At 41.3% G+C, this 115,343-nt stretch carries 106 protein-coding genes and 1 pseudogene (1 of these 107 running past the window's edge); 58 read left to right on the top strand and 49 right to left on the bottom strand.

Going from position 1 to position 115,343, the window contains the following annotated elements:
- The first annotated feature begins 166 nt into the window (after positions 1-166).
- Positions 167-1,402, top strand: coding sequence for an ORC1-type DNA replication protein (locus tag MMAH_RS00005; RefSeq protein WP_013036482.1), 1,236 nt, complete (start codon positions 167-169; stop codon positions 1,400-1,402).
- Between the two features lie 54 nt (positions 1,403-1,456).
- Here the strand turns inward: MMAH_RS00005 and MMAH_RS00010 are convergent, their stop codons facing one another.
- Entirely contained in the window at positions 1,457-2,011 is a 555-nt protein-coding gene (locus MMAH_RS00010) for a signal peptidase I (RefSeq protein ID WP_013036483.1), read from the bottom strand.
- Between the two features lie 139 nt (positions 2,012-2,150).
- Here MMAH_RS00010 and MMAH_RS00015 point away from each other — a divergent pair, with 139 nt between their 5' ends.
- The 5 genes from MMAH_RS00015 to MMAH_RS00035 all read left to right on the top strand — a co-directional run bounded on the left by MMAH_RS00015 (position 2,151) and on the right by MMAH_RS00035 (position 7,925).
- On the top strand, positions 2,151-3,611 hold the full coding sequence (locus MMAH_RS00015; RefSeq protein ID WP_013036484.1) for a DNA-directed DNA polymerase II small subunit: 1,461 nt from the start codon (positions 2,151-2,153) through the stop codon (positions 3,609-3,611).
- A 39-nt stretch (positions 3,612-3,650) separates the two neighbouring features.
- Entirely contained in the window at positions 3,651-4,583 is a 933-nt protein-coding gene (gene twy1 / locus MMAH_RS00020; protein WP_013036485.1) for a 4-demethylwyosine synthase TYW1, read from the top strand.
- Between the two features lie 106 nt (positions 4,584-4,689).
- Entirely contained in the window at positions 4,690-5,937 is a 1,248-nt protein-coding gene (gene prf1 / locus MMAH_RS00025) for a peptide chain release factor aRF-1 (protein WP_013036486.1), read from the top strand.
- A gap of 9 nt (positions 5,938-5,946) precedes the next feature.
- Positions 5,947-7,650, top strand: coding sequence for an arginine--tRNA ligase (argS, locus tag MMAH_RS00030; RefSeq protein WP_013036487.1), 1,704 nt, complete (start codon positions 5,947-5,949; stop codon positions 7,648-7,650).
- Positions 7,651-7,655: 5 nt separating this feature from the next.
- The gene (locus tag MMAH_RS00035) at positions 7,656-7,925 is read left to right on the top strand and encodes a DUF1294 domain-containing protein (protein WP_013036488.1); all 270 of its coding nucleotides are present in this window, start codon (positions 7,656-7,658) and stop codon (positions 7,923-7,925) included.
- A 3-nt stretch (positions 7,926-7,928) separates the two neighbouring features.
- Here MMAH_RS00035 and mtaA read toward each other — a convergent pair whose 3' ends face one another.
- Complete coding sequence (gene mtaA, locus MMAH_RS00040) at positions 7,929-8,957, bottom strand: methylcobamide:CoM methyltransferase MtaA (protein ID WP_013036489.1); 1,029 nt, start codon at positions 8,955-8,957, stop codon at positions 7,929-7,931.
- A gap of 68 nt (positions 8,958-9,025) precedes the next feature.
- On the opposite strand from mtaA, the gene MMAH_RS00045 reads away from it, so the two are divergent.
- Complete coding sequence (locus MMAH_RS00045) at positions 9,026-10,048, top strand: methionine synthase (protein ID WP_013036490.1); 1,023 nt, start codon at positions 9,026-9,028, stop codon at positions 10,046-10,048.
- Here MMAH_RS00045 and MMAH_RS00050 read toward each other — a convergent pair.
- On the bottom strand, positions 10,038-11,039 hold the full coding sequence (locus tag MMAH_RS00050; protein WP_013036491.1) for a stage II sporulation protein M: 1,002 nt from the start codon (positions 11,037-11,039) through the stop codon (positions 10,038-10,040). The two genes, MMAH_RS00045 and MMAH_RS00050, sit on opposite strands and share 11 nt — an antisense overlap.
- Before the next feature lie 135 nt (positions 11,040-11,174).
- Between MMAH_RS00050 and MMAH_RS00055 the strand changes: the two genes are divergently transcribed.
- A complete protein-coding gene (locus tag MMAH_RS00055; protein ID WP_013036492.1) occupies positions 11,175-11,912 on the top strand; it encodes an RAD55 family ATPase in 738 nt (245 codons plus the stop codon).
- Here MMAH_RS00055 and MMAH_RS00060 read toward each other — a convergent pair whose 3' ends face one another.
- The 11 genes from MMAH_RS00060 to MMAH_RS00110 form a co-directional block, all read right to left on the bottom strand.
- Complete coding sequence (locus MMAH_RS00060) at positions 11,913-12,953, bottom strand: EF-Tu/IF-2/RF-3 family GTPase (RefSeq protein ID WP_013036493.1); 1,041 nt, start codon at positions 12,951-12,953, stop codon at positions 11,913-11,915.
- A gap of 47 nt (positions 12,954-13,000) precedes the next feature.
- Complete coding sequence (locus MMAH_RS00065) at positions 13,001-14,167, bottom strand: RNA ligase (RefSeq protein ID WP_013036494.1); 1,167 nt, start codon at positions 14,165-14,167, stop codon at positions 13,001-13,003.
- A gap of 9 nt (positions 14,168-14,176) precedes the next feature.
- Positions 14,177-14,953: a CBS domain-containing protein gene (locus tag MMAH_RS00070; protein WP_013036495.1), complete on the bottom strand. Its 777-nt coding sequence runs from the start codon at positions 14,951-14,953 to the stop codon at positions 14,177-14,179.
- 28 nt (positions 14,954-14,981) lie between these two features.
- Positions 14,982-15,821, bottom strand: a complete 840-nt coding sequence (locus MMAH_RS00075; protein WP_013036496.1) for a CBS domain-containing protein — start codon at positions 15,819-15,821, stop codon at positions 14,982-14,984.
- A gap of 23 nt (positions 15,822-15,844) precedes the next feature.
- Positions 15,845-16,813: a CBS domain-containing protein gene (locus MMAH_RS00080; protein WP_013036497.1), complete on the bottom strand. Its 969-nt coding sequence runs from the start codon at positions 16,811-16,813 to the stop codon at positions 15,845-15,847.
- Positions 16,814-16,901: 88 nt separating this feature from the next.
- Positions 16,902-17,654 (bottom strand): CBS domain-containing protein, encoded by a 753-nt coding sequence (locus MMAH_RS00085; RefSeq protein ID WP_013036498.1) that lies wholly within the window; start codon positions 17,652-17,654, stop codon positions 16,902-16,904.
- 60 nt (positions 17,655-17,714) lie between these two features.
- Entirely contained in the window at positions 17,715-18,317 is a 603-nt protein-coding gene (locus tag MMAH_RS00090) for a CBS domain-containing protein (RefSeq protein WP_013036499.1), read from the bottom strand.
- A 169-nt stretch (positions 18,318-18,486) separates the two neighbouring features.
- Positions 18,487-19,899 (bottom strand): sensor histidine kinase, encoded by a 1,413-nt coding sequence (locus MMAH_RS00095; RefSeq protein WP_013036500.1) that lies wholly within the window; start codon positions 19,897-19,899, stop codon positions 18,487-18,489.
- Positions 19,900-19,908: 9 nt separating this feature from the next.
- A complete protein-coding gene (locus MMAH_RS00100; RefSeq protein WP_013036501.1) occupies positions 19,909-20,949 on the bottom strand; it encodes a uroporphyrinogen decarboxylase family protein in 1,041 nt (346 codons plus the stop codon).
- A complete protein-coding gene (locus MMAH_RS00105; protein ID WP_013036502.1) occupies positions 20,946-21,593 on the bottom strand; it encodes a cobalamin B12-binding domain-containing protein in 648 nt (215 codons plus the stop codon). Before MMAH_RS00105 ends, MMAH_RS00100 begins: the two co-directional genes overlap by 4 nt.
- Positions 21,594-21,729: 136 nt before the next feature.
- Positions 21,730-22,854: an OB-fold nucleic acid binding domain-containing protein gene (locus MMAH_RS00110; protein ID WP_013036503.1), complete on the bottom strand. Its 1,125-nt coding sequence runs from the start codon at positions 22,852-22,854 to the stop codon at positions 21,730-21,732.
- 128 nt (positions 22,855-22,982) lie between these two features.
- Here MMAH_RS00110 and MMAH_RS00115 point away from each other — a divergent pair, with 128 nt between their 5' ends.
- The 3 genes from MMAH_RS00115 to MMAH_RS00125 all read left to right on the top strand — a co-directional run bounded on the left by MMAH_RS00115 (position 22,983) and on the right by MMAH_RS00125 (position 26,024).
- Positions 22,983-23,606, top strand: coding sequence for an RNA 2'-phosphotransferase (locus tag MMAH_RS00115; protein WP_013036504.1), 624 nt, complete (start codon positions 22,983-22,985; stop codon positions 23,604-23,606).
- Positions 23,607-24,182: 576 nt separating this feature from the next.
- Complete coding sequence (gene dnaG, locus MMAH_RS00120; RefSeq protein WP_013036505.1) at positions 24,183-25,502, top strand: DNA primase DnaG; 1,320 nt, start codon at positions 24,183-24,185, stop codon at positions 25,500-25,502.
- A 57-nt stretch (positions 25,503-25,559) separates the two neighbouring features.
- A complete protein-coding gene (locus MMAH_RS00125; RefSeq protein ID WP_013036506.1) occupies positions 25,560-26,024 on the top strand; it encodes a hypothetical protein in 465 nt (154 codons plus the stop codon).
- A 310-nt stretch (positions 26,025-26,334) separates the two neighbouring features.
- On the opposite strand, the gene MMAH_RS00130 is transcribed toward MMAH_RS00125, so the two are convergent.
- Complete coding sequence (locus tag MMAH_RS00130) at positions 26,335-27,402, bottom strand: formate--phosphoribosylaminoimidazolecarboxamide ligase (RefSeq protein ID WP_013036507.1); 1,068 nt, start codon at positions 27,400-27,402, stop codon at positions 26,335-26,337.
- Between the two features lie 118 nt (positions 27,403-27,520).
- Here MMAH_RS00130 and MMAH_RS10250 point away from each other — a divergent pair, with 118 nt between their 5' ends.
- The 3 genes from MMAH_RS10250 to MMAH_RS10195 are packed head-to-tail and all read left to right on the top strand — an operon-like array spanning position 27,521 to position 29,612.
- Entirely contained in the window at positions 27,521-28,213 is a 693-nt protein-coding gene (locus MMAH_RS10250; RefSeq protein WP_013036508.1) for an ArsR/SmtB family transcription factor, read from the top strand.
- Positions 28,214-28,233: 20 nt separating this feature from the next.
- Positions 28,234-29,055: a tRNA pseudouridine(38-40) synthase TruA gene (truA, locus tag MMAH_RS00140; RefSeq protein ID WP_013036509.1), complete on the top strand. Its 822-nt coding sequence runs from the start codon at positions 28,234-28,236 to the stop codon at positions 29,053-29,055.
- Positions 29,052-29,612: a M48 family metallopeptidase gene (locus MMAH_RS10195; RefSeq protein ID WP_083774813.1), complete on the top strand. Its 561-nt coding sequence runs from the start codon at positions 29,052-29,054 to the stop codon at positions 29,610-29,612. Before truA ends, MMAH_RS10195 begins: the two co-directional genes overlap by 4 nt.
- Here the strand turns inward: MMAH_RS10195 and MMAH_RS00150 are convergent.
- Both MMAH_RS00150 and MMAH_RS00155 read right to left on the bottom strand, forming a co-directional pair.
- Positions 29,606-30,643: a TRM11 family SAM-dependent methyltransferase gene (locus MMAH_RS00150; RefSeq protein ID WP_013036511.1), complete on the bottom strand. Its 1,038-nt coding sequence runs from the start codon at positions 30,641-30,643 to the stop codon at positions 29,606-29,608. The two genes, MMAH_RS10195 and MMAH_RS00150, sit on opposite strands and share 7 nt — an antisense overlap.
- A 1-nt stretch (position 30,644) precedes the next feature.
- Positions 30,645-30,932 (bottom strand): YunC family protein, encoded by a 288-nt coding sequence (locus MMAH_RS00155; RefSeq protein WP_013036512.1) that lies wholly within the window; start codon positions 30,930-30,932, stop codon positions 30,645-30,647.
- Between the two features lie 345 nt (positions 30,933-31,277).
- Here MMAH_RS00155 and MMAH_RS00160 point away from each other — a divergent pair, with 345 nt between their 5' ends.
- Positions 31,278-32,801 (top strand): prenyltransferase/squalene oxidase repeat-containing protein, encoded by a 1,524-nt coding sequence (locus tag MMAH_RS00160; RefSeq protein ID WP_172632556.1) that lies wholly within the window; start codon positions 31,278-31,280, stop codon positions 32,799-32,801.
- Between the two features lie 52 nt (positions 32,802-32,853).
- Here MMAH_RS00160 and MMAH_RS00165 read toward each other — a convergent pair whose 3' ends face one another.
- From MMAH_RS00165 to MMAH_RS00175, 3 genes are read right to left on the bottom strand one after another with little or no spacing between them, the layout of a single operon-like run.
- The gene (locus tag MMAH_RS00165; RefSeq protein WP_013036514.1) at positions 32,854-33,465 is read right to left on the bottom strand and encodes a hypothetical protein; all 612 of its coding nucleotides are present in this window, start codon (positions 33,463-33,465) and stop codon (positions 32,854-32,856) included.
- Between the two features lie 10 nt (positions 33,466-33,475).
- Complete coding sequence (map, locus tag MMAH_RS00170; protein WP_013036515.1) at positions 33,476-34,366, bottom strand: type II methionyl aminopeptidase; 891 nt, start codon at positions 34,364-34,366, stop codon at positions 33,476-33,478.
- Between the two features lie 33 nt (positions 34,367-34,399).
- Complete coding sequence (locus MMAH_RS00175) at positions 34,400-35,572, bottom strand: M24 family metallopeptidase (RefSeq protein ID WP_013036516.1); 1,173 nt, start codon at positions 35,570-35,572, stop codon at positions 34,400-34,402.
- A 173-nt stretch (positions 35,573-35,745) separates the two neighbouring features.
- Here MMAH_RS00175 and MMAH_RS00180 point away from each other — a divergent pair, with 173 nt between their 5' ends.
- Entirely contained in the window at positions 35,746-41,247 is a 5,502-nt protein-coding gene (locus tag MMAH_RS00180) for a NosD domain-containing protein (protein ID WP_013036517.1), read from the top strand.
- Between the two features lie 433 nt (positions 41,248-41,680).
- Here the strand turns inward: MMAH_RS00180 and MMAH_RS10395 are convergent, their stop codons facing one another.
- Both MMAH_RS10395 and MMAH_RS00185 read right to left on the bottom strand, forming a co-directional pair.
- Positions 41,681-41,824 (bottom strand): hypothetical protein, encoded by a 144-nt coding sequence (locus MMAH_RS10395; protein WP_013036518.1) that lies wholly within the window; start codon positions 41,822-41,824, stop codon positions 41,681-41,683.
- Positions 41,825-42,075: 251 nt separating this feature from the next.
- Positions 42,076-42,387, bottom strand: a complete 312-nt coding sequence (locus MMAH_RS00185; protein ID WP_013036519.1) for a hypothetical protein — start codon at positions 42,385-42,387, stop codon at positions 42,076-42,078.
- A 128-nt stretch (positions 42,388-42,515) separates the two neighbouring features.
- Here MMAH_RS00185 and MMAH_RS00190 point away from each other — a divergent pair, with 128 nt between their 5' ends.
- Positions 42,516-43,451, top strand: a complete 936-nt coding sequence (locus MMAH_RS00190) for a CAP domain-containing protein (RefSeq protein ID WP_013036520.1) — start codon at positions 42,516-42,518, stop codon at positions 43,449-43,451.
- Between the two features lie 149 nt (positions 43,452-43,600).
- Here MMAH_RS00190 and MMAH_RS00195 read toward each other — a convergent pair whose 3' ends face one another.
- Together MMAH_RS00195 and MMAH_RS00200 are read right to left on the bottom strand one after the other, a co-directional pair.
- Positions 43,601-44,392, bottom strand: a complete 792-nt coding sequence (locus MMAH_RS00195) for a hypothetical protein (protein ID WP_013036521.1) — start codon at positions 44,390-44,392, stop codon at positions 43,601-43,603.
- A complete protein-coding gene (locus tag MMAH_RS00200; protein WP_013036522.1) occupies positions 44,373-45,653 on the bottom strand; it encodes a TIGR04279 domain-containing protein in 1,281 nt (426 codons plus the stop codon). The genes MMAH_RS00195 and MMAH_RS00200 overlap by 20 nt, the downstream gene beginning before the upstream one ends.
- Before the next feature lie 511 nt (positions 45,654-46,164).
- Here MMAH_RS00200 and MMAH_RS00205 point away from each other — a divergent pair.
- The 13 genes from MMAH_RS00205 to glmU (MMAH_RS00265) all read left to right on the top strand — a co-directional run bounded on the left by MMAH_RS00205 (position 46,165) and on the right by glmU (MMAH_RS00265) (position 61,932).
- Positions 46,165-47,712, top strand: coding sequence for an ABC transporter substrate-binding protein (locus tag MMAH_RS00205; protein WP_245526230.1), 1,548 nt, complete (start codon positions 46,165-46,167; stop codon positions 47,710-47,712).
- A 10-nt stretch (positions 47,713-47,722) separates the two neighbouring features.
- The gene (locus MMAH_RS00210; protein WP_013036524.1) at positions 47,723-48,499 is read left to right on the top strand and encodes a class I SAM-dependent methyltransferase; all 777 of its coding nucleotides are present in this window, start codon (positions 47,723-47,725) and stop codon (positions 48,497-48,499) included.
- A gap of 2 nt (positions 48,500-48,501) precedes the next feature.
- Positions 48,502-49,452 (top strand): nickel ABC transporter permease, encoded by a 951-nt coding sequence (gene nikB, locus MMAH_RS00215; RefSeq protein ID WP_013036525.1) that lies wholly within the window; start codon positions 48,502-48,504, stop codon positions 49,450-49,452.
- Positions 49,433-50,266, top strand: coding sequence for an ABC transporter permease (locus MMAH_RS00220; protein WP_013036526.1), 834 nt, complete (start codon positions 49,433-49,435; stop codon positions 50,264-50,266). The genes nikB and MMAH_RS00220 overlap by 20 nt, the downstream gene beginning before the upstream one ends.
- Positions 50,267-51,187, top strand: coding sequence for an ABC transporter ATP-binding protein (locus MMAH_RS00225; protein ID WP_013036527.1), 921 nt, complete (start codon positions 50,267-50,269; stop codon positions 51,185-51,187).
- A complete protein-coding gene (locus tag MMAH_RS00230; protein WP_013036528.1) occupies positions 51,180-51,971 on the top strand; it encodes an ABC transporter ATP-binding protein in 792 nt (263 codons plus the stop codon). Before MMAH_RS00225 ends, MMAH_RS00230 begins: the two co-directional genes overlap by 8 nt.
- Positions 51,972-52,011: 40 nt before the next feature.
- Complete coding sequence (locus tag MMAH_RS00235) at positions 52,012-52,704, top strand: epoxyqueuosine reductase (protein ID WP_013036529.1); 693 nt, start codon at positions 52,012-52,014, stop codon at positions 52,702-52,704.
- A gap of 290 nt (positions 52,705-52,994) precedes the next feature.
- A complete protein-coding gene (locus MMAH_RS00240; RefSeq protein ID WP_013036530.1) occupies positions 52,995-54,719 on the top strand; it encodes an SdrD B-like domain-containing protein in 1,725 nt (574 codons plus the stop codon).
- Positions 54,720-54,875: 156 nt separating this feature from the next.
- Positions 54,876-56,186, top strand: a complete 1,311-nt coding sequence (locus MMAH_RS00245) for an NCS2 family permease (RefSeq protein ID WP_013036531.1) — start codon at positions 54,876-54,878, stop codon at positions 56,184-56,186.
- A 199-nt stretch (positions 56,187-56,385) separates the two neighbouring features.
- Positions 56,386-57,606 carry a bifunctional sugar-1-phosphate nucleotidylyltransferase/acetyltransferase gene (glmU, locus tag MMAH_RS00250; protein ID WP_013036532.1) on the top strand — a complete coding sequence of 407 codons (1,221 nt, stop codon included), beginning with the start codon at positions 56,386-56,388 and terminating at the stop codon, positions 57,604-57,606.
- 9 nt (positions 57,607-57,615) lie between these two features.
- Positions 57,616-59,436: a glutamine--fructose-6-phosphate transaminase (isomerizing) gene (glmS, locus tag MMAH_RS00255; RefSeq protein ID WP_013036533.1), complete on the top strand. Its 1,821-nt coding sequence runs from the start codon at positions 57,616-57,618 to the stop codon at positions 59,434-59,436.
- 13 nt (positions 59,437-59,449) lie between these two features.
- A complete protein-coding gene (gene glmM / locus MMAH_RS00260) occupies positions 59,450-60,745 on the top strand; it encodes a phosphoglucosamine mutase (protein WP_013036534.1) in 1,296 nt (431 codons plus the stop codon).
- On the top strand, positions 60,742-61,932 hold the full coding sequence (glmU, locus tag MMAH_RS00265) for a bifunctional sugar-1-phosphate nucleotidylyltransferase/acetyltransferase (protein ID WP_013036535.1): 1,191 nt from the start codon (positions 60,742-60,744) through the stop codon (positions 61,930-61,932). The genes glmM and glmU (MMAH_RS00265) overlap by 4 nt, the downstream gene beginning before the upstream one ends.
- A 270-nt stretch (positions 61,933-62,202) precedes the next feature.
- On the opposite strand, the gene MMAH_RS00270 is transcribed toward glmU (MMAH_RS00265), so the two are convergent.
- Positions 62,203-63,648: a TrkH family potassium uptake protein gene (locus tag MMAH_RS00270; RefSeq protein WP_013036536.1), complete on the bottom strand. Its 1,446-nt coding sequence runs from the start codon at positions 63,646-63,648 to the stop codon at positions 62,203-62,205.
- Between the two features lie 167 nt (positions 63,649-63,815).
- On the opposite strand from MMAH_RS00270, the gene MMAH_RS00275 reads away from it, so the two are divergent.
- Together MMAH_RS00275 and MMAH_RS00280 are read left to right on the top strand one after the other, a co-directional pair.
- Positions 63,816-64,058 carry a DUF433 domain-containing protein gene (locus MMAH_RS00275; protein WP_013036537.1) on the top strand — a complete coding sequence of 81 codons (243 nt, stop codon included), beginning with the start codon at positions 63,816-63,818 and terminating at the stop codon, positions 64,056-64,058.
- Positions 64,055-64,381, top strand: coding sequence for a DUF5615 family PIN-like protein (locus tag MMAH_RS00280; protein WP_048902040.1), 327 nt, complete (start codon positions 64,055-64,057; stop codon positions 64,379-64,381). The genes MMAH_RS00275 and MMAH_RS00280 overlap by 4 nt, the downstream gene beginning before the upstream one ends.
- Positions 64,382-64,487: 106 nt before the next feature.
- On the opposite strand, the gene MMAH_RS00285 is transcribed toward MMAH_RS00280, so the two are convergent.
- The 5 genes from MMAH_RS00285 to MMAH_RS10545 form a co-directional block, all read right to left on the bottom strand.
- A complete protein-coding gene (locus MMAH_RS00285; protein WP_157198658.1) occupies positions 64,488-65,120 on the bottom strand; it encodes a LysE family translocator in 633 nt (210 codons plus the stop codon).
- A gap of 46 nt (positions 65,121-65,166) precedes the next feature.
- Positions 65,167-65,307, bottom strand: coding sequence for a hypothetical protein (locus MMAH_RS10400; RefSeq protein ID WP_157198659.1), 141 nt, complete (start codon positions 65,305-65,307; stop codon positions 65,167-65,169).
- 6 nt (positions 65,308-65,313) lie between these two features.
- A complete protein-coding gene (locus tag MMAH_RS00290; RefSeq protein ID WP_048902041.1) occupies positions 65,314-65,676 on the bottom strand; it encodes a hypothetical protein in 363 nt (120 codons plus the stop codon).
- Between the two features lie 412 nt (positions 65,677-66,088).
- Positions 66,089-66,376: a hypothetical protein gene (locus MMAH_RS00295; RefSeq protein WP_013036541.1), complete on the bottom strand. Its 288-nt coding sequence runs from the start codon at positions 66,374-66,376 to the stop codon at positions 66,089-66,091.
- Complete coding sequence (locus tag MMAH_RS10545; RefSeq protein ID WP_013036542.1) at positions 66,376-66,531, bottom strand: hypothetical protein; 156 nt, start codon at positions 66,529-66,531, stop codon at positions 66,376-66,378. Before MMAH_RS10545 ends, MMAH_RS00295 begins: the two co-directional genes overlap by 1 nt.
- A gap of 326 nt (positions 66,532-66,857) precedes the next feature.
- On the opposite strand from MMAH_RS10545, the gene tnpB reads away from it, so the two are divergent.
- The 4 genes from tnpB to rbr all read left to right on the top strand — a co-directional run bounded on the left by tnpB (position 66,858) and on the right by rbr (position 70,338).
- On the top strand, positions 66,858-67,970 hold the full coding sequence (gene tnpB, locus MMAH_RS00300) for an IS200/IS605 family element RNA-guided endonuclease TnpB (protein ID WP_048902208.1): 1,113 nt from the start codon (positions 66,858-66,860) through the stop codon (positions 67,968-67,970).
- A 168-nt stretch (positions 67,971-68,138) separates the two neighbouring features.
- Complete coding sequence (locus MMAH_RS00305; RefSeq protein WP_013036544.1) at positions 68,139-69,143, top strand: hypothetical protein; 1,005 nt, start codon at positions 68,139-68,141, stop codon at positions 69,141-69,143.
- Between the two features lie 135 nt (positions 69,144-69,278).
- Positions 69,279-69,461: an NDP-glucose dehydratase epimerase gene (locus tag MMAH_RS00310; RefSeq protein WP_013036545.1), complete on the top strand. Its 183-nt coding sequence runs from the start codon at positions 69,279-69,281 to the stop codon at positions 69,459-69,461.
- Between the two features lie 292 nt (positions 69,462-69,753).
- Positions 69,754-70,338, top strand: a complete 585-nt coding sequence (gene rbr, locus MMAH_RS00315; protein ID WP_013036546.1) for a rubrerythrin — start codon at positions 69,754-69,756, stop codon at positions 70,336-70,338.
- A 157-nt stretch (positions 70,339-70,495) separates the two neighbouring features.
- On the opposite strand, the gene MMAH_RS00320 is transcribed toward rbr, so the two are convergent.
- Entirely contained in the window at positions 70,496-71,242 is a 747-nt protein-coding gene (locus MMAH_RS00320) for an SIMPL domain-containing protein (protein WP_013036547.1), read from the bottom strand.
- Positions 71,243-71,885: 643 nt separating this feature from the next.
- Here MMAH_RS00320 and MMAH_RS00325 point away from each other — a divergent pair.
- Complete coding sequence (locus tag MMAH_RS00325) at positions 71,886-72,827, top strand: hypothetical protein (RefSeq protein ID WP_245526231.1); 942 nt, start codon at positions 71,886-71,888, stop codon at positions 72,825-72,827.
- Positions 72,828-72,911: 84 nt separating this feature from the next.
- On the opposite strand, the gene MMAH_RS10550 is transcribed toward MMAH_RS00325, so the two are convergent.
- The 4 genes from MMAH_RS10550 to MMAH_RS00345 form a co-directional block, all read right to left on the bottom strand.
- A complete protein-coding gene (locus MMAH_RS10550; RefSeq protein WP_048902042.1) occupies positions 72,912-73,184 on the bottom strand; it encodes a hypothetical protein in 273 nt (90 codons plus the stop codon).
- 289 nt (positions 73,185-73,473) lie between these two features.
- Complete coding sequence (locus tag MMAH_RS00335) at positions 73,474-73,827, bottom strand: DUF4870 domain-containing protein (protein ID WP_013036549.1); 354 nt, start codon at positions 73,825-73,827, stop codon at positions 73,474-73,476.
- Between the two features lies 1 nt (position 73,828).
- A complete protein-coding gene (locus MMAH_RS00340) occupies positions 73,829-74,617 on the bottom strand; it encodes a hypothetical protein (RefSeq protein ID WP_013036550.1) in 789 nt (262 codons plus the stop codon).
- 380 nt (positions 74,618-74,997) lie between these two features.
- Positions 74,998-75,186, bottom strand: coding sequence for a YgiT-type zinc finger protein (locus MMAH_RS00345; protein ID WP_013036551.1), 189 nt, complete (start codon positions 75,184-75,186; stop codon positions 74,998-75,000).
- A gap of 120 nt (positions 75,187-75,306) precedes the next feature.
- On the opposite strand from MMAH_RS00345, the gene MMAH_RS00350 reads away from it, so the two are divergent.
- Positions 75,307-75,522, top strand: a complete 216-nt coding sequence (locus MMAH_RS00350; protein ID WP_048902043.1) for a hypothetical protein — start codon at positions 75,307-75,309, stop codon at positions 75,520-75,522.
- Positions 75,523-75,624: 102 nt separating this feature from the next.
- Here the strand turns inward: MMAH_RS00350 and MMAH_RS00355 are convergent, their stop codons facing one another.
- On the bottom strand, positions 75,625-76,140 hold the full coding sequence (locus MMAH_RS00355) for a metal-dependent hydrolase (protein ID WP_013036552.1): 516 nt from the start codon (positions 76,138-76,140) through the stop codon (positions 75,625-75,627).
- 545 nt (positions 76,141-76,685) lie between these two features.
- On the opposite strand from MMAH_RS00355, the gene MMAH_RS00360 reads away from it, so the two are divergent.
- Positions 76,686-79,355 carry a lectin like domain-containing protein gene (locus tag MMAH_RS00360; RefSeq protein WP_048902045.1) on the top strand — a complete coding sequence of 890 codons (2,670 nt, stop codon included), beginning with the start codon at positions 76,686-76,688 and terminating at the stop codon, positions 79,353-79,355.
- A 124-nt stretch (positions 79,356-79,479) separates the two neighbouring features.
- On the opposite strand, the gene MMAH_RS00365 is transcribed toward MMAH_RS00360, so the two are convergent.
- Entirely contained in the window at positions 79,480-79,764 is a 285-nt protein-coding gene (locus MMAH_RS00365; RefSeq protein ID WP_013036554.1) for a type II toxin-antitoxin system RelE family toxin, read from the bottom strand.
- 12 nt (positions 79,765-79,776) lie between these two features.
- On the bottom strand, positions 79,777-79,980 hold the full coding sequence (locus MMAH_RS00370) for a DUF7557 family protein (protein WP_013036555.1): 204 nt from the start codon (positions 79,978-79,980) through the stop codon (positions 79,777-79,779).
- 318 nt (positions 79,981-80,298) lie between these two features.
- On the opposite strand from MMAH_RS00370, the gene MMAH_RS00375 reads away from it, so the two are divergent.
- Together MMAH_RS00375 and MMAH_RS00380 are read left to right on the top strand one after the other, a co-directional pair.
- On the top strand, positions 80,299-80,529 hold the full coding sequence (locus tag MMAH_RS00375; protein WP_013036556.1) for a hypothetical protein: 231 nt from the start codon (positions 80,299-80,301) through the stop codon (positions 80,527-80,529).
- Entirely contained in the window at positions 80,526-80,798 is a 273-nt protein-coding gene (locus tag MMAH_RS00380) for a type II toxin-antitoxin system RelE family toxin (RefSeq protein ID WP_013036557.1), read from the top strand. The genes MMAH_RS00375 and MMAH_RS00380 overlap by 4 nt, the downstream gene beginning before the upstream one ends.
- Before the next feature lie 168 nt (positions 80,799-80,966).
- Here MMAH_RS00380 and MMAH_RS00385 read toward each other — a convergent pair whose 3' ends face one another.
- Positions 80,967-84,569, bottom strand: a complete 3,603-nt coding sequence (locus MMAH_RS00385; protein ID WP_013036558.1) for a lectin like domain-containing protein — start codon at positions 84,567-84,569, stop codon at positions 80,967-80,969.
- A 232-nt stretch (positions 84,570-84,801) separates the two neighbouring features.
- Between MMAH_RS00385 and MMAH_RS00395 the strand changes: the two genes are divergently transcribed.
- From MMAH_RS00395 to MMAH_RS00420, 6 genes are all read left to right on the top strand, one after another.
- On the top strand, positions 84,802-85,749 hold the full coding sequence (locus MMAH_RS00395; protein WP_013036559.1) for an NAD-dependent epimerase/dehydratase family protein: 948 nt from the start codon (positions 84,802-84,804) through the stop codon (positions 85,747-85,749).
- Positions 85,750-85,877: 128 nt separating this feature from the next.
- On the top strand, positions 85,878-87,248 hold the full coding sequence (locus MMAH_RS00400; RefSeq protein WP_048902209.1) for a mannose-1-phosphate guanylyltransferase/mannose-6-phosphate isomerase: 1,371 nt from the start codon (positions 85,878-85,880) through the stop codon (positions 87,246-87,248).
- Between the two features lie 59 nt (positions 87,249-87,307).
- Positions 87,308-88,345, top strand: a complete 1,038-nt coding sequence (gene gmd / locus MMAH_RS00405; RefSeq protein WP_013036561.1) for a GDP-mannose 4,6-dehydratase — start codon at positions 87,308-87,310, stop codon at positions 88,343-88,345.
- A gap of 75 nt (positions 88,346-88,420) precedes the next feature.
- The gene (locus tag MMAH_RS00410) at positions 88,421-89,740 is read left to right on the top strand and encodes a flippase (RefSeq protein ID WP_013036562.1); all 1,320 of its coding nucleotides are present in this window, start codon (positions 88,421-88,423) and stop codon (positions 89,738-89,740) included.
- Positions 89,724-90,464 carry an FkbM family methyltransferase gene (locus tag MMAH_RS00415; protein WP_013036563.1) on the top strand — a complete coding sequence of 247 codons (741 nt, stop codon included), beginning with the start codon at positions 89,724-89,726 and terminating at the stop codon, positions 90,462-90,464. Before MMAH_RS00410 ends, MMAH_RS00415 begins: the two co-directional genes overlap by 17 nt.
- Positions 90,465-90,983: 519 nt before the next feature.
- Positions 90,984-91,775, top strand: coding sequence for a sulfotransferase domain-containing protein (locus MMAH_RS00420; RefSeq protein WP_013036564.1), 792 nt, complete (start codon positions 90,984-90,986; stop codon positions 91,773-91,775).
- Here the strand turns inward: MMAH_RS00420 and MMAH_RS00425 are convergent, their stop codons facing one another.
- Both MMAH_RS00425 and MMAH_RS00430 read right to left on the bottom strand, forming a co-directional pair.
- Positions 91,776-92,351 (bottom strand): FkbM family methyltransferase, encoded by a 576-nt coding sequence (locus tag MMAH_RS00425; RefSeq protein WP_013036565.1) that lies wholly within the window; start codon positions 92,349-92,351, stop codon positions 91,776-91,778.
- A gap of 122 nt (positions 92,352-92,473) precedes the next feature.
- The gene (locus MMAH_RS00430; protein ID WP_013036566.1) at positions 92,474-93,403 is read right to left on the bottom strand and encodes a glycosyltransferase; all 930 of its coding nucleotides are present in this window, start codon (positions 93,401-93,403) and stop codon (positions 92,474-92,476) included.
- A 125-nt stretch (positions 93,404-93,528) separates the two neighbouring features.
- Between MMAH_RS00430 and MMAH_RS00435 the strand changes: the two genes are divergently transcribed.
- The 3 genes from MMAH_RS00435 to MMAH_RS00445 are packed head-to-tail and all read left to right on the top strand — an operon-like array spanning position 93,529 to position 96,542.
- Complete coding sequence (locus tag MMAH_RS00435) at positions 93,529-94,752, top strand: glycosyltransferase family 4 protein (protein WP_013036567.1); 1,224 nt, start codon at positions 93,529-93,531, stop codon at positions 94,750-94,752.
- Between the two features lie 19 nt (positions 94,753-94,771).
- A complete protein-coding gene (gene fcl, locus MMAH_RS00440; RefSeq protein WP_013036568.1) occupies positions 94,772-95,704 on the top strand; it encodes a GDP-L-fucose synthase in 933 nt (310 codons plus the stop codon).
- A gap of 10 nt (positions 95,705-95,714) precedes the next feature.
- Positions 95,715-96,542 (top strand): glycosyltransferase family 2 protein, encoded by an 828-nt coding sequence (locus tag MMAH_RS00445; protein ID WP_013036569.1) that lies wholly within the window; start codon positions 95,715-95,717, stop codon positions 96,540-96,542.
- Between the two features lie 29 nt (positions 96,543-96,571).
- Here the strand turns inward: MMAH_RS00445 and MMAH_RS00450 are convergent, their stop codons facing one another.
- Entirely contained in the window at positions 96,572-97,750 is a 1,179-nt protein-coding gene (locus MMAH_RS00450) for a glycosyltransferase family 4 protein (RefSeq protein WP_394295767.1), read from the bottom strand.
- Between the two features lie 236 nt (positions 97,751-97,986).
- Here MMAH_RS00450 and MMAH_RS00455 point away from each other — a divergent pair, with 236 nt between their 5' ends.
- The gene (locus tag MMAH_RS00455) at positions 97,987-98,421 is read left to right on the top strand and encodes a transposase (protein ID WP_013036571.1); all 435 of its coding nucleotides are present in this window, start codon (positions 97,987-97,989) and stop codon (positions 98,419-98,421) included.
- Between the two features lie 19 nt (positions 98,422-98,440).
- Here the strand turns inward: MMAH_RS00455 and MMAH_RS00460 are convergent, their stop codons facing one another.
- The 4 genes from MMAH_RS00460 to MMAH_RS00475 are packed head-to-tail and all read right to left on the bottom strand — an operon-like array spanning position 98,441 to position 103,275.
- Complete coding sequence (locus MMAH_RS00460) at positions 98,441-99,220, bottom strand: glycosyltransferase family 2 protein (protein ID WP_013036572.1); 780 nt, start codon at positions 99,218-99,220, stop codon at positions 98,441-98,443.
- 37 nt (positions 99,221-99,257) lie between these two features.
- Positions 99,258-101,264: a glycosyltransferase family 39 protein gene (locus tag MMAH_RS00465; protein WP_048902050.1), complete on the bottom strand. Its 2,007-nt coding sequence runs from the start codon at positions 101,262-101,264 to the stop codon at positions 99,258-99,260.
- Between the two features lie 33 nt (positions 101,265-101,297).
- Entirely contained in the window at positions 101,298-102,332 is a 1,035-nt protein-coding gene (locus MMAH_RS00470) for a DUF354 domain-containing protein (protein ID WP_013036574.1), read from the bottom strand.
- A 4-nt stretch (positions 102,333-102,336) separates the two neighbouring features.
- Positions 102,337-103,275 (bottom strand): glycosyltransferase family 2 protein, encoded by a 939-nt coding sequence (locus tag MMAH_RS00475; RefSeq protein WP_013036575.1) that lies wholly within the window; start codon positions 103,273-103,275, stop codon positions 102,337-102,339.
- Between the two features lie 722 nt (positions 103,276-103,997).
- Between MMAH_RS00475 and MMAH_RS00480 the strand changes: the two genes are divergently transcribed.
- On the top strand, positions 103,998-104,261 hold the full coding sequence (locus tag MMAH_RS00480; protein ID WP_048902051.1) for an AbrB/MazE/SpoVT family DNA-binding domain-containing protein: 264 nt from the start codon (positions 103,998-104,000) through the stop codon (positions 104,259-104,261).
- Positions 104,262-104,264: 3 nt separating this feature from the next.
- Positions 104,265-104,588 (top strand): type II toxin-antitoxin system PemK/MazF family toxin, encoded by a 324-nt coding sequence (locus MMAH_RS00485; RefSeq protein WP_013036577.1) that lies wholly within the window; start codon positions 104,265-104,267, stop codon positions 104,586-104,588.
- A 26-nt stretch (positions 104,589-104,614) separates the two neighbouring features.
- On the opposite strand, the gene MMAH_RS10720 is transcribed toward MMAH_RS00485, so the two are convergent.
- Complete coding sequence (locus MMAH_RS10720) at positions 104,615-104,740, bottom strand: hypothetical protein (RefSeq protein ID WP_281033892.1); 126 nt, start codon at positions 104,738-104,740, stop codon at positions 104,615-104,617.
- 94 nt (positions 104,741-104,834) lie between these two features.
- Between MMAH_RS10720 and MMAH_RS10630 the strand changes: the two are divergent.
- The 5 genes and pseudogenes from MMAH_RS10630 to MMAH_RS00505 form a co-directional block, all read left to right on the top strand.
- Positions 104,835-105,002: pseudogene (locus tag MMAH_RS10630) on the top strand (MarR family transcriptional regulator); the annotation flags it as partial.
- A gap of 33 nt (positions 105,003-105,035) precedes the next feature.
- Complete coding sequence (locus MMAH_RS00490; protein ID WP_245526282.1) at positions 105,036-105,752, top strand: helix-turn-helix domain-containing protein; 717 nt, start codon at positions 105,036-105,038, stop codon at positions 105,750-105,752.
- Positions 105,753-105,766: 14 nt separating this feature from the next.
- Positions 105,767-106,606, top strand: a complete 840-nt coding sequence (locus MMAH_RS00495; protein WP_013036579.1) for a DUF6036 family nucleotidyltransferase — start codon at positions 105,767-105,769, stop codon at positions 106,604-106,606.
- Positions 106,607-106,788: 182 nt separating this feature from the next.
- Positions 106,789-107,808 (top strand): hypothetical protein, encoded by a 1,020-nt coding sequence (locus MMAH_RS00500; RefSeq protein ID WP_013036580.1) that lies wholly within the window; start codon positions 106,789-106,791, stop codon positions 107,806-107,808.
- Positions 107,795-108,541 (top strand): nucleotidyl transferase AbiEii/AbiGii toxin family protein, encoded by a 747-nt coding sequence (locus MMAH_RS00505; protein WP_013036581.1) that lies wholly within the window; start codon positions 107,795-107,797, stop codon positions 108,539-108,541. Before MMAH_RS00500 ends, MMAH_RS00505 begins: the two co-directional genes overlap by 14 nt.
- Before the next feature lie 105 nt (positions 108,542-108,646).
- Here the strand turns inward: MMAH_RS00505 and MMAH_RS00510 are convergent, their stop codons facing one another.
- Positions 108,647-109,591, bottom strand: coding sequence for a hypothetical protein (locus tag MMAH_RS00510; RefSeq protein WP_013036583.1), 945 nt, complete (start codon positions 109,589-109,591; stop codon positions 108,647-108,649).
- A gap of 3 nt (positions 109,592-109,594) precedes the next feature.
- A protein-coding gene (locus MMAH_RS00515) for a transglutaminase-like domain-containing protein (protein ID WP_013036584.1) crosses the window boundary here: on the bottom strand, positions 109,595-115,343 show its 3' portion. The gene runs 5,033 nt beyond the window's last position; the window shows 5,749 of its 10,782 coding nt (coding positions 5,034-10,782); its start codon lies off the right edge, out of view — the gene reads right to left on this strand; the stop codon is at positions 109,595-109,597.

A 115,343-nucleotide genomic window follows, 5' to 3' on the forward strand; every position in this document is an offset into this window, starting at 1 on the left:
ATAACTGTTAAGAATAGATACCTATATTTCCATTAGAGTACTAATAGAGGAAAATTACGTCCTTTTGCATATATCAAATATTGCTAAGAGGAGGTACCCGCTTTGGTTTCAATCTACTAAAAAACGATTAGACGGTATTTATATATTACAAATAGAAGGTGTTTGGATGGATAATAGTTCACTTGATGGGTTATTTGAAGAGTTATTGGAGACAGAATCCCTTTTTAAGAATAAGGAAGTGTTGAGACCTGCGTATACACCGGAAAATCTTCCTCACCGAAGTGATCAGATAAATAATATTGCTACGGTACTGGTATCAGCTTTGAGGGGTCATACACCTTCTAATGTTCTCATTTATGGAAAAACAGGTACAGGTAAAACTGCAGTTGCCAGATATGTGGGTATTGAACTTGAAAGGAAAAGTGATCATCTCAATGTACAATGTAATGTCCTTTACATAAACTGTGAAGTAATAGATACACAGTACAGGTTACTGGCCAATCTTGCAAAACAGTTCGGTGAAGATGTTCCTATGACAGGGTGGCCTACAGATCAGGTTTTTTTCCGATTTAAAGAGGCAGTGGATTCCAGGAAACAGGTTATTATTATAATTCTTGATGAAATTGATAAACTGATTAAGAAAGGGGATGATGTCCTCTACAATCTTTCCCGGATGAATACGGATCTTCAAAATGCCCGTGTAAGCATGATAGGTATTTCCAATGACCTGAAGTTCACTGAATTTCTGGATCCACGTGTGAAAAGTTCTCTGGGTGAGGAGGAAATTATCTTTCCACCCTATGATGCCGAACAGATAAGCGATATTCTCAGGCAGCGTGCGGCTATTGCCTATAAGGAAAACAGCATGGATGATATGGTAATTCCTCTATGTTCTGCTTTTGCGGCACAGGAACACGGCGATGCACGGCGTGCTCTTGATCTGATGAGGGTTGCCGGGGAAATAGCCGAACGGGAAAAGAAGAATATTATCGAGGAAGAACACGTCAGGCAGGCCCAGGAAAAAATCGAAGTGGATCGTATAGTGGAGGTTATCCGTACTCTTCCTACCCAGTCCAAGCTCGCTCTCTATAGTGTAATGCTGCTACGTAATAATGGCCACCGTAATGTGACAACGGGTGAAGTGTATAACGTTTATAGGCAGTTATGCCGCAATGTTGATACCGATATCCTGACCCAGAGAAGGGTAACCGATCTCATATCAGAACTTGATATGCTGGGTATCCTCAATGCTATAGTTGTGAGTAAGGGTAGGTATGGGCGTACCAAGGAAATAGTCCTGAGTGTACCTGTTGAAAGCACCAAGAAAGTATTGCTTGAGGATTATCGTCTCAATATGCTGGCTGATTTCAAACCGGTACTAACAGCCCAGATGCATCTTTAAGGCGGAATTATTAAATTGAGCAGGTTAAACCTGTCCTTCTTTTTTAGAGATATATCAGGACAACAGTAATCGTATATGTCCAATATAAGGAACCTTATAACGGGCAACACCGATGATCCATTCTTCTTTTACAGGAGCAAGATAACTGATCTGGCCCTGCTGGTCATAGTAGCTATTTGTTTTCTTATTGTCCCCTTTGGTTATGTAACCTTCATGCGGAGCATCAGGTCCCCCTTCCCACATTTGTTCGCCTTCTTCAACAAAATACATGGCCCTGTGGATTACCGGGGTCACTCCTTTCTGCCCGTAGGGTCGGTATAAGATAACATCTCCCTTTTTTTCAAATGAGATATAGTCTTCAGGTGCATCCCGAAGTGTTTCTATCCGTGTCCTGTCAAGATCTTCGATAAAGATTATGTCTCCCCTGTACATATGGGGTTCCATACTTCCCGACTCCACCGCAACCATTGGGGTCCACATTCCAAAGAATAGCTGGGACAGGATGCCAATAACTGCAAGAATAGCCAGTACTGATAAAGCGTCACGTGCGATTCCCACCCAAAAATTATCGCTATTCTTAAAAGTATGAATTATTTCCCCTATTTCCATGAATATTTCTCCGAATTGGCAAACCAAATTTGTCTGTATCGAGTTTAAACTTATTGGTTTATTTGATAAAATAATGTTTACCAAAGTATTGTTATACAGGTAAATTCTTGTAACTACATTACCAATATAGAGGTCTGTAATGCAAGAAATGTCTTTTCTTTCTGATTTGCTTGAAGCAGGCTACCAGGTGAGTCCTCAGGCAGCCGAGCTTATAACTTCTCACAACAATCCCCGGGCCCTTATCAATCACATACTGGGAAGTGTGGATGATTCGGTATTCGTGATAGACGTTGATGATATTGATTTTACGGGATTTGAAGAAGTAAAGGATGTAGAGGTTCCATGCAAACAGGAACCTGTTGCAAATACAACTTCTGCAAATCCCATCTCCGTGCTTTGCGATATAACAGATTGTTCCACCTGTGTCGGGGAATATATGGAATTTGTACAGTATTTCCGCAACCGTTACAGTCGGCTGAGTGAGATGATCAGGGGCAGGGTCAATGCCAGACCCATGGAAAGCCTGAAAGGAAACAGACGTGTACCCGGGGATGAGATTTCCATAATCGGTATGGTATCAGAGATTAAAAATACGTCCAATGGTCATCGTCTGGTGCGTTTTGAAGACCCTACGGGTTCTTTCCAGGTACTTTTCAGTATGAATGATAAGGATATCTATGAACAATCGAACAAGCTTGTCCTTGATGATGTGGTAGGGGTCAGTGGTAATCTCACCAATGACGGCAAACTCCTGATAGCCAAAAAACTTGTATTTCCAGACCTGCCAAATATGGGTTTATCCAAAAACGGTAGTCAGGGCAAGGCTCTTTTCATTTCAGATGTGCATATAGGAAGTAATACCTTCCTGCAAGGTCAATGGGACGATTTCATGACCTTTGTCAAGAGGGAATCTGACAATCCCGAGCTTAACAAACTAGCACAGCAATTACGCTATATTGTGGTTGCCGGTGATATTGTAGATGGGGTAGGTATTTATCCAGGACAGGAAGAGGAGCTTACCATACCGGATATTTATGACCAGTATGAGGAAGTTGCCCACTATTTCAACCAGATACCTTCTGATATCACAGTAGTTATTGGTCCTGGCAACCACGATGCTGTACGCCAGGCCGAACCCCAGCCCACATTCCCGGAACGTATCAGGAAAATGTTTGATCCCAGGATAAAATTCGTGGGCAATCCTGCTCTTGTGGATCTGGATGGTGTGCTTGTGTTGATGTACCACGGCCGCTCTATAGATGATTTTGTGTCAAGCATACAGGGAATCTCCTACAGTGAACCTGAAAAAGCAATGCTGGAAATGGTAAAGCGTCGCCATCTCTCCCCGACCTACGGCAGCAGGGTTTCTATAGCTCCGGAGAAGACTGACCATTTTGTGATCGATCATATACCCGATATACTGCATTGTGGCCATGTCCATACTGTAGGGGTGAAGCAGTACAGGGGTACACTGCTTATCAATTCAGGAACCTGGCAGGACCAGACCGAATTCCAGAAACGGGTAAATGTGGTACCTGAACCAGCTAGGGTCCCGGTGGTTGATCTTGCCACCTTTCAGCCGACCATGCTGCAGTTTTGAACGTGTATTTTATATAATGCCAGTCAAGAGTTAGTCCGGATGGCTTCAGATTTATTACCTGATATTGGTACATTAATTAAAAAGCAGGGATACAGGCTTGCAGGATCTCATTCAGCTGTCAAAACATGTCTGTGGATGAGACGGGCTGTGCGTGAGGAAGGAGAATGTTATAAAGCCCGTTTTTATGGGATTTCATCCCACAGATGCCTGCAGATGACCCCAACACTGTGCTGTAACCAGCGTTGCCTGCACTGCTGGAGGCCGGTTGAGCTTGATGTTCCAACCCCTCAGAAATGGGATTCTCCAGTGGAAATAATGGGGTCTTCAATAGAATGTCAACGCAACCTGATTTCCGGGTTTGGAGGTTCGGCCTCAAGAGAATTGTGGCAACAGGCCAATGAGCCTGCACATGTGGCTATCTCTTTATCCGGTGAACCTACCCTTTATCCTTATCTGGATGAACTGATAGAAGAATTCCGAAGCAGAGGAGTAAGTACTTTTGTGGTAACCAACGGTACTGTCCCTGAAACGATTAAACGCATAAAACCTTCCCAGCTCTACATGAGCCTGGATGCTCCTGAAAGGCAGACCTATATGGAAGTTTGTTCCCCAAAGGATCCCTGTTTATGGGATAACATAAATGAATCCCTCAGTATCCTTAAAAATAAAGAATGCAGGACTGCTATCCGTATTACTCTAATCAAGGGTGTGAATATGTTTGATGTGAAAGGTTATGCGGATCTTATCAGAAAGGCACAGCCTGATATTATTGAAGTCAAAGCCTATATGCACCTGGGTTTTTCCAGGAACCGGCTTGAAAGGGATGCCATGCCAGGGCACGAAGAAGTCCTTGATTTTGCAAATCAGCTTGGCTGTGAATTGGGTTATGAAGTTGGCGACCAGGTTGAAATAAGTCGCGTTGTCATGCTTTTTCGTGATGGAAAATTTGTCGCTTCTAAACTCCCCGTTTGACGCACTGTCATAACTTATATTTATAATAATGGCTTATATTGTAAGCCTAGAGCATAGCGAATATCCCGACATTTTGATTAATTTTTGATTATGGAGTATCCTTACAATGGCCGAACAATCTGCTCATGAAAAATATGAATTCAAGAAAAAACTTGAATCCCTCCGAAACAAAAAGGGAAGGGGTACTGAACTCATATCCCTTTACATACCACCTGACAAACAGCTGTCCGATGTGACCTCACAGCTTAAGACTGAACACAGTCAGGCTTCCAACATTAAATCCAAGGTCACAAGGACCAATGTGCAGTCTGCAATAGATTCCCTGCTTTCCCGTCTTAAATATCTTAAGATCCCGGAAAACGGTATCGTTTATTTTACCGGAGCTGTGGATATAGGTGCGGACAAAACGAATATGGAAACCACAACCATAATTCCCCCCCAGCCGCTCACGATTTATAAGTATCACTGTGACTCTGCCTTTTTCCTCGAACCGCTGGAAGGGATGCTCAAGGATGCCAAGACCTACGGTTTGCTTGTGCTTGACAGAAGGGAAGCTACAATTGGTTTACTTACAGGCAAACATATAGAACCCTATCGTAACCTTACCTCAACAGTTCCCGGTAAACAGAGGAAAGGTGGTCAGAGTGCTCAGCGTTTCCAGCAGCTTAGGCTTATAGCGATACACGATTTCTACAAACGTATAGGAGATGCGGCCAGTGAAATTTTCCTGACGGTTGACATGAAGGATTTTGAGGGAATATTGCTGGGTGGCCCTTCCCCGACCAAGGAAGAATTCCAATCAGGAGAATTCCTGCATCATGAGCTGCAAAGGAAAATACTGGGACTCTTTGATGTGGCCTACACCGATGAATCAGGATTGCAGGAACTTGTCAATGCTGCAAGTGAGCGTCTGCAGGACCTGGACCTGATGGTTGAAAAGAATCTTATGCAAAAGTTTTTCAAGGAACTGGTATCTGATTCCGGAAAGGCTGCCTATGGTGAGGAAGTTGTGCGTCAGAACCTGATGATAGGGGCCGTGGAGATACTGCTGATATCCGAGGACTTAAGGTCTGAAAGAATAAAGGTCAGGTGTACCGACGGGGATTATGAAGACAACATAACCCGGGAAAATCAACCGGATCAGAAAAGTGTAGATGACTTTGGTAACTGCCCTAAATGTGGGTCTCCCCTGGAAGTTGTCGAAAGGGTAGATATCGTGGATGAACTCTCGGATCTGAGTGACCAGATGGGAAGTGAGGTGGCTTTCATATCAACTGATTTTGAGGAAGGTGGCCAGCTTCTCAATGCTTTTGGCGGCATTGTTGCTATTTTGCGGTATAATACAGGTATGTAAGGTGATCATTTGTATCTTGAATTTGTTAACCAGGTAGTATCGGTACTGGAAAATGCCGTACAAAGAGCGGGATTTGAACCAGTGGAGATAGCCCCCGAACCTTCCCAACACGCAGACCTCTCTACAAGGGTCGCTTTCAAGCTGGCCGCAGTTGCCAGGAAAAGTCCGGTGGAAGTAGCAAACCAGATCGTGGAAAATATCCAGCTTCGGGAAAACTGTCTGATCGAAAGTATCGGGACTACCGGGCCCTACATCAATATCAAGGCCAACAGGACCTATATTGACCGTACCTTTGAGACTGTCAGGAGCAAAAAGGAAGATTTTGGCGGAAATTTTTATTCAGGAAAAATATTGCTGGAACACACTTCGGCCAATCCCAATGGTCCCCTACATGTGGGTCACATACGCAATTCCATAATAGGAGACACCCTGACCAGGATTCTGAGAAAAGCCGGATACGATGTGGATGCCCAGTATTACGTGAATGATATGGGCAGACAGATTGCCATAGTTTCCTGGGCCCTGGAACATTTCGAAATGGACCCTGATCTCAAATCGGATCATGCTATTGCCAATGTATATATCAAGGCCAATGCCCGGCTTGAAGAGGACTCCCAGAAGGTTGAATACATCGATAATTTGATGCAGCGGGTGGAATCCGGGGATGAGGAGGTCATAAAACGCTTTGATGATGCCGTGGACCTTGCTGTAAAAGGAATTCGCAGTACCTTACTTCGTATGAATGTCCATCATGATTCTTTTGTTAATGAATCAGGTTTTGTCCGTTCGGGAGCTGTGTCGGATATCGTGGATAAAATCCGAAAAACCGGCCGTGTCGATGTGGATGATGGAGCTCTTGTGGTGGATCTTTCCGATTATGGATTTGAAAAGACCCTGGTTGTGCAACGCAGGGATGGTACTTCCCTTTATACTACAAGGGATCTTGCCTATCATGAATGGAAAACCATGCAGGCAGATCGGATTATTGATATTCTGGGAGCGGATCACAAATTGATCTCCGGCCAGCTCAAAGCCACTCTCAACGCTGTGGGCTTAAAGGAGCCTGAAATTGTAATCTTTGAATTTGTATCCCTGCCCGAGGGTTCCATGAGTACCCGAAGAGGTCAGTTCATAACCGCTGATGAATTGCTGGACAAGGTTCAAGCAAGAGCCTTTGAGGAAGTTGAAAAACGCCGCCCTGAAATGTCACCTGAATTTATGGAAAAAGTGGCCGGTATGGTCGGTATCGGTGCTGTAAGGTATGATATAATCAAGGTTTCTCCGGAAAAATCCACGGTCTTTGACTGGAAAGCAGCCCTTGATTTTGAAAAACAGGGTGGGCCCTTTATACAGTATTCTCATGCCAGGGCAAGCAGTATTCTCAAAAAGGCTGGTGAGGAAGGAATATGGGATCCTGCATCAAAACCCAATCCTTCAGTACTGACCGATGAATCCGAGATTACCCTGATAAAACAAATTGCTCTGTTTGATAAGGTATTGAAACAGGCTGCAGACGATCTCAAACCTCACATAATCGCTATCTATGGGAGGGAATTGGCGGACGCCTTCAACCAGTTCTACAGGTTCTCCCCGGTGCTGGGTGCCGAAACTGAAGAACTCAGGAATGCCAGATTGGGTCTTGTGGACTGTGCCCGGATAGTGCTGGCCAATGTGCTGGAGACCTTGGGTATGGGTGCTCCAGAATCAATGTGAAACCCATGTTTTCCCTCGAACAACTGGTACTGGCCTATATCGGTCTTGCCAGTCTTTTTTCTTTTGTTATAATGGGGATTGATAAGAAAAAAGCTGTAAAGGGAGCCTACCGCATATCAGAGAAATTCCTTTTCATCTGCGCTTTTGCAGGTGGCAGCGTGGGTATCCTGGCAGGTATGTACATCTTCAGGCATAAGATTCGCCGCTGGAAGTTCAAGCTGGGTATTCCTTTGATTCTTGTTCTTGAAATGTATCTGTATGTGAAATTTATTTGATATTCAAGACCATTCTGCAAACTCATTCAGATATTTATCCCTTGCCTGTTCCATCGCCCTGATGTTCACAACCGGGGTCTCAGGTGCAAGACCACTTCCGGGAGCCAGTATATCAACTCCCTCCTCCAGGCATTTGAAAGCTTCCTCCTCAACCTCTTCTGGTGTGCTGTAAAGCAGGGTATTTGTCGTTGATATGTTCCCTATAAGAATGGTTCTTGAGCCGATCTGGGATTTTGCTTCAGCTACACTGACACTTTCCTCAATACTGATTCCCTCAAAACCACAGTTTGCCAGTGAGGATAGGATGGATGTCGTATTACCACACATATGCATAACAACCGGTCCTTCAATGGAATGGGTAAGATGCTGGTATGATGGTTTGATAAGGGTCTCGAATAACAGACAATCCAGCGTTTCCGGTCCGGCAACCGTATCATCCAGGCAGATTACATCGGCACCGGCTTCAAAAAGTAATTTTGCATACCCTTCACAGATGCAGGTTGCTTCCCTGATATACATCTTGAAGGTTTCAGGCTTGAAAAGGGCCCATTTCAGGTAATCCTGTGCCCCTATAAGATGGTAGACCAGTGTAGCCGGTCCTTCCATTCCTGCAATCAGCGGTACATCCGGTGCAAAGTTTCTCAACCTGCGTGTGGTCTCCAGTACCACCGGTACCCTTGCCCTGTCATAAACGTCTGCAGGAATATCGGGGTTTTCCACTTTTTCGGCAAAGGGATGGGATATCACTTCGGGTGGTCTGTTTATGGTTCCCAGGTCAATTTCACATCCGGCCGCTTCGGCAAGGACTGTCAGGCAAAAGGGGTAGCTTATTGCTTCAAGTCCCCCGACAGTATGTGCTGCCAGCGAGAGTTCTGCCATCTGAAATGCGCTGGAATGTGCCTGTGGCCAGAACGCCCCGGTAGTTTCCATCAGACCGTTTGTGGCTGTCTGGGTTACCGATAGTACAGGTATTAGCCCCTCCTCTTTTCCGGCTAGAACATTGAGTAAGTTTTCTCTGAGTCCAGATTGCATTTTTCTTCCCATTCTCCTATATTGAATATTGCGCAATTGTTATTAATGAAGCTTGCTCATTGGAAGGCATGACAGAACTGATTTTCGATGATATCGGCAGTTTCCCTCTTCAGGGAGGAATAAGTGCAGAGTGGTTAAGAGAAGCAATACCCGCACACGAACCTGCGGCTTTTGATGTCATCAGATCCACATTCCGGCAAAAACTGGATGCCGGTGTGGACGTTGCAACCTATCCTCAGTTTCAGGATATGAATAAGCAATTCCTTTCAATTCTCAATGATCCTGAATGCATAGAGGGTCCCTTTGACGTAAAGACAAGTTGTGCGAAGATTGTTGAACTTGAAGCAATCGAAAAAGCTGCAGAAGAGTATCAAACGGAAACCGGTATAAAACCCAATGTCCGTGTTTGTGTGACAGGGCCACTTGAATTATATTTGCAGGAATTCGGTGGAACTTCCTATGATGATATACTGGAACTTTTTGGACAAAGCATTGACAAATTTGTGACCAATGCAATCGATAACGCCTCCAATTTCAATGTGCATACCGTATCCATTGATGAGCCCAGTATTGGTATCAACCCTCAGGTTATGTTTGATGATGATGAAATTATAAATGCACTGGAAAAAGCCTCTGCAACCGCTTCCCGCAAGGGAGTAGACGTAGAGATCCATCTGCACTCCCCGCTGTACTACGAACTCCCCTGTCGTACATCAGGTATCAATGTAATTGGTGTGGAATCAGCAGCCAACCCCACCTATCTGGAACTTATTGATAAAAATGTGCTCGAGGAAACGGATTCTTTCCTCAGGGCCGGTGTGGCACGAACTGATATTTTCAATCTTGTAGCCATTCTCAATGAAAAATATTCAACCAATGCCTGGCAGAAGCCTGAAATGCTTCAGGAACTGGTAACTGATATGGAAACTCCCTCTACCATACTCAAGCGTCTGGAACATGCTTATGGAATATTCGGGGACCGGGTCAAATATGTCGGGCCTGATTGTGGTCTGGGTTCCTGGCCGACCCCGGAAATAGCTTCCACCCTGCTTGGTAATGTAGCAGAGGCTCTTGATACTTTCAGGAATTGAGTAATGAGGATACAAAAGGTTCCACTATTGAAAGGGCCCATGTAATTATGCTGGGTGTAATCTCCGTCTCTATGAAAGCGGTTATCAGCAGCAATAGTACAAAGAATAAGTAAATCTTCCAGAATAAGGGAGAAAACAGGATTGTACCTGTATTCCTTTCTTCTGTTGCTATATCGGCCTGCAGGTCTGCTATATTATCGGAGACGAAAAGATTTTTGTCCCTTACAAGCCGGCAGTTGGAGTCTGCAATTGCATACCCTATAGAAGTACTTAAAAGGATTACTGGAATTTCGATTATCCCATGGGGTAGGATTGCGGATATGAAAAAAGTAATATTATAGATAATTCCACCCACAATTCCATTGATTCCGGCCAGATGGTAACCCGTAAAAGCCCCGTTGAATAAGTGGAAAGCAAAAAGCATTCCCAGAATGGCCCCGTTGGCTGCTGCTACGAGCAGGGGAACTGAAAATGGGACTATTGCGGTAAGTAGCTGGAAATGATACCTGCTGTAGCCTGTATAGTTCCATACTAAATTTTCTGCTTTTTGGGTATTAATGGACTTGAATCCAAAAAAACGCTCAGCAGGCCACTCAAGTACCCTGTAGATCGGATAGAGTGCTTTTTCCATTGCAATGGAGATTTTTGCATAATTGTGATGATGCCTGCGGGATGTGATATCCTTCAACAGGAAGCGGTTGAAATAGACAAAAAGCGCAGTACCTGCCGAAGCGGTAAGGGCAGCCAGGCTGTTAAAAAGGAAGATGGACCAGGCAATTCCCACATATCCTGCACCCCGCTGGACTTTTGAAGTTGCGGCAGAGGTGGTCCTCTCAATAGTCTCATTTATAATTACAGGTTCTGCCAGGGCCGTCATGATTGCATAAGTTGCCAGTGCCAGTAAGGCTGTCAATGTGGCTGAATAGGTAAATATTTTCAGACACCACAGAAAAGCAGACCATTTTATCAGGAAATTTGGTTTGGATGACATGTTCCGACCATTTTGGACGATGTTAACTATAACTTTAATATACCTATGAAGTATAATATTAATTTAGGTTAATATAACATAATGTGTGCATTGAAGACCTAGAAGCTTTATTGCATATATTATTTGAGGGTAGTGATGAAGGCAGAGACTGGAATTGAAGGACTTGATGAACTGATAGGAGGAGGTTTGCCACAGGGGCGGGTCTATCTATTGAATGGCTCCCCGGGAAGTGGTAAAACTACCTTTGGTATGCAGTACCTGATACATGGGGTGTCTTTCGGGGATGCTGGTCTCTATGTCACATTGATGCAGAATTCCGAACATATTATAGCCGACATTTCTACTTACTCCCTCAACCTGTCGGCCCTGATGAAAATGAAAAAAATATTCTTTGCAGATCTGGGTCCGGAGATGGAATATGGGTACATGGATGAATTAAAGGAAGTCATAAATCCAGAATCCAACATGAATCCCTATCCTGTGGAAGGAGAACCTCCCTCTGCTTCAACTGTTTTCAAGGAAATAGCTGCGCATGTAGCGGTCAATGATATCAAAAGGGTTGTAGTGGATCCTCTCTCATCCATACGTTTTTCCAACCAGGACAAATGTCTGGAAAAAATGGAAATGGCACGGTTTTTACGCAATCTACAGGCACTGGGTTGCACAACTCTTCTTATAGATGATCAACCCATTCCTGTAAGTGTATCTTCCGAGCATTTCGCTGCCGATGGTGTGATATTGTTCCATAACCCGGCTTCAGATGATGAAGATCGCTCTCTCCAGATCATAAAAATGAGAGGTGTGCCTCATCCCGTATCCAGACAGGCTTTCCGGTTTGGGGAAAAAGGCATTGAAGTACTCGGCAGAAGATAATTACTCTTTAACAAAGCCGTAACCTGTAAACCGCTGTTTTGCATCCAGGTTCGTGATTATGAACCTGTCCTGCTGCCTGTAGGCTATTTCGTGGGAGCCATTCAAATGAAGTGTGCATTGCTGACTGGCATTTACCTGCTCGGCTTCCTTTCCATCAATCTCGATCTTCTCAATACGCATGGGCGATGACTGCAGGCCTGTGAAGATATGAGGTACATCGGATAGCTTGAGAGGAGAAGCAAAGGAGGAAAGGGTACATTCCAGTACTAGGGATTCAGCAACCTCTTCCTTTTCAGAAATAATGAAACCCCTTTCAATATCCTTTGACTGGACACCCTTAAGGGCAAGGCCGACCCTGGCACCCGCAGGAGCACTTTTTACATCTTCGTCATGCATCTGGATAGACCTTACTTCCAGGGGTTTGTCTGCAGGATAGGCTGTCAGTTTTTCTTTTGCATTCACCGTACCCTGTTTCACAATTCCCAGTACCACACAGCCAATTCCCGTGACATTGAAGGATTGGTCAACGATTATGCGAACGGGTTTATCGTTGAGTTCTTCATATTCAGAATTGACCTGCTCGTCAAGTTCAAAGATCTTTTCCTTGATCTCATCCAGCCCTTCGAAGGACTCGGTGGACAGGTTTACAAATTCCCAGTTTGCCAGGGTAGTCGGGGACAGGATTTTCTGTAAGTTTTTCTGCAGCTCTTCCTGGGCGTAAGGGTATGAGGTATCAGCTTTGGTGAGCACCACAATCCCGTGTTTGTACTGCATCAGGTCCAGGGCCATGATACATTCCCCGGCAAAGGCATCAGGGCCTTCCGGTGGAATGCAGAGCAGGGCTATGTCGGAAAGTTGCAGGGCAGTGACAAGGGGTTTGACGGATTTGGGGTAACCGTTGGCATCGATTGTTGTCATCACCACATCGTTCTTGGCATAATCATACATGGTGATATCTGCAGCTGTGCTTTTTTTACCCAGTTTTGCTGCCAGGGAAGTCCTGCCGCTTCCCTCACTTCCGATAATTGCTATTTTAGTCATTGTTACACCTATGCACTAACAGGTGTTTGGTGCATAAATGTGTTACTTCACCACAGGTTGCCTTCCCACATTGATTCGGTCTTGTCGGTGGTACTCTGGTTGAGTTTTTGTAGGTTTACCATAAGTTCTCCTCCTGAATATCCAACCCGGTCAAAAATAGCATCTATGCCAAGTCGTCGGAAATATTCCTCAAATTCCTGCAGGGTTTGTGGATTCTGGAAACGCAATGTAACCTCATCATAGAGTTTTTCACCGTTGCCAACCCTTCGAACAGAATCGGCCATAGGAGAGAGGATGCTTTTGCCAAGCCTTAAGCACCGTTTCTCCATTGTGTCTTCATCCTCATCCCATTCCACGGTCTGGAAACCTTCCCTGACTACCCTGGAATACAGATAATCCCGCCCCACTTCATTATAGAACTTGAAAGCATGTTCAAGGTCGGCGCAATTACTCTCTGAACATGTATATTTGATAGGTGACAGATCCATATCCAAATCCTTGATGACCACCCCTTCATGTCCCATATCCCCCAGTTTTTTTATGATGGACATGATCTTTTCAGCAGCCTCTTTCCTTGCAAACTCTCCCAGGAAAGGAACCTGCTTAAAACCAAAGGATGCGGCCAGTTTTCTTCTTTGTATGACCGGCAGGGGCTGTCCAGTCTTTTTGTGGCGTATATCGAAGACGAAAAAATCCAGTGTCTGTGTATCGTAGACCTTTTTGGAGACATAAGGATTCTCGGGGCCTGCCATTTCCCCGTGCACTACAAGATCAGGATATTGTCTGAAAAAGGAGGGGTCTAAAAGATAATTGACTTTTTCTGTGGAATAGGGACAGACATGCCCACTGCGTGTAAAAGCGATAAGTTTCCCTGCGTTTTCAATTACACGGACATTATAGCCGTTCATCTTTTCTTCGACTATGAGTTTATCAATTTCTGAAAAATGGTTATTTATGGAAGGCTCAAGCAGCATTGCGCGCTGTATTTTCGGGAAACCCAGGATTAAATCCAGTTCTCCATCGCGTTTTTGCAGGAGGACACTTCCTCTTTCTATACCCGAGACGGAGGTTTCAAACCTGAACAAATTCTTGTACTTTCCCCAGTTTCTTGACAGGAGTCTTTTTTCAAGTAGTCTTTCCAGTCTGGAGACTGACAGCCCTAAAAAGCGGGCTGTCTTTTCCATATCAAGTTCTGGTTTCTCCGAACCTTTCATTCTTTGCCTTCATTTTGCCAGGGTATCAACAAGGGTGCGCCGGGTGATAAAGCCTGTGAACTCCTCCTCCAGGTTGAGTACCGGTACTCCGCCTATATTGTTCTCGAGCATCATATCAACCACCTCGGCAACAGGTGTGTTGGTGTAGGCGGTCTTGGTACCCATTTTCATTATATCCTCTACAATCAGGTTCTTGATCCTGGCATCCTGCTGGTTTCCGGATACAAGTTCACGGAAGGCTTTCATCGCTTTGGCAATGTCCTGTTCGGTAATTATGCCCTGCAGTTCACCGCTATCCATTACAGGGAACCTTCCCATATTGTTCTCGAGTATTATATGCCTTACATGGCTGACCCTGTCGGCTGGATTGACGACTACCGGGTCCTTTATCATCATTTCACCGGCAAAACCATCAAAATAGAGGTTTTGAAGGATTTCCTGGGGAGTAACCCAGCCCATTATATCCTCGTTATCGGTGACTATCAGAACCCCGCCTTTCTTTTTCATCAGGGTAATGGCATCATCAATATCGGTGTCTGGCAGAATTTTCACGAAATTATCCGATACAGCAGTGGCCACATGAAGGGAAGAGGCAGGTTTGGCCCCCTTCTTGCGGGTTCCCAGTTCTTTGGTAAGATTCCTCATTGTCAGGACACCTACAAGCTGACCACTGTGAGTAACCAGCAGCCTTCTTGTATCGTTCTTTTCCATTATGTCCAGTGCATGAGAAATAGTGTCTGCTTTATCTACGCTTATTGGTTGTATCATTATGTCCTTTACCTGCATAATAAACATCTCCTGGGAATTTACCTGCTCAAGCAGCCCTTATTATATCGATTCTGCTCAAGATTCCTACTATCTTTCCTTCCTTTTCGACAGGAAGGCCTGTACGATTGTTTTCTACCATTACTTTGGCCGCATCTGAGAGGTTATCTTCGATATTTACAACCCCGTCAAGTTCGACCATTATATCCTCTGCTACCAGAGGTACGTCTTTTACATACCTGTATGTTTTTTCGCCTCCCTGGGTGGGTTTACGTGCCATTTTAATATTCTTTGACTGCATTTTACCTTCATTGTCCTCCATGGCACTGAGAGCAATATCCCGCGTAGAGATCATACCGACTGTGTCCCCCATATCGTTAATCACTATTACTTTGCTGACCCTGTGCTTTTCCATTTCATCGATTACATGGTTGATTGTATGATGGCGGTGCACCTCCACAGCGTCATCGGTAAGCACTTCGGAAATTTTAGTTGTTAGGGCTCTATCCGCTACATAACGGACTATATCCCCGATTGTTACGATTCCCTGAAGCTTGTTCTTGAACACCGGCAGGTTGTTGATCTGATTTTCCAGCATCAGGTTAATGGCCTGGGATACGGATGCATCGGGATAAATAGTGATAATCGGTTCTGCGGTCATCACCATTTTTGCCGGGATCTTATCGATGGGGCGCCGCCTCCACATTGGTTCTGCCTGTGCAAGGCGGCTGCTAATATCACTTTTTGTGACAATTCCCTTTATTTCGTCCTCTTCAACAACTATCAAAGTACTGATCTTGTGACGAAACATCAGCTTCCTTGCGTGTGATACAGGTTCCTCTGTTCCAATCACATAGACCGGAGCACTCATTATATCCGATACATTCATTTTCCTATCCTCCGTAAGAAATTTTATTGTTTGTCTGCCAGTGCAAGCAGGATATCCCTTTCTGTCAGGATTCCCTCCAGATTACCATCTTTTATTATAGGAAGACATCCTATGCTTTTTTCAAGCATAATTTCTGCTGCTTCCCCGAGATCAGCATCCGGTATTGTCCAAATAAGATCATTATGCAAGAGAGAGCTAATCGGGCTGTCGAAAGCCTCATGGACGTTACCCGTGGTGAGTTTTTCAAAAGCTTCCCCGGTTCCCAGATAACTGAGAATGTCGGAAGATGTAACAACTCCCACAAGTATATTATCCCTGACAATAGGAACTCTTTTGAACTTATTCTCAATCATTGTCCTGGCAACATCCCAGATTGAAGTTGCTGCATCCGCAGTTTTGACATTTCTGGTCTGCCATTTTTCGACCTTTTTCCCGGTCAGTACTCCTCTTATAAAGGTAAGGAAATCCCTTTCTGTGCAGATTGCTTCCAGATGACCATCATTGTCCACTACAGGGATGCAGCCGATCTGTTTGTCTATCATCAACTCGAAGGCCTTTTCAATATGTGCATCGTTGCGCAGACTGTGGACTTCATGTTCCATTATGTAGCGCACCTGTGCATTTATAGCTGAAAGCAGGTTACCTTTGAATTTTTTCTCCACGAAAAGGCTTCTTTCTCCTCCACCCAGTAGGTCCATTATATCCACTGAAGTGATTATACCTTCAAGTTTTGATGTCCCTGCATTGACAATAGGCATATGCTTGAAATGCATCTTGCTCATTTTTTTAATGACATCTATTATGGGAGTAGTGGGGTTTGCGGAAATAACATCTTTTGTTGCAACAGCCATCATACTTCCCTCATGTTCGGCTATACGAGCCTTGAAATTAACATTTCCCCTGTCCATTATACTCTCCATGCTGTAGGCCTTTGGATCCTTGCTGATATCTGTCCCTCCTGGGTTACCGGTATTTTTTTGTCTGGAACTCATTTTATCCTCTTTTTGAGTACGTGTTTTATCCTTTGAATTCACCTATACCACCCGGTATAATGTGTTGTATCATCACTACAAAGCCTACTTATTCGGTATAGGCCCTGAGCAGGTCACTTCTGTCCACAATGCCTACGGGTTTGTCTTCCACATCCACTGTTAATCTGCCGACATCATAATGCAGGACCTTTTCGGTACATTCTTTCACGGATGTATCCTGTTTGATGCTGTAGGCAGGGGTTGACATTACTTTCTCAACTGGCTGGTTGTGAGTGCTGCCGTCTTTTTCCCTTACACCGATACGTGCAAACCCTGATTTTATCAGGTCTCTCCTGGTAATCATGCCCATCAGTTTACCTTTCTTTGAGACCACCGGCAGGCCTGTATAATCATTTTCAAGCATGGCAGACCAGATTTCCCCGATGTTATCTGTTGGTTTGCATGTGGTGGGCGGAGAGGTCATGATCTCCCTGACAGGTTTTGATAAATCCCTATTCACCATTTTGCCAAGAAGATCGGTATTGCTTACAATTCCTACCAGGTTTTGTTCAATGGAACTTTTAACTACAGGACATCTTTCAAGTTTTGCTTCCAGTAGCAAGGAAGCGGCCTTGTAAATATCAGTCTCGGGTGTTATCTGTGGGACCGAGTTTACAAAACCGGCAACAGTGACATTTGATTTTGTGGATGCCACTTTCAAAATATCCTTATCAGTGATCATTCCCGAAACCTTCCCATTGTCGTTCACAACAGGAATTCCCCTTAGAAAATGATCTCTCATCAACTGGCGAGCATGGGTCACAGTGTCACTTTCGTGCAGATACACTGCGTCCCCTGACATAGTTTCATTTATCTGCGTGCAAAAATCCCCCTTTATTTGCGGCGTTGGTTTGATGGTTTTTTAGTCGTAGTATCCTTCTTCTTCCCTGCAGTCTTCACAGAGAGCCAGCCCGTTTACGCTTGTGAGTTCATCCACATACGAACCACAACGCTGGCAGATTCCTCTTTCCAGATAGCTCTCTTCAGGAATCCCTGTTTCCCGGTTCATTTCAATGAGGTTCTCTAAAATAGTGTTAAGACCCGGAGAAATTGTAAGGATGTCCCTATCTGTAATAATACCAACAATATCTTCCCCCTTATTGACTGCAAGTCTACGTATATTCGACTTTACCATCAGCCTGGATGCTTCTATAACGTTAGTAGAAGCCTCTACCATTATAATAGGAGATGACATGGTCTCTGTTGCCGGGACAGAGCTGGGTGTTAGGTCCTGCTTTACCACCTTGCCGACAATATCACGCTCTGTGATTATGCCAATGGGTTTACTTTCCCTGCTTATTATGACGCTGCCGGTGCCTTTTGCCATCATTTCCCTGGCAACCTCAAAAACGTTGCAGGTAGCATCTAAGCTCACAACATTGCGGGACATAAGGTCCCCAACGGGTATTTGACTCTCGATTCCCCCATAAGATGAGTCTTCGCTGTTATGCTCCTGCACGACCATTGGATCACACTCCTATATAGAATATTTCTGTTTATGCCTTATATAGATGTTCATTTTGCATTCGAAAGAAATTCATCTGGAATATGTTGGAGTGTTAAATATGAAAATAAATATGCATGAAGGAGAATGTTGCCAAATATTATTTATAGGCCTTTGATGCAGGCAAAAATCACTTTGTAGAGGGTATATCGAGGACGAATTTTGCTCCATGTGGTGTATTGTCCTTTACTTCAATTTGGCCTCCATATCTTTCTATAACCTTTTTTGAGATATACAGACCCAATCCAGAATTGCTATCTCCGCCTTCGGTAAATCCTTCCTTGAAGATTTTTGGCTTTATTTCATCGGGGATCCCTGTGCCGTTATCCACTATAGAAATGTGACAATACTTGCCGGAAGGTTCCATTTTAATCCTCATTTTATTGGCTTTACCATGAGCAATTGCATTTTTTATTATATTTTCAAAAACAGAGGATAATGCATTATCCGCCAGAACCTTGCATTGGCCCTCAATGGAAATATCCATTTCAATATCTGTACCTGCAGTTTTTTCTATAATTTCCTTCACTTCATAACAGTCAAGGTCTTTTCCGGTACCGATGAGGTTTTCAAGCCCTTTCATATCATTGATTTTTTGAAAACTGCGGTCAACAGCTTTTTTGGAGATTTGGATATATTTTGGATTGGGCCTGGTTTCATTCATCTCCAGGGACATTTTTATGGCACCCAGATTATTAGCCAGGTCATGCCGCAAAATCTTGTTAATTACTTTCAGCATATCGTTTGCATCGGCAAGTAAATTATGTGACTTTTCCAGTTCATTCTGCTTGGAAATATTCTCCAGTACCACTGTAAGTACGCTGCGAATGCTCAAAGTTAAATTCAAGAATTCATGTAAACGACTCTGATAGGCTATATTTTCCAGAACAAATATCCCTTCATCCCCGTCCTGTAAAGTTAACCTGAAACAGAAACTCTTTTCCGAAGGGGCTATTTTGTAATATTTATTGCTCTTAAGAAAAGCTACAATATCCTTTTTCTGGAAATCAGTAAGATGTATGCCACTTTGTGCCTTTGTGTTATGTGCCTCAAAATAACACAGGTTTTCGGGCAGGCACATCATTGCAAAGAATTCTTTTGTATGATTTATAATGTCCTCCTTGCGATCATATGAGGAGAGAGTATAAATTGAATCCATTGCTATCAAGTAAGAGGACATTTGCTCGTTGAGCTTGCGAATTTCTGCTTCCCTTTGCTCAAGTAGTAATTCCATAAGCTTTGCATTAAGGATATACGGACAAGCGTATTTTTCGGTGTCCCGACATTCTTCAGCCTTTATGCGATATATTTCATTATCACATGTGTTCAGCACCTGAGGTAAAGATCCTTCATTGGCAGATGTGATTATATACAGAGTACCATGGCTTTCTAGCACCTCTTGCTGTGATTCAGGGTCCCGATTTTCAAAATCCTGTATATTGAGTATGGATGCGTCCTTTAATCTCTCTTTATTGGAAGTGAGTCCTGTACCATGGTAATAGAGGTCATTTGAAAGCAATATTATAGGGGGTTTAGATTCCATAATGATCTGTTATTTTTGCAAGGGGTAATTACCATATTTTTTCACAGCGTTTGCTATGTTTAGCAGGGTCTCATGAGAGACATCCCATACCATTTCCCCATGATTGTCCGAAAGAATATATCCGCCTCCAGGTCCTGCTTTTTCGATGGCTTGCCTTACTTTATTTTCTGCCTGTCCTGCTGTCCAGTGCCTCATTTCAATAGCATTGAGATTGCCCAGCAGAGATATTTTTCCCCTGCACCTGTCCTTTAGCTCAGTCAGGTCCTCCATGGCACTTACTCCCAGAGCAGCAGCCCCTGTATCCTGAAGGTCTTCAATGATTGGTATACTGCGTCCGGAAGCCAGATGTGTGGCCACGGCACCATTGATATCGCCGATTGTATCTTTTGCAACCTTATATCCTGTCTCGAGGAACGTTTCCCTGGGCACTATGGTAGGGGATGATACCGGGTCAAAATAACAAATTGCCGTAGCACCGGCTTCAAGCTGTGAGTTGGCCCATTCTGTACAGAATTGTTTGTTCAAATCCATTAATGTCCAGAACTTTTTCCTGTCCTCGTACATCAGGTCAAAATACCTGTCAAATCCCATTTGCATGACAGGTAACGAAAACGGGGACATCACAACTGCGATAATGGGGATCTCTTCACCCTTTTGACTGTAGAGAATATTGATGGCCTTACGTACCTCATCAAATCCCTTGTGTCCCATTACATCCGGCACTTCCAGCTCATCGATTTGTTCGAATGATTCGATTATGGGTTTGCCTGCATTGGGTGGACCATCATCATAGAATACGGTTGAACCACCCCAGGCCTGGGTTTCCAGGGATGCATAAAAGAAAGGATAGAAGCAGTCATGGCCGTATGTTTCCTGCATTTTAAGTTGTGCCTGGGCAACGTTTTCTCCATTTGAAAAATATTCCTTTGGATGCATATTCAATAACTGTGCACCATGGCCCGTTAGCAGAAGGAAATAAGGAACCCTGTCAGGTTCTTCGTGACCTAGAGTTGTAAGTACACGTTCCATAGGTGTCATTGCGTCTTTCATTTGTGTACCTCCTCTTTATATTGGTCAATCAATTTGTATACATCAGAGGAAGTCCTTGCCATGTAATCCGCCCCGACTTCCCTGTACAACATATCATCAAACAAAAAAGGAGCACCTCCGGCAATTACCTTCGTTTTCAACCCCTTTTTATCCATATGTTTTTTTAATTCCCTGATCTTCAGAGCAATGTTAAGCATCAGGGTTGATGTGAGGAGCAGATCGATACCATCCTCATTGAGTTTCTCAACGAGCTGATCGAGATTCATGCTATCGTATTCTTTAATTGAATGTCCTGTTGTTCGCAGCATTGAAGTAACAACCTTTTTACCCAGCATGTGATAATCGCCAAGTGTAGTTATGGCTATTTTGGGATAAGCAATTCTTTCAGGACTTTCAGCAGGCAGAATTTCGTCCATAAGTTGTTCTGCAATCTTGCCTGCCATATAATTCTGGGAAAGGGCAATTTCCCCTGTATCCCAGGCGGTTCCGATTCTTGTAAGGGCAGGAGACACAATTTCATCGATTACCTGAAAAGTATTATTTTCTGACAGGGCATCTTCAAGTATTTGTTCAGCATGCACGCGATCAAATTCAAGCAATGCATTTTCAAAATCAAGAGCTTTATTTTTGTTCAAACGATCCATTATAACTGCCCTGATATATTATAAGTGGTATTTTATAATGAATGTATTAATATCTGTCGTATAACAATCTACAGGAGTAAAGTAAAAAAGGCCACGGTCTTAAACCGTGAAAAATTGGAAGACAAAATTCACTTTTTCAGTCAACTACCACTTTACTTCGTCCTCCTGCGTTGAGCTCCACTTCTTCATTGAAACCGGATTTAGCAAAAGCGTCGATGATCTTGATCGGGGTATCGATATCTACTTTGTCGACAAGTTCGGCCTTTTCATCCCAGAGCGCAATCCTGATCCTGCCCGTTTCATCGGAGACATATATATTGGAAACCTTGCCTTCACTTCCATTGCTGCGGGTAAATTCCTTGAGGTCTCCCATACCGGATACTGCTCCTTTGATAGAGTAAGGCTGGCCCGGGATTATGTCGGCAATCGGGGTATAATCTTCTTCAAATTCCACTTCCCTGTCGGTTTTGCGCAGACTGCTGTGGTTGCCCACCTGTATCTCTACTTCCTGGCTGTAGTTGTTAAGCCGGGCATAGCCATTGATTATTTCCACGCTATCCCCGTTTTCAAGTTTATCTGCAAGTTCGGTACGCCCGTCCCACAGGGTAATCCGGATCTTGCCGGTTTCATCCCCGATTGTAATGTTGCGTACCCGTCCTTGAGAACCATCACGTTTCTGGAAAGTGCGAACATCCGATACATCCAGAACCATTCCAACGACATTTACATCAGAATCCCCGTCCTTTATGTCCGATATACCGGAGAGGTTAATATTTGCTTTGACATTTTCCTCACTTTCAGAGATGCCGCCTCCCCTGCCGATATTAACTTCAATTCCTGAGTAACCTTCTTTGGCGTAACCACTGATATTGTAGCTCTTACCAGTACTGATATCACCAGTTTTTAAGAGGTCTGCAAGATCATCCCATAGTGTTACCCTGATCGAACCTGTTTCATCCGCTACTATAATATTTCCAACCCTGCCTGTGGTGCCATCGTCACGGCTGAATTCCTTTGGTTCAAAAATAGAAACAGCCTTTCCAGTGAAATTCACATTGGATGATGACTCATTTATATCCGCAATCTTAGTTGTTTCAACGCCCGCATCCGTAGCACCGAGGTTATGTGCTACCAGCAGGGCGGCTGTCTGGACATCACAGAGGTTATGCATCTCCTCTATTTTCTCCTCTACCTTTGCTTCAAATTCTTCCCTGGAAATTATGCCTTCCAGTTTTTCATATACTGTATCGATATCGTCCATCAGCACACCTGTAATCTTTGATAATAATGAATAGTTAGTCTTCATTGCAGGACGAATGTGATAAACCTGACGAAACCGGTCATTCCGATAATATAATTAACCATAAGTTCCATCCCTATCGTGATATCATGATCCGAAAGTGTGAAGAACACGGCTATTTCCGTGGTGAGGAATGCCTCAAGTGCGGGGAAAGAGGTAAATTTATGCTCGATGATGAGCATGAGATGAGGCTGGGACGTTTCGTTTCCGGTGTCCTCAGGCATTTTCCGGATGATGTAGGGCTGGATATGGATGCTCAGGGCTGGATCGAGCTTGATGCTTTTTGTGAGGCAATGAAAAAACGGTATAAGTGGGCAGGCAAGATGCGTCTGGTTTCCCTTGTGGAATCTGATCCCAAACAGAGATATGAAATTGATAACTCTTTCATACGTGCCCGTTATGGGCATTCTATAGATGTGGACCTTGATTACCCCCTGTATGATTCTGATGTACTCTATTATGGTGTCAGTCAGGAAGAGGTTGATATGCTTCTGGAAAACGGTATCAAACCTTACAGGCAGACCTATATTCATCTGAGTAATTCCAGCCAGCGCGCAAGACAGGCGGCGTCGGTGCATACCGATAATCCCGTGATTCTCGAGATAGATGCAGCCAGTGCTGCAAAAGATGGATATGAATTCCTCTGTGCCAATGAGGAAATAGTACTCAGCAAAGAAATTTTACCAGAATATATAGAAATTGCAGACGACTGAGTTATTCTAGATATACGGAAAGGATTAGCAGCAGACCCCTATATTTCCACTGGAGGTATATACACTTTTTTAACTCTGCTTTTTTGTTCCTTTGGTAAGTACCATAAAGTTCTTAAAGGACAAAATCCAACTAGAATTGGTCATTAAAGATATATGATCATTATTAAGATTATCAAATTTCATTAGGTGTTATAATCTAATGAATCATCAGCCAATGCAGATAAATTTGGATCATTACGATTGGCTGCCAAGATGGGCGGCCATAGATCAATAAAACGGAAGCATTATCAGATTTCATCACTCATAGAAGCATATATTTCCGATAGGGTCGGTTATATATTATTGGATAGTTCAGGAAAGATCCAATTACACAAGCAAAATTGAACTTTAACAAGTTAGTTCGCAGTCTTATGTGCTCATTCGGACTGCTGGTACAACATTTGTCCGTGGGGGACAAAAACATAGAGCCGGCAATATCCGGGCTTGATGTGGTGACTTCTGGAAATATTGATTCTGTTTTACTTTGTTTTGATCGCGATTTTAATGCATTCTCTAAGAATAAGGAGTGAATCAACAATGCAAAGTACTGATACAACAAAATATATCATTCATTCAAAAATCAATGCTGACGGGGTGATAGAACGCCCTGATATAGTAGGAGCTATCTTCGGACAGACCGAAGGTTTGCTGGGGTCAGATCTTGATCTGCGTGATCTCCAGAAGACCGGCAGGATCGGCAGGATCGAGGTCATTGTAAGCACCAAGGGTGGAAAGACCAAGGGCAACATACACATTCCTTCCAGTCTGGACAGGATCGAGACATCAATCCTCGCAGCGTCCCTGGAGACCATTGACAGGGTAGGTCCCTGTTCTGCGAATATTGAGGTTAGCAATATAGAGGATGTTCGTGCGACCAAACGCAAACACATAGTTGAAAGGGCCAAGTTCATTCTCACAGGTATGTTCGATGCCAACCTGCCCGAATCCCAGGAAATCGCTGACGAAGTACGTCAATCCGTGCGTGTCGAAGAGATGCAGTTCTTTGGCAAGAATAAGAATATCCCCTGCGGTCCCAATGTTCTTGATTCTGATGCCATTGTAGTGGTAGAAGGACGTGCCGATGTCCTGAACCTGCTGCGTTATGGTATTAAGAATGCTATCTGTGTGGGTGGTACCAATGTACCTCCTGAGGTTGCAGAACTTACCCGGAAAAAGACCGTAACAGCATTTACCGATGGTGACAGGGGAGGCAAACTCATTATCAAGGAACTGCTGCAGGTAGCAGATATCGATTATGTGGCACGTGCCCCCGATGGTAAAACTGTTGAAGACCTTGTACAACGGGAAATCATACGTGCCCTTCGCCAGAAAGTACCGGTAGAACAGGCCATGGAAGCCTATTCTATCGATAAACCAGCTGAAAAAACCACAACACCCAGCTCTTCAGGTCCGAAAAAGGGTGGTCGTATTGCCAGGGTTCCAAAACGTGAGAAAAGGGTCAAACCTGATCGTGCCAGGAATCCCGCTGCCAAAATGAAAAAGATTGCCGAGCCACCTATCAAAAAAGAAAAGCCCAAACCTTCCAGTACAAAACCTGCAACATCGCAACATCCTGTTCTGAAACGTTTAAGTTCTCATTCGGAATCTCTTGCAGGTACTCTTGGGGCACGCCTGCTTGATCAGGATGATAAGGTTGTCAATGAAACACCTGTACGTGATCTTGTGAATACGCTGAAGAATTCAGAAGATAATGTGAAAAGTGTAGTGTTTGATGGTGTTGTTACCCAGCGTATACTGGACATAGCATCCAATAAAGGGATCGATACCCTGATCGGCGTGAAAAAGGGCAATATAACCAAAAGTCCTGCAAACGTAAAGGTTTACACATCTGCCTGATTATAATACGTAAAGTATATCAGTATTTCACACCTCTCCTTTGCAGGAGGAAAGTTCTTGCAGAGGAGAGGCCTGCTTTTTTTGTTATTGATCTTAATACTGTTTAGTTCAGGGTGTTCTGATATAGGGGATACGGTAAAAGATGTTAATGAAACCGTTACTCAGAGCAAGGAAGATGTTGAGTACCTGAAATGGATGAAGGCTTCGATCGATATCATCCATTCCGATTATGTCGATATCAAACAGGCTCTTGAAGACCGTGACGTGGCCACACTCGAAAAGGCTGCCGGGAATCTTACCAGTCACTGCAGTAAAGCCAAAGGGACAATGCAATCCTTCAATCCATCTCCCAGCCTGCAACCTGTGACTGACAGGTACAGTCAAATTCTCAATCAATCCTGCAGTCTGGGTACCTTTCTGGAAGAAAATGCAGCCACCCTTAATTTTACAAACGAAACAACCCTGCAGAAAGTTGAGAAAAATATGGGTCTTGTAAATAATTCGTTAATACTCAATAATTGAAAGTCAACCCTCTGATTGTATATGCAGCAGTTGCCATCTTTGGACATTCAAAAACATAAGGGAAAATAAGAAACTATATATATTATAGATTTAATGTGAGGCTCGTTGAGGAATACTGCGAAAATACCCCCAAACTCCCCCAATTGAGTATTGCAGTACTGATCCTCCAAAACTCATCCCCCACCATCGAGTATTCCTCAACAACCCCTCTTTTTGGCCTTTTTTTTAAATCTCCGTCTCGCGATTCGTAATAATTAATTTTAAAAGATTAAAGAAAAAAGAGATACTGGATTATTGTCTTCCTGGTTTTTCAGGAAAGGATTACTTCCAGCTTTTCCTGCTCTGCTGCAAGTTTGACTTCCTGGGAAATACGTTTGCCTGTGGATAGTCCTTCCTCTATGAAATCGGAGTATGGGGAACCATTGGTGTATATATTGGTCCCTGCTACTATCCTGGCTGAAATCTCGAAGACCTTGATCTCAAGCTGGTCTGTAAAAACCGTTTCCAGACAGAAGGACCCGATCATGCCACCAAACAGTTTGAGGGATTCCTCTACAACCTGTTCTCCGAGGGAAAAAATCTTGGGCATCAGGGATTCCCTGGCTACCAGGGGGATATTGCCAGTAACAACATAGGTAGGCTGCACGTTTGATTCTTCGAGTTCTTTAGGAGAACCCAGACGGAAGATCTCATCGGCATTGGATTCGACACGCCGGTCCATACTCAGCATTTCAAGAGTTCCGTTACTGAGCCTGTATCCTTCTTGCTTGAGAGGGGAATAGAAATAGTGTAGATAATAGCGTGTGCCTACAATGAACTCCTGCACGGTGTACTTCTCACTTTCATCTATATTTTCCAGGAATTCCTCATAGTTCTTGGCAATGAAGAAACCACGTCCTCCTTTGGCACCGTGATATTTGACCATTACAGGACCGTGAATGTCCTCGGGTTCAACAAGCCGGGGCATGTGGATTCCTGCTCCTTCCAGCCACTCTCTCTCTTTTGTACGGTCTGATTCCCAATTAAGTACGGCACGGTTGCCAAAGGTAGGTACTTCAAGATCAAGGAATTTATCGGCACCCATATATTCCACAAAGGAACCATGTGGTATTATTATGGCGTTTTTCTGTCTCAAAAGGGGGGCGATATTGGGGATATCCTTGTAACTGTCAACGGAAATGAACTCATCGGGTTTGGCCAGAGGATAGGCATTATAAAAACGGGGAGGTTCACCTATGCAAATTCCGATTGTTTTTAAACCCTCTTTCCTAGCTCCATGGAATATCTGGAGGCTAGAATGAGAACATACCGTGGCAATCGCCAGGTCATCGGCATTGTAGTCTTTCAGGATGTCGGAAATTTGCTTTTTCGTGATCATGATATCGCCTTAAAAGTTACGTTACATTGTTGGAAGTGATATTTAAATTTACGGATTGTTACGGAACAGTTCGCACATTACACTAAATTTATTACTTCATTAATTGATACTCCTCTGTATGGAAAACGATGACAATACGGAAAAAGTATTGGTTTTACCTTTAAACGAAGATTCACGTAAAATCACCCAGACCCTTTCCAATGAGAAATCCCTGAAGATCCTGGAACTGCTCGCAAAACAACCCATGTCTGCAACTTCGATAGCCGAAGAGCTTGATATGCCTCTTACCACTATCAAGTACAATCTGGATGGCTTGTTGGAATGCGAGCTCATACAGGTAAAGGAGACCAAATGGAGTCGCAAGGGCAGGGAGATCAAGATATACGAACCCATGCAAAAAATGATCGTGGTAATTCCGGGTAGCAACAAAACCGATCGATCCAGTATCCTCGGCATGCTGCGCAAATACGTGGCAATGGCAGGAGCGGCCCTTTTTGCAGCATTGGGTATTGAATATCTCAGGAATTTTGAACCTCTGGGACAGACCATGCCACCAGCTACCCCTGCGGTGATGTCTGAGATGCCGGATAGCAATGCCAGCAACGATACAACCCTTTTTGCTGCCGAAGCTCCTGCAAACGCGACTACAGAAGCTGCCAGGGCAGCCGGTGAATCTGCAGGTGCAGGAGAGGCCAGCAGTCTGATACCTGCGGATTTCCTGTCTCATATAGGCGTATGGTTCTTCTTCGGATGTCTGTTTATAATAGCAGTACTTGCTTTGTGGGAAATTTATAATAGGAAAAAGGTATAATTGAGCACAAGTGATCCTGTATGAGAGTCGCTCTCAAAATCGCTTATATTGGCTCTTCATATCGTGGTTCTCAGGTGCAGCCCGGAGTATCCACCATAGAAGGGAAAATTTTTGAAGCCCTTCAGTCCCTTGAGATTATCGAGGATCCTTCCTCTGCCAGGTTTGTAAGTTCCGGGCGTACGGATACCGGGGTGCATGCTATGGGGCAGGTGGTGGCTTTTGATACTGATAAACCCAAACTTGCCATTCCCAGGGTGATCAATTCCAAATTACCCGGGGATATATGGGCGTGGTCCCGTGCTGAAGTTGACAGTGATTTTCATCCCAGAAGGTATGCCATAAATCGTACCTATCGCTACATAACACCTTCAATGGATGCTGACATTTCAAAACTAAGAGCCGCTTGCAGCATCCTTGAAGGCAGTCACGATTTTGCTAATTTTTGCTTCAGGGATACCGGGCGCAGTACTATTCGCAGAATCGAAAAGATCGATGTGAGACTTGCCGGCAACCTGCTCAGGATCGATATCACGGCCAACAGTTTCCTGTGGAAAATGATTCGTAAGATTGTAACTGTCCTGTTGCTTGTGGGCAGTGGTGCCAGAGATCTGGACTGGCTGGAAAACATGCTGGACCCTGCTTCCTATGAGGAGGGTATCAAACCAGCAAAACCCTATGGGCTTATCCTGACAAATGTGAATTATGGAGATTCGGTCCAATGGGTTGATGACGGTTACTCCATGCGTCGCTCTCGTGAAAGAATAGAAGAATATCTTGTTTATCATCAGGTGTTAGCCGAGGTAATGGACCAGTTTTTGCCCAAAGAACCAAAGGCTGAATGATGCAGTTACGTATCAGGGATGCTGTAATAGATTATGATATAGTCCACCGTCCCGTCAAATACGCGAGGCTGGAGTTCAAGGACGGAATGTTGCGGGTAATAGTTCCTAAGGGATATGGTAATGCTGCAGCTTTTATCGAGAAAAATACAGACTGGATTTACGACAAACATCTGCATTTGCAGCGAGTGATTGCTCTAGCCGGGGAAAAAAGATTGGAGAAAAAACTCGCTGAGCCTCACTTTCATAGTTTGGTGGAAAGTATTGTACAAAGGCTGCAACGTGAACTGGAAGTTGAGGTCAGGGATTTAACTTTCAGGAAAATGAAGAGGAAATGGGCCAGCTGCAGCAGTAACAAAAAACTTGTTTTTAACCGGCATATGATTTATCTGCCGGATAATCTGATAGAATATATCGTTTATCACGAGCTTTTGCATCTAATCGAGTTTAAGCACAATAAGAGATTCTGGGGTCTTGTGGAAAATAAATATCCGCAACGCCAAAAGTATGACCTGGAACTTGCAGCATACTGGCATCTAATAAAAAAGACATTTTACTGATTATTTTTTTGCAAAATTGTAATATTGCGGGTCAGGCTTCTGTGTATTCTCTGGCTGTACTGTTTCAATATGGTAAATCCCGCATCAAGCGCGATTTTGTTAATTTCCATCTCCGACACTATCACTGCTTTACTGCCGGGTTTGAGAACCCTGTACATTTCTCCGAAGGATTCTTCGTATAAATGCCGGATGGATTCTGCCTTGATCATGGCGGATCTGCCATAAGGAGGATCGGTGATCACTGAATCAATACAGCCTTTTTTGAGGGGCAGTTTGCAGGCGTCGCCCTGCAGCAGGTTATAATCCCCGCCGAAATATTCCAGATTCAATTTTGCTCCCTGTATGATCTCATTGCGTGCTTCCAGGCCGATTACTCTTGAACCCAGCATGGCCGCTTCCACAAGTATGCCGGCAGTACCGCAGAACGTATCCAGCAGTCTGGTATCCTTGTTTACTCCTGCAAGATTTACCAGAGCCCGGGCTGTAATGGGCATGAGTACTCCTGGATAGAAAAAGGGTTTCTTGTGGGGTGCACGTGCATGGAAGGCCTTGCGATCTATGGATGCAATGACAGAGCCACATACGCATTTTTCGGTCAGTATAAGCCGCAGGGTAACATCGGGTTGGTTGAGATTGGCCCTGTATCCCTTCCTGAAAACAGTTCCTCCTACTCTCTGTTCCAGATAGGCCCCTTCCACGCTGGTATGGTGGTTGACTTTACGAGCTCGTACTACAAAGGTCTGGCCTGCAGAAATATGAGGTTTTATGTCGCAGTTTTCTGCACTTGAAATAATGGTTTCGGGTTCATTGTTACAGATGAAAGCAACCCGCAGGATATGATGGCACATGGCCAGTTTTCCGGCAATTTTTTCCAATCTACTTTCGGCATCCGGCTCTTCAAGTTCCACCACAAGGCAATGGTCATAATGCTGCGTGTATAGTGGCTTGAGACCTTCGGTAGCCAGACAGGCCAGAGCCTCGTCTGCAGCAATTGCTTCATGGTCTCCGGAAAGTTCAAAAGCGTAGCGCATATCAGAACATCTTTTCAAGAGCCTGCCTACCGGTCATCCCTTCCTCAATTCCGATATCAAGGGCTTTCATGCTCACGGATTTCAGTGATGCCTGCAGTACGTCCTCAAAACTGTCCACGCCGCTGACCACAGCAGCTATATCCCCCAGTTTGTCTGCGGTTTCCATATTGAGATAGCCACACATCACGTAACCCATGTCGGCTTTGATCATTAGCAGGGAAGCATTTTCCAGTTCCCATTTGAGACCCTGTGCTGTACCATTTTCCATTTTGATCTGTTCTATTATCATTTTGCTCACCCGGTTAAATTGAAGTTGGATGGATTATCTTCAAATTTGAAGTAAATTATGTCCTGACTATCTTAAAGTAGAAGAAAAGGAAAGATGGTATTTAGAAGCTCTGCTCCACAATTAATTAATTAATTTGACAAAAAACATCCATTATTGCAATGGTGTATGAAATTCATCTAGCTGAGTATTGTTTCTTGTTTCTATATATAAGTTCAAGGCTTAATATTGATGGGGATTTAGTACACCGTGGACAAAATGTACATTGTGTAATTTTGTATTATTACGGATGCGAAATCCATGTAATATTAAGATAAAGGGGGAATAAATATTAAAGAATTAAAAATAGTGATAGCTTTTGCTATGTTGTTAGCCCTGCTGGTTTCCATACCGAGTGGAATGGCTGCAACTGAAGAAGAGATAAACGATTCCATTACTGCGGGAGTGGCATGGCTTGCAGAGCAACAGAATCCTGACGGTTCATGGGGTATAGATGAAAAGGTTGCACATACCGGTTTTGCAGTTTTGAAACTTACCGATAGGGCAAAGGAACTGGGGTATGAGAGTCCGTTTGATCCCGAATATGAATATTCAGATAATGTTACTGACGGTGTGGCTTATATGGAAAGCCAGATGCAGATTGTGGATATAACTGGGGACCCGGCAGATAAGAATGGGAACAATGAATCAATTAAGTTTTCAAGTTCATGGGGAATGCATCAATCATATAATACAGCTATTGCCCTGATGGCATTTGCCAATCTTCATAATTCTACTTATGAGGAAAAAGTTCAGGATATGACTGACTGGTTCATATTTACTCAGAATCCTGATGGTGGTTGGAGGTATACTGGTGTTCAGGAACCAAGTGACAACTCCAATACAGGATACGTGGTACTTGGTCTGGCTTACGCAGAAGATGCGGGAGCTGATGTGGGTGATGTCAGGGTTGGATTGAATGATTGGATAAACACAATTCAGGATCCGGTCAATGGTGATGCTGATGATGGAGGTTCTTGGTATACAGCAAGCTGGCAGTGGGTCAATTCTCTCAAGACAGGCAACCTGATTTTTGAAATGGGTTTTGTAGGTGATGATACTGATTCTCAGAGAATGCAGGATGCTGTCGACTACCTTGAACGTCACTGGAACGATGTTGGAACAGGTTCTATAGATGATGTGGGATGGAAACCTAATCACTATCAGGCAATGTATGCAATAATGAAAGGTCTGGAATACAATGGAATTGAAACCCTGGAAGTGGATGGTTCTGAGGTTGGCTGGTTTGATAATTTCTCGGATGTAATTGTGGATACACAAAATCCAGATGGATCCTGGCCTTCAGATCCTTGGGATTACGGAAGTAAACCTATTCTTTCAACAGAGTGGGCCCTTCTGACATTGGAAAAAACCACACCTATAAGGGTAATAGATGTTAGTCTTGATGTCAAACCATCCTCCTGCCCCAATCCGATCAATGTGGACAGTAAGGGGATAATTCCAATTGCCATTGCCGGAAGTGAGGATTTTGATGTGACACAAATCGATCCTGCTACTGTCGAGATTGGTATAATGGATGAAGATGGTAACTTGATAGGTGTTTCACCTCTGCGCTGGAGTTATGAGGATGTAACCTGCCCCTACTTCCCGGCGGATGATGACCCATGCTGTATCGAGAATCAACCTGATGGTATTACTGATCTCACCATGAAGTTCAAGACACAGGAACTGGTTGGAACTGCAGGCCTTGAAAATTATGCAGGGCAAACTCTTAATCTTACTGTAACCGGAATGACTGTCGATGACCTGCCGATAATGGGTCAGGACTGTGTACGTATACAGAAAGCAATAAAGAAAGGCAATAATAAGTAATTTGAAAATGGCGGCATGACCTGATTCATGCCCCTTTTACTTTTTGTACATATTATTCAATATAAAGGGAAAAATATGATGTATTCCCGATACTGCCCCTCACAAAAGTAGTATTTTCTCCTTCTGAAACAGTAACATTCTCCATTCCTGCTGTAGAGTTAATATTCACAGTCTCAGGAATTTCGATCACTACTTCAGAGTGATTCTGTCCCATGAAAGTAAAGTTTGTCCCGGAATCGAGTACTGGAGTATCAAAAATGTAGTGAACACTGTAACGGTTTTCTATCCTGTCCGTCTTGTTGATATCACCCAGTGTTTCAAAATCCAGCTGTGCTGCGATATCGGTCACCTGGATATTCTCGGAGGAACCATTGATCTGTACATCCATCTCCTCTTCCAGTTCTCCTTTGAGGTAATTGCGTACTTTGACATCCATTTTCAATACTTCCCAGGCGTTTACAAGCCCGCTGTCGTCTCCCAATTGCGAGTCGATATAATCTCTATAAAGAATGGCGGAGGAATTTCTGTAAGTTTCGTTGTAATTCCATTCCATGATGTCGTTTTTGAGTATTATGTGATTGCTCCAGGTCATCTGGCCGGATGCGGGCATGATCAGGATGAATAGTACAAGCAGGATATGTATTGCAACCACCAGTTTACGCAAAACCGACACCTCAACGAGTAGTGATCTCGCACCCGTCTTCGGTTACAATCAAAGTGTGCTCTGCCTGGGATACCATTCCTCCACCCACTTCTTTCAGTACAGGGAAGGAAGTAATTATTTCAGCCTTTTCAAGTTGCATCAGGGCAAGGTCTATTTTGGGAGAGGTCAGCCATCTTTTGGCAAAGGGAAGGGTGCTGTATTCTTTCAGTTCCTTGAGAAGTTTGCGGGCTGCAGGCATACGTATCGGCTTTTTCTGTATGAACTGGTAAATTTCCGTGAAACTGCCATCTGAGATCTTGCCCGCACCGTCTGTGGCAAAAGGCTCGATGGCTATGATGTCTCCTGCCTGAAGTTCCATTCCCTCTCCGATATGACGGTTGGGAATACTTGGCGGGGTATGTGCCTGATAACGTGCAAGGCCGTGGCCGGTGAGGTTTGCAACAGGTTTGAATCCCTTGTCACGGATTGTATCCTCGATAACCGCTCCGATCTCTGCAGTATTCACACCCCCCTTTACAGTATCTATGGCTGCCTCCAGTGCCTGTCTGGAAGCATCTACCAGATCCTTATTTCCTGAAAGGTCAACGGTCAGGGCGGCATCGGCAATATAGCCATCCACATGTACTCCCATATCCAGTTTGACTATGTCCTTTCCAAAAACGGTTGTGTCTCCTGCCGTCGGGGTTGCATGGGCGGCTTCGTCATTACGTGAAAGATTGCAGGGGAAAGCGGGTTTACCTCCAAGTTCCATTGTACGTTGTTCCACAAACTCGGCTACATCCAGCAGCTTTGCTCCTACCCTGATCTTATCCGCGGCTTCTCCACGTACCTGTGACAAAATCTTACCGGCGGTTAGATATTTATCGAGAATATCCTCAACTTCCTGAAATTTATCCTGCATGCTCATCACCTGTTATGACCTTGGAGATAATAGTTATAGTACAAATTCCTTTTCAAAAGTGTTCAGGTTCTCATAACTATGTTCTGTTATCAGGACCAGGTCTTCCAGGCGTATCCCGCCGATCTGTGGATAATAGAGACCTGGTTCAATGGTGACGATATTACCCGGCTGCAGGGGTATCTCCCTTAAACCGATTGAAGGTGCTTCATGCACTTCCAGTCCTACACCGTGACCTGTGGAGTGGATGTAGCCTTCACCTTTTTCGGCATCCGTGGAATATCCCTTTTCTTCGAACACATCACAGACCGCCTGATGTACATCATTTGCTGCAACACCGGGTTTAAGCATTCCCAAAGCCGTTTCCTGGGCTGCAAGCACGGCATCGTACATCTGCTGTAATTGTTCTGTAGTTTCTCCCCTGGTTACGGTACGTGTCATGTCACCGCAGTAGTGGTGTAATTTATGCTGCGGGAAGATGTCGATCACAATGGGTTCGTTTGCCAGCAGCGGTCCCTCGCCATGCCAGTGCGGATCGGCTGCCCCTTTGCCACAGGCCACAATGGTTCCGTGGGCTCGACAATCATGATCAAGCAGGCAATGTTCAATAATCCTGCGTACCCTCGACGCTGTCAGGGGTTGACCATCAAGGAAGAGTTTGTTGTCATCGATTTCGGCAGTCTTGATGGCTGCAATGGCTGCCTGCATTGCCTCTTCGTTGGCCTGCTGGACCTGCCTGATAAGATTGACCTCTCCCTTTTCCTTGACCTCACGCAGTTTTCTTAAGGGACTCTGGATTGGATTGACAGTAAAACCCATCTCCTTGAGCACCTGGGCGGTATAAACGGGGAAATCCCGGGGTACTGCCACATGTCTCACGCCTTCATTCTGCAGCAGTTGCCCGATACATTCTCCATAGGCCCTGCCCGGGTCGGCTGTTTCCTTTAGGCGTTTTTTATAATCGCAGAACCTCAAAGGCACGATCTCCTCGATCCTGCTTTCCTTCTGAGCCCTGCTCTTCTCCATATCGGATATCAACATCATGTCCCTGGCATTGCGGGTCTGGATATAACAGAAAGGGTCACCTGCAAGGAATTTGGTGGCAAAATACATATCGGCATTGGAAGAATCGGCAACGATGAGGTAGGCTTCACATCTATTTTTTGCAAGGGCTGCAGTAACGTCCGGAAAATTGTTTGTCTGCTTCATGTACTGAAATTTGTACTGATGCTACATAAGGGTATCAGGAGATTAAGAGTTAAATGGGTGTGGAAGTTGTATCTGAGTGAGTAGCAGATTTTCCGACAGTCTCAAATATATTAATTGAGTATTTAATATTCAGGCATATTTTAATCTTGATACAGGTAGGGAGATGATTTCTGATGAAAAACAATTCTAAACTGTCTAATAAAAAGCAAGCAGTTAAACTACCGATACTGATAATATCAATTGTTACAATTTTAATGGCATTATCAGGTATAGTTACAGCCCTCCCTGATTACGGGACCGATACATACCCAGGTAATTACACACCAGATAACCAGCAGGTCTTGCTTATCAACAACAACAGTGATGTAATAGCCGGACTCTGGGAAGGTAACAATACAGGAGTGTATTATTATAATACCAGTAGTACCAGCTGGGAAAAAGAATCTGGTGCAAGCGATAAAACGAAAGCCATCCAGAGAGCCATAGATAAATCAACAATCGATAATCAAACGATAATAGTTGGGGATGGAACTTACAACGGAACCCTAAACATAAACAACGATAATGTGAAAGAAGTAATTGGTTACGAAAACAAACCCACAATAGACGCAGAAGTTGGTGGGACCCCTATAACGATTGATGTTGATGATGTTATAGTAAAAGAACTCAACATAACCAAATCAGGTGGTAAAGAAGCGGGAATCAAAATTAATTCAGACAACGTCACAATAACCAACAACACAATAACAAAAAATGGACAGGTAGGAGTCTATCTCTATAGTTCAAGTAATAATACTATTAGCAGTAACGAAATAACAAACAATAAGTATTACGGAATCTATCTCTATAGTTCAAGTGTTAATTCTATTTATTTGAATAACTTCCTAAATCATTATCAAGCTCATGTTTATACTGGTAGGTATAGTTCTTGGGGTTCTTCGAATTTGATGAACTATACTTACGATGGAGAAGAATACACCAACAAATTAGGTAATTACTACGATGATTTTACAGATAGCGATGCAGACGATGATGGTGTATGGGATAATACCAAAGGGAACGATAAATATCCATTAGTAGATAAAGCCGGTCATTACAGCAATTTAACTCCTATAGAGGAGATAGTTGAAGTAGATGGAGTTATTGGAACCAAATATGAAGAAAATCCACCAGGTAATCAAGAGGTATACCTTGTAAATACAACAGGACATATAACAGGTGCATGGGAAGGAAACATAGACACAGCGGAAGTTATTCAAAGAGCAAATGATGAAGCCACCTCGGATAACCACATAATAATAGTTGGGAACGGAACCTACAAAGGGAACTTAGATATAAACAACCCTGATGTGAGAAAAGTAATTGGTTACGAGAATAAACCCACAATAGACGCAGAAAACTCGGGGTCTCCAATAACGATCAATGCTAACGATATCACGGTAAAAGAACTCAATATCACCGGATCAGGCAGTAGAGATAATGCAGGGATCAAGATTAATTTGGATAACGCCACAATAACCAACAACACAATAAACAATAATCGGAATGGAATCTACCTATATAGTTCTAATAATACTGTTACAACTAACGAAATAACAACTAATAATAAGTATGGAGTCTACCTCTCGAGCTCAAATAATAATACCGTTACAAGTAACAACATAATAAACAATAATTTAGAGTACGGAGAAGCAGGAATCTATCTCACGCAATCAAGCGATAATACATTCATTAGTAATAACGTAACAGACAATTATAGAGGGATTTACCTAGAACAAGGAAATAATAATGTTTTCACTGATAACAATATAACAGACAATATTGGCGATTATGTCTATAGGTCTAAGAATTTTCATGGAGTCCATCTCGTAGGTTCAAGTGATAATTCTTTCACTGGTAACAACATAAAAAATATTACTGGTTATAGTGAAACTCCGAATGGTGTTTACTTTGGTGAATCAAGTGATAATAATACCTTTGCTGGTAACGAAATAACAAACTGTGCTACGAATGGAATCCTCCTCAGTGGAATTGATAATACTATTACTAACAACAAAATAACAAACAATAAGAATGGAATCCACATCTCAGGAACTGGCTCCGAGGCAAACAATAATAGCATTACTAATAACGAAATAACAAATAATACTAAAAAAGGAATATCCTTTTACCTAGCAGATGATAATACCGTTGCTAATAACAATATAACAACTAATGAGAATGGAATTGAAATCGTAGAATCAAGCAGTTATAATACTGTCGCAAATAACAACATAACAAGTAATGATAATGGAATCTATCTCTATGGGTCAAGTGATAATTCTATTTATTTGAATAACTTCATAGATAACGGTAATCATATTTATTTTGATGTTGATGTTAATCCAGATTATGATTCTGATAATTCTTGGGTCTCTCCGGAATTGACCTATATCTACAATGAAGGCACAAATACCAGTAGATTAGGTAATTACTGGGATGACTATAAAGGAAACGATGAAGATGGAGACGGAATTGGAGAGACAACTTACACAATCCAAGAGGATGCTGGCAATGATACCAGGCCATTGGTAAATACAACAAACCAATACAGCATTCCCAAAACTTATAGTGTTTCTTTGGGGACTGTTTCTGAGTCTGAATCTGTTGGTGTAAATGAGAATGCCAGTTATACTTTAACCGTGAAGAATACAGGTAACCTGGATGATTCCTATAACTTGGTGATTAGTAGTCCAAGGGCCGATGCTTTTCTGGATAAAAGCTCTCTTAACTTAGCTCCTGGCGAGTCCAAGTCCGTAAATCTAAATGTTTCCTCTGATTCCGGTGGGAACTTTGATGTAGATGTGTCCGCGATATCAACTAATACAGGACAGAAAGAAATTGTCACCACGACTACAAAGGTGGAACAGTATGGCCTAACAATGAGTGCTGACTCAACTTCTTCAACGATTAAACCGGGCAACGAAACTAACTACTCACTAACAGTTAAGAACACAGGTAATCGGGAAGATACGTATAATCTGGAAGTTACAGCTCCATCTTTAAGTCCTGGCCTGACGACCGGTTCTCTCACTATAGCGCCGGGTAACACCCAATTGTTTAATGTCACTCTCTCAAACTCAACCACTGGTTCATATACAGCTACTGTAAACGCATCATCAACCAATGATACGGATGAATGGACTGAGAAAACTCTTGAACTAAATGTTGAGAAAGGAGATAATCCGGATGTTTCCCTGTCGCTGAATCCAACAACTAAGAGAGTTGAAAGAAATGGAGAGGCAGCCTACACTATCAAGGTTAAGAATACAGGAAATGTAGAGGATACGTATTCATTAATTAATGGTTCAGATGCTTCATCGAGTCTAGGAACAAGTAATATGAATCTTGGTCCGGGAGAATCATCAAGCACTATCCTGACAGTTAGTAACACGAGTGAGATTAAGACCTATGCAACGGATATAACGGTGGAGTCAGATAATTTTGATGTGAGTTCTAGTGGTACTGTATACACAAAAGCGGTTAAGTCGGTGGATATCATTGCTAGTCCCGGATCACAAACCACAACCCCGGGAAATAATTCAACCTATACTATTAGTATCCTGAATACAGGCATCCAAACCCATAACTATACAGTATCCATACCGTCCAAAACATCTAACACCGATTCAACACTTTCAAAAAGCACTATAAATGTTCTGGAAACAGGACAGACTGCTGAAATTAAATTGTCTCTTAATAACACCAAATCATTAGCAGGTGGAGAATCCAGGGGAATTGAGGCAGCAATAACGGCTTCAGTAACGGAATCACCTGATAAATCTGATACCACAACAGTAAGCTCTCTATATACAGAAGAAGAAGTTTATGGTGTATCTATTTCCAGTGATGTGGTTGAGCAGGCTGTTAAGCCTGGTAATAATGCTACTTATCTGTTAACCATACAGAATCTGGGGAACTCAGATGAAACCATAAATCTGTCTAAGTCCGTACAGAAAGGTAATTTGGAGAAAAGTTCTGTGTATTTAAGCTCTTCTGGTGATTTAGGTGGTGAGAAAGTGGTTAAGTTCAATCAGCCATCTTCTGAGGCAGGTGAAGTAGTTATAACTGCAAATTCAAGCGGAATAACTGATTCCTTGATCCTGAATACAAGGGTAGCCGAAATCGACCAGGAATATGTGGTTAACAGTGATGTAGATGATGCGTCAACAGTTACTAACTCAGAAGTGGAATCATCCACCATAGTTAACTCAGAAGTGATTAATGATTCCGTTGTTAATAGTTCACGTGTGATAGATTCGAGTATAAATAATACAAAGGTTATTGATTCGGATTTGTCAAATGTAATGATAAAGAATGGAGTAGTTGAGAATAATCTGATTAAGAAGGGTGTTGTTACGGTTGATGGTACTGAATATGAGTTAACAGAAGAAGATGAGGCAGTTACCGCTGAGGAATTAGTAAGTTCTCAAGAGTTTGACAGTAACATAGTAGGTTTTTCAGGTGAAATAACTCAGATAACATCACAAAACTCCAATGTAACCCTCAACATGACAAGCGATGAGAACTATGTAGGTGGGTCAATGAAACTCCAAAGGTCGAGTACCCCACCAACCGATGTCGATGCGGAGAATACTAAAACTTCTCAATATGTAAGGATTAAACCAACTGTTAATGTAGAGGAATCCACTAAATACTATGTAATAAAACTGTCTTACACTGATGAATGGTTAAAACAAGAAAACATTATTGAAGATACTGTGTCTATATATCGCTATGATGAGAACACGGGAGAATGGGTTAAACTCGTGGAAGAAGGAGATCCAAGTTTTTGTAATGGAGTGGAAAGAAATCTTGAAAATAACTACGTAAAAGCTAATGTAACCAAATTCTCAACCTACGAAATAAACGGACAAAGAATGAATGACCGAGAAGACGGAGATAGAGTAGAAGAAGTTTCAGGTACTGATGATGATTCGGTCAGAGTGTCTGTGGGTGAGAGCATGCCGGCTGAGAGTGTCCGCTCAACCAATTCTAAACAAAAGGTAGTTTCTGCAGGAGAATCCGTTGAATATAACTTCAGCGAGAGTAGTGGTCCTGTCAAAGGTATAAGTTTCGAGTCAAAAGAAAATATGGGACGTGTAATTGCCAAGGTGCAGACCCTTGATAAATTGCCCGACGATGTCAAATCACCGACTGAAACTGGTGACAGTGATAGTACTGAATCCGGTGAAAAAGACCAAACAGCAAGTAAGACTTACAGCACCATGAGCATCACGGTTGGTAAAAGTGGTACTGTATCGGAAAGCAATTCAGATAACACCTTGATCGAGTTCGATGTCACCAAAGAGTGGGTCGAGGATAACAACATCGACCCAGAAACAATCCGGATGGAGAGGTATCACAACGGAGAATGGCACGACCTGCCAACCAACAAAGTCGCAGAAGATGACAATCTGCTGCATTTCACCGCGTTTACTCCCGGATTCTCGATATTCGCTGTAGTTGGTGACGAAATCGATACTGGAATTGAGGAGCAAGAGACCGAAAATGATCCTGAGGTAGATGAAACTGTGGAACCCGAACCAGAAACTGAATCCACACCAGGGTTCACATCGCTTCTGATACTCGGTGTGATTGGGACTGCCTACATGGTTTTGAGAAGAAAGAATTGAATGCAGCAATTAATGCTGCTTCTTTATTATTTTTATCGATAATCAACCTAAACTATTGTTTTGTAATCGACATACTTTTAACTCGAAAGTAGGGTAACTTTTTAATTTTTTGTAGTAACTATTCCCCTAATTTCCCCTAATAAATTATTATTTTATAATAAGAATTCCCAATGTGATTTCGATCAGAAAAAACACAAAGGGGATTAATTTGATGAAGACACCTATATTACATAAATCAGATGAAAGAGGTCAAGTTCAACTTACTAATTTATGATTTTGATAAGTATATTTCTGTACCCAGTAATTATTCAAATGAGGATTTCTACAGAGCCTAAATTTGTATGCTATTTAAAAAAGAGCTCCCTTTACAGGGAGCTTAACTATCCAAAACACAGGAAGGAGGTTGTAGAAAGGCCATTTTAGATTTTTGCGCTCACCCCCGGTTGTACCCGTGGCCCGAATAGAGCCGATACATCCTGTTGCGACGCACTTTCCCGTTATTGTCCAAAATGGCTGAAAAGACAATTGCCGGGTCAATATTTTTTCCCTGTTTGTATAGTACGACTTTCTCTATCATTTAGTTCTCCCCGATTCTTTAGGTTTTAACCCTGGAAAGTAGATTGGCAGGGAGATATTTATAGTGCTGGAATTGGGCTACATATGTTAGGGGTTTGGGTAAGGATGGTTGCAGAACCGTACATCACGGCAGGTATCCACGAATGCCTATGTAGAGTTATTTTGTGTAATTTGTATACAAATGTACAGGTACTGAAAGAAAAATCGGATGTTGTGGATGAGCCTTCAGGTAACTCCTTCAGATCATGAGCATTACAGTTCTCCCATAATTCCTACAGTAACCCAGCTTAACAGGAAGGCTGTAACAGCAAAAAGAGATACACCTTGTTTGATAAGTTCGCCCCCAATTATATAGCTAGTAATTGGATTTCCTGCAGCGATACTGCCGATGAGACTTCCTATAAAAGGATCAATCAGAATATTGCCGGTAAAGATTGTAGAGTAGAGAGATTCAGGAACTGCAGCTTTGAGAAGGCTGATCGCCATTATGACTCCCACAACGACAGGCAAACTTTGATTCAAAGCATTCAGGGTCTTCTTTGCACTTTTCACAATATGGTTCATAGATCCATCATCTTTTTATGCCCTGTATTTTTGAATAAGTTATAAATGTATTCGCTATTTTTATATAATTAAACATAATACAAATAATGGGTTTCTATTGGCAGTAGACATTTCAAGGAGATTATACGGTGGAAAAGTTAAAATTTTTGTTAATATTATTTCTGGCAATTGCATTTTTAATTTTCCCGGCAGGTGCTGAGAATCTGTATTCTGCTGAGGAGAAACAAATGCTGGATTTGATTAATGAAGAACGTGCTGAACAGGGGGTATCTCCTTTACAATTCAATTCTCTGTTAAATGAGGTTAGCAGTGAACATAGCAGGGATATGATTGAAAATAATTATTTTGCTCATGATTCCTATGATGGCACATCTTACTGGCAGCGTCTGCAGGATTTTAATTATCAATCGAGCACTACAGCCGAAAATATCGCGATGAACGTTCCCTTTGACCTACAGAAGGCTCATGCAAACCTAATGGCTTCTCCGGGTCACAGGACTAATATCCTGAATCCCGATTATAATGAGATTGGTATTGGGATCTGGGTAGGTGATTATACCTGCAATGGGGTTACCTATTCAAATGCAGCAATGTTCACACAGGATTTTGGATGGAATACTTCTGCTGATGAGAAAGATCTGCTTTCAATAGAAAGTTACAGCCCACAGGATAATTTCTCTTCAGATCCTGAAAGTACGCAGGAATTTGCTGTAACTACGAACCGACCATGCAATATCCGGTGGCTGATGGATGGGGGTGAGGTACGAGAAATTAATAACGAAATGACTTCCTCTTATACTACATCAAAACCTTCAACTGGTACATATGAGGTTAAGGTAATAGTTGATGATGGAGTTTCTACAGATATCAGGGAATGGTCCTGGACTGTAGTAGAGGATGATATTGATTCTTCCTATCATGCTTACGATTTTAACCAGAATTGTTTGATGGATACCAGTGAAGTGTCAAAAGCGATCGATGATTATTATGCCGGTAAGTTAGATGTTGCGGAGATTTCCCAAATAATCGATTACTGGTACCTTGGCTCTGATGGATATTGCTGATAAGCTACTGCTATTACTATGGGTCTTAAGAGGCATCATTCCGGTCAATCAAAAAAAGCAATAAACAAGTTGTTCTCCGTAATCTGGCATACTCCCACGACTAAAGTTCGTGGGCTTTCTCTGCTCCTACACCCCTTTAATCGTAAACATTAATTCTGGCAATAAGTGTCCCCTGAAAGGAAATAACCTATCAACTGTGAGAGTTTATTGATGGAAAGGTGGCCGGTAAAAAAATCATCTATCCCTGCAGAAAGTTCTCCCATCTCAATTATGCAGTTCTGGTTTGCATCATATACATCGTATTCAGGCTGGATTACTACTGGTTCCTCATAGAGGGTAATTGTTTCATTAATTTTGCCAGCACTTAATTCAAATATCCCGGGTGGTATTGAATTGGTGGTATAATTATCTTCAAAATAACCCTCTGTATCTGCCTTTATCGAGCTGGATGCATTGATGGTAAGGTTGACAGTTGATTCTCCATCCTCTGCATGGCCATCAATTATAATATCATAAGTTCCTGATGGTACGTTTGATTGGGATACTGTTGCAACTCCGGAATCAGCATCTGCGCTCTTTGTAATCCAGAACAATATCTTAACCCGGACATTCAGGTCTTTAACTTTCTCACCTCTCACCTGAAAAGTATTGGATCCATCGGGAATTTCAACATCATCTATCCTGTACTTGTAAGTGCCATCAGATACATTGACAGTTTGATTAAAAGAAACAGTTATATCGAGTACTTCATCAGGTTGAGCAGTACCATTTATTTTTATGTCCTCTCCCACAACTGGATAATCGGGATATACGGATAATTCTGTGACAGCAGCACTGGAGAGGGGTATTGCAACAGCAATCATAAGCAATGCGTATAGTATTGTTGTAAAAACTCTAGCACCGCTTCTGTGTGATTTACCTTTAGATTTGATAGTATTCATCCCCTGATAGGTAGTAGGTTACAAATTTTGAAATTTCGACAATAGACATATCCCCAACAAAGAAGTCGTCTATACATGCACTAAGTTCTTCTATTTCAATAGTGTAATTCTCATTGAAATCATAGGGATTGTACGGCGCGATGAAGACGTCCTGCTGGCCAAATGCAACAAGACCTTCCCCGGCTTTGTATACTCCTGTAAGCAGAATGTATTTATCTTCTGGGAGGTCTGTGGTGGTTATACTGAGGCTAGTTTGGTTTGCCTCTACAGTTTTCATTATAATAGTCCCGTTGTCAGGACCAATTAGTTCCATTATCTTATTCTGGACATCATTGCGTTCAATATTGGAAGAGTCAATTCCCAGAAGGTCATATCCCTGGATCAGAGGTATTTCATTCACTGTCAGATTTGTGCTATCCTTTGAACCATTGCACTCCATTTCAATATCCGCTTTGTACACACTATCCTTTACAAGTACCGCACCATAGGTATAACTGGTATCATTGGCAGCATTCAGCATGCTGATGTCCACATTTATATTTTCATTTAAATCGACAGCTGAGGATGCAGTTATTACAGAATCATATTCCAGTACTTCAAATCCTGTGGCAGAAAGGATGAAAGCATCGTAGTCCTGCATTTGGCTTGTATTGAGCAACATAAGTGCCATGTAATCTCCGGCTTCCAGCCCATTACATGTAATCTCAAGATCCCCATTTCCGTCAAGTTGTTCGTTCGGGTATTTTTTGTATGCATTTTCAGTTAGATCATGTATACTTGCCAGATTTGCCTCTTTGAGATTTTGGTTAATGTCGCTGATAACTCCCCGGTTTACATTGATGATGTAGAGTTCAACATCATCATAGGCAAACATATCTGAACCATAAAACTCAAGCGATACATCGTTTTGACCATGTATATCGGTGAACATTGAATGATTTGCAAAGGGATAGGTGACAGTATAATCGTCATCTGCATCCATGGTTATATTTATGGGTGCACTGCCATAATTGAAATCTGTCGCATTTATTCCCTTATAGGTAAAAGATATTGGATGAGGTAATTGGAACTCTTCTCCACCCTTAACAGCTATCCAGTTTCCCTCGGTTTCAGAACTTGTATGATTGGCAAACCCTATGCTTGCATCGTTGATTGTGACATTCACTTCATAGGAATCCGCAACAGCAATACTTCCCAGTCCAATTAGCAACAGGGTAACTATGAATATGTAACATAATGATTTAAGTCCCTTTGATTTCATGCCCCTACCCCATATTTATATTAAGTATGATTTTTACACATTACTACCTTAGTTTCAATATTAAATCATTGGTGAAGGACCCAGATATAAGCATAAGAACGATTTGTCAGGACTTTTGGTAAGGGTTTTAGACAAACCAATTAGATGTTTCATCTTTTTCCCTCTTGAGGAAGGATTTGAATATCAATCAAACATTCATCTGGTTCAATGTACAGCTACACACTTCTGAAGTTTCAGGAATATCTGAAATCCTGTGTTGTATACTCACTAGAGTACATTATGAGGTAATATAAGACATCAAAAGAAAGTATTTTCGAATCGATTATTGATATCATTCGTCGCTAAAATTTAAGATGAATTGTATTTAACAAGTCGGTTGGCCAGTTAAAAATACTGCAGTATTTGGTATTACGAATTGGACCATTCGTAATATTAATATAACGGCAAACAAATCAAGGTGATTGTGATACGGATGATGAATTTAAGAAAAAGTAGCACTTACCTGATTATTTTGTTATGCACTATTTCAATTTTGATTGCTGGATGTGCGGATCAGCAACAAAATGAAGACAATAATATTAATGAAAATGATACCCAGGCAAAAATCGTCGAAATTGCACAGACTTTTGGGCCTTCAGATAGTCTTGACCCTTCCTCCAGATGGGTTGGCTGGTATGTTAGAGAAGCCGGGCTATATGAAACACTGTTCAGTTATGATGAAAATATGGAAATGATACCTGAACTTGCAACCGGATACGAAGCCATAAACGATACTGCCTGGCAAATAATACTCAGGGAAAATGTGACATTCCATGATGGTACACCCATGACATCAGAAGCAGTCGTATATTCGATAAACCGGGTAAGAGATCCCGATAATACACGCAGTAGCCAGTATGACTTTATAGAGAATATAGAGGCTCTCGATGATTATACAGTATTGATTACCACAGAAAAACCCTATGCACCTGCTATTGCAAGCCTGACAGATCCGATCGTCTCAATTGTAAATCCTGAGGCTACTGATCTTGCAGTATCTCCTTCCGGTACCGGTCCTTATGCTTTTGAGTCCTTTGAACCGGGAATAGAACTGGTTGTCAAAAAGAATAATAATTACTGGTCGGGGAAACCACAACTTGATGCTGCTGTGTTTAACTATGTAAGTGATCCTGTAACCAGATCCCTCAAACTTGAAGGAGGAGATGTACAGATCGCAGACGGTATCCCTCCTGCAGAAGTTGCCCGCCTGGATGCCAAAGATGATATTAAAATACACAACGAAGAAACCATGCGAACCGGATTCATGTATGTAAATACCAGAAAAGCACCTTTGGACGATATACATGTAAGACAGGCTATTAATCATGCAATAAACAGAGAGCAGGTCATAGATGCTGCACTGGAAGGCGTGGGTGGTTCACCTGCAGTCGGAGTTTTCCCCTCCCTGTTTAGCTGGTCTGCAAATGAGCAACTTGATCCCTATGAACACAATCCTGAAAAAGCCCTCGAAATGTTTAGACAGGCAGGTATCGAGGATGTTGATGGAGATGGTACACTTGATTATGGAGGAGAAGCCTTTTCACTCAACATAAAAACCTATGCATCAAGACCTGAGATGAAACCTGCTGCAGAAGCAATGGCTGCTCAATTCCAGGAGATAGGAATAGAAAGTGAGGCAATCATTCTTGAAAGTGGCGCTCTTAGTGCAGATATGAGTGACGGCAACTATGATCTCGGCCTTTATGCCTGGGGAGTAGCACCTACAGGAGACCCGGATTATTTCCTGTCACAGCATTTTGCTTCAGACAGCAAATATGCAGGTTGGACGGGTTACTCCAATGAGGATGTGGATGAATGGCTGAAAATGGGACGTACTACCATGGACAATGATAAGCGTCTGGAATACTACAACAATGTACAAAGAGAAGTATTTGAAGAGTGCCCCGAAATATTTGTATTCTATTATCGCAAGACTGTGGGTACCTCAGACGAAGTACAGGGCTTCACTATTTATCCCAATGAAATAACCTTCCTGACTGAAGACGTGAGATTGGAATAAGGTGGCAGAAATGACTGTAAAACAGCAGATAGAAGAATACTGGGATTGGCGCAGTACAAGTTACACTAACGGCGCCACATCCCTGGGAGAAGAAGAAAGGGAGCTCTGGAAACAGAGTCTTTTTCCCTATCTGGGCCAAGGTCCGCTAAAAGTACTTGATATAGGTACAGGCAGGGGTTTTCTGGCTCTTCTACTTGCAGACATGGGACATGAGGTAACTGCTATTGATATATCACAATCCATGCTGGAAAAAGCGCAGAGAGAAGCTATAAAACTCAATCTGGACATAAAATTTGAAAAAGGAGATGCAGAAAATCTGGCATTTGCAGATTCAAGTTTTGATGTAGTGGTAAGTAAATATCTTCTCTGGACCCTTCCCGAACCGGAAAATACGCTTAAGGAATGGAGACGTGTCCTGCTTCCAGAAGGAAAGATTATTGCGATTGATGGAAACTGGTTTGATCCATCACCTGTAAAGAAATTCAAGCGCAGGATTAGAAAAATACTGCAGGGTATAACACACAGGGACCCTACAACAGGAGTGTTGCGTCAGGGCAAATTCAATCAATATTATTCCCCTCTACATGCTTCCCTGCCCCTTTATTCAAATGTAAAGCCTGAAAGTATCAGGCCACTCTTTGAAAAAGCAGGTTTTGAGGATATGCAAATTGATTCGTTACCATTGATACACAAATATAATTTGAAAAATATGCACCCACTACTGAGACCTCTGAATACAGATACATTCTTCCTGATATCCGGTACTTCCTCTAAGCAGGATAAATGATTATGTTTGCTTATGTGATGAGACGAGTGATATTCCTGATTCCCACTCTCCTTTTAGTTTCAATAATAAGCTTTTCAATCATACATATTGCTCCAGGAGACCCGGCGGAATTATTACTTACAGGTCCCGACGGTGTGGCAGATCCGCAGGTTGTAGAAGAGTTCAGGGAAAAAATGGGTTTTGATCAACCATTCCATATACAATATGGTACATGGCTAATGCAGATTCTTTCCGGGAATCTGGGTTATTCTTATATGACCGATCAACCCGTGGGAAAAGCCATCCTGCACAAATTTGGTGCAACTTTTAAATTAGCTTTGGTAAGCATGATATTCACGTTATTGATTGCCATCCCGGGAGGTATAATAGCTGCACTGGCAAAGGATACATGGAAAGATGACCTGAGCAGATTTTTCTCTCTTTTTGGTGTATCCATACCGAATTTTTGGCAGGGTTATCTGATGATTCTTGTATTTGCTCTTTTCCTGGATATCCTGCCCGTGGGAGGTTATGGTGATGGAGGCGATTTTACTCACATGATACTGCCTGCTTTTACTCTTGGGACTTCATCGGCAGCAGTACTCATGCGCCTTATGCGCTCCAGTCTTTTAGATGTGCTTGATCATGATTATATCCTTGCAGCCAGGGCCCGCGGATTGCCGGAATATATTGTTATTGGCAAGCATGCTCTGAAAAATGCCTTCATACCGGTAATTACCATGATGGGATTGAGCTTTGGGTATCTTTTGAATGGATCGGTTATAATTGAGACCGTATTTGCATGGCCCGGTATAGGAAGCCTGATGGTCAATTCAATATATGACAGGGATTATCCCATGATACAGGGGACTCTCCTTTTTGTGGCAGGAATTTTTGTTCTCATCAATCTTTTAGTGGACATCTCTTATGCCTATCTTGATCCGAGGTTGAGGTATGATAAAGGGAATATTTAACAGAAGTATGCTGATTGGCCTTATTCTCATTGGGGCAGTAGTGTTCCTTGCACTGGCAGCTCCGTGGTTGGCTCCTCAGGATCCCCAGAAAACCAATTTTGACCAGAGATTGTTATCTCCTTCTTCAGAATATCCTTTTGGAACCGATCATCTGGGACGATGTATCTTAAGCAGGGTTCTGTTTGCTGCCCGCATTAGCCTGTTTATAGGAGCTTCTGTTATAGCAATATCTTTTATCGCCGGCACATTAATTGGTTCAGTCTCAGCTTATGCCGGAGGTATTGTAGATGAAACCGTGATGAGATTTGTCGATGGTTTTCTTGCATTTCCCAGTATGTTTATTGCTCTTGCCATTGCCGGCATATTCGGAGGGAATATGACGGGATTGATCATTGCTTTGTCGATAGTTGAATGGACTGCTTATGCCAGAGTGAGCCGTGGCTCTGTTCTGACGGTGAAAAACGTGGATTATATCGCAGTCTCGAGAATGATGGGAGGCAGGGCTCCCTATATACTACGTCATCATATTCTGCCAAATATTACATCCCCCTTGCTTGTAATCTCAACCCTTGGTATGGGAAACGTTATTTTGGCAGCTGCCGGATTGAGTTTCCTGGGATTGGGTGTATCATCTGCTCCAGAATGGGGAATGATGGTCAATGAAGGCCGCCTGTTCCTACAATCCGCTCCCCACGTTATGTTTTTCCCGGGGATATTTATTGTAATAACTGTCTTGGGTTTCAACTTCCTCGGGGATGGATTGAGGGATATTTTTGATCCACGAGATACAAAACAGCGTTGGAGGTTGTTCTGATTGCTGAGTATACGGGATCTTAAAGTGGCATTTGAATCTCATCAGGGACCTATAGTACCGGTTGATTCAGTGGATATGGATATTCTCGATAAGGAAACCTTCACTATAATAGGTGAATCCGGCTGTGGTAAATCATTACTTGCAAATTCCCTATTGGGATTGCTTCCTCGCGATGCCCAGGTCTGCGGAAAGGTGTATATGGACGGGGAAGAAATCCTATCATTGAAGGAAAAAGAATGGCGAAAGATAAGGGGCAATAAGATTGGCCTGGTATTCCAGAATCCTTCAGCTTCTCTAAATCCGGTATTCACCATGCATAAACAGCTATATGAAACCCTCAAATACTCGAACAAACCCTCATCCCGGGACAAAATGGTTTCCCTTCTGAAAAAAACAGGGATAAAAAATCCTTTGCGCAGGCTACCACAGTATCCTCACCAATTAAGTGGGGGAATGAAACAGAGATTTGCAATTGCCCTGGGGATTGCAACCAATCCCGAACTTTTGATAGCAGATGAGCCAACCAATGGGCTTGACGTAACAGTGAAGTTAAAGATTGTGGAAATGTTATCCAAACTACATGCAGAACGTTCTATCCTGCTAATCACACACGATCTTAATGTAGCTTACAATCTTTCCGATAAAATAGCGGTGATGTATGCAGGGGAACTGCTGGAGATTGCTCCCGCAAAAAGTTTTTTTGAAAAGCCTATTCATCCCTATTCCAGTCAATTGCTAGCCTCACATCCGGAAAAAGAAATGATACCAATCCCCGGTTTTACTCCACAGCTTACACAGAGACCCCAGGGATGTCGGTTCCATCCACGTTGTGCATTGGCCTGTAGGAAATGTAAAACCGAGCATCCGCAGCTGGAAAAGATAGATGAAAAGAGATATGTGAGGTGTTTTGCCTGTGCTTGAAGTAAAAGCGCTTGACAAAAGTTATTCCTTCTCAACTATCCCTTTCAGGAAAAAAAGAATCAAAGTACTTGATAATATTTCTTTTCGGATTAATAAACATGAAACACTTTGCATTGTAGGAGAAAGCGGCTGTGGGAAAACAACTCTTGCAAAATGTATTGTAAATCTGGAAAACCCCGATAATGGAAAGATTATATTGGAAGGAAGAGATGTTACATTTCCTGACAGGAAAACTCTCTATTATCTCCACACGAAGGTACAGATGATATTCCAGAATGCGGATACATCTTTAAATCCCAGGCATCACATATACGATTCGATGGCTGAACCTCTAAGACTGCAAGGTCAAAATGAGGAAAAAGTCAGGAAAAGAGTATTCCAATTACTGGATCATGTAGGCCTGTCAGAAGAACATCTGCATCGACACCCGCATCAGTTGAGCGGTGGACAGAACCAGAGAATTGCTATAGCTCGTGCAATAGCCCTACATCCGGATTTACTCATTGCAGATGAAATTACTGCAGCTCTGGATGTCTCGGTACAGGCCCAGATACTTCAATTGCTCAAAACCCTGAAAAAAGAAATGGACATGACCTTGCTTTTTATATCCCATGACCTGGCCCTTGTCAAGCGAATCGCAGACAGGGTTGCTGTTATGCAGGACGGCAGACTTGTTGAGATAAATGATACCAATGAGATATTCCATAATCCTCAATGTCCGTATACAAAAGAGTTAATTTCGAGTATGTCCCAACTTTCTCTAGATAAGCAGATTTTAAAATAAAATTTGTTAAGTATTAAAGTAAATTATAGGAAAATTGTTTATGCAAACCATTGAATCCATCATCAGGAATTTACTGTCTGAAAATGTATCGATATGGGGTATAGCAAATATGGAAAATACTCCATCTCATCCCTATCCTGAGTTGAAGCGTGCTATTGTATTTGGACTTGCTCTTAACAGGGAAGTTATCAGAAATCTTGACTCTGGTCCACACCAGGCCTATATTGATGAATGCAATATGGCCAATGAAAAACTTACGTCTATTGGGATGGAGCTTGAAAAAAAATTGCAACAAATGGACTACAGGGCTATTTCCATGACTGCAAGTACATCGGATATTAATGAGAAAAAACTGGAAGCTGAATTCCCTCATAAAACCACGGCCACTAAAAGCGGACTTGGATGGGTTGGTAAATGCGACCTTCTTGTAACAAAGGAATTTGGTAGTGCCCTACGCCTCAATACCGTATTTACCGACGCTCACCTCAAAGCAGGTAATCCTATGGAAAAATCTCTTTGTGGAACTTGTAGTAACTGTATCGACAATTGTCCTGTGAATGCACCCACCGGTAAACAATGGGATCCATCTGTTCACAGGGATGAAATCATAGACATCCAGCGATGTTATGGTGAATGCCAAAGGGCTTCCAAGAAAATAAATTTTGATCATCCACTCTGCGGCAGATGTATTATTGCCTGTCCATGGACGCAAAAATATGTTTGTGAAGTTTAACTAAACAGGCGAGAAGTCCCCTTCCGTAAGGTAGGGGATGAAAGCCGTGCTATATAAAGTATAATTACATAAATTAGTTATAGTTGTCGAAGAATAATTCGCAGGAATTTCTGCAGTCACAAATGTAAATGTGGTTGACATATCACAACTTGTAGACCATTTCCTGTCAGGGGACAATTATTACTAAAACTAATTTTGAATAAAATAATTGTTCCTATACTTTCTTTCTTATCATTCGTACATCTAATCCTTTATAGTGCCAGCAATAAATATACTATAGAGGTGGCGGTATGAAGTCTAAAATTAAACTAATCGTATTAGTTGCAATCATTTTTGCAATAATTTCAATAGCGACTGCAGAAAATGCAGAGGCAGAGGAATGCTGTCCCGTAGATATACCCTCTGCGATAATCACGATCGAAGCGGGAACTGTACCTGGTAGTAATGGGAATTATTTTGATGTACAACTGAGTAATGTTCCTGCAGGCTACGATATAAGTAATGGGACATGGACTGGCTGGTGTGCCGACAGTGAAGTATTCATTACACCTGAAACATTGTATGATACTAATGTCTATTGCAGTGAGAGTTCCTCAATGCCTGGCTACACGAATGATGATGAACAATGGGACAAGGTCAATTATGTAATTAACAGATACCGTAATGGAGCCTATGATTCTCAATTAAATTCGACATCCAAAGCAGATTGGCAAGAAGTTCAGGCTGCAATCTGGAACCTTACAGATGCGAATCCAAATTACCAAGGATATTTTACAACGGCATCTCAATATATTATCGATGATGCACATGCAAACGGAACTGGTTTTTGTCCGGGTGACAATGATATTGCTATCGTGGTGATAGATCCGTATGAAACTCCAGATGACCGTAAACAACTGATATTCATTGAAGTAGGTGCCATGATAGATATCGAGAAATCTACCAATGGAGAAGATGCTGACAATAAAACTGGTCCACTGGTACTTAATGGAAACAATGTTGAATGGACCTATAATGTGACAAATACCGGTTATTACAATTTGACAGATGTCAGTGTGACCGATGACAAACTTGGGCACATAGGCACTATCTCGCTATTGCAGGCAGGCCAATCACAGGAATTCACAGTAAATGGAATTGCTAACCCGGGACAATATGGAAACAATGCAACAGTGGTTGGTACACCGCCATCAGGTCCCAATGTCAGTGATTCAGATCCAAGCCACTATTTTGGAGTTAATGCAACAATAGGCGATTTCCTGTGGGATGATACGGCAAACAACAATGGAATCCAGGAACCGGGTGAATCCGGCATTGCTGGTGTAAACGTTAGCCTCTACAACTTCAGTGATGATTCATTGCTGCAGACAACCAAAACCAATGAAAGTGGTTACTACAACTTCAGTGTCACTGCAGGGCAGTATTACATAAAATTCGATCTGCTGAATGGTTACCTCTTCAGTCCAGAAAACCAGGGTACTGACAATGAACACGATAGTGACGTTGACCCCTCCACTGCGAAGACAGGAAAAATAGACGTTCAAACAACTGATTTCAATATGAGTTTCGATGCAGGAATGTTTAAAGCAATCCCTGGTATTGATATCGAGAAATCTACCAATGGAGAGGATGCGGACAATGAGACAGGGCCATACATCCGATTAAACTATGAAGTAAGCTGGGTCTACAATGTGACCAATACCGGAAATGTCAATCTGACCAGTATTGATGTGACCGATGATGAACTTGGATTGATTGGCACGATTCCATTGTTACAGCCGGGGCAATCTCATGTATTGACCGAAAACGCAACTGCCAGTTTGGGCCAATATGAGAACACAGCAACAGCTGTAGGTGTGCCACCAATTGGTCCCAATGTAACCGACTCGGACATGAGTCATTACTTCGGCCATGATTCGCAACCCGGCTTTGATGTCCCAACGGCAAATCCCCTGTTAATAATAGGAATGCTGGGACTTGCAGGTGCAATGGTTTTGAGAAGGGAACAGGAGTAAATTGAGGAAGTATAATCTCTTCCTCTTTTTTCATCTGAATTTAGGTTGTTGATAAAAATAGTTCAGGATTGTAAAAATCCACATAATTAATCAGACTTATATACTATATATCTTTTAATATATCCAGATAATCATAGAATTGTCAGGATATATGAAATGACAGGCGTACTGGAAAACTTTTTTCATCTGAAAGAACACGGCACAGATATAAAGACCGAAGTTATGGCCGGCCTTGTCACCTTCATGACAGTTGCCTACATTATAGTTGTCAATCCTGCCATCCTAGAAGCTGCAGGGATACCCTTCGGCCCTTCTCTGGTGGCCACAATCCTTTCCGCGGTATTTGGAACCCTCATAATGGGTGTCTATGCCAAAAAACCCATTGCGATTGCACCCTATATGGGAGAGAATGCTTTTGTTGCTTATACGGTTGTAGGGGTGCTGGGTTATCCCTGGCAGACGGCACTGGGTGCAGTATTCATAAGCGGTGTCCTTTTTACAATTCTGACAATTTCAGGTTTCAGGGACAAAATGATCGATGCAGTCCCGAATAACCTCAAATACAGTTTTGTAGCCGGTCTGGGTCTGTTTATAACCTTTATCGGGCTTGTTAATGCAGGTATTGTTTCGCTGGGAGTGGAAGGGTCTCCCCTTCATGTAGGTGCCCTGGATACAATGCCTGTAGCCCTTGCTGTACTGGGATTTCTTTTAATCAGCATCCTGATGATCAAAAATGTCAAGGGATCAATTCTGATAGGTATCATTGCTACAGCTCTTTTGGGATTTGTGACAGGTATTTCCCAAACACCGGATTCGATAGTCAGCATGCCGCCAAGTCTTACACCCATTTTCCTGCAGCTGGATATTTTTGGCGCCTTATCCTGGGGTTTCTTTGCCGTGATCCTTACAATGTTTACCATGGACCTGATGGATACAATGGGTACCCTTGTGGGTGTATCCATGGAGGCCGGGTATATGGATGAGCAGGGCAATCTTCCTGATATGGAAAAACCTTTCCTTGCAGACTCCCTGGCTACAGTATTCGCAGCAATTGCCGGTACCACTACCACAGGTGCATACATCGAATCTGCTACCGGTATAAAAGAAGGAGGCAGGACCGGGCTTACTGCAGTCGTGGTTGCACTTCTTTTCATGCTGGGCCTGTTCTTCTATCCCCTCTTTTCAGCAATCCCGGCAGCTGCCACAGCTCCTGCTTTGATAATTGTCGGTTTTCAGATGATGGCATCGATCAAAAAGATAGATATGAATGATTTGACCGAGATGGTCCCTGCAATGGCGGTTATAATCCTGATGAGCTTTACCTATAACCTGGGAATTGGTCTGTGTGCAGGTTTTGTCCTGTTTCCTCTTTTTAAAGTGGTAAGTGGCAAAAGTAGTGAAGTTAAACCAATAGCCTGGGGACTGTTTGTCCTGTGTACTCTGTTTTTTGTATTCTATCCGTACTGAATGTGGTCGAAGTCATGGGCTTTAGTCGTGGGAGTATGTCAGTCAGTAATATACTACTCATTATTATACGGTATAGTATACTTTTCAATCGGAAACACGAACTTCCACAATAATATTAGAAGGAAGTCCATGATTTCCTTCAAGGCAATCCACCTCCAAAAGATAACCTATAAATTCTTTCACGTTTCATGTTAATCCCATGAAAGCAATCGTTCTTGCTGCAGGGGAGGGTGTAAGATGTGCTCCCCTCACAAATACCCGCTCAAAGGTCATGTTACCGGTAGCCAATCGACCGATCCTTGAATACGTTATATCCGCGCTTGTGGATAACGGGATAGAGGATGTAGTGCTGGTTGTGGGTTATGAGAAGGAGAAGGTAATGAACTATTTTGGAGACGGCAATGATTTCGGGGCAAGAATTACTTATGTGGATCAGACCTCACAACTGGGTACCGCTCATGCTATAAGCCAGGCCATTCCTGCACTGGGAAATGATAATGAATCGTTCCTGGTGCTCAATGGGGATAACATCATTGAAAAAGAGACTATCAATAAACTAATCACAAATCATGCAGGGGATGCCACTGTACTAACCACTCCCCGGGAGAAGGTATGTGGATATGGAGTGGTCATGAGTGCTGCAGGGAAGGTAAAAGGCATCTTTGAAAAACCCACACGCCAGATAAGTCATATGGTAAATACCGGTATCTATGCCTTTAACCGGGATATTATTGCAGAAATAGATAAGACTGAGATCTCCGAGAGAGGGGAATACGAAATTACTCATACCCTGCAAAACATGGTGAAAAAGGATCGGGATGTCAGGGTTATTGTTACAAAGAATCTCTGGATGGATTCTGTATACGCCTGGGACCTGCTTGATATCAATGCCAGATTGCTGGCAAACTGTGAATCAAACATCAGTGATACTTCGGTTGTTTATGAGTCCGTGACCCTGGTAGGTGATGTGGAGATAGGGGATGATACGGTCATCAGGCCCGGTTCTTATATCGTAGGTCCGATAAAGATCGGGAGCAACTGTGATATTGGACCACAGGTAACAGTCCTACCTTGCACCAGTATAGGGGATAATGTGTCTCTTGGGCCCTATACCTATATCCAGAACAGTATCCTTATGGATAATGTGCGTGTAGAATCCCACAGTCATGTATCCGAGAGTATTATAGGGTTTTACTGTAACTTTGGTCCCTACTCCATATGTGAAGCGGATAACGATGTGAATATCGAGATCGAAAATGAACTTGTACCTGTGGAAAAGAGTGGCGTGGTTATCGGGGATGACTGTAAATTTGGATCAAGGACCCTTACCGAGGCAGGCACCCTTGTGGGCAATAACTGTACAGTGAGATCGGGTACAAATGTGGATAGGCATCTGCCTGCAAATTCTACAGTGCTTTGAGGGGATATTATGTGTGGAATCGTAGGTTATGTGGGAAAAACCGGTGCTTCATCGGTGATCATGGATTGCCTGCGCCGGCTGGAGTATAGGGGTTATGATTCTGCCGGGTTGAGTGTCTTAAACGGTGATCTGCAGACCTATAAGGCCGCCGGCAGTATCAGTGAACTTGATAAAGTGCTACCTGCAGAGATCAAAGGCAATATTGGAATCGGGCATACACGCTGGGCCACACATGGGATGCCCAATGATGTGAACGCCCATCCACACTGTTCCTCGGATATCGTGGTAGTGCATAACGGGATAATTGAGAATTATCTCAAACTTAAAGAATGGTTGGAAGACGAAGGTTATGAATTTGTATCGGATACTGATACCGAAGTGATTGCTCATCTGGTGCATTTTAACAGTAATTCCCTGGACCTGTTCGAGGCAGTGCACAAAAGTATGGCAGTGCTGGAAGGCTCCTATGCGATCGCGGTTATGAGTAAGAATAATCCGGATACCCTGATCGCTTCCAGGAAGGACAGTCCCTTGATAGTGGGTCTGGGGGAGAATGAATTTTTCACTTCCTCTGATGCCACGGCTTTTGTGGCTCATACACGTGATGTTATTTTTGTGGATGACAGGGAAATCGTGAAACTGACTCCTGAGAAGGTGGAGTTCTATGATATGGAAGGCCAATTGCTGGAAAAGCAAATTTCCACGATCGACTGGGATGTGGAGGCGGCAGAAAAGAGTGGGTATGCCCATTTCATGCTCAAAGAGATCCATGAGCAGACACGTTCCCTCCAGAAGACCTTTGCAGGCAAATTGGCTGAGCTGGAAGGTAATGTCCGGTTAACTGAACTGAAACTTACGGATGAACAGATAAGAAATATAAACAGGGTGGAAATAATCGCCTGTGGCACATCCTGGAATGCGGGATTGTTCGGTAAATACCTGCTGGAAACTCTGGCAGGGATGCATACCGATGTCAGTGCCGCCTCTGAGTTTCGGTACCGGGATCCGGTGATGGATGAAAATGTTCTCACTATTGCAATCACCCAGTCAGGGGAGACGGCAGATACCCTGGCTGCGATCAGGAATGTGGTACAGTATGAATCAAGTACCATCGCGATAACCAATGTTGTGGGTAGCACCATTACGAGGGAGGCGGAGAATGTAGTGTATACCCATGCCGGACCTGAGATTGGTGTGGCTGCGACCAAGACCTTCACGGCTCAGTTGATCGCTCTCTATCTTCTGGCAATCTATATGGGCAGAAAACGTAACTATCTCCTGCCTGACGAGGCGAAGGATGTCATCAAGGCACTCAAAGAATTACCCGGACATGTACAGCAAGTACTGAACCAGAGGGATCAGATCCGCAAAAATGCAGCACAGTATGCTGATTGTCGGGACTATTATTTCATTGGCAGAGGTCTCAATTACCCGGCGGCCCTGGAAGCGGCTTTGAAACTCAAGGAAATATCCTATATTCATGCTGAAGGGTATGCTGCGGGCGAACTGAAACACGGACCCCTAGCTTTATTGGAGAAAGGCACGCCAGTTGTGGCTATCGTTACAAAAAATCGTACCTATGCGAAGATGCTGAGTAATATCAAGGAGGTCAAGGCACGTGGGGCCGAGGTTATTGCAGTGGCCGATGAAAGGGATCGGGAGATAGGCAAGTATGCAGATCTTGTAATTTTCGTACCTGCCACCAATCCCCTGCTATCACCTGTCCTGTCCTCGGTGGCTCTGCAGCTGCTTGCCTATTATACCGCCCTGGAAAAGGGATGCGAGATAGATAAACCGCGCAATCTTGCCAAAAGTGTGACTGTGGAATGAAGGAGTGTATATTTTGAAACTTTTCGGATCATCGGGAATCAGGGGGCTGGCCAATAAGGTAATCGGTCCCGAACTGGCGTTGAATGTGGGTATGGCCGTGGGTACAATGGCCGATTCGGTTGTGATCGGTAAGGATCCACGTATCGCTGCGGATATGATCGAGCAGGCTCTGATTGCAGGCCTGTCTGCTACTGGCTGTGAGGTTACGCTGGGGGGACTTATGAGTACGCCCACACTGGCCTTTGCCACTGTGGATTATGATTGTGGGATTATGATCACGGCTTCACATAACCCTGCAGAGGACGTGGGGATCAAGTTATGGAATCCCGATGGTATGGCTTTTGATTCGCAGCAACAAAAACGGATTGAACATATTATTGAAAATAACGAGTATGCAACCGTCACGTGGAATGAAGTGGGGAATGTGAAGTATGAGGAAGGCTTTGTTAAGCGGCATTGCAATGCCATTTTAAGCAGAATGCAACCAAGTCATAAACGTGTGGTTGTGGATTGTGGTTGCGGTGCTGGATGTACGATTACTCCTTATTTACTCAGGCAACTGGGATGTGAGGTAATTTCATTGAACTGCCAGCCGGATGGGTATTTTCCGGCACGCAATTGCGAACCAGCGGAAAAAAATCTGGGTCAACTTATCAAGGCTGTCAGGGCGTTTGAGGCGGATATCGGGATTGCCCATGATGGGGATGCGGATCGGATGATGGTCGTGGATGAGCAGGGTAACTTTGTCTCCGGGGATGAATTGCTTGCCCTGTTTGCCCTGCAGCAGAAGCAGGATAAAGTTGTGGTGCCTGTGGATACTTCCATGATAGTGGATGACGCGCTTGGGGATACCAAAGTCCTGCGCTGCAGGGTTGGGGATGTCTATGTGGCAGAGCAGATCAAAGCTTCAGGTGCTTATTTTGGAGGCGAACCTTCAGGCAGCTGGATCTTCCCGGATGTATCGTATTGTCCCGATGGCATCTATGCAGCAGCCCGGATTGTAGGAATGATTGAAAACAGCTCTTTATCAAAGATGGTTGTTGATCTGCCTCACTATACCACCCTCAGAGATACAATCGAATGTGCTGAAGACAGGAAGGAAGCTGCAATGCAGCGAATCAAACAGTCCCTGGAAATGATGGGAAATGTTACTACCATAGATGGTATACGGGTGGATATGGAAAACGGCTGGGTGCTTGTGCGTCCCTCCGGTACCGAACCGAAAATTCGTATCACTGCTGAGGCCCGGGAGGATGTGGATGAATTGTTTGATAAAGTTATGCGTATTGCAAGGGGTGCAATACAGTGAAAGCGTTTATTCTGGCAGCTGGAGAGGGGACAAGAATGCGTCCTTTAACAGACAGGCGACCCAAGGTAATGCTGCCCATTGGCAACAAACCCATTCTGGAACACATCATCGATGAGGCTGTGGATGCCGGTATCCGGCAATTTGTGATCGTTACAGGTTATATGGAAAATTCCATCCGGGAATATTTCGGGGACGGTTTACAGAAAGATGTGAGTATCGAGTACGTTTTCCAGAAAGAACAGAATGGAACGGGACATGCCATCGGGTGTGCCGAAGATTATGTGGATGACAGGTTCATTGTGCTTAACGGGGATATGCTGATAAGTTCTGTCCAGATTAAAAATTTGATCACCAGAGCGGAGGATGCGGTCCTGACGGTGAAGGAAGTGGAAGACCCCTGCAATTTTGGAGTTATCTGTACTGCCGGAGAAAAAGTAACTCAAATTGTGGAAAAACCTGAAAAACCCCCGACCAATCTGGCCAATGCAGGCATCTATCTGTTTCCCCAATCAATCTTTGATTATATCCGTAAAACTCCTGAATCACCCCGTGGAGAAATCGAGATAACGGATTCCATACAGATGCTTATCGATTCCGGTGCCAGTGTGGGTTATGAAGTTTTCAGGGACACGTGGATCGATATCGGCAGACCATGGGATATGCTCACTGCCAACAAGCATGTATTGTCCGGGCTGGAAGGAAATATAATGGGAGAAGTGGAACCCAATGCTACCTTAAAGGGTGAGATTGTCGTGGGGGCAGGTACGGTTATCCGCAGCGGTGCCTACATAATAGGGCCAGTGGTTATTGGAAAAGATTGTGATATCGGGCCGAACTGTTTTATCCGGCCGTCCACTGCCATAGGGGATAATGTGCGTATCGGCAATGCCGTGGAGATCAAGAACTGCGTGGTAATGGATGAAACCAATATCGGACACCTGAGCTATGTGGGGGATAGTGTGATCGGCCATGACTGTAATTTCGGAGCCGGTACCAAGGTTGCCAATCTCAGGCACGACGGTCGCACTATCCGCGTCATGATTAAAGGGGAAAAGGTGGATTCAGGCCAGCGCAAACTGGGAGTTATAATGGGAGATGGTGTGCATACCGGCATCAATACCTGTATCAATGTGGGTAGTGTGCTCAAAACGGGCAGGTGTACGGGATTGGGGGAAGTTGTGAAGTGATGGTATGCCAAAAGGGTAATTGAATCTGACTATCATTAAGATTGTTATTTTTGAATCATATGAAGTCCTTTTTGCCAGCATAAATATATGCCATATATGGGCATTTTTAAGTTCGCCAACAGATATTATGCTTTCATCCATATTTTGAAGAGTATTTTCAATCTCCTCCATCATCGGCCCCATCATCTGCATCATCGGCTCCCAGATAGCAACCACCATGCAGGTCTGCCTGATGATACTTATCTGAAGTGATCTTTCTTCCCCGCTTTTTCAATGTCTCCAGAAAGCAGGTGTCAGCAGAACCATTACTGTAAATACTTCAAGTCTGCCTATCCACATGTTTGCTGTAAGAACCAGCATCCCGAGGTCGGGAAGAGTGCCGTAATTCGCCATGGGTCCCACAAGTCCAAGCCCGGGTCCGACATTCCCCAGGGTTGCGATTGAAGCACTGAGAGTGGTGACAAAATCAACTCCCATCAGGGAAAGCAGTGTTGCACTTGCAATAAAGATCATGAAATATATGATCAAAAAAGAAACAATGGCATGCATAATCTCTTCGGGAATTCTTCTATGATTGAACCGTATGGGCCTGATCGCTTTTGTGTGAATCGTTCTGAACAGTACATTATCTGCATATTTCATCAGAAGCAGCACACGTACTACTTTAATTCCGCCTGATGTGGAACCTGCACACCCGCCAATAAACATCAGCAAAAATAAGATAAAACGGGATGAGTCAGGCCACATGTTAAAATCGGTGGTAGCATAACCTGTGGTTGTCAGTATGGATACAACATGGAAGAGACTGTATCTGAAGGAATCAGCAATTGCATATACTTCACCTCTGGTGAGGGTATATGCCAGGACCAGGGTTGCAATTAGAATGATTAAAAGATAGAACTTGAATTCTTCATCTTTTATCAGGCTTGTCTTATCAGAAAAGATGGTTTTGTAATGCAGAGCAATGTTGGCTCCGCCAAGGATCATGAAAATTAAGAAGATACCTTCTACGGTGGTGTTATTAAAGGCTGCTATACTGTCTGAATATGTTGAAAAGCCGGCACATGATATGGAGGTGAAGGTATGGGTTATGGCATCATAAGCGTTCAATCCTGCAAAGTAAAGTAAGATAAATTCGACAATTGACAGGCCTACATAAACAAACCAGAGCAGAGTTGCAGTTTCCCTAATCCTGGGGCGCAGCTGTTCTTCTTTTAAGCCAGGGACTTCTGCACGAAACATCTGCCGTCCTGCAACCCCAAGTTTTGGGAGTACTACTATAAATAAAAGAATGATACCCATTCCACCCACCCATTGGGTCATTGCTCTCCAGAACAGGAGGCTTTTACTATAACTTTCAATATCAGCAAGAGCAGTAGCTCCGGTTGCAGTTACTCCTGACATGGCTTCAAAAAGGGCATTAATCGGGGGTGTACCTTCAAAGATGTAGGGCATTGAGGAAAAGATTGCAGCGGTAAGCCAGCCCAGGGCTACAATCATGAAACCTTCTCTCATGTTCCATTCGCCCCTTTCCTCCGTTAGCATCAACGAAAATATAAATGCAATCAAGAGGGTGATTGTCAGGGAAAGGGAAAAAGGAAAGAGTGATTCACCGTAGTAAACTGCTACCATGAATGGGATTATCATTAAACCGCCAATTATCCACAGGATAGACCCGATGGCGCCAAGAACTATATTAATCCTTAATCCACTCATGTTTGACAGTACACCTGGAATTTAGTCTTCCTCTATGTTAAGAATCATTGCCTATATAATAAACGCTGCAATGATTGTTTTGGTGGAGTGTCAACTATTCCTTCGGAGGTTTAGTTGGTGTTGGTTAGTTTTTAATAAAGAAAAACCAAACTTGTAATCAGATAAAAATGACCTTCAATGATAGAATAACCATAAGTCACGAAATTTGCGAAGGCAAACCTGTAATCAAAGGGACCAGGATATCGGTAGATTTTATAATAGAACTTCTGGGAAATAACTGGACCCATGATGACATTCTGGAAAACTATCCTCAACTTGATAAAGAGGATATACTTGCAGCATTAAAATATGCTTCAGGCATACTTAAGAGTGAACATGTATATTCTATTCCTCCGAAGGCAACTTCTTGAAGTGTGATATTATATTTGTTGCAGACGAGAAAATACCAATGAAGTGTATACGTAAGTTGAGGGAGAAAGGCTGCAACGTAATATCTATTACAGAACAAGCAAAGGGCTGTGATGATAAGACTGTTCTGGATATTGCAAAACAACGAAATGCAATCCTAATTACCTTTGACAAACAATTTGGGTATGTTATTCCTCTTCTGTCACCGGATTTTATTTTCGATACGCTCAAATGGGTTATTTTTGATTCAGGAATACTACTGCAGGGCAAATATATTGTTGTTAATGAATCCAAAGTTCGTTCCTTTCCAATAAGCAATGCGTAATCGCATTAATTAAACTGCACTTTAAGCAAAATCTAATAGACAATGTCAGCACATTTTCAATTTTTTGGGTTGCCAAGTGTTGGAATAGGAAGGTTTCGGTGCAATCTTAAACATGCAATCCCAGCAATTCCAGTCCCTGTTCTATGAAAACTAAAGCAAAGATGAGATACAGGATTCCCAGACTTCGAAACAGATGAAGGTAATACTTGCTTTTCAAAAAATCTTTGCTTTTGCCTACAAACAGGGCAATCACAACTTTTGAACCTACAAGAAGAACATAGAATCCGATAACAAACATTATCTGTGCGAGCCTGTCAACCTCAGAAGCCCTGAAGAGGATAGGTCCTCCGATTGCAATCCAGAACAGGTAGGGGTGTGGATTCAGGAAGTTTGCCAGTATACCTTTTTTCAGGGATTCCTTCTTCTGGTTAGTTATTTCGATACTGATATTTTTGGTCCTAAGAGAAGCAATACCCAGCTGCATCAGGTAGAGTGCTCCTGCAAGACTGATTAGGGCAATTACTGAATTTTGCTGCTGGAAATGCATTAGTATGTAAATAACAGCTGATACTATCAGGAAGTCTGTTATCAGGGGAGAAATAGCAACCTTGAAGCCTTCTTTTGACCCGTGTTGCAGACTCTCGGAAATTGTTATGGCCATCAGGGGACCTGGAGATATGCCTGCAGCAAAACCGAGAAGGATCCCTGTTACCAGGAATTCTGTAATTTCATACATCATTCTCTCTTATCATTTTCTGAAGGAATCCATTTACAGGAGTGAAAATTCAGTGCAGCTTGATAACTTCGGTCTGTTCTGCGACTGTCACTTCAAATTCATCTGTGGGAATGGTTTTGGTAGAAAAGGTTTCTTCAAACCTGCCGTTCTCAACTTTTATGGTCCGGCTGGCGGCTACTGTAAGGTCCACCTTAGGCTACCCATCTGCAGCATTACCTTCAATCCGGATATCATATTTGCCTGAAGGTACATTGGATTCGCAGATTTCCGCCACACCGTCTGAAGCCCTTGCACGTCTGGTCATCCATAACAATATCTTTACCCTGACCTTCAGATCTTTCACGTTCTCGGCTCTCACTGTTAACTGATTGGGCCTTTCTGGTACTTCTGTGTCAGGCATACGGCATTTGTATTTTCCACCCGCCACCGGCACGGTCCTGATAAAGGTCATTGCTATTTCTACTGATTCTGCAGAAGATGTCCCGCGTATGGTGACATTATCTCCGGCCCTGGGTTCTGGTGGAATGATCTCGAAGCCATTGTTCTCTGGAGCTTCCATAGTAATTAAAAATGCCTGGTAGTCCTTTATGTGTCTTTCTGATTGACTTTTATAGAATCGTATAATCATTATTTTTGTAACAATTATGTTTATAATTATTTTGCAGGATGTGTGATGCAGGTTTGCTCTATCTGGATATTCATATATCTAGGCAGCGTCGTGATGGGAGAAATGAACTAAAGTTACTGTTTCTTCGACTGTATTCACTCCAAAAATCAATACAAAACTGCTCATGACATGAACCCTATAATATCCGGCAAGATCATTACGTAGTGGCTTGTATCGTGTAGGATTATCAAGAATATCTGTAATTTTCTTTTCGAGAATGATCCTCAGTTGATTATCTTTCTTGGTCAGTTTTTTATTTCTTTCTGGCAGGCGGTGGATATGTATAGGGAGTAGCCCACTTTCATCACCTGAATATATCGGCTACATCTTTGACCTTTACAAGGGAACTTTTATCTTCGGATTTAATCTTATCAACGACCTCTTCTTTGACGGGCAATTCGTCAACGGGATGCCAGTCGATAGATTCGCAAAAGGAGGCATCAGATTCGGAGATGGTATTGTTGCGGATATAGATCTCGAGTATCTTGCGCTTTCGTATCCCTTCCTGCACGACCCTAGACCATCTGATCCATGAAAGTTCCTGTATCTTTTGATAGAATTCATCGTCAATAGGAATTGTTAGTGTAGCCATCAATTTCCACGGCTCCTTTCATATTTCTCAAATTCTTCGAGCAGATGTATCTTCTTTTCGATACTTTCTTTTGCAACCTGGGTCCAGTTAATATCGGGTAGGTCATCAATTTCCTTTTTGAGCTCATCTGGTATGGCCACAGTATAACGCTTCATAGAATCACCATTTGCATAATATTATGCATTTGCATATATATTAGGATGGTGGGTGGTGTATAACAACATCTGCATTATTGCAAGCAAAAAAACCACTTCCAATCTTTTCCCACAAAACCTCTTCAGGCGTGAAAATAACGCCTATATCGAAAAATTCGTCAGTGATCTATATAAAACATCATCTTCTGCAAAAACATCTCAAATTTGCAATGTATGAAGGGTTTTATCTATTAAAGCAGAAGACTCCTTCCGTAAGGGAGGAGATGAATGCGTCAATGGTTGTTTAACACAATGTTTAAATGATATTAAAACTAATATATTTTTTGATGTTAAGGGCTTACAAGTATAGAATGTATCCTGATGAAAATCAAATTGAAATGTTCCATAAACATTTTGGGGCATGTAGATACATCTATAATTGGGCGTTGGAAAATAAAATTAAATCTTATGAACAGGAAGGCAAATCGATTTCCAGATTTGAACTGAATGGGAAAATTCGGATGTTGAAAAGGGAGTTTGAATGGTTGAAAGAAGTTAATTCTCAATCATTGCAAGGGGCAACTTTGAATCTGGATAATGCGTTTACACGATTTTTCAGGGAGAAGAAGGGGTTTCCCAAATTTAAATCAAGGAAAAATCCAGTGCAATCATTTTCTGTTCCACAACATTATCAAGTAGATTTTGAGAAAAATAAAGTCAAACTCCCAAAAATCGGATGGATTAAAACAAAATTACATAGAAATTTTGAAGGTGTATGTAAAACTGCAACTGTTTCTAAAACGTCTACGGATAAGTATTTCATTAGTATTCTTGTGGATGGTGGTAAAGAATTACCTGTTAAACAAGAATTTGATATTGATACAACTATAGGAGTAGATGTGGGGATAAAAGATTTTGCCATTATGTCAAATGGTGATAAAATTGAAAATCCAAAACATCTTAAAAACACAATTGAAAGATTAAAGGTGCTGCAGCAACGGTTGTCCGGAAAGGAAAAGGGTTCTGCAAATAGACAAAAAGCAAAGTTAGCAGTAGCAAAACTTCATGAGAAGATTGCAAACCAAAGAAACGATTTCCAACATAAATTATCACATAAGTTGATAAGCGAGAATCAAGCAATTGCATTGGAAACATTGAATGTTAATGGTATGCTTAAAAATCATTGTCTTGCACAAAGCATAAGTGATGCTTCATGGAGTTCATTCGTATCTAAATTAGAATATAAAGCAGAATGGTGTGGTAAAACTGTTTTGCGGATTGGACAATTTGAACCAAGTACGAAAATTTGTAATGTGTGTGGTTTTCATAACAAAAACATCACACTTTCAAACCGTAACTGGCAATGTCCTGATTGTGGTACAAAACACGATAGAGATGTAAATGCTGCAATCAACATTAAGAAGTTTGCTTTAAATAAGCAGAATTTAATAGGTATTTGAAGCACCGTAGGGACTATGGGAAGAGCCTGTGGACTTGTTTCCGTTGGGAAAAAGTATGAAGCAGGAAGCACCATGCGTAAGCGTGGTGTAGTTCACTCACAATAACTTTGCATGATGGCAAAACGGAAAGAGAGAAGACTCTTTATAGAGTAAAGGATAAGTGCTCATATGCTAGGTATATTTGAATTGATTGCTGTTGCTCTTTGTATTGTTTTTGTATTAGTTTTAACTGTGAAGGTATGGAAAAACAGGACATATTCGGGCACTAAAAAGATTTTCCTGAGTCTTGCTGTGCTGCTTTTCATGACAGTTCTTGTTTATGGATTATTCTTTTTTGTACTGGTAGACAGCGACCAGGCTTCCTATTATACAACCGGTGGAAAGAATTTTGAAAATATAAATGATGAAAGGATACTGGAGAATGCAAAAGAGGCAGGTTACCAGATCCAGGGTCCTTTCTTTGTAAATGTCAGAGCTCAGGATTCAACAGGCATATATCCGGATGACCTTCCAGAACTTGAGAATCATCTGGGGACTGAATACATTTTGAAATTCAGCACCTACTACTATAATGCAGATACGATAATGGAAATTATGTTTATAGATGAGGATGTGACGACCATTACGTTCTTCAACTACAGTCGACCGGATCCTTACTTTTCTCCTTTTAAAGTAGAGCACCTGCCAGATGACAGGTGGATAATCGACAGGATGGTTGCAGTCTTTGGTTTTGATGAGCAAACAGCCAGGGGTCATCTGCAGGAAATGAAAGCAGAAATCGAAAATGAAAACCGCCCCAAAATGGAATTATCCAGGTCCATTGCACCTTCTTCCCTGTATGCTGACCTGCAAAATATGAGCACCAGTTCCAAATTTTCGCTGACCTACGGAGAAGGCAATACTGCCCTATTGTTTTATGAAGATGAGCGGCTTGCGGGTAAAATCAATTGCGTGGTCCCAAATCACAGAATAGTTCATGTGACAGATGAGGCAACCTATACGATTAAGGTGGACAAATTGGGTGGTGTGGATCTTCATGTGGAACTTCCTGTCGGAGAAAGGATTCCTGAGGAAACATATACTGCGGGTTTCAAGAAGATGTTCAAAGATATTGGATTGCCTGAAGCAGCCGTGGATGAGTATGAGTTCAATTATTCATCTTCGGTGTGGTGATATGGGCGGACATGATCTTCAATCCGGGTGTGTGCGGTCGAGGTTTTTTTGTCAGACAACAGTGTTGCGCTCCCTCTATATATACAGTCTCCGCCAGGACCCTTCCAATACCTACTCTTGCGGCATTACAAATTCATGGAAACGGTCAAAGCAAGGCAGTTACCGGCTATTTTCAGGGATGGTAAGCAGACCTGCGATTTCATCTCAGTGCACGATATCGTGTATCTGGCGCAGTTGCTGGTTGAAAAGGAGGCAGCTATCGGCAAGATATTCAATGCCGGCACAAGCAAACAGATATCATTCAACCGATTGGCTTAAAGCATAGAAATAATCTTTGGCACTGATATACCCTTATAATGCAGTGAGGCCTGGATCGATGGCATCAGCCACAGTGTGGCCGATATCAGTGATTCAGAGGGGAAGGAACTTTCCAAAAGTTTCCCTGTAGGATGGGTTGGTGGAATTTATAGGGAAATGAAAGAGCTTATTGGTGTAATTAAGAAAACCATATCTGCAATTTGATGAAATTGAATTTAAAAAACCATTATATATTTATTAATCAATTCACATAAAACACAATTCATAAAAGGAAAACTTGGAGAAATATAATATGAAAAAGACTGTAGAAAACCTGTCAAAGGCATTTGTAGGGGAAAGCCAGGCCCGAAACCGGTATACAATATATTCTAAGATTGCTAAAAAGGAAGGTTTCGAGCAAATAGCAGATATTTTCCTCCTCACTGCCGAGAACGAAAGAGAGCATGCTAAATGGAGTTTCCAGCTGATCAATGAACTAAAAAAACAAAGTGGAAAATCCTTCGACGATATTGAAATTGAGGCTGACGTCCCGAACGACTACGGTACAACCGCTGAGAATCTAAAAGCCGCGATCAACGGTGAGGATTACGAAACCACCACCATGTATCCCGAATTTGCACAGGCTGCTGAAGATGAGGACCTGCCTGAGGTCGCGGCAAGGCTCAGAGCAATCGGCAAGGCTGAAATGCATCACAAAGAACGCTTTGAAAAACTTCTCAGAGAAGTGGAAAATGGGACCGTATTCAAAAAGGAGAAAGAAGTCGAATGGGTCTGCCGCAAATGTGGCTATGTACACAAAGGACCCGAACCTCCCGAAGAATGTCCTTCATGCGATCATCCCTACAACTATTTCGAGATAAAGTGCGAAGAATATTAAGGTTATATCTGGAACAACAAATATTCATCCCCTCTGTTTTTGATAACCAAAATCACATTGGGAACTTCTTCTTATCCAGAAGGTTGTAAATGGCAATTTCGCCATTCTACAACCCCGGACTTTTTTAGTGTCGGTTCTGAATACCTTCTCAAAAAATTCACTGGATGATGTATGTAACCCGAACTGACATTGAAACCCTGGACTCTCCTGGTTCGATAGGTGTTGCCGGTTTTTCAGCAGCATCCATTGCCACACTTTCCTCATAATATGTTCTTGGCGGTGTACCATCGGATATCGATGATGACTTTACGCCTACGATCTCCACACCCAGATTCTCAGCCAGTATTTCGGCTTTTGATGATGCATCGGCCACAGCTTCGGTGATCAGGTCTTCATGCAATTCTTTCTGTTTTTCATCAGATACAGCAAAAGAAATTCCTCCAATCTGATTTGCTCCTGCAGATGCAGACCTGTCAATCATCTCTCCGAGATTATCGAGGTTTGTAGTGGTTACCTGCACACTATTAGAAGCTGAATACCCTTCAATTGTTCGTGTCTTTTCTCCATAGTTGTATTCGGGCCTCACAGAAACATATGATGTACGAATATCTTCATCCTCCAGACCAAGACCTTTAAGTTCCTCGATAACCGCATTCATAATAACTGCATTCTCCTGACTCGCTTCTTCTGCAGTGGGTGCCATGACCTCTGCACCAATGTTCAGAGTTGCAGTGTCGGGCACAACCATCATTTCTGCATTTCCATTCATCTGTAGGGTATTTTCTGAATTACTGTCAGATCCGCCGACCGATCCTGCATACAACGTCGCTGCCATCAGCACCAGAACTACTGAAAGTGCAATTATGATGTAATATGACTTATCTTTATTATTTTCCTGAGCCATTTTAACCTCTCCTTTATTCCATACAATAGATGTACCGCTAGGTATTAAAAAATTGTCTAAGGTTCGAATTCGTTCGAAGTTACATTAAAAGAGACAGGCAGAGAAAACTCCTTCTCTGTTCAGGTATTTTATACCCAACCCTTATGCGAAAGGACAGTCTACGACTTAATTGACATACTCTTCCGAACATTAGTTGTGGAAATCTGGCAGGTTGTTAACATGCTAAATTTGCAAAAAGAATATAAATTCATCTTTTTATTCCCCCTGATGGGAAAGGGATTTTCTAATGATGGATAACAGAGATGATCTGGTTCATATTCTACATGATACTCGTTTAAATACTGTTTTATCCTGGATTATCGTATTGGTATTTATATTCCTGGCAACTGTGAATTTTTTTGAAGGGCGTTATACATGGACAATTCTGATTATCTTTATAGTAGTTGTCGTTCTTTTGCCAGGATTATTTTTTTGTAAGCCATCGGTAATGCCATCCTGGTTACTATTGCTTCTGGTACTGATCCCTATTGCTGGAAATACAACAGCCTATTATTTTTTCCTTACACGGATTCCTGTGTATATTTCAGTTGCTACGCTCTCACTTTTAATTGTAGCTGAGATAAACTGGTTCACGTCAGTGCGAATGAATCCAAAGTTTGCAATCTATCTTGTGATAGTTACTACACTTGCTGTCACCGGTATGTGGCATTTCATGAGATGGGTACTGGACGTAATGATTGGAACCACATTTCTCCTTGATGGCCGGTCGGTGGATGTAATCAATACTGCAGTGATGTATGAATTCATTTATGCACTGATTGCTGGTATTGTTGCAGGTGTTTTGTTTGGATGGTATTTCAAAACCATGATGAAAAAAGGAACTTCCGACATCATATTTCCAGAGAGGATTATGGATGTATCTCAGGAATACACGTATTCAGAACCACCGAAGGTTATCAGGAAACTACTGGGGTTATCTGCCCGGAAACAAAAGAATATAACAAGGTTTTTGCAGGCATTTCTTGTAATATTATTCATATTTGGTGTTCTCTCAAGGGACCTGCATATATTGCTACGTGCATTTTTAGCACTGATAATTACTTTTGTGCCTGCATTTATGAAACAGAGACACAATCTTTATCTTGATCCATCCCTAACTTTGTGGATAACTATTGCAGTATTTCTTGATGCTATTGGTACATTTTGGCTATATGATAACATCGCCAGATGGGACAATCTGACCCATGCCGTATCTTCAAGTACTATTGCAGCTGCAGGATATGTAATTGTAAGGACTATTGATATTTATGATTCGGAAATTAATATCCCTCCAAGAACGATGTTTGTATTCATCCCCCTGTTCATCCTTTCAGTAGGTGTAATGTGGGAGATTCTGGAATTCATAACCGATGAATTGGCATTGATTATTGGAATAGATGCTTTTCTTGCACAGCATGGTATTCATGATACGATGGGTGATATGCTATTCAATTTGATAGGAGCAATTGTAGTGGCTTTATGGGGCACCTTCTATCTGAATAACCTGTCATATAAAATCGCAGAAATGTTTGAAACCAATAAATAATATAAGACAATCTTATGCAGGATAAGAACGGGCATTAACTGAAATAATATCATGTATTAGGTTAATATATTAAGGAAACGAATATTAATTACATAGGGGCAGAATTAAAAGCAGCTTTCGTATCGTACCACCACCACCACTATACCACTGTCTGTTTTTTTCCAATATCCTGCCCCTCATAACTTCATTTTTTGACGTTTGATCATATCTGCCAGACCAATCAGAATCACTCCTTCTTCCTCTGCAATCTCCCGCATCCGTGGAGTAAAGCCAGTCCGGCTTATCAGGGCGAAATGTCCTAGTTTTCAGGAAATTGAGTTCATCGGCCTGATTCATAAATTTACGAAATATGTTCATTATGATTGCGTTTCGTATACTGGTAATATATGCGGTGGAAATATTTCATGAATCCGGAAAACATCACTATCACTGATAGTTTTATGTAGGTATCACTGTAGAGTGATAGGTACGGATGGTGAACCACTCTTCTTTTACTAAAAGGGCTTCACGATTCTTCTCCTAACTGACACAAGTCCGCAGGCCTCCCAATTCACTGTCATATTTTCTGCAACACTGACCGCTGGTGCAGTGTTCATTATAAGGGGGAAGGTGTGAAGTGTTCCAAATACGGAACATTAATAGACATTCATTCAGAGCGGTCTAATTCAGTATCTCCTGCAATAATTTTATCCGCGTACTCGGAAGCCACAGGTAGTCTTACTAAATTCCCAGTATAGGTCATGTACATCAGGTAAACCCACAATATCAGACTTATCAAACCTATCAGGGTAGATATCACTCCTCCTAGAACTGGGACCATTGAAAGTATGATATTCAGTACGAAAAGACCACCAAATACAACGATCGACTGTGCTGCATTAAATCTCACAGATTTGTTCTTTTTCTCGATTATAAGAAAAATTATGCCGGTTATAAGACCCAGCAGATAGGTCAAAACACCAGCTATATTTTCCTCTAGTCCAGTACTTGTTTCACTCATTTTAATCAGCCCTTGTTTCAACGTATATTATGATTTCAGTCATGTCGTCATAATCAGAGCTGGGTTGGGTCCCAAGTTCTAAAGTTTTAGTATCTTTACTGGCTCTCACATATACCCCAACATCATCTTTTTCAGTTAATATTAGGGATTCAATAATATCCCATCCCTGTGCTTCTAGCTCATTTTCGTAGAATTCTTTGATATCTTCAGGGTTATCGCCAGTTAGATACTCCACCTGTTCCCGATCAATATCTGAATCGACTGTGAGTGAACGATAATCTATCCGTACAGAGTCGGGATACCTGGGTACATCGGCAAAATCCTGGCCATCTACATCCGTGGTAGGCGGGGCATTAGATTCTTCTTCATCAACTGATGGAGTTGTCTCATCATTGCTCATGTCAGCAATGTTAGCTGCATCTCTTGGACCGGTAATTATTGTAGCAGTCGTAGTACCATCATTAACAGCTGTATTTATGGCCATAACTCTATCGTCTTTTTCAAGAGCAACTCCAATTTCATATCCTGCAAAATCTCCTTCCCAGTCAGCTATAACTTCCCAACCTTCACTTTCTGCCGTTTGTTGCAGGTCATTTAGAACCTGGGAAGAATCCTGTGTCTCTATTTCATACTGGGTCAACGAAATGTCATCTCCCAGATTAATACTTCTAGTTTCTTCATAGTCAGAGGGGATGTCATCAACACCCGAATCCCCGTTTGAACAACCACTTAATGCCATTGCTCCAATTATAATAACAAGAACCAATAGGTATATTTTGTTCGATGCCATTTTCCTACACCCCTTTTTATAATATAATTTTTTAGAGTATGGTCTAAAGATAAAATAGTAAACCACCTTTCGGTTAAATATATGTAAATATATTTCACTTAAATTTTTTGGGTGTAATGGTTGTGAAAATAATGCAGATATAATCGGTGCAATGAATATTGAAAACAAAACACGGGATTTCAAGTAATCCTGGAGTGTTAAAGGTGCTTGTCAGCCATCTGGATCAATGCTAATTGACATTCAAGCCCCTTTCCGTTACGGTGTAGTTGATTTGCAGCCAAATTCAGTATTATAGGTATATTTGTTCACACATTATTAATATTACGTGAATGAAAATGGACATTCTACCCACATCCTGTACGTGTGATGAGAATCGCCGCTTACTTGCTATAAGCAATCCTGTCCAGTTGTCTGGAAACCTCCGGCGTATAGTAAACCTCCCTGCAGGTATCACATACGTAGGCAGCCACTTCCACGACCACCCTTTCGCTGTCTGCTTTTTGGATTGCCACGTCGGTGTTTTTCCAGACCAGTTTTCCCTGGCAGAAACTGCAACTATCCGGTATCATATTGTTCTATATCTCCTAAATTGTCCAAATAGTCTTTGTCTGGAAGGGATTTCTGGCTAATATACTAAAGATTGATTTCATATATTATTGGATACACAATAATTGTTGCGACAGTAAAAAGTGAGTTCCTCAAAAGACAGGCAAAACCAGTTAGTAGATGTAGGTGTCCTTAAATCCCTGATCAATAAATCCCGGCTTGTCGACTGGTATTACGGAGAGAGATCAGAGTATTTCATGGTCGTTTCCAGATCCGGGTTTACAGAACAGACCAGGAAATTTGCAGGAAAACACAATTTTGTGCTTTATACGCCTGAGGATCTGCAAGCGCAGGTCTGATGCTTTCTGCTATAACATATTGTGGAAGTTTATCGTCTGTATACGATAAATTCCAGTATATTTGTCGAATATAATCGACAAAATGTGGAGGTGTCATCTGTATTATCTCACTCTACTGTACCATCGCATAGCCCCCACCATGCAGACCACAATCCCGAGAACCTCCGAGACAAAAACCACAGACATGGCCGGCTCATAACAGTTGGAGAACACGTGCATCAGGTAATCCGGGAATCCTCCTGCAATCTCATCGGCAGGGAAACTCCACCCCAGAAGCGGCCAGAACAGTACTTCGGGAGTCTGCCACATCGAGTCTTCCAGTAAATGCAATACTGCTGCAACGGGCAGTATTAGTAAGAAGTCTGCTCGCCACTTCTGCCATATTAACACAATAATGAGGCCGACCAGTACCCAGAAAAGCAGGGTATGAGCAAAGATCCTGCCGCTTGCCAGGGAATCCGCCAGTAAAAACCGGCCCAGGGGTTTGTCGATCAGATCAGGCAGCAGTGCTGCGATCGCTACAAATCGATAATTAACTTTGCCCTGCAATTTAGGATACCATTGCTCTGTCAGATAGAATGCAAGTATAGTTAACCCTATATGACCAAACACAAACATTGATGGTGGAATAATCAATGGATGTGTTTAAAATTACGGTTATTACCCGGTCTGCAAGTTAAGAGCAGGAAAATATCCTGCTCAATTTATCGATTGCTTTTCTGTCTCGTTATCATTGCCGCACCTGCAATCAGTGCTACAGCAAATATGGCAGTAAACTCGGGTATGTGGGCGTATTCTGTTTCAGGCAACCCTCGGTTATTGTACAGACTTTATGCATAAATCCGGTTTTTCCGAGACCATAGAGGGTATCTTCATTGGTGTAACATCATGTCCTCAGCACTACGTTAAGAATAATTTTAAACAGACGACCGACGGACGGGTTTTTTCAGGTGTGAAATTAATGAAGATTTTAGAATCTCGGTTATCTATCTCTAAAAATTGATCCCTCTATTCCCTTTGCAACCCGGAAAACACCGTCTTTGATTTCTCACTCCTGCCTGCCGTGCCTATTTCCTGCAATCATAACAAACAATCAATTGGACTGCTTTGAATGTAACTACTATCAAATAAATTATATAATAATCAAATCTATGAATGATACTATGATCAAAAAAATTATTTTATACTCTGTTATTACCATTCTCCTGCTAAATACAGCACTGGCCTCAGAAAACAATCCCGAAATAACCTCTGCACCCTTAAACCCCGACTTTATTGATTACCAATCCAGCATGCAGAAATCGGATGAAAACACAATAATGTCCTCTTCTGCCAATACGCCATCCCTCGGTCTGATACCTTCTCCTGTTGATTTGAGTCATCTGGATCACCCGGGGCCTGGCAACAATCGCTTCTCTACAGCACAATCTCTTCCCGCCTCCTATGACCTGCGTGAACAAAACCGCGTGACACCGGTAAAGAACCAGGGAGAGGCCGGTTCATGCTGGACATTTGCCACCTATGCCTCCCTTGAATCCTGTACCTATGACAAAGGTCCCTATGATTTTTCCGAGAACCACATGAAAAATACCCTTTCAAACGAAAGCCCCACCGGTTTTGATTTTGAGGAAGGGGGTACTTTAAATATGGCCACGGCCTACCTGGCACGCTGGAGCGGGCCTGTCAATGAAACCGATGACCCATACAGTGACAATTCCAGTTACAATGATTACACAAATCCCGATAAACCCGTAGCAAAACATGTCCAGGAGGTAATTTATCTGCCTGGCAGGGAAAGTGTTTCTGGCAATGATTATCTCAAGAAGGCTGTAATGGAGCACGGAGCACTTTTTACAATTTTTAAGGTTAATCACAGTGCTTTTGCCGATAATTCTACAACCTATTACAATAATGGATCTGAATATGGCAACCGTCATGGAGTGGCTCTTATAGGCTGGAACGACTCTTTCCCAAAGGAAGAATTTGTTAATGAGCCACCCGAGGATGGAGCATTTATAGTAAAAAACAGTTGGGGCACAGAATCAGGTGATTCGGGTTATCTCTATATTTCCTACTATGAAGAAACTTTCAATGTGCAGGAAACAGCCATCTTCTCATCCGCTGCAAATGTAACCAATTATGACAACATCTATCAGTATGATCCTTTAGGTTACATAAATTCATATGGTTTTTCTAATTCTACAACAGCTCACGGCGCCAATGTTTTCCAGTCCTCATCTGAAGAATACCTGGAAGCGGTCAGTTTCTATACCACAGATACAAACGCGATTTGCAACGTGAGTATATATACAAACCTCTCCTCCACGGGCCCTGTAGGGGATAATCTGGTGGCACAAACCAATGAAACCTTTGCACATGCAGGTTATCATACGGTGCCTCTTGACATTCCTGTAAATCTGGCAGAAGGACAAAATTTTTCGGTAATCGCCAAAATATCCAATCCCAGGTTCAAATATCCTCTGGCAATCGAATATCCCATGGCCAATTATTCAAGCAGAGCCTCTGCAAACCCAAACGAGAGTTTTATGAGTCCTGATGGCTCCAACTGGATGGATGTGGGTGAATTGAATGATGTAAACATCTGTATCAAAGCCTTTACCTCTCTGCCACCCTCCACCGTATCCAATCTCACAGCAACCACTGGTCCCTCCTGGATAAACTGGACCTGGTCCAACCCCGATGATAAGGATTTCAATCATACCGAGATTTATGTCAATAACACATTGATATTCAATACTTCTGACACATACTATAACCTCACAGGACTGGTCGACGGTACGAATCATTCCATTGGCCTTAAGACCGTGGATACAGACGGTTATGTGAACAGTACCTGGATAAACAATACTTCACAAACCCTTGATATTGCCCCTGCAACCATAACAGATCTTCACGTAACTTCTTCCACATCTGATTTCTTAGCATGGGGCTGGACCAATCCTGCAAACCACGACTTTGATCACGTCGAGATCTATCTGGACAATGTTTTTCAGGCAAATACTTCTGAATCTGTATACAGGGTCTCCGATCTGAAATCCGGCCACGCCTATAAAATAGGTCTAAAAACCGTGGATAAAGCCGGCAATATCAATAATACCACAATAAATGATATAGCCTCAACAAAAAGCAAGCCTTCAGGCAATGTGATCAAAGGTATGACCACCAGCCTGGAGAGCCGGGAGAATATTGTATCAAAATCCTCTCAGATTCAGAAAGTGGTTGCAGATGAAAATGTGCGTTATGATTTTAAGGATGATTCGATATCTTCAATTGAGTTTAAAGGTACTGACAATTTTGGATATGTAAAAGTATTGGTTGAAAACCTGGACGACACCTCTTCTCTTGTCGATCAGGAGCCACCTGGCAAAATTTACCGCAATTTAAACATCTGGGTGGGAGATAACCGGTTTGACGGCGAAGGCATGACAGATACTGTAATTGGTTTTAAGGTAAGCAAGGACTGGCTATCTGCAAATGACACAAATCCGGATTCGGTCGTTCTGCTCCATTATACCAATGCATGGCAGATTCTGGAAACTGTACAGACAGAGGAAGATGCAGATTATTTCTATTTCGAGGCGCATGCAGATGGTTTTTCCCCGTTTGCCATCTCGGCCGTGGATTCAACAACAGGCACAGATGAAATTTCAAGACCTGATGATTCCGAACAGTCCGCTTCCGGTTCTGCAGAACCTGTTACTGATAGCCTTCCTGAAAACACAACAGAGCCTGCAGAAACAACTCCTGGTCCGGGTGTGCTTGCGGGAATGGGAATAATTTGTATACTTTATGTAATGAGAAAAAGGCTGTAATGATTGCGATTGATGAGGAGGGTAAGAAAGGTAATTGTTTTGGATGTATGTTGGAAATATCTTACGGACTGGGGCTCCTGCTCTAAAAGTTGAAATGGCATTAAAGAAAACATTGTTTTAGAGGTTAGAGTACGAGCAGCCGATCAAGCCATCCATAACCTTTTCCGCGAAGCATAATTTCCAGAACATACACATTGTTGTTTTCCACATGGTAAATCGCTCTGTATTCACCAATTCGTAAACGATAAAGGTCCCTTTTACCTTTTGTACCTTTCAACTTTTTGATATCGCCTTCAACGGGCAAATTTCCAAGGACTTTCAATCCTTCAACAATTTTTTCTTTTGTATGTGGATCAAGGGAATTCAGATACTTTACGGCTTCTTTATGTATGTTTACATTATACTTCAAATTAGATCAACCTTAAATTTCGTCAATTGAAACAAACTGATCCTTTTCTTCCAAGCGCTTGTACATCCGATCCATAAATTCCTCCCTGTCAATCGAATCCATCATGCGTGTAAGGATCTCGCTATAGGTCTCCCCTTTATGACCATAATTTTTCAGCCTGTCTCTTATTGATTTTGTTGTGGGGATAGTCGTCGCCTGGTTAAAGTGTGTACTCATGTGTCCTAACTCCTATTATTCTATCCATATTTGTTTACGCCATTTGTACTATTTATGGCTAGAATACAATTATTATAAGTAACTTATATTATTTATATTTAGTTAATTCTATCTTATAATTGCACATAATCCAAGATGTGGTCCTATCCTATCTATTATTAAAAAATGAATTCCTCGTGTGATACCTTTTAAAAACGGTGGTCTTCTTACTCTGTCTCGATAAAAACCAATGGTTGGATATTTATATCTATAGATCCTTATATTCATCTATAGGCAAAGGTCACAACATCTCTTCAATCGGTGCAAAGGAGAATCAAAATGTCAACTACTATCTGTGTGGATTTACAAACAAAAGAAAAACTTAGGAGTCTAAAAAAATATCCAAAAGAATCTTTTAATTCTGTACTCGAGAGATTAACCAGAATGGCAATCGACGAGGATGAACTAAGTGATGAAGCTATTCAAAACATTGAAGAAGCTTTGGAAGACATCAAAATGGGTAGGACCTATAGTGAATATGAGGTCAAGAAAGAGCTTGGTTTGTTATGAGTTACGACGTAATCTATACAAACAAATCACTAAAACAATTGAAAAAACTATCTAAGACTGTAAGTGAGAGCGTAATCAGTTCAATCGACAAAATAAAAGACGATCCATATTGTAACATAAAAAAATTGAAGGGGATAGGGAAACAACCTCTATATTCTCACCGTGTTGGGGAATATAGAGTCATCTTGACTATCGAAAACAATAGAATGCTAATATTTATTGTAGAAGTTGGGGATCGTAAAACAATCTATCGGAAATATCAATCTTGAGATGATTCCCTGCGGGTTCTGACAACATTCGTTTCTAATCGATAAAATCTCATAAAAATATGACCAAACACAAACATTGATGGTGGAATAATCAATGGATGTGTTTAAAATTACGGTTATTACCCGGTATGCAAGTTTAGAGCAGGAAAGTATCACCCCTGCTCAATTTTATCGATTGCTTTTCTGTCTTGTTATCATTGCCACACCTGCAATCAGTGCTACAGCAAATATGGCTGTAAAGCCAGGCATCTGAGCATTTTCTTCTGGTTGTGCGGGTTTTTCTTTGTCAGAGGGTTGTTCATTTATTTCTTCAACTTCAGCAACAGGTTCTCCGGCAATGTTTCTGTACTCATCCCCGACAATGGAGAATATGGAAAAGCCGGCTGTTTCTGCAGTGAAATAAATATTTTCGTCATCTTCATCCACCTGATCACCTGGCAATTCCTCCCATTCTCCTTCATTATAATGCGCCAGACGGATCGTGGCTATGTCAATATTGTTTTCTTCGATCCAGTCCCTGCTGACACTAAATTCGATGGTTATATTATCTGAAAGAGGATTTTGACTGCCTGTGGCAATCTCCATTGTCCTGTAGGCCTTGCCTGCAGGTGCATCAATATCTGCGGGCAGTTCGTGCAGGAGACTGACCGTAGTCATGACATAGCCTTGATTTTGCTGCGTATTAAAAGCAATCCCGGTCACAGGTGTTTGGTTGGCGGCAAATGTATAGCGTACTTGGGCATCGCGGCCTACGATCTGGGTGTCCGTGTCCCGGGAGATTATGTTTGAGGAGGAGACTGTGGAGGTCGGGGTCTGGATGCGCACATTATTGTCGCGGGAGGTTTGGGTTTCGGCCGGTTCTTGAGGTTTTTCTGCATTTCCTGTCAGGGGCAGATAATCCGTATTATTGCCATCCTCGGTGAGATTGTACGGTTGACAGAAGCCATTTCCTGTGGAATTTTCAACCTGGCTACAGCCTGTGCCATCGGGATTTGCCCAGAAATTGCCTCCAAGATAGGATTCATTTATGATATTTCTGCCAGCGGTCTGTGTTATGTTCCATCTATTGGAAGATCCTGCCAGAATATGGATATTATTGCTGTTGTTGAAATAATTGTTATAGATCAAGTTATCGCCGGATTCAGTAAGATATATCCCAATTTTCCTACTGTCATTTATGGTGGAATTGGACAGGATGTTGTCCCGGGATCTGTCCAGATATATACCATAATGGTTTTGGACAGAGGTGTAATTTCGGATGCGGGTATCGGTGGTATTATACAGATATATCCCGTGTTTCTGGCCTCTGCTTTCAAAATCCTTTATAGTAATATTGGTGCAATCAACCAGATGTACAAGGGCTGCATTCGAATCAGAATCTATTACAGTATCGGATTTGCCAACAAGACTGTAGATGGGTTTGCCATTCACGGTGTTACTGGTATCGACATAATTTGGGTTTGAATCCATACCAAACGTGTAGAATGAATTATCATTGATGGAATTATTTGCCAGATAGTTATCAACTGAATTTGATAACTGGAGGCCTGCCCTGTTTTTTTCGAAGGTACAATTGACGATTTGGTTGTTATTAGATGTATCAAGTACCATACCAAGACCGTTATCAGTAAAAGTGCAGTTGATTATGTTGCAATTATTTGCATAAAGAGTAAAAAAACCATAAAAACCGCCTGTAACCTCAACATCCTGCAATGTAATATTATCTGCCCATATAAAGACTGCATTATTGTACACACTTTGCATCTCAAGATAGGAATGTGGTGACGTTATCCTGACGTCTTGCGGATTGCCTGTGGACGATCTGACAGTGAGATTATCCTTCCTGAAACTGACCCTCTCTGTATAATTGCCCGGTTCAATAATTATGGTATCTCCCTGTGAGGCTGCATCTACGGCTCCCTGGATCGTTTTGAAGTCCGCTCCCCCGCTGCTGTTGACGTAGATGGTGGAGTTGAGTACATGGATGAAAGTATCCCTGACAGTAATATTATTTCCAAATTCGTTTGATGTATTAAGAGAGACATTGTAGATCCCCGGACTTGTGTAGGAATATATTGGATTTTGCTGTGTTGATGTATTATCATCCCCGAAATCCCATTTCCAGGAGTCGGGAGAATAGAGGCTCGCGTCATGGAATTGGACTGACTGGTTTACATGGACGTATCGCTTGTCAGCAACAAAATCGGTTTCGGGTTGCCTGGATTCTGTGGTGAAAGCCTTGATGCAGACATTAATATCCGAAGCCGAGACGTCCGTCCAGTTGCTGCCATTGGAACTTAAGTAACTCTGGCCAGGCTCGGCATCGGCATTGTTGCTATATCTGTCTATGGCTTTTTCTATTGCAACAGGATAGGTGTATTCAGGCGTGGTGAATTTGATTACGATGGAAAAATTCTGACCGCCACGCAGGGATACATTGTGGTCAAGATCTATGGTGTGATAGCCTGGCAGGGCAATACTACCATTCTTTACGGATACAGCAGACGAAGTATTGACAGGACCGTTATCAGGATCGAGATAAACTGAGATGTTGTAATAGGAGTTGGAGTCGACGGTATAGAAACTCACAGCCTCAAGTGTCTGGTTGGTTGTGGCAGTAAAGACATTTGCACCCAGGGCTGTGGTATTGTTGTACCCTGCATTTGAGCACCAGCCAAGGAAATCATACTGGTAGATCTGATCATAATTGCTGACATTTTCTGCCGTTATAACAGTATTTGTGGTGTACGGGCTGTGTTCACTTCCGTTAATTTCACCATTATTGCCTATCGACGTATCATAATAAGAGACGTAATAGTACCCATCATCTGCCCACTGATCCCCCCAGGAATTTTTGATGATGTAGGCACCGTCTGCAGGTGCAGCAGGGCTGAATTTTGTCCTGTTGAAATCGTCATCCCAGCCTGCCAGGGTTACCCCATGGGTCATCATTTTGTCTTCGTCATAGCAGTAATAGGTATTGTTCTCTGCATTGAAGTAGGCTGACTGATTATCATGGATGGCTACTGAAATTGCGCCATAATCCATTATCATCTGTTTGAAAAGATTATTTGTATGATTAATTTCGGGGAAAATAAATGCATCCTGTACATGTTTTGCCACAACTGTATCAGCAGAAGATACAGGGGATAGTGAGTCGTAAGGGTCATCCGACTCAGTTACGGGGCCACTCCATCCTGCAAGGTATGCCAGTGTCATCAGCATATATCCCCCATCAGCATGTCCGTTGCGATCAAAACCGTGCGTGTAGGAGGATAAGAGCGTGTTTTTCACGTGTTGTTCGGAAAAGTCCCATTCTTCTGATTCCGTGTGCATCAGGTAGGATTCGAGAGGGCCATACGTTCCAAATACCCAGCAACTTCCTGCAAGCGCCTGGTCGCGTACCGGGGTAACACCATTTTCCTCTCGCAGATCATAGCGGGACGGATATGAGGACAATATGCCGTATCCGTTGGTTTTCGTGTTTACAGGAGAAAGATACGAAAAGTCTATGGGAGAGGGTACAAGACCCGGGGGATGGAGGGAGGATTCTATAGATCTGTCTTGTTCTAATATGCTTTTTAACCCGTCTTCAGATGGAGATATTGTATTTACAGAAACATGGTTTCTGTTCTGCTCCATCTCTTCTTGATACTGGACAAAATCAGGGTTTAAGGGTGCTATCTGGGGATCGAGCGTGTCATTGTCCGCATGGGCGGGGATTGCGGCCAGAAATAGAATCAGGATTATCAGGAGTATTGGTTTTTGCATGTTGTGTCTTCTATACAGTTCACTCTGTTAATATATAATTGTATTAGAGATTATGGTTTGTGGGGAGAAGGAGGACGGTGGATATTTTGTTTAGTTTTGCAGGCAGGTGATCTCTGGAAGTTGCTGAGAACCACCCAATTATTCCAAACATTATTTATACTGCAAAATAATATCAACCTTCAAATATTTAATTAGTTTCATCCGTCTTATTATTCCCTGAAGGAAGTGTAAAATGGCACAAAAAGATATACAGAAAATACTGGTAACAGGCGGTGCGGGGTTTATCGGCAGTCACTTGGTAGACCGTTTGGTGACTGATGGTTATGAAGTCACTGTTTTTGATAATCTGAGTTCAGGGAATAAAAAATACATAGAATCAAATCTGGACAAATCAGATTTCACCTTTCTGGAAGGCGACCTGCTTGATGAGCCGGCGCTCAACAAAGCCTGCAATGGCATGGATATGGTTTACCATGTTGCTGCAAACCCGGATGTCCGGTTGGGTGCGGAAAATACAAAGGTGCATTTTGACCAGAACATCCGGGCCACCTACAATTTGCTGGAGGCCATGCGCAAAAACGAGGTGAACAATCTTGCCTTCACATCAACCTCAACAGTCTACGGTGAAGCCACAGTAATGCCGACCCCTGAAGACTACGGCCCACTTGTGCCGATTTCCCTCTACGGTGCCTCCAAACTGGCATGTGAGGCCCTGATTACGTCTTATTCCCATACTTTTGACATGAATTGCTGGCTATTCCGCTTTGCCAATATCATAGGAAGCCGCAGTAACCACGGGATTATCTTTGATTTTATCAACAAACTTCGCGCCAATCCTCAATCTTTGGAGATTCTGGGAGACGGTAAGCAATCCAAATCCTATCTTCATGTTTCAGAATGTGTCAATGCCATCCTCTTTGCCGTGGAGGATTCCAGAGATACAGTGAATATTTTCAATATCGGCTCAGAGGACACCATCAGTGCCACCAGGATCGGTGAAATTGTGGCTGAAGAAATGGGTCTGCAGGACGTTGAATTCACCTACACCGGTGGTTCACGTGGCTGGAAAGGTGATGTACCGAAAATGCAGCTTGGAGTGGATAAACTTATAAATCTGGGTTGGAAGCCAGAAATAGATTCAGGGGGAAGTGTAAGGCAAACGGTGCGAGAATTACTTTGAATGATTTGTCTCGATGCATAATATCAATGTTTATGTGTATAACATTTGCAAATGATTCTTATTATATAACAAAAGATAGGGAACTATCCCTATCCCCTATTTCCCATCCAATAGTTTTGGTGAACAACATGAAATCCATCATTCTTGCAGGAGGCTCCGGTACACGTCTCTGGCCGCTCAGCAGAGAGCATTATCCGAAACAGTTCTTAAAAATCGGGGAATATTCCCTCTTCCAGCAGACTTTCCTGCGCTGCAGTGAAGTATCTGATGTATCGGAAATATTCGTGGTTACCAATGAGGACCAGAAATTCTATGTCATAGGCCAGATACAGGAATTGGGATACGATTACCCCAAAGAGAATGTACTCATCGAGCCTGAAGGCAAAAATACCCTGCCTGCGATCTGTTTCGGGATGAAGGAAATTCAGGAGAGGTTCGGGGAATCCAATGCAGGCATTTTCTCTTCTGATCATGTGCTGGATTCTCGGGCCATGCAAACCATTTCAGAGGCAAAATCCCTGGCATCCCGGGGTTATCTTTTAACTTTTGGTATCAAACCGACCTCTCCAAATACAGGTTATGGCTACATTAAGCCTGCTGAGAATCTGGGTATCGGACAAAAAGTCTCCGAGTTCAGGGAAAAACCTGATGAAGAAACCGCTCGCCGGTATATTGAGGAAAGCTGTCTCTGGAACAGTGGCATGTTCCTTTTCAATACGGAAACTTTTTTCAGTGAACTGGCACAGTGTGCGCCTGACATCTACGAATCATTTGAACAGAATGAAGATATAAACCAGATTTATGCAGAGTTACCTTCCATATCTGTGGACTACGGTGTCATGGAAAAATCACAGAAAGTGGCCGTAGTTCCCTTGCAATACAAGTGGAGTGACCTGGGCAATTTTGCCGCTCTCTATGATGAACTGGATAAGGATTCAGATGAGAATGTGGTGTATGACTGTGAACTTCTGCCCCTTGATTCTCGGCAGAATCTGGTACATTCCAGAAATGGGAAACTCGTCTCCTTGATCGATGTGAATGACATGATCGTCGTGGATACTCCGGATGCCCTGCTCATAAGTCCTAAAGAGAGCAGCCAGAAGGTCAAGCAGATTGTGAATCAACTCAAGGAAAAGAATGATCCACGTGCTAAGATCGGCCAGACTGTGTATCGGCCCTGGGGTTCCTATACAGTCCTTGAATCTTCCGATAATCATGTGATCAAGAAAATAGTGGTCATGCCAGAGCAAAAACTCAGTCTCCAATTGCATTATCACAGGAGTGAGCACTGGGTGGTTGTAACAGGCATGGCTGAAGTACATGTCAATGGCGACGATTATTTTGTCAGGCCTGGTGAAAGTACCTTTATTCGTGCAGGAGAAAGACACAGGCTGGGCAATCCTAGCAAAATCCCCCTGGAGATAATTGAAGTACAGCTGGGAGAATATGTGGCAGAGGATGATATCGTCAGGTTTGATGATGTGTATGGGCGGCAGTAAAATATATTTGTATAAAGTCCTATTTATCTAAAATTATAATATTACAAAGGAGTGAAATTTTGCCAAAAGTTGCTTTGGTTACCGGAATTACAGGCCAGGACGGGGCCTACCTTGCGGAATTTTTACTGGATAAAGGCTACATCGTGCATGGAATAAAACGCAGATCTTCTTCATTCAACACCGCACGTATAGATCATCTTTACAAGGATCCGCATGAGAGGAATGTGAACTTCTTCATGCATTACGGGGACCTGACGGATTCCACCAATCTTATCCGGATCATTCAGGAAACCCAGCCGGATGAGATCTACAACCTTGCAGCCCAGAGTCATGTGCAGGTTTCCTTTGAGACTCCCGAGTATACTGCAAACTCAGATGCAATAGGTTCCCTGAGGCTTCTGGAGGCTATCCGAATCCTTGGTATGGAGAAAAAGGTGAAATTCTATCAGGCGTCTACCAGTGAACTTTACGGTAAGGTCCAGGAAATTCCCCAGAGTGAGACCACTCCTTTCTATCCGCGAAGTCCCTATGCTGCAGCGAAGTTGTATGCATACTGGATTACGATAAATTACCGGGAAGCCTATGGAATGTATGCGTGTAACGGGATACTTTTCAATCATGAATCCCCTATAAGAGGAGAGACTTTTGTCACAAGAAAGATCACAATGGCTGTAGCAAATATCAAGAAAGGTTTGCAGGAGAGGCTATATCTAGGTAATCTGGATGCCAAACGTGATTGGGGTTTTGCGGGAGATTATGTCAAAGCCATGTGGCTGATGCTGCAACAGGACGAACCAGAGGATTTCGTCATAGCAACAGGAGAGACCCATTCGGTCAGGGAATTTGTGGAACTTGCCTTCAGAGAAGTCGGGATTGATATTGAGTGGAAAGGTGAAGGTGTGGATGAAGTCGGTGTGGATAGTGAAACCGGAAATGTATTGGTGGAGATTGATCCAGCGTATTATAGACCGACCGAGGTGGAACTTTTGCTAGGGAATCCGAGCAAAGCCAGAGAGAAACTTGGCTGGAACTCAAATGTTGGTTTTGAGGAACTTGTCAAAATGATGGTAAAAGGGGATATGGGAAAACTTCTTTGAGTTTGATTTTTTTGAGATGTATATGTCTGATACGCGGGCAGATTATTTTAGTAAATTATAGTAATGAGGTTTATAGTGCTCAAATCTGAAGGGTTTAAAAAGTATTTTTTTAATACTTCCTGGCTTTTTTTTGAACACATTGTTAGACTTGTAGTTGCACTTTTTGTTAGTGTCTATGTTGCTCGATATTTGGGTCCCGATCAATATGGTTTACTCAATTACTCAATAAGTTTTGTAGCACTTTTTTCAGCTATTGCTACCCTCGGTTTGGACCAAATTGTGATAAGGGAGCTTGTGAAAGATAGGAATAAAAGAGATTCACTTCTCGGGACAGCTTTTGTACTCAAAGTATCGGGTGCGGTTTTGGCCATAGCGATTTTGGCTGTTGGTGTCCAATTCACATCCAATGATTTATTTACTAACCTGCTTATATTCATCATAGCAGCCGGGACCTTATTTCAATCTATGAATGTGGTGGATTTTTATTACCAGTCCAAAGTACAATCGAAATTTTCAGTACAGGTTAAGTTCTGGACAATCATGGGTATTTCCTTATTGAAAGTATATTCGATTTACATTGGTGCTCCTCTTTTATGGTTTGCATTCCTTGTTTTGCTGGAAAATATCATTTTAGCTAGCGGTTTTTTCCTAATTTATAATCTAAAAGGTCTGTCTATCTTTTCCTGGCACTTTGATTTGGATATGGCAAAGTCGCTACTCAAGAGTTCTTGGCCACTTATATTTTCAGGTATATTTATAGGTATATATATGAAAATTGATCAGGTAATGCTTAAAGAAATGGTAGATACTCAAGCTGTTGGATTATATGCAGCAGCTGTTAAATTGAGTGAAGCATGGTATTTTGTTCCTACTGTAATTATGACCTCTTTTTATCCAGCAATAATTGAAGGGAAAAAAATATCAGATGAAATATATTATCAAAGATTGGAACTTCTGTATGGAACTGTTGTTTGGCTTGCTATTTTGATAGCCCTTCCTATTACTTTTTTGGGCGATTGGGTAATTCAGATACTTTATGGAATTGACTATGTCGGTGCTGCATCTGTATTAAAAATACATATATGGGCTGCTGTATTTGTATTTATTGGTGTGGCAAATTCTAAATGGTTGATAATAGAAAATCTTGAGAAATTTGCACTTTATAGAACTATGATTGGTGCACTATGTAATGTTGTACTGAACCTGATGCTCATACCGAAATATGGAATTGAGGGAGCTGCAACAGCAACGGTAATTTCATATTTTATTGCTGCTTATTTGAGTATGTTATTCATTGGTCCCACTCAGAAAAACTTCTGGTTATCAACTAAATCTTTTAATTTGTATATTCTATTTAAAAACTTATTGAGGTTTCTAAATGAAAGAAAAATTTAATGAATTAATTCCAAGTACAATACGCAAAAAAGTTATAAAAATTTATAACTATTATTGGGCTCACTATTCCAATGATTCATATTCCCAAGAAGGTGAGGATTTGATATTAAAGAAAATTTTTGGGGATAAAAAAAATGGTTTTTATATTGATGTAGGTGCGCATCATCCTCAGAGATTTTCAAATACATACTATTTTTACCGGCAGGGATGGAGAGGAATAAACATCGATGCTATGCCTGGAAGTATGTATGCGTTTAATAGGATAAGACCAGATGATCTAAATTTAGAAATTCCAATCTCCAACAAAAGAGATGTATTGACATATTATTCTTTTGAGGAACCAGCATTAAATGGTTTTTCTGTTAATTTGAATGTAGAAAGGGCTAAAAAAAATAAAATTATTTCTAAGACCAATATGGAAACAAAAACATTAGAGGAAGTATTGGATTTATGGTTCAACAGTAGTGAAATTGACTTTTTGTCAATTGATGTTGAAGGTTTGGATTTTCAGGTTTTAAATTCTAACAATTGGACGAAATATAGGCCGAAAGTTGTTTTGGTAGAATCATTAAAAAAATCTATTGAAAATTGCTATAATGATGAAATGGCTTGCTACATGAAAAAGAATGGCTATATTATATTTGCAAAAACTTTCAATACAGTTTTTTTTATGGAAACAAATTTTTTTAATCGGCGTTTAAATGTAGATAATGAGGGAGAATGATTTAGTTGATTTGAGGATGGAATTTGTGCAGATTTTATTCATATTCATGGAATAAAAGGTGAAGCTTTTTCAAATCTTATATCTCAGTTTATTGCAGTTATTTTAGGGCCATTCTTTATAAGACAGACAAAGTTTCAATATACCCAAGTTTGACAGTATCAATAATTTCACGTCAATTTCTACGATTTCATCCTTTTTTGCCTTAAAATTAGTGTATTTATGGCATCAAAGTTAGCGTAAATATACCTTTTTGGGCTCTGTAGAAATTCTCATTTGAATAGCTACAGACATAGATGTATCGATAAAGTTTAAGTAATCGCTTGACAAAATATGTTCATCACTTTTGTATTTTTATGATCAAAATCACATTAGGGACTTCTTCTTCTTATAAAAATAATGTATTAGTGGAAGTTAGAGGAAAGGGTTTCTACAGAGCCGTTTCAATAATTATTCAAAAGAGAATTCCTACAGAGCCGGAATGACATAGATTTTAAATATTAGGCATATAATTATACAATTATGACATTTTATGATATATCACCAATTGTTATTATTTCTCATAGAAGGTCTGGAACACATTGGTCAATTGATACAATTAGGAATAATTTGGTCGGTGTAGGGTCTGAATACTACAATCTTGATAGGATACAAAAAAAAAACAAATACCATCTTTCTATAGATGAATTTATGGGCAATGTAGAAAAATGCAACGGTATACCTGTTTTAAAGTCACATATGGCTTCTGACTTTACTCCTTTTTCAGGGGATGAAAAACAATTCGTTCAAGACTTGTTAGCGAATTCCAAAATAATTTATATATATAGGGATGGAAGGGATGTACTGACTTCACTCTACTATTATATGGCAAAATTTGAGCCTAATTTGCCTTCATTTTCTCAGTTTTTAAAAATGAAAGAAAACTTCAATTCAACTTATGTTAATTTAAACAGGGTTGAGTATTGGAATGAACATGTATCGGGTTGGACAAAAAACGATGACTTTGATGTATGTACCATCTCTTATGAAGATTTATTTTATAGATATAATAAAACAGTACATATATTGGCAGATTTTCTTAATATTCCAATTGCTCCAGATGGTGTTCGTAAAGTGGATTTACAAAAACCAAATCTTATTGAAAAAATTATGAACAAAATGAATGTATATTCTTTGCCTTCTTCAGCTATAGCCCCTCGCAAAGGAGTAGTTGGGGATTGGATGAATTGTTTTTCAGAAGAAGACTTGGATTTTTTCAATTCAATAGCAACAGAATTGATGGTCGAACTAAATTATTATAAACAGAATAGGTGATCATTCCGTTGTTCTTATAAATGCAAATTCTTGTTTGTTTTTTGAAATATAACTAATTTTGTATGAATAATAAATTAATTCATCAATGATGTCAGTAGTATTCTTAATGGTGAATGAATCAAATCGATGATGAAATTCTATTAATAATTGATGTGGGAATATTTTTTTTTCAAGCATATCGGGTATTACTTCATACTCAGATCCTTCAATATCCATTTTTAGAATATCGATTTTTTTATGATTTAATTCATCCATTATAGAGTCTATACTCTTTATTTTTACTTTAATGCTATATTTTGTATTATTTTTTTTAATTAAAGAGTGGGAAACATGAGATGGGTTTATGGGGGTGAAAAAATCCATATAACCATTTTTAGAACTAACTCCTATTGGATGCACTATAAAATTTTCTAATTTTCTATTTTTAGCATATTCGATTGCTCTTGGGGTGGGGTCAAATCCATGAATTGTTACATTCTTACGTGCAATGAGAGCTTCATCCCAAGAAACATCTTCTCCTATGCCCATAGAATAAATCACACTTTGACTATCGATATTTTCTGGACAAAACCCCATCCTCCGTAATCTGATCCTAGATATTCTATAGGATCTCCTGACATATATTTCGAATATTTCCGTAATTTAAGAATTTCATGTACTTTATATGTTGTTTTTTTGAGTGATTTCATCATATACGTTCACCATATATTGTGCAGTAAACATAATTTATTTATGAAAATATGTTTTAATTTTTTTAAAACGTTGTTTTTATATATTTGACTGAATTCGTCCATAATACATTGGTTTACTTTAATTTCTTCTGGAAATTTAATTTTTTCTGGTGCTTTTGTGAGATCGTTTTGATACCGTTTACTCTTCCCACAATGTTGTCCTGAACCATCATGTCCAATATTTTGAACATAGGAATGACAAGGACATACTGAAAGTTTATCGTATTTAAAGTGGGCGTATGTAAAACGTATTGCCCATGAATCTATTTTTCCTTCCATCTGGGCGATGAGCATGTCACTAAGATCTTCTCCTCCACGGTTGAACTTTTTCTGGGCAAATTTGTCTTTTTTGAACTCATTAAAATCTTCAACATTCCAATCAACCATGTCCCATCTATTCTTCCATGTACCCCATCCCCAGGATGAATTCCTATAATTGAAATATATTTGCTCATTGTAATCTGCAGGAATTTTCATAATTGAAGGGGGGTGATTGTAAGCACTTATTGACATTATCTCTTCTTTATTTTTGTAGAAATCGAGTGCTTTATTCATGTATTTCAAAAAGTATGGGGAGGTAAGCAGGTCATCTTCAAGGATTATGGCTTTTCCATAAGATGATATAACATCAGTCACGCCATTGATTATATTTTTAGAAAGGCCAAAGTTTTGTTGTCTTTCAACAATTGTGATTTTTCTAAATCCCGATATTGTTTTTATGTATTGCCTTACCTTTTGAACTTCGAGGACATCGTTTTTTGATTTAGCTTCATCGGAATAAATAAATAATTCAGTATTTTCGGCAAATAAGTTCTTTTGCAGGTTTTCGATTGTTCTTTTAGTATGTAAAGGGCGATTATATACAAATAATATTACAGGAGCAAGATTCGAGGCCATTATTATGCACAAATTAAATTATTGCCTTATAAAACCTTCTTTTTGAATTACTTATAGGTTTCAACCCAAAAGTTATATACGATTTAGCTAGTCCTTCGATACTAATAATTATCTCGTGGAATACTATGAACCCTCTTCTCATCAATACCTCAGACATTCATGGCGGTGCAGCCAGAGCAGCTTACAGATTACATCAGGGAATGCAACAGATTGGAATGAATTCTAAAATGTTGGTACAAAAGAAAAGTAGTGCCGATAATTCTGTAATTGGGCCAAAATTTAATTTTTGGAATAAACTATCTGGTGTCCGTAATCTTGCAGATCGTTTTCCTCTTCAAATGTACAGGGGGTTCCAGAACACTCCCTGGAGTCCCCAGTGGCTTCCCAACAATATAGATAAAAAAATCGACCGGATAGAGCCTGACATTGTACATTTGCATTGGATATGTGGAGGTTTTGTCCCCATTAGTCAAGTTGCTAAAATAAAGCAACCCATTGTATGGACCCTCCATGATATGTGGGCTTTTACAGGTGGCTGTCATTATAATGGCACCTGTGACAAATATAAGCAGGAATGTGGCGGTTGTCAGCAGTTGGGTTCCAATAGGGAAGATGATTTAAGCAGGTGGGTATGGAGACGCAAAAAGAAGTACTGGGAAGATTTGGATTTTACTGTTGTTACACCCAGTAACTGGCTTGCAGACTGTGCACGATCCAGTTCTTTGTTCGAAGATAAAAGAATAGAAGTGATTCCAAATGGTCTTGATCTTCAGAAATACAAACCAGTTGATAAAGAGGAGGCAAGAGAGGCTTTGAATCTTCCACAAGATAAGAATCTGGTTCTGTTTGGGGCAATGAATTCTACGAAAGATAAGAGGAAAGGGTTTCAATATCTTAAGGCTGCAATAAATATGCTTTCTGAAGATTTAGAATTTGAAGCGATTGTTTTTGGAAATTCCGGTAGTGATGATCAATTAGATATCCCGGTAAATTATCTGGGTAGAATCCCCGATAACATGTTGACCTCTGTCTACTCTGCAGCTGATATGTTTGTAGCTCCTTCTTTGCAAGACAATTTACCAAATACAGTAATGGAAGCTCTTGCATGTGGAACTCCTTCGGTGGCTTTTGATATCGGAGGAATGTCCGATATGATCGTGCATAAGGAAAATGGTTATTTAGCTAAACCGTTTGATACAGAAGATATGGCAAAAGGTATGGAGTGGGTTGTTGCAAGCGATCAAAGAAAGCAAAAATTAAGTGAAGGTTCCAGGAAATATGTTGAAAACAAATTTGAACTGGAACATATTGCCCGAAAATATACAAACTTATATTCTGAAATATGTTAAACATACATGAGGATTATCAATGGAGAAGACAGAAAAAATATACATAGCAGGCCACCGTGGCATGGTTGGTTCGGCAATAAAGCGAAACTTAGAATCAAAAGGCTACACAAACCTTATATGTCTCACCCACAGTGAACTTGATCTAACCGACCAGCAGGCAGTCAATGAATTCTTCGAATCAGAAAAACCTGAATACGTATTCTTGGCAGCCGCTAAAGTAGGTGGGATTCTGGCCAATAGTACGTATCCAGCTGAGTTCATATACGATAATTTGATGATTGAGGCAAATATTATCCATGCCGCACACATATATGGTGTAAAGAAACTTCTGTTCCTTGGCTCATCATGCATCTATCCCAAATTTGCCCCGCAACCCATGAAAGAGGAATACCTCCTGACAGGGGAACTTGAATCCACCAATGAGGCATATGCGGTTGCAAAAATTGCAGGGATACGCTTATGCAAACACTACAACCAGCAGTATGGGACAAACTTTATCTCGGTAATGCCTACAAACCTTTACGGGCCCAATGACAATTTTGATCTTGAAACGTCTCATGTTATGCCTGCCCTTATTCGCAAGTTCCATGAGGCAAAAATAAATAATGAGTCAAAAGTTACCATCTGGGGAAGCGGATCTCCCAAACGTGAATTCCTTCATGTGGATGATATGGCGGATGCCTGTATTTATCTGATGGAAAACTATGACTATGCGGATATTGGGGAATTTGTTAATATCGGTGTAGGAAAAGATCTTTCTATCAAGGAGCTAGCTGAACTGATTAAGGACGTAGTGGGTTATGAAGGTGATATCGTTTATGATTCCTCCAAACCCGATGGTACTCCTCGTAAATTGCTGGATGTGTCTAAATTAAATGGTTTGGGCTGGACATCCAGTATTGGGTTAAAAGAAGGTATTAAAGCAACCTACAGATGGTATGTAGGAAATTGAGGAATATTTAATGGGATATAATCCGTTGGTGTCGATTATTACTGTTTGCTATAACAGTGAAAAGAATATTAGAGACACTATAGAATCTGTTTTGAATCAGTCATATGATAATATTGAATATGTCATTGTAGATGGTGGATCGACTGATAATACCATTAATATCATAAAAGAATATGAACCCAGTTTCAAAGAAAAAATGCGATGGGTTTCGGAGCCTGATGAGGGGATTTATGATGCAATGAATAAAGGTATAGATTTAGCTAACGGGGAAATAATAGGAATCATCAATAGTGATGACTGGTATGAGATTTGTGCTGTGGAAAAAGTAGTTGATAAATTTAAAGAAAGTGATGCTGATGTTGTGTATGGTGATTTGTACAAAGTAATTCCTGAAACATCTGAAAGATATATTCGTACTGGGGATTTATCTCATAAAAAGATAAGTAAAATTCGTTTAAATCACCCGACTTTATTTGTCAAAAAGGGAATATATGATAAACTTGGGGTCTTTAATACAAATTATCCAGTTTCTGCAGATTTGGATCTTATAATTAGATTTTTATATCATGATGTATCGTTTGTTCGAGTGCCTGCTGCATTAGCTAATTTCAGGCTAGGTGGAATAAGTTCGGAAAAAAGTATCATTTTTCAATTACATAGGCTGTCACGAAAATACAAAATACTTCGAAATAATAAAGTTCCCTATCATGAAACAATTTATCTTATTTCCACCACTTTAATGTCCTCCTTGAGAGATTATTTTATATTGAAAGTGTTTGGGCGTAATTTTTTCAATAGATTAAGAAATATTAGGTACAATATATTTAACCCGCCCTAATTATACAATAGTTAAAAAAATGCATGAAGTTATATCTTTTGATAGATTTCTTGTATCTGTTTAGATATATTCTCCCATTGATATTTTTGTGCATAAGTCAATATTTTCTCTGTATCCCATTCTTTATTCAAGGCAACTTCTATATTCCTGGCTAGTTCGTATGAATTACCGGGATTCACTAATAGACCATAATCTTCAGAAACTATTATTTCTTCGCTCCCACCATTGAATGTCGCAACAACGGGTTTACCGGTAGCAAGAGCTTCGATTTGAACAACTCCAAAACTTTCTCTCAAACTAGGTAGAACAAATACGTCACATGCATTCATCCAAAGAGGTATTTCATTGTGCGGTTTGCCGCCGAGTAGTTTTACATAATCCTGTATACCTGCTGCAGCGATTTGTTTTTTCAACTTTCTTTGTAATTTTCCCCATCCGATGATATAGCATTGTATGTCTTTTCTACTTCCAATAATTCTTTTAATGCTTTCAATTAGGTATTTATGTCCTTTTACTTCTACTAAATTGCCAACAGCCAAAATTATCTTTTTATCAAGAGGCAACCGAAGAAATTTCCTGCACTTTAAAGTGTCAATTGGATAAAATAAATTGGATCTATATCCATTTGGTATAACTGTAACCGGAACATTTGTATTCAATTTTTTAATACAATCTGCGTTGCTGTTGCTCACTGTTATTATATGGTCTGCTGAATTCAAAACATATTCAATTTTATTTTTCCATTCATTATCTTTGAATGGTAATAAATAAATGTCATAGCCATGTGCTGTCACCACAAACGGTACACCATACCTTTCTTTAAGTTTCGCACCCACGTAGCCAGCTGACCATGTGAAATGGGCATGTACTAAATTGAAATTAATATTATTTTTATGAATTTTATTCTCAACGGCTTTTAGGTGTTTCTCTCCTATTTTTTTATATTGTGAATCTAGTGGGGCGTATAAAATTGGTGTTGGCCATACATTTACATTTGGTGGGGCGTCAACTAAATCGATTTTGTAATTAAGGTTAAATTGCTTTAAATAGGAAATATTTATATATTCACTAATTTTTGTTATAGGATTATACTCAACCAAAACTGAACATTTATTGAAATACTTAGATGTACTGTTAATTGATTCTTTTTGGAAATTACTGTATGAATGAGCTATGAATAATATGTCGCTTTTTTCCAAACAGATCACCGGATATTGTATTGAAAAACGCAATGTAATAAAAAGCTTTTTTAGGTACGTATCTAATTTTCGAATCATAATTCCTTGCGGTTTCCCTATAGATATATATGTTTTGAAAATGCCGGCGAATGTCATTCTCAACATACAGCTCCCGAAATCAGCCAAACATATTCTTGAAACCGAAAGGCTCCTGTTCGAAAAGCTCTTCTGAATAATATTGATATCAAGATCAATGGTTCACCTACATGCAAGGGTGTTTTTCATCATGCAATCTGCATGGCAATTGGATACATGTTTGTGTAAGTTGTGAAGGATTTCCTTTGACCATACAGATAGCCTTGGGGAAAGAGCATGACAGAAACCACTTTGTTGAGGTAATGGAAAATATCAAGATCAAAACTGACAGAAGACCAAGAACCAGGCCATCGGAGATACTTGCTGATTCTGCTTATGATGAGATAACCATCAGAAAATATCTCAGACGCAGAGCGATAAAAAGCAATATTCCTATCAATATCAGAAATAGGAAATATCCTAAAAGAGGAAGACCTACAAGACTTGGATATGAGTTGTATAGGAAAATAGCAAGTAGATATGAAAGGTTAAATGTGGTTTTCAAAGGACTAATCGAAATGGCGTGTTTTTTAATGTGTTGGAAAAGGTTTCAGGAGAAGTTTTGAAATAGGCTCATCCATATAATTAAGGTTTGTATATTCTTGGAAGATTGTATTTCACAATAACTGCAAGGCATATGGCTGTTCCAATAAAAAATCTGAGAGGATCATAGTTTGAAGATAATATTTTAAGGTCTTCTATTTTTGCTTTTTTCATCTCTATATGAGTTGCCCCCCCGCTCATATAAAAAGCAATTGTTTCATTAAAATAAACAAAGTTTTCTTTGTATTGTTTTATGCATTTAACGATAAATTCATGGTCAGAAGACAGTTTTAAATAGGTAGAGAATTCCCCCAACTCATTAAACAATTTTTTTCTAACAAAGAGCGCTTGATGACAGATTCTTTTGTATAGTAGATTATTATAGTTTACTTCACTTCCTCGTATTCTTTTGTTTCCTCTGTCATCTTTAATTTCCACGTTACCATAAACTCCCATTACTCTTGGATTCAAAAAATGCGTAGCCACTCTATAAAGCACACTTTTATCATAAAGATAATCTCCAGAGTTCAAAAAATAAATAATTTCACCCTTGGACATTGCTATACCTTTGTTCATAGCATCATATATACCATCATCGGGTTCACTTACCCATTTAGTAATGCTGTCTTCATATTTTTTGATGGTTGCAATCGTGCCGTCAGTAGAGCCGCCATCAATAATTATATACTCTATATTCGTATAAGATTGGTTTAAAATACTTTCAATTGTTCTTTTCAGATATGTCTCACTATTTAGGCAGACTGTCACGATTGAAATTAAAGGAAGTCTCTCACATATAGTTCTGTTATTTTTTATTTGCATATTAGATTCTCTGAAAAATGTATACACCGACTAGTATTTAGATATATTTTGATCTATACACTGATGCTAGGTTGTTGGAATATATATTATTGCATTCTTCTGGTACAATGTTTAGTAAGAATTCCATCTCATAAATTTTTGTAGTTCCAAAGGTGCCTCTGCTGATTAAATATGGATTGTTTCGTGCATATTGTCTAATTAATATATTACTTGATATATCTTGGATATATACATTTTTTGGATATTTTATTAGTTGAATGCCAGATGTATTTATCCTTTCGACAGTAGATATTGGCCGCTTCTCTACTAGTGGGTCTACCATTAATTCTTTATCAGCCTGATGGTAATTGTTCCACTCTATCGATTTCAATTCTGAGTGAGTATATTCTGTCCTTTGGACACGATCTGCCTCATAAAGAGGATCTGCTCTATTTACATATGGTGTAGTAATCATAAAGAAAATTAATACTACTACAATAAGTGCAGCGAGTATCTTATTAGCATTATAAAATATTTCTTTATTTGTATTGCTTAAAGTGTATATGTAGTAAATTGATAAAGATGCAAACATTACTAAAAAAATTTCTAAGTGTGATATAAAACGGTGAGGTATGAATAGATAATTAAGTCCAATGAAAGTACCGGGGTATATTAAAAGAAATAATATTAATGCAACACAAATATATGATAAGTAAATCTCCGATATAAAACGACGATTAAGAAGAATGAGTATACCTAAAATCGCTAATCCTATAAGCATACTATATCCAAAATTATATAGTAAGTTTGATAAAAAACTAAATTGTGAAAACATTTCTCCATAGTTTGTACTTACGGCTTGCCCTGAAGATAGATATTCATTAATCATATCTGAAATGGTAGTTTCCAAGCGACTAACCATTCCTGCAAAAAAAGTAGTTTTTTGCACGTATCCCATTGTTGACCAATAAAAAAGTATAACTATAAAGAAAAAAACCACTGTATTTAATTTTATAGATATATGGTTTTGTAAATTTATATTTGTATATAAATATGTATAAAGAATTTTTCCCATATATAATGAAAAAATAATTATTAAAAATGCAGCTGTGGACAATTGATGTGTCAAAATTGAACAAACCATGAATAATAGTGAAAAAAAAGAATATATTGGTTTGTTTTTGTATTGAATCAAACAGTACAAAGTTATTACTATGAAAATATGCACAAATGATCCTGTATTTATATTAGTTACTCCCCTTACAAATAGCATGTCTACAATATTAGCTAGTATAAAAGCTATAAGCGCAATTTCTTCGTTGAAAATTTTTTTGGCTATTAGATATATAAATAAACTGGTAATTATCAAAAAAAGGAAAACAATTGTGAAGAAAAGCACCTCTTTAAAACCTATATCCATAATAATTCTACTTATAGATTCGTATATGTGCCATAATGGAGTATAAAAATACCTTGGAGCGTAAAATTCAGTGAGAAGTCCATTAATGTTTCCATCGGCAATAATGTATTTTGTAGTTGAGATATGAGCGTGTGTATCATTGCCGGGTATTGTTGGGAATATATAATATCTTCCAAAACGATACGATAATGAAAGCAAAAGCGTTTTTATCATAATAAATGATGTAAACATCCTATCGTTTGGTCTATACAATATTTCTACAAATAAAGTAAAATATGCAATGGTGATAATATAAAAATAAATCGCTGGTCTATAGTATACTGTATTCCATAATATAATAATTGAAAGACAAAATAAGGTAAAATATATTATGTTATTAGCTAGAAAAAAAGTACTATACTTGTTTTCATCATTGTTTTCAGACTTCTCAATAGGGATGTCGAGTCTTTTTTTAAGCACGTAATATCCAAAAGGGCTTACTAAAAAAGCGAGCCCCAAGCCATACTGGCCAATACCTGCAAACAATGATAGATATATAATTATCAAACCAGTAAATATTGTTATTATAGAGAATATATTATCCAGATTTGCAACAAAATTTCTGCCGATTTCTCTACAATATAGTTTGAGGTTGGTTGTATTCATGTTCACCATTATTTCTTAAACTTATTTTATTTTTCACTTTATTTTATATTTGCCAATGAAATTAACCATGAAGTCCGTGACATCTACTTTATCAGAAAGAAGAAGTTTTCTCTTTTTTTTACCTTCTTCCCACAAATTATCTCTTTTAAGCAAACTTATAGCTTTATCTAAAGCATCTTTTTCACAGTTTTTAGGGTCGGAAAAAGTATAGGTCAGATTATATTTTTCTTCTTGTTCATCAAGATATCCGAGTCTGAGAGTATTTACATATATTGCATGGGTGCCTAAAATTGCACATTCTGATGCTGTGGTTGCCCCTTCTCCGATATAAAGTGTAGCATAATACAGCAGATCATGCAGTTTTTCAGGTGATACCGTGATCTTATATTTCTCAAACTCCGGCCCCAGATCACCTTCTGAGGTTATCAGCACACGTCCGTATTTTTCAAGTTCTTTTACAAACTCGATCTTGTTCTGGATGCCATGATGTCCCACATCATGACTGGCTTCCCAGGAAACAAATCTTAGGATTATGAACGGCTCATCTTCCTTAAGGTCTAATTCTTCAAGTACTGTTGGGTTCGGAGTAAAGTAATTTGGATGTAGATAGGCAATTGCAAGGTAGCCGTTATAGCGGATATGTTTTTTTCCAAGATTTTTGTTGAAGCAGGAAGGAGTACAGATTACTGAAGCAAATGGAAAAGAAGAGTTGTTAATGAGTTTTGCATGTTCTGTATTTGTGAATAATATAGATGTTTTTCTCATTAAGGTGGCTACATGAGTAATAAATGGATTTCCTTCTCCTATAAAAATATCAGGACTAAAAGATTGAGATTTTAGATAAAGTTTAATATCTCTATATATAAGTTCATATCCCATATTTAACAAGCCACTTTTGCAGGTGCTCAATGTGCAGTATTCTATGTCATATGCATCCAGTAAATTTTTTGCAACATCTTTGTTGCGAGATGTAACGAGAACATTATGTCCTCTTTCTTCCATTATATGAATGAAATTCTTGAAAAAATGAACATGGGCAGGGTGAATTATATCAACTACAATATTCATTCTATTATTCCTCAAGTTCGATTTTCTTCAACCTGTATAGCATTTCATCCTGTATTTTTCGATGGGTTTTCAACATATCAGCAACCAATGCGACAATAAATACAAGAATTGCTATCACAAACAAAAGGACTGTCAAAATTGCAGAAGGTAAATAAGGTCCCACAGCACCTGTGTTGAAATAATTGACCAAAACCCTTCCACCAGTCACGAATCCGGCTAATAAAAAGATCCCTGCTATTGCAGAAAAGGTTTTCAATGGGTGAAAGTCTCTGTAACCTCTGGCAATTGTGGTTCCCGCACGTCTGGCGTAATTGAAAATATTAGAAATGAGTCTTGAAGATCCTTCTCTTTTTCTGAATTCAATTGGAACTTCGGTATAAGCCATGTCGTAATACGATGCTTGTATAAGGGTTTCCTGCACATAAGTGTAATCTGCCATCACGTTGAGGCGGAGGGCACAATCTCTTGAGAATGCACGGAACCCGGATTGGCCATCAGATACCGGAAGACCTGAAACATGTCTTGTGATGAAAGTAGCCATTCTGTTGCCTATTTTCTTATGAAGAGGCATATATTCAATTTCACCCTTCGTTCTGGATCCCAGAACCAAATCTGCTTTGTTGTCCAGAACTGGCTGGATGAGCTTTGGAATTTCATTGCCGTTGTATTGGCCATCACCGTCTGTATTGACAATAATATCCGCGCCCATTTCAAGGGCTGTTTGCAAACCAATTTTGAAAGTAGGGGCTAAACCTCTGTTTTTCTTAGAAATGACTATTCGATCTGCTCCTGCTTTTTTTGCTTCCTCGGCAGTATTGTCTGTGGACCCATCACTAACTACCAAGACTTCAACTTCGTCACAACAATCTCTGGGTATCTCTTTAATTACTGAAGCGATTGAGTCTTCTTCATTGTATGCAGGAATCATTACTACTAATTTCATAAAAAGCCCCTTTGTAAAAAACCATCATATGTCTTGTCTATTTTAATAAATTTGTTGTTTTGTAACAAAAAGCAGCCACTGTGGTCAGGAAATCACCGCTGTTGTATTAAATGGAACTATGTTAATATATACCACCTTGTGAAATATTGTTTGGGGGATGGAATACATCCTATATAATTATTATGACATACATATCTGCAATAGTATAAAATTGCTTGGCTGGCCGAATTTTAATATCCGGGACGTTCTGAAATACATATATACACTAAAATATACTTTGCCGATATGCAAGTTCCTATTTAACGTTTGTGAGTGTTGTGAATTATGAATTATATATAATAGTATTTATAATTAGGTGTTCCCTGCAAAATTTAAGTGTAACGGAGTTGGGATGGCTGGAGAAAGCCAGTTGTCGTGGGAGTGTGTCAGTGGAGATAAGAATATATCAATGGTTAGGTTAATATATTAAGAAAAACATAATGGTACATATAGTAGGGCAGGACTAAAAACGGATCCAAACTCGTATCGTACCACCACCACTATACCACTGTCTGTTTTTTTCCAATATCCTGCCCGATCACTATTTTACTATTTTTGCGTTTGCTTCCAGACCAATCAGTATCATTCCTTCACTACTTGCATTTTCATTATTTTGGGAGTTGTGAGCCATTTTGTCGAAAGCTGTATATACTATCTTACTTGTAAGACATATGGGGTATGTTATGACTTTGATTGATGTAAAAAGTGTGACTGTCAGTAAAAAGGGACAAATTACAATTCCCGGTGCATACAGAAATTCCGGTATGAAAATAGGTGAAAAGGCAGCCGTTTTCGTGTATGACGACCACATTGAGATTCGCCCTCTGTCTTTCCTTGAAGAAGGACTAAGTTGCGCTATAGCTTCTCAAAAATCCCTTTCGAAAGGATGGGATACTCCTGAAGAAGATGCTGCCTGGGACCATTTGAAAGACTACCTGGGGAAGTAATTGATGGTCCATAAAGGAAACATAGTTATCATTCCTTTCCCTTTCACTGACAACAACAATACCAAACTCAGACCAGCGATTGCTGTTTCTGATCAGATGAGACAGGACGTAATACTGTGTCAGGTTACATTCAGGAAACCTGCAGACAACTGTGCTGTATGGTTTTCAGATAGCGACCTGTCTGAAGGCGCACTTCGCCAGGGTAGCTGGATTCGGGTGAACAAAATATTCACAATGGATTCCAGCAATATCCTTAAAATAATTGGAACTGTCCATATCAAAAAACAAAAAGAAATTCAGGATAAATTATTGAAACTTTTCCTGTAAATATCTATCTTCCAGACCAATCCGAATCACTCTTTTTCCTCTGCGATCTCATGCACCCGGGAAGTATAACCGCTCCGATACGCAAAATTATGGCACATGTTTGTGGCCGGAGACAATTCATGAAGATTTTTCTGGAAAGCAGCGGCTATCACTGATAGGTTTATATAGGTATCACTATATCATGGTAGGCAAAATGTCCAATTATATTCACATGTTATAAATAATATGTGAACAAATATACCCATAATGCTGAATTTGACTACAATCGAAATATTCAAACACCTGACTCATCCAAAAACCGTATCTGAAATTTCAACACTTCTGAAACTGGACCATTCCACAATTTCCAAATCAATAAATTCACTCGTTGAATCAGGTTTAGTTGTAAGACGAAAACAAGGTCGTTACACCTATGTAACTCGTTCTGAATCGCTGCATTCCAGATCATTGAAAGATATTCTCATCGAATATCCCCGTCTGCCACTAAACAATATCCTTACAAGTTCAGCACTAACTATATTGGCAGTCCTGAATAATTCATGTTCGATCAGTGATATTGCTACAAAAACCGGATTGAATAGAAAAACGGTGGCATATACTATTGGACAACTCGCAAAATATGGAATCGTCCTGCAAGAGAATAAGAAATACTTTTTTAGTAAACGGCATTCTTTAATCAGAAGCTTTGTTGATAACTATTGGAAATACAGGACAAATAAAACCCTGAAAGAAATTTCTCCAAATGCGGTTTTGCTCTGGCAAAGGGGACCGGAAATTTTGTTCAAAATCGATAATGATTTTATTGATTCTGATAAACCGGTGAAAAAAGAATCGATACATCCTACTGCAATGAATATATTTCCAAAATATGGTCTAAAGGTCATAAGTGATCTGGGGTATTATTTCTACAGTAAAAGAGATCTCAAAGCTGAAGATTATGTGATTCACACGCTCCTGATAGACCCATATAGTCCAATATACAATTCTTATGCATTGGCCCTTTACTCGAAAACAGGATCAACAGAATTGGTAAAATTTGGTAAATTGTACGATATGGAAGATCATACCAAAACCCTTCAGGAATATTTACGAATAAAGGAAAAAAATAGTAGTTTCCTTCTTCCATGGAACGAATTCATTGATTTGATAAAAGACATACAATAAAGGAGTACATATACATGGTTTCAAAATCATTTGATAAACAATATTTACAAAAAGAATTTGAAAAACTCAACGAGACCTTGAATGAACATGTAACACTCTATCTCATTGGTGGTGGCTCAATGAGTTTTCAGAAATATAAAGCTGCTACCAAAGATATTGATGTCGTAGTCGGGTCTACCCATGAATTGGGCCATGTTGTAACAGCACTGAGGTCTATTAATTATGTTATTCCTGTAGTTCGTGGTCCCTACAAAAAAATGGAAGCAAATTCGATACTCGAAAATACTGACGGATTTCGATGGGATATCTTTGTTAATGTTATTTGTGGAGGACTTCGGCTGTCAGATGGCATGATAGAGCGTTCTATTCAACTCTTTAAAATGGAACATGTTTCTGTTTATATGATATGCCCGGAGGATATTTTTGTTTTCAAGTCGATAACAACAAGAGAAAGAGACCAGGAAGATATGTATTCATTATTTAGCAAGGGCCTGAACTTTGATATAATAGAAAAAGAATTTTTCTGGCAAAACAACCATAAACAAAATGATTATGCCTGGATGGCATTCTTTTTTGATGGAGTGGAAGAGTTCTTCGATAAATACCATATAACTCATCCGATCATTGCAAGACTGCATGACATTGCAGAAGAAGATATGCTTATTGGTTTTGTTAAAGAAAGGTTGAGGACCGGCCCCAGGCAAATATCTGAAATTAGTGATGGGCTTGATCAAAACGATGTAGAGGTCATACTTGATAAACTTATTAAACAAGGGGTTGTGCTTAAAGACAAGTATGGAAAAATTTCATTGAAATCAGATGATGACTGCAATCAGAATACAGGATATAGGTGAAAATATTTAACTAACCATCTTTGAAACTGACATACTCTCACGACAATGGATTTCTCTACTCTGTCGCTTACTCATATGTCGATAATGTTTGTGGCCGGAGAAAATTCATGAAGGTTTCTCTGGAAAGCAGCGGCTATCACTGATAGATTTATATAGGTATCACTATATAGTGATAGGTACAGATGGGTGCAAAAACTACCGATTGGAACAATGTGCAGTCTCATATCCGCAAATATCTTGATATTTCACCACAATCCCTCCATACCGACATCAATACTTTAAGTGAAAGTATTCCACTGGACTTTCCCATCTCTCCTGATCTAACAATAGAAGAAAATAACGCTATCTATTTCATTGAGATAAAATCTAAAGCCACAGTAGATGCTATTGCAAAATTGAATCTACTGCGGGATTTCTGTTTAAAAACCAAATTTCCAAAAGAGATACAACTGGTTATTGCCGCGAAATCCTTTCCTGAAAGAGAAAAACTGCTTATGGACCAACTGGACATCAGCATGGTAAAACTTCCCTGGTCCATTAAACTCACAACTGAAAAGCAGTCAAAATCCAGCAACCATCGAATTACTTCGGCCAAATCATGGAAAATAGTATCCCGTCTTTTAAAGGAAAAGAAGACTTCAATACGCCAGCTTGCAATTCTTGAAGATATATCGTATGGCTGGGCACATAAGACAATACAGGCCCTTATTCAGCAGAACATTGCGAAAAAAGACTACAATCATGTGAGTATTTCTAATATTGATAAACTGCTAAACGGTGTTGCCTGGGAACGTCCTCTGACCAACCTTAAAATTTGTGAGATCCAGATTCCCTTCATTGAATCGATGGATACAGCAAGGAAAATCACCCGGGCATTTTCAATGCAGCACAATATACCAGTAGGATTTACTTCCTATACGGCAGCGGCTTTGTATACCGGTTACGGCGTACGCAATGATGCAGTTTACCTGTATCTGGATGATGACTATATAGATTATTTTAGAGAATTATTTGAATCTTCCTCACCAGATAGTATAAAGGCAATTATCTATAGGCCTGACAGGGATATTTTTCAGGACACTCTGGAAAAAGAGGGTGTCCGGATCGTATCTGCTTCCCAGACACTTCTGGATCTGGCAGGGATGGGCTATTCTGCAATGGATATCACAAAAGAAATGGTTGCAAAGTATGAGTTCTTATGAAAAGATGAGTGAAATAATTAATTTTTCACTGGATGAATTATATGCAATAACAAGATATCTCCATGAAAAAGAAGATGTAGATAACCCCACAACTGTACTGATTGGAGGGTGGGCAGTAGACTCGTATAATTCCTGGTATGGCTCAGTAGATATCGATCTTATTACCAATAATAGTACACGAAACAGTCTAAATTATTATCTGCGAAAGGAGCGTAATTTTGTACCATACAGACTGCCCGGACAACCCCGGAGTGTAAGGAAAGAAACAAGAGCAGGGTCTGTAATTATTGATTTTGCAACAAGAGAAAAACCATTTCCTTTTGAAGGGACAGATGAGTATTTAGATTTCAGTATTCTTGACGGAAACACTGAATCCAGGGCAATCCGGGGTAACATCGAAATGGCAGTACCCAACAGAGCAACGTTGATTGTTCTGAAATTAAAAGCGATATGGGATCGAAATAATAGAATATCCCACGGAAACAGTCATGATATTGAATGGGAATCCGGGAAACTTGTCAAAGACTATGCAGATATTCTTGCATTAATTGACCCCAACAGTGGCGGGAAAGATGTTGAAATTTCTATCCTGGGTAAATTAATGAACACATATCCATTTCTAAAAGAATCTCTTGCATCAGTAGGTGAATCAGATGATGGAATAGAAAAATATGGCAGAATGTCAGAAAGCACTGCTAAAAGGATTATTGGACAGATGTTGTCTTTGATCTGATCTGTTTTTGAGTAATGCCGGGCAGACAAATCCCATTGCCCTGGAAACATCACACCTAACACCAATAAAAAAAAGCATACCGGAAGTTCCCCCTCCCGGCATACATTACTTCCTCTTAAACCTGGCAGCCAGCAAAAGCCCAATTACCACAAAAACGGCTCCAAAACCGGGCAGGAAACTTGACTCTTCCTCCTGCTCAGGGCCAACCGGGGTTTCATCCGTATCGCCATCAGGGACATCGGTTTGCTCCCGGTCACCTGGGGACACAGTGGCATCCCCATCGCCTGCAGCCGCAGTATCATCTTCCAGGGAAGTATCGGTAACTATTGTAGCAGAACCTGTACCTCCGCCTCCCGTGCCTGCGGTCACACCATCCTCTTGGTCATCTGCAGATTCTACAACCTGTATGAGAATACTCCGATTACTTGCAGCACCCCTCTCATCCTCGGCTGTCACATTGATCAGATGCATACCTTCAGCAAGACTGGCATAAAGGGATGTGCCATTGCCAATAATTCCGCTGACATTGGATCTCCATGCAACACTGAAAGAATGACTTTCCGGATCAGACACGTTTGCCGAGAACAGAATATCCTCATCCAGAGCATACACACCATCTTCCGTCGGAGAAATAATCTCAATCAGGGGCGGATCATTGATCTGTCCGTCAAAATACTGGGTACTGCTTTGAACCAGGGTCCAGCCTCCATCCAGATCTGCAAAAATATCATACCTGAGATAATGCAAACCTTCCGTATCAGTAACAAACGGCATGGTATAATTCACCAGATTCTCTCCCTTTTCAAGCCCAAACTCATGGGTTGCATTTCCCACAAGTTTATTGTGCGGATTGTATATCATCAGCTGTAGCTGTGCCGGTGTTTCCTGATTTGCATCAATCTCCAGATCAACCGTGATATTGTCTCCCGAGAAATAGGTATCATCTGAGGCCAGCGAAAACGAAGGCGTCAGAAAAATCAAAATAAAAGAGGTTAATAGAAGCAGCCTCGCCGCTCTCAAAACCCCTTCTCTGTTAAAAATCATCTGCATGATTTACTCACCTCCTCGTCCCGGCCCAACCTGTGCAGCCTTCACAATCAGGTCAAACCCGTGTATATCCAGCAGATATTGCCCGGTCGCATCTCCATACGTAATCTCATACCGATACACACCCGAGAGTACATTGGGCACCTCAAAATCAATTGTGGTATTAACGGCAATATATCCATTGTAATCCAGCCCCGGGCCCACCACGGTCAGGTTATCGGCACGGGTAACATTGACATTCATCACCACAGTCTCTCCCGTCTCATAGGCCTGTCTCTCTGTACTAATCCTGAGCCCGTTCACATCCCTCCTGTCATGGATGTAATCCGAGTTAATATACAGCGAGCGTCCCGAATCCTCGTCTCCTTCAGGTGAATCCAGATAAACACTGATAAACACCTTGTTATCGGTTTGAGGGGTCGGGATATCCACGGTAAAGGTAGTGGTACTGTTTTTATCCACCGTGAACTCGTGCACATCATCAAAATCAAAATACTTGACCCTGCTATAGAGTTCCAGAGGGTAATTTCCATTATTCTCCACCTGCATGGTAAGGGTTGCATTTTCTCCGGGCAGATAGGCTCTCTTGTCCAGCCAGGAGTTGACCGTCACATTGGCCCCTTCCAGATAGAACCTGCTTTCTGTCAGGTTATCTTCTTCAAGCCCGTAGTACAACGGATAATAACCTTCTGCAAGATCATCCGGTGCCTTAAAAGAGAACGAGAAGTTATGGCTGTCCTCCGAGGCAATCCAGGAAGTCAATGTATCCTCATAGACTCCCGGAACGTCCAGATACATATCCGCCATTGCACCAATCGATCCCGTATTTGAGACCGTGAAGTTGTATTTGAGTATCTCACCCGGCTGCACGTTTTGCTTATTCAAAGAAGGTGCAACCGTAAATTCAGGTGCCTGTATTGTGAAAGTCGAATTTGCAATCTGGATAACCTCCTGGCTTTCAAGCAGTTGTGCCTGCAATGTGTAATTGCCTGGCGTCAGTTCTGGCAGGGATATATTGTGCCCGATACTGGTGTTTTCCAGTGCAGAGAGATTGACCTGCTCGGTGGATTCATAGAAATCCGTAATTATCTCAACAGTCCCGTTAAAAGCAATCCCGGGTTGTTTATTGCTTAGATTTACCATGAAACTGAGATTACCTGAGACAACCTCCGCCTTTCCAAGTTCAAATCCTGTGGTCTGGCCCACCTGGAAAGCAACCTTTTCAAACTCAACCGGGATCTGGCCCGTTGCATCTGCACTCAAGTTATAATCTCCTGCAGCCAGATCAAAGGCCAGGACATCGTCCACACTCTGGTTTATACCCAGTATGTAGGATTTGTGCAGACTTGTCGTATCATTTACCGAAAACGATACATTGAAATCGGTTTTGTATTGCCCGGTATTGGTGACATTAACCGGTATCTCCACCGTACCCGGTCTGTAGATAGTCTGGCATTGGGTATCTATATGCGCCCGTTCACCGAACTCCATGTCTTCTGTCAATCTGGTATCGATATCTCCTGTAAACTCAGCCACAACGGTAGTATTGTTAGCAATCGTCGTATTCAATGCCAGATACTGCGAAGTACCCGGCGCCAGGATTAAATCAAACTCCTCCTCAATACTGAGATTTGTTACAGTGACACCCGTCTTGGCCGTTACATTGCCCGGATTGTTTGCAAAGAGTTCCACGGTGAAAGGATTACTGCTTACAACCTCCGGTACATTCATACTGACCTCGATTTCAGGGTTTGCCACCACGATATCCCTGCTAACGCCAGCGTCTCCCACACGCACACGCAGGGTGTGGTCACCCACAGGCAGATTGGAAACCGGGATCTCGAATTTGAGGCTATCCCCGGATTCAATAACCAGGTCTTCCCTTCCAATCTCATCTTTATTGATGGAAGATACAAGTTCGCTTTCAAACGTGGCGGGAGCATTGTTTGAGACACGGACTGTGGCGTTGATCGGCTCATCAGGTCTGTAATATTCCTTTGCCGTGGACAGGGCAACGGATACATCCCTTTCATAGACATCAACCGAAAGTTTGGCTTGATCGGTTATCTGTTTTAAATCGGTTACAGCCTCGACTTCAAAGGTCAGCTGCCCGCTCCTGTCTGGGATATAGGTATTCTGCCATGTGCCTTCAGTGGAGAAATCTGCAAACTGCACGGTTCTATCCATGACAAGTTGTCTTCCCTGCCCGCTCAGAGAAGTAATCCAGCCGTCGCCGTATTCTGCATATAGCAGTACATTTTCGCCAGCACTTTCTATTCCGATATCTGAGTCTTCCGGTATCAGATCTCCGGTGTATTCGTTCCAGGTTTGTCCATCGAAGATGTATAGCCAGTCTGCAACGGCATATAGTTTTTCACCTGCTGTGGCCAATCCATAAGTGGATCCCGTACTTTCTTCGGGACCTGAAGTTTCCTCAGTTGCAGGATTATAACTGTACAGCTCTGACCCACCAGTCTTGAGCACCCAGTAAATATCCTGATTGTATTCTAATTCAAGGCCATTCCAATCAGTAATTCCCGTCTCGTAAGTTCGAACATTATCGGACATATAATTGTATTCATGGATCGTGCCGGACGAATTAATAACAGCAACGATTTCTTCAAAGGCCGTGATGTCCTCTGGATCACTTATATCCGGGCTATTGATGCTCGCTGTGCTCAATCCATCAGAGATACTGTATACCGAGACGCCTCCGCCACCAAGGACCCATATATCCCCTTTGTGGTTTTCAATTAATGAAACGCTGGATTCGTTATAGTCACTGTTTGATTCATTGAATATCGAGATGTCTCCTGTATTTTTATCAATACCGATCAGATCGGCATCCGAGGCAATCCAGATATGGTCTGCCATGAACGTGACATCGCTTACTCCCAATTCAACCGGCACCTCCATTCTATTCCAGACCTGTGACGCAATATCGTAAATATAGACCGATTTGCCATCGGCACTTACAATAACATCACTATCTCCTGTTATCGTTCCATCTGGACTGAAAGTGTCAGGAATGGGCACCTCAGACACATCTCCAATCTCTGATGCGGTTTTATCAGAGGTAAATAATCCATTCCAATAGTCGCAGAACCAGAGGGCAGAGTTGCCAACGCCTAAATCAGACATCTGCAACCAGTTATCAAATATTGTGGAAACATTCAGGGTGCTTTCACTGGAATCGTATCTGTAAAGGTCGCTGTATGAAACGAAATAAACAATTCCGTCAAATACACCCGCTGCATCCACACCGGAAACGCTCTCTCCTGTCCCAAATTCATATTCTGTACCAATCGCGCCGCCAGAAACATCCCTGCTGCTTATTCCGGCATCTGTTATGAAATACACATTATTTCCATCTGAAACCGCGGAATACACATTGTCTGAAAGCAGACCGTCTGAACTATCATAAGTGGACCAGATGCCATCAGACAGGCTGTGACAACTGGAGGAGTCATTTGTGTAATCATAATCGACAAAAAGCACTTCATCTGGCAGTACGAGAATGTCAGTTACTTCGCCTAAGGGACTGTTTTCGCTGGTATAGTATGTTACACTTCCATCAAAACCATAGGCTGCCAATCCTTCCCATCCATTTGGCATGTAGATTACCTGTTCGGAGCTGTCAACAGCAAAAAGACTGCTTCCTCCCTCCTGATGTCCTTCATCCTCTTGCTTTTCGACAACTAACACTTCATCCAGCATATCTGAAACAGGATCGTAGTTGTAAACCGTATTATCACTCAATATCCAGAGAAGGTTTCCATCTACATCAAGTCCTGATATTTCCATTGCTGCCAGCTCGGAGTTCTCAACAGGTTGCATTTCTGCAAAACCGGTTTCCGTGTAAAGCCCGCCGCTGGTTCCTATAAACAATGTATCCCCGAATCTCTCAAAGCCGGTTGCAGGGTACTTGCTCTCCAGAGTAAATTCCCCGGACGAGCCCATATCCTCCTGCAGGTATGCCTTGATGTATGCATCTCCCTGGGGCAATGTACCGCTGTGGTTCAAACGCACCTCATAGTCGATGGTATCGCCCTCGAGATATTTTGTATTCGCAGTCTCGATATGTGGCTCAATGTTTATCCCTTCTATTGCTAACGATTGCGAAGTGGAATTACTCAAACCACTGGCTTGATCCTTAACTTCCACAAACAAAACGTAAGGGCCTGACATAATACCTTCAGGGATACTGAACGTCAAATTCACAGAACCGCTGGATGCATTGTGCTCCTCTGGAGGAGATGTGGCGATCGTGTTATCCTGCCCGTCAAAAAGGCTCATTGTAAAACTGCCATTCTCAATATTTGAGATATTGGCAGTTACCCCTATTGAGCCACCCTGGAGATATTCAGCATCATCCAGAGTCATTTCAAAACTTGCGTCCGGGATATAGACCGACACTGTCTTGCTATCTGTTGAGTCCAATTGATCTGTCAGTTCAAAGATGAAGGTATACGTGCCGCTGTCAATAGTGGATGGTACTTCCAGTTCTAACAATTCAGTTTCCCCGGGAGCAATTGCAGATACCTGTCCGCTGGAACCTTCGATAAGAGTGTATCCATCATAGATGCTAAGATCATAATTTCCCGACAGAGCAATAGTTCCTGTATTCGAAACACTTGCTGTGAGGTTTTGTCCGGGTTTTACAGTTTGGGGTTGCAGTTCAAGACTGTATTCCAGACCTGATACCGGGATCGATTTTGAAAATGTCAGGACACCTCCGCTATTTGCTTCTTCACAGTTAACAAATAAACCAAACGTTGCTGTGGGCAGGTTTTCGGGAAGGGTGTATGTAAGCACCGATTGCTCCCCCACATCAACTGCCGCCTGCTGGGTTCCAAGATCATTGTTACCCAAACGAACTGTTACATTGGACCGGGTATCAATGGCCCCTGTATTATCAATGGTAAGATCTAAAGTATCCCCTGCAGCATACTCTTTCTTTGCTACATCGAAATCAAGACCCAGGCCTTCTATCTTCGGATTATAATACTTATCAGACCTAACATTATAACTGCTATTTTCATAACTGAGATGCAGCGAGTAGGCCCCGGACGAAAGGGATGGGTCCAGAGGCAATTCTACAACTTTTACCTCACCTGCTCCTATCGTTACATTTTCTGCTGTCAGGACAGTTTTCTCATAACCACGCGTCAGTTGTGCTTCCAGATTAACGGTTATCTCAATTCCCGAATTATTAAGTTTTACAGGAATATACATATCCGCCTCAAGTTCTTCCTCCTCCATGGACATATCAAGATCCAGACCCTGGACATGTACAGGGATCAATTGGCGGGTTGTCCGGTCAGTGCCCAGATTTTGAAGATTGAGCCTGAAGTTGTAGTCTCCTGAACTTATCATGGGGACAGGGATCTCGTGAGAGAGGGTTTCATTGGCTGCTATATCAATTTCATCTTTATCTGAGTGACCTAAGAAATAGTAGGAATAACTCATACTGGTATCGGCAGGACCTTCATTTGTAATACTAAAGGTCAGGTTGTTCCCTGCTACTATATTTGCCTGCAATGTAGGCATAAGTTTTGAGTCTCCGCCTGTGTATGAGATGGAACTTGTCTTTAGGGGACTATTCTGTTTGGAACTTCCATTGGCACGAAGTTCTACCATAATAGAACCTGCAGAGACATCCGATTCTACGGGTATCGTGTATTCGATATTTTTCCTCTCTCCCGCCTCAAACAAAATACTGCTCTGGTTCTGGAATCCCATATCCGAAGATATG

Origin of the sequence: Methanohalophilus mahii DSM 5219 (assembly GCF_000025865.1) — an archaeon.
Taxonomy (GTDB): Archaea; Halobacteriota; Methanosarcinia; order Methanosarcinales; family Methanosarcinaceae; genus Methanohalophilus; species Methanohalophilus mahii.

What these genes read in the sequence shown, in the direction of transcription:
- MMAH_RS00055 (WP_013036492.1), top strand. Translation starts at nt 11,175, where the DNA reads ATGAAGGCAGAGACTGGAATTGAAGGACTTGATGAACTGATAGGAGGA.
- MMAH_RS00510 (WP_013036583.1), bottom strand. Translation starts at nt 109,591, where the DNA reads ATGCAGATGATTTTTAACAGAGAAGGGGTTTTGAGAGCGGCGAGGCTG.
- prf1 (WP_013036486.1), top strand. Translation starts at nt 4,690, where the DNA reads ATGGCCGAACAATCTGCTCATGAAAAATATGAATTCAAGAAAAAACTT.
- MMAH_RS00115 (WP_013036504.1), top strand. Translation starts at nt 22,983, where the DNA reads ATGATCCGAAAGTGTGAAGAACACGGCTATTTCCGTGGTGAGGAATGC.
- MMAH_RS00325 (WP_245526231.1), top strand. Translation starts at nt 71,886, where the DNA reads ATGAATCCAAAGTTTGCAATCTATCTTGTGATAGTTACTACACTTGCT.
- twy1 (WP_013036485.1), top strand. Translation starts at nt 3,651, where the DNA reads ATGGCTTCAGATTTATTACCTGATATTGGTACATTAATTAAAAAGCAG.
- MMAH_RS00150 (WP_013036511.1), bottom strand. Translation starts at nt 30,643, where the DNA reads ATGCGCTACGCTTTTGAACTTTCCGGAGACCATGAAGCAATTGCTGCA.
- MMAH_RS00180 (WP_013036517.1), top strand. Translation starts at nt 35,746, where the DNA reads ATGAAAAACAATTCTAAACTGTCTAATAAAAAGCAAGCAGTTAAACTA.
- MMAH_RS00345 (WP_013036551.1), bottom strand. Translation starts at nt 75,186, where the DNA reads ATGATACCGGATAGTTGCAGTTTCTGCCAGGGAAAACTGGTCTGGAAA.
- MMAH_RS00110 (WP_013036503.1), bottom strand. Translation starts at nt 22,854, where the DNA reads ATGGACGATATCGATACAGTATATGAAAAACTGGAAGGCATAATTTCC.
- MMAH_RS00090 (WP_013036499.1), bottom strand. Translation starts at nt 18,317, where the DNA reads ATGGTCGTGCAGGAGCATAACAGCGAAGACTCATCTTATGGGGGAATC.
- MMAH_RS00295 (WP_013036541.1), bottom strand. Translation starts at nt 66,376, where the DNA reads ATGGCTACACTAACAATTCCTATTGACGATGAATTCTATCAAAAGATA.
- MMAH_RS00185 (WP_013036519.1), bottom strand. Translation starts at nt 42,387, where the DNA reads ATGAACCATATTGTGAAAAGTGCAAAGAAGACCCTGAATGCTTTGAAT.
- MMAH_RS10395 (WP_013036518.1), bottom strand. Translation starts at nt 41,824, where the DNA reads ATGATAGAGAAAGTCGTACTATACAAACAGGGAAAAAATATTGACCCG.
- MMAH_RS00370 (WP_013036555.1), bottom strand. Translation starts at nt 79,980, where the DNA reads ATGAGTACACACTTTAACCAGGCGACGACTATCCCCACAACAAAATCA.
- MMAH_RS00335 (WP_013036549.1), bottom strand. Translation starts at nt 73,827, where the DNA reads ATGAGTGAAACAAGTACTGGACTAGAGGAAAATATAGCTGGTGTTTTG.
- MMAH_RS00275 (WP_013036537.1), top strand. Translation starts at nt 63,816, where the DNA reads ATGACCTTCAATGATAGAATAACCATAAGTCACGAAATTTGCGAAGGC.
- MMAH_RS00240 (WP_013036530.1), top strand. Translation starts at nt 52,995, where the DNA reads ATGAAGTCTAAAATTAAACTAATCGTATTAGTTGCAATCATTTTTGCA.
- MMAH_RS00500 (WP_013036580.1), top strand. Translation starts at nt 106,789, where the DNA reads ATGGGTGCAAAAACTACCGATTGGAACAATGTGCAGTCTCATATCCGC.
- glmS (WP_013036533.1), top strand. Translation starts at nt 57,616, where the DNA reads ATGTGTGGAATCGTAGGTTATGTGGGAAAAACCGGTGCTTCATCGGTG.
- MMAH_RS00475 (WP_013036575.1), bottom strand. Translation starts at nt 103,275, where the DNA reads ATGAAATTAGTAGTAATGATTCCTGCATACAATGAAGAAGACTCAATC.
- MMAH_RS00155 (WP_013036512.1), bottom strand. Translation starts at nt 30,932, where the DNA reads ATGATAATAGAACAGATCAAAATGGAAAATGGTACAGCACAGGGTCTC.
- rbr (WP_013036546.1), top strand. Translation starts at nt 69,754, where the DNA reads ATGAAAAAGACTGTAGAAAACCTGTCAAAGGCATTTGTAGGGGAAAGC.
- MMAH_RS00435 (WP_013036567.1), top strand. Translation starts at nt 93,529, where the DNA reads ATGAACCCTCTTCTCATCAATACCTCAGACATTCATGGCGGTGCAGCC.
- MMAH_RS00015 (WP_013036484.1), top strand. Translation starts at nt 2,151, where the DNA reads ATGCAAGAAATGTCTTTTCTTTCTGATTTGCTTGAAGCAGGCTACCAG.
- MMAH_RS00005 (WP_013036482.1), top strand. Translation starts at nt 167, where the DNA reads ATGGATAATAGTTCACTTGATGGGTTATTTGAAGAGTTATTGGAGACA.
- MMAH_RS00285 (WP_157198658.1), bottom strand. Translation starts at nt 65,120, where the DNA reads ATGATGTATGAAATTACAGAATTCCTGGTAACAGGGATCCTTCTCGGT.
- MMAH_RS00070 (WP_013036495.1), bottom strand. Translation starts at nt 14,953, where the DNA reads ATGCAGGTAAAGGACATAATGATACAACCAATAAGCGTAGATAAAGCA.
- MMAH_RS00485 (WP_013036577.1), top strand. Translation starts at nt 104,265, where the DNA reads ATGGTCCATAAAGGAAACATAGTTATCATTCCTTTCCCTTTCACTGAC.
- MMAH_RS00080 (WP_013036497.1), bottom strand. Translation starts at nt 16,813, where the DNA reads ATGAGTTCCAGACAAAAAAATACCGGTAACCCAGGAGGGACAGATATC.
- MMAH_RS00495 (WP_013036579.1), top strand. Translation starts at nt 105,767, where the DNA reads ATGGTTTCAAAATCATTTGATAAACAATATTTACAAAAAGAATTTGAA.
- MMAH_RS00455 (WP_013036571.1), top strand. Translation starts at nt 97,987, where the DNA reads ATGCAAGGGTGTTTTTCATCATGCAATCTGCATGGCAATTGGATACAT.
- MMAH_RS00220 (WP_013036526.1), top strand. Translation starts at nt 49,433, where the DNA reads ATGATAAAGGGAATATTTAACAGAAGTATGCTGATTGGCCTTATTCTC.
- MMAH_RS00060 (WP_013036493.1), bottom strand. Translation starts at nt 12,953, where the DNA reads ATGACTAAAATAGCAATTATCGGAAGTGAGGGAAGCGGCAGGACTTCC.
- MMAH_RS00010 (WP_013036483.1), bottom strand. Translation starts at nt 2,011, where the DNA reads ATGGAAATAGGGGAAATAATTCATACTTTTAAGAATAGCGATAATTTT.
- MMAH_RS00355 (WP_013036552.1), bottom strand. Translation starts at nt 76,140, where the DNA reads ATGTTTGTGTTTGGTCATATAGGGTTAACTATACTTGCATTCTATCTG.
- tnpB (WP_048902208.1), top strand. Translation starts at nt 66,858, where the DNA reads ATGTTAAGGGCTTACAAGTATAGAATGTATCCTGATGAAAATCAAATT.
- MMAH_RS00470 (WP_013036574.1), bottom strand. Translation starts at nt 102,332, where the DNA reads ATGAATATTGTAGTTGATATAATTCACCCTGCCCATGTTCATTTTTTC.
- MMAH_RS00050 (WP_013036491.1), bottom strand. Translation starts at nt 11,039, where the DNA reads ATGTCATCCAAACCAAATTTCCTGATAAAATGGTCTGCTTTTCTGTGG.
- MMAH_RS10545 (WP_013036542.1), bottom strand. Translation starts at nt 66,531, where the DNA reads ATGAAGCGTTATACTGTGGCCATACCAGATGAGCTCAAAAAGGAAATT.
- map (WP_013036515.1), bottom strand. Translation starts at nt 34,366, where the DNA reads ATGCAGGATAAATTTCAGGAAGTTGAGGATATTCTCGATAAATATCTA.
- MMAH_RS00085 (WP_013036498.1), bottom strand. Translation starts at nt 17,654, where the DNA reads ATGTCAGGGGACGCAGTGTATCTGCACGAAAGTGACACTGTGACCCAT.
- MMAH_RS00415 (WP_013036563.1), top strand. Translation starts at nt 89,724, where the DNA reads ATGAAAGAAAAATTTAATGAATTAATTCCAAGTACAATACGCAAAAAA.
- MMAH_RS00395 (WP_013036559.1), top strand. Translation starts at nt 84,802, where the DNA reads ATGGCACAAAAAGATATACAGAAAATACTGGTAACAGGCGGTGCGGGG.
- MMAH_RS00360 (WP_048902045.1), top strand. Translation starts at nt 76,686, where the DNA reads ATGATCAAAAAAATTATTTTATACTCTGTTATTACCATTCTCCTGCTA.
- MMAH_RS00380 (WP_013036557.1), top strand. Translation starts at nt 80,526, where the DNA reads ATGAGTTACGACGTAATCTATACAAACAAATCACTAAAACAATTGAAA.
- MMAH_RS00400 (WP_048902209.1), top strand. Translation starts at nt 85,878, where the DNA reads ATGAAATCCATCATTCTTGCAGGAGGCTCCGGTACACGTCTCTGGCCG.
- MMAH_RS00445 (WP_013036569.1), top strand. Translation starts at nt 95,715, where the DNA reads ATGGGATATAATCCGTTGGTGTCGATTATTACTGTTTGCTATAACAGT.
- MMAH_RS00105 (WP_013036502.1), bottom strand. Translation starts at nt 21,593, where the DNA reads ATGGATCGTTTGAACAAAAATAAAGCTCTTGATTTTGAAAATGCATTG.
- dnaG (WP_013036505.1), top strand. Translation starts at nt 24,183, where the DNA reads ATGCAAAGTACTGATACAACAAAATATATCATTCATTCAAAAATCAAT.
- fcl (WP_013036568.1), top strand. Translation starts at nt 94,772, where the DNA reads ATGGAGAAGACAGAAAAAATATACATAGCAGGCCACCGTGGCATGGTT.
- MMAH_RS00430 (WP_013036566.1), bottom strand. Translation starts at nt 93,403, where the DNA reads ATGGCCTCGAATCTTGCTCCTGTAATATTATTTGTATATAATCGCCCT.
- MMAH_RS00320 (WP_013036547.1), bottom strand. Translation starts at nt 71,242, where the DNA reads ATGGCTCAGGAAAATAATAAAGATAAGTCATATTACATCATAATTGCA.
- MMAH_RS10250 (WP_013036508.1), top strand. Translation starts at nt 27,521, where the DNA reads ATGGAAAACGATGACAATACGGAAAAAGTATTGGTTTTACCTTTAAAC.
- MMAH_RS00305 (WP_013036544.1), top strand. Translation starts at nt 68,139, where the DNA reads ATGCTAGGTATATTTGAATTGATTGCTGTTGCTCTTTGTATTGTTTTT.
- MMAH_RS00375 (WP_013036556.1), top strand. Translation starts at nt 80,299, where the DNA reads ATGTCAACTACTATCTGTGTGGATTTACAAACAAAAGAAAAACTTAGG.
- MMAH_RS00505 (WP_013036581.1), top strand. Translation starts at nt 107,795, where the DNA reads ATGAGTTCTTATGAAAAGATGAGTGAAATAATTAATTTTTCACTGGAT.
- MMAH_RS00385 (WP_013036558.1), bottom strand. Translation starts at nt 84,569, where the DNA reads ATGCAAAAACCAATACTCCTGATAATCCTGATTCTATTTCTGGCCGCA.
- MMAH_RS00340 (WP_013036550.1), bottom strand. Translation starts at nt 74,617, where the DNA reads ATGGCATCGAACAAAATATACCTATTGGTTCTTGTTATTATAATTGGA.
- MMAH_RS00465 (WP_048902050.1), bottom strand. Translation starts at nt 101,264, where the DNA reads ATGAATACAACCAACCTCAAACTATATTGTAGAGAAATCGGCAGAAAT.
- MMAH_RS00420 (WP_013036564.1), top strand. Translation starts at nt 90,984, where the DNA reads ATGACATTTTATGATATATCACCAATTGTTATTATTTCTCATAGAAGG.
- MMAH_RS00035 (WP_013036488.1), top strand. Translation starts at nt 7,656, where the DNA reads ATGTTTTCCCTCGAACAACTGGTACTGGCCTATATCGGTCTTGCCAGT.
- MMAH_RS00245 (WP_013036531.1), top strand. Translation starts at nt 54,876, where the DNA reads ATGACAGGCGTACTGGAAAACTTTTTTCATCTGAAAGAACACGGCACA.
- MMAH_RS00175 (WP_013036516.1), bottom strand. Translation starts at nt 35,572, where the DNA reads ATGAAGCAGACAAACAATTTTCCGGACGTTACTGCAGCCCTTGCAAAA.
- mtaA (WP_013036489.1), bottom strand. Translation starts at nt 8,957, where the DNA reads ATGCAATCTGGACTCAGAGAAAACTTACTCAATGTTCTAGCCGGAAAA.
- MMAH_RS00200 (WP_013036522.1), bottom strand. Translation starts at nt 45,653, where the DNA reads ATGAAATCAAAGGGACTTAAATCATTATGTTACATATTCATAGTTACC.
- MMAH_RS10550 (WP_048902042.1), bottom strand. Translation starts at nt 73,184, where the DNA reads ATGAACATATTTCGTAAATTTATGAATCAGGCCGATGAACTCAATTTC.
- truA (WP_013036509.1), top strand. Translation starts at nt 28,234, where the DNA reads ATGAGAGTCGCTCTCAAAATCGCTTATATTGGCTCTTCATATCGTGGT.
- MMAH_RS00425 (WP_013036565.1), bottom strand. Translation starts at nt 92,351, where the DNA reads ATGGGGTTTTGTCCAGAAAATATCGATAGTCAAAGTGTGATTTATTCT.
- MMAH_RS00290 (WP_048902041.1), bottom strand. Translation starts at nt 65,676, where the DNA reads ATGGAAGCTCCAGAGAACAATGGCTTCGAGATCATTCCACCAGAACCC.
- glmU (WP_013036532.1), top strand. Translation starts at nt 56,386, where the DNA reads ATGAAAGCAATCGTTCTTGCTGCAGGGGAGGGTGTAAGATGTGCTCCC.
- nikB (WP_013036525.1), top strand. Translation starts at nt 48,502, where the DNA reads ATGTTTGCTTATGTGATGAGACGAGTGATATTCCTGATTCCCACTCTC.
- MMAH_RS00065 (WP_013036494.1), bottom strand. Translation starts at nt 14,167, where the DNA reads ATGAAAGGTTCGGAGAAACCAGAACTTGATATGGAAAAGACAGCCCGC.
- MMAH_RS00130 (WP_013036507.1), bottom strand. Translation starts at nt 27,402, where the DNA reads ATGATCACGAAAAAGCAAATTTCCGACATCCTGAAAGACTACAATGCC.
- MMAH_RS00045 (WP_013036490.1), top strand. Translation starts at nt 9,026, where the DNA reads ATGACAGAACTGATTTTCGATGATATCGGCAGTTTCCCTCTTCAGGGA.
- MMAH_RS00310 (WP_013036545.1), top strand. Translation starts at nt 69,279, where the DNA reads ATGGAAACGGTCAAAGCAAGGCAGTTACCGGCTATTTTCAGGGATGGT.
- MMAH_RS00270 (WP_013036536.1), bottom strand. Translation starts at nt 63,648, where the DNA reads ATGAGTGGATTAAGGATTAATATAGTTCTTGGCGCCATCGGGTCTATC.
- MMAH_RS00480 (WP_048902051.1), top strand. Translation starts at nt 103,998, where the DNA reads ATGACTTTGATTGATGTAAAAAGTGTGACTGTCAGTAAAAAGGGACAA.
- MMAH_RS00095 (WP_013036500.1), bottom strand. Translation starts at nt 19,899, where the DNA reads ATGGAATCTAAACCCCCTATAATATTGCTTTCAAATGACCTCTATTAC.
- MMAH_RS10195 (WP_083774813.1), top strand. Translation starts at nt 29,052, where the DNA reads ATGATGCAGTTACGTATCAGGGATGCTGTAATAGATTATGATATAGTC.
- MMAH_RS00210 (WP_013036524.1), top strand. Translation starts at nt 47,723, where the DNA reads ATGACTGTAAAACAGCAGATAGAAGAATACTGGGATTGGCGCAGTACA.
- MMAH_RS00460 (WP_013036572.1), bottom strand. Translation starts at nt 99,220, where the DNA reads ATGCAAATAAAAAATAACAGAACTATATGTGAGAGACTTCCTTTAATT.
- MMAH_RS00100 (WP_013036501.1), bottom strand. Translation starts at nt 20,949, where the DNA reads ATGAAAGACGCAATGACACCTATGGAACGTGTACTTACAACTCTAGGT.
- MMAH_RS00075 (WP_013036496.1), bottom strand. Translation starts at nt 15,821, where the DNA reads ATGAATGTATCGGATATAATGAGTGCTCCGGTCTATGTGATTGGAACA.
- MMAH_RS00195 (WP_013036521.1), bottom strand. Translation starts at nt 44,392, where the DNA reads ATGAATACTATCAAATCTAAAGGTAAATCACACAGAAGCGGTGCTAGA.
- MMAH_RS00235 (WP_013036529.1), top strand. Translation starts at nt 52,012, where the DNA reads ATGCAAACCATTGAATCCATCATCAGGAATTTACTGTCTGAAAATGTA.